General features: G+C 67.8%; 109 protein-coding genes and 3 tRNA genes (1 of these 112 running past the window's edge). 80 read left to right on the top strand and 32 right to left on the bottom strand.

Translation table 11 applies throughout. The annotated features are described in order from the left end of the window. Both qcrC and ctaE read right to left on the bottom strand, forming a co-directional pair. A protein-coding gene (qcrC, locus tag DW307_RS14205; protein ID WP_136025029.1) for a cytochrome bc1 complex diheme cytochrome c subunit crosses the window boundary here: on the bottom strand, positions 1-13 show its 5' end (the start). Its footprint begins 791 nt before the window's first position; 13 of the gene's 804 nt are visible here — the first part of the coding sequence; its start codon is at positions 11-13; the stop codon falls past the left edge of the window. 20 nt (positions 14-33) lie between these two features. Continuing rightward, the gene (gene ctaE, locus DW307_RS14200) at positions 34-687 is read right to left on the bottom strand and encodes an aa3-type cytochrome oxidase subunit III (RefSeq protein ID WP_029258330.1); all 654 of its coding nucleotides are present in this window, start codon (positions 685-687) and stop codon (positions 34-36) included. Between the two features lie 192 nt (positions 688-879). On the opposite strand from ctaE, the gene trpD reads away from it, so the two are divergent. Beyond that, a complete protein-coding gene (gene trpD / locus DW307_RS14195; protein WP_029258329.1) occupies positions 880-1,950 on the top strand; it encodes an anthranilate phosphoribosyltransferase in 1,071 nt (356 codons plus the stop codon). Positions 1,951-1,952: 2 nt separating this feature from the next. Next, positions 1,953-2,939 (top strand): PHP domain-containing protein, encoded by a 987-nt coding sequence (locus DW307_RS14190; protein ID WP_029258328.1) that lies wholly within the window; start codon positions 1,953-1,955, stop codon positions 2,937-2,939. A gap of 23 nt (positions 2,940-2,962) precedes the next feature. Here the strand turns inward: DW307_RS14190 and DW307_RS14185 are convergent, their stop codons facing one another. Next, positions 2,963-3,901: a 5'-3' exonuclease gene (locus DW307_RS14185; RefSeq protein ID WP_136025028.1), complete on the bottom strand. Its 939-nt coding sequence runs from the start codon at positions 3,899-3,901 to the stop codon at positions 2,963-2,965. Positions 3,902-3,989: 88 nt separating this feature from the next. Here DW307_RS14185 and DW307_RS14180 point away from each other — a divergent pair, with 88 nt between their 5' ends. Continuing rightward, positions 3,990-4,715: a hypothetical protein gene (locus DW307_RS14180; RefSeq protein WP_136025027.1), complete on the top strand. Its 726-nt coding sequence runs from the start codon at positions 3,990-3,992 to the stop codon at positions 4,713-4,715. A 17-nt stretch (positions 4,716-4,732) separates the two neighbouring features. On the opposite strand, the gene DW307_RS14175 is transcribed toward DW307_RS14180, so the two are convergent. Together DW307_RS14175 and DW307_RS14170 are read right to left on the bottom strand one after the other, a co-directional pair. Then, the gene (locus DW307_RS14175; protein ID WP_240750663.1) at positions 4,733-5,338 is read right to left on the bottom strand and encodes a hypothetical protein; all 606 of its coding nucleotides are present in this window, start codon (positions 5,336-5,338) and stop codon (positions 4,733-4,735) included. Positions 5,339-5,550: 212 nt separating this feature from the next. Beyond that, the gene (locus DW307_RS14170; protein ID WP_136025026.1) at positions 5,551-6,108 is read right to left on the bottom strand and encodes a hypothetical protein; all 558 of its coding nucleotides are present in this window, start codon (positions 6,106-6,108) and stop codon (positions 5,551-5,553) included. 239 nt (positions 6,109-6,347) lie between these two features. Here DW307_RS14170 and rpsA point away from each other — a divergent pair, with 239 nt between their 5' ends. From rpsA to DW307_RS14115, 11 genes are all read left to right on the top strand, one after another. After that, entirely contained in the window at positions 6,348-7,802 is a 1,455-nt protein-coding gene (gene rpsA, locus DW307_RS14165) for a 30S ribosomal protein S1 (RefSeq protein WP_021201539.1), read from the top strand. Positions 7,803-7,944: 142 nt separating this feature from the next. Further along, entirely contained in the window at positions 7,945-8,793 is an 849-nt protein-coding gene (locus DW307_RS14160) for an ABC transporter ATP-binding protein (RefSeq protein WP_136025025.1), read from the top strand. Next, on the top strand, positions 8,790-9,830 hold the full coding sequence (locus DW307_RS14155; RefSeq protein ID WP_136025024.1) for an aliphatic sulfonate ABC transporter substrate-binding protein: 1,041 nt from the start codon (positions 8,790-8,792) through the stop codon (positions 9,828-9,830). The genes DW307_RS14160 and DW307_RS14155 overlap by 4 nt, the downstream gene beginning before the upstream one ends. Beyond that, a complete protein-coding gene (locus tag DW307_RS14150) occupies positions 9,827-10,687 on the top strand; it encodes an ABC transporter permease (RefSeq protein ID WP_136025023.1) in 861 nt (286 codons plus the stop codon). Before DW307_RS14155 ends, DW307_RS14150 begins: the two co-directional genes overlap by 4 nt. Positions 10,688-10,689: 2 nt before the next feature. After that, the gene (acs, locus tag DW307_RS14145) at positions 10,690-12,696 is read left to right on the top strand and encodes an acetate--CoA ligase (protein WP_136025022.1); all 2,007 of its coding nucleotides are present in this window, start codon (positions 10,690-10,692) and stop codon (positions 12,694-12,696) included. A 21-nt stretch (positions 12,697-12,717) separates the two neighbouring features. Beyond that, positions 12,718-14,022 carry an O-acetylhomoserine aminocarboxypropyltransferase/cysteine synthase family protein gene (locus DW307_RS14140; protein ID WP_136025021.1) on the top strand — a complete coding sequence of 435 codons (1,305 nt, stop codon included), beginning with the start codon at positions 12,718-12,720 and terminating at the stop codon, positions 14,020-14,022. Next, positions 14,019-14,597: a CoA-binding protein gene (locus DW307_RS14135; RefSeq protein WP_136025020.1), complete on the top strand. Its 579-nt coding sequence runs from the start codon at positions 14,019-14,021 to the stop codon at positions 14,595-14,597. The genes DW307_RS14140 and DW307_RS14135 overlap by 4 nt, the downstream gene beginning before the upstream one ends. Before the next feature lie 32 nt (positions 14,598-14,629). Further along, a complete protein-coding gene (gene coaE / locus DW307_RS14130; protein WP_021201532.1) occupies positions 14,630-15,229 on the top strand; it encodes a dephospho-CoA kinase in 600 nt (199 codons plus the stop codon). Beyond that, on the top strand, positions 15,226-16,443 hold the full coding sequence (locus tag DW307_RS14125; RefSeq protein WP_136025019.1) for an MFS transporter: 1,218 nt from the start codon (positions 15,226-15,228) through the stop codon (positions 16,441-16,443). Before coaE ends, DW307_RS14125 begins: the two co-directional genes overlap by 4 nt. Positions 16,444-16,550: 107 nt before the next feature. Further along, positions 16,551-18,623 (top strand): excinuclease ABC subunit UvrB, encoded by a 2,073-nt coding sequence (gene uvrB / locus DW307_RS14120; protein WP_029258316.1) that lies wholly within the window; start codon positions 16,551-16,553, stop codon positions 18,621-18,623. An 11-nt stretch (positions 18,624-18,634) separates the two neighbouring features. Beyond that, complete coding sequence (locus tag DW307_RS14115; protein WP_021201529.1) at positions 18,635-18,985, top strand: TfoX/Sxy family protein; 351 nt, start codon at positions 18,635-18,637, stop codon at positions 18,983-18,985. Between the two features lie 35 nt (positions 18,986-19,020). Here DW307_RS14115 and DW307_RS14110 read toward each other — a convergent pair whose 3' ends face one another. Continuing rightward, positions 19,021-19,263: a hypothetical protein gene (locus DW307_RS14110; protein WP_172889137.1), complete on the bottom strand. Its 243-nt coding sequence runs from the start codon at positions 19,261-19,263 to the stop codon at positions 19,021-19,023. A gap of 45 nt (positions 19,264-19,308) precedes the next feature. Here DW307_RS14110 and DW307_RS14105 point away from each other — a divergent pair, with 45 nt between their 5' ends. The 16 genes from DW307_RS14105 (at position 19,309) to DW307_RS14030 (ending at position 35,299) form a co-directional block, all read left to right on the top strand. Continuing rightward, on the top strand, positions 19,309-19,752 hold the full coding sequence (locus DW307_RS14105) for a MarR family winged helix-turn-helix transcriptional regulator (RefSeq protein WP_021201527.1): 444 nt from the start codon (positions 19,309-19,311) through the stop codon (positions 19,750-19,752). A gap of 71 nt (positions 19,753-19,823) precedes the next feature. Then, a complete protein-coding gene (locus DW307_RS14100; RefSeq protein ID WP_136025018.1) occupies positions 19,824-20,579 on the top strand; it encodes a DUF4129 domain-containing protein in 756 nt (251 codons plus the stop codon). Further along, positions 20,576-21,049: a hypothetical protein gene (locus DW307_RS14095; protein ID WP_231494416.1), complete on the top strand. Its 474-nt coding sequence runs from the start codon at positions 20,576-20,578 to the stop codon at positions 21,047-21,049. Before DW307_RS14100 ends, DW307_RS14095 begins: the two co-directional genes overlap by 4 nt. Continuing rightward, positions 21,046-22,017, top strand: coding sequence for an AAA family ATPase (locus DW307_RS14090; RefSeq protein ID WP_136025017.1), 972 nt, complete (start codon positions 21,046-21,048; stop codon positions 22,015-22,017). The genes DW307_RS14095 and DW307_RS14090 overlap by 4 nt, the downstream gene beginning before the upstream one ends. Continuing rightward, positions 22,014-23,327, top strand: a complete 1,314-nt coding sequence (locus DW307_RS14085; RefSeq protein ID WP_240750661.1) for a DUF58 domain-containing protein — start codon at positions 22,014-22,016, stop codon at positions 23,325-23,327. Before DW307_RS14090 ends, DW307_RS14085 begins: the two co-directional genes overlap by 4 nt. Beyond that, positions 23,324-23,917: a hypothetical protein gene (locus DW307_RS14080; RefSeq protein ID WP_136025016.1), complete on the top strand. Its 594-nt coding sequence runs from the start codon at positions 23,324-23,326 to the stop codon at positions 23,915-23,917. The genes DW307_RS14085 and DW307_RS14080 overlap by 4 nt, the downstream gene beginning before the upstream one ends. Positions 23,918-23,926: 9 nt before the next feature. Continuing rightward, entirely contained in the window at positions 23,927-26,815 is a 2,889-nt protein-coding gene (uvrA, locus tag DW307_RS14075) for an excinuclease ABC subunit UvrA (protein WP_021201521.1), read from the top strand. Continuing rightward, positions 26,815-28,719: an excinuclease ABC subunit UvrC gene (uvrC, locus tag DW307_RS14070; protein ID WP_136025015.1), complete on the top strand. Its 1,905-nt coding sequence runs from the start codon at positions 26,815-26,817 to the stop codon at positions 28,717-28,719. Before uvrA ends, uvrC begins: the two co-directional genes overlap by 1 nt. A 34-nt stretch (positions 28,720-28,753) precedes the next feature. Then, positions 28,754-29,626, top strand: a complete 873-nt coding sequence (gene rapZ, locus DW307_RS14065) for an RNase adapter RapZ (RefSeq protein WP_029258308.1) — start codon at positions 28,754-28,756, stop codon at positions 29,624-29,626. A 67-nt stretch (positions 29,627-29,693) separates the two neighbouring features. After that, on the top strand, positions 29,694-30,671 hold the full coding sequence (gene whiA / locus DW307_RS14060; RefSeq protein ID WP_017830285.1) for a DNA-binding protein WhiA: 978 nt from the start codon (positions 29,694-29,696) through the stop codon (positions 30,669-30,671). Positions 30,672-30,856: 185 nt separating this feature from the next. Next, positions 30,857-31,483 carry a superoxide dismutase gene (locus DW307_RS14055; RefSeq protein ID WP_136025014.1) on the top strand — a complete coding sequence of 209 codons (627 nt, stop codon included), beginning with the start codon at positions 30,857-30,859 and terminating at the stop codon, positions 31,481-31,483. A gap of 115 nt (positions 31,484-31,598) precedes the next feature. After that, positions 31,599-32,609, top strand: coding sequence for a type I glyceraldehyde-3-phosphate dehydrogenase (gene gap, locus DW307_RS14050; RefSeq protein WP_021201517.1), 1,011 nt, complete (start codon positions 31,599-31,601; stop codon positions 32,607-32,609). A gap of 10 nt (positions 32,610-32,619) precedes the next feature. Further along, positions 32,620-33,834, top strand: a complete 1,215-nt coding sequence (locus tag DW307_RS14045) for a phosphoglycerate kinase (RefSeq protein ID WP_021201516.1) — start codon at positions 32,620-32,622, stop codon at positions 33,832-33,834. After that, positions 33,825-34,616 carry a triose-phosphate isomerase gene (gene tpiA, locus DW307_RS14040; RefSeq protein ID WP_021201515.1) on the top strand — a complete coding sequence of 264 codons (792 nt, stop codon included), beginning with the start codon at positions 33,825-33,827 and terminating at the stop codon, positions 34,614-34,616. Before DW307_RS14045 ends, tpiA begins: the two co-directional genes overlap by 10 nt. Before the next feature lie 81 nt (positions 34,617-34,697). Next, positions 34,698-34,946 (top strand): preprotein translocase subunit SecG, encoded by a 249-nt coding sequence (secG, locus tag DW307_RS14035; protein WP_017202783.1) that lies wholly within the window; start codon positions 34,698-34,700, stop codon positions 34,944-34,946. Further along, positions 34,946-35,299: an RNA polymerase-binding protein RbpA gene (locus tag DW307_RS14030; protein WP_017830291.1), complete on the top strand. Its 354-nt coding sequence runs from the start codon at positions 34,946-34,948 to the stop codon at positions 35,297-35,299. The genes secG and DW307_RS14030 overlap by 1 nt, the downstream gene beginning before the upstream one ends. 70 nt (positions 35,300-35,369) lie before the next feature. Here the strand turns inward: DW307_RS14030 and DW307_RS14025 are convergent, their stop codons facing one another. Together DW307_RS14025 and DW307_RS14020 are read right to left on the bottom strand one after the other, a co-directional pair. Beyond that, positions 35,370-36,602, bottom strand: a complete 1,233-nt coding sequence (locus DW307_RS14025; RefSeq protein WP_136025013.1) for a hypothetical protein — start codon at positions 36,600-36,602, stop codon at positions 35,370-35,372. A 142-nt stretch (positions 36,603-36,744) separates the two neighbouring features. Then, positions 36,745-36,815 (bottom strand) — tRNA-Gly (locus DW307_RS14020). A 109-nt stretch (positions 36,816-36,924) separates the two neighbouring features. Between DW307_RS14020 and DW307_RS14015 the strand changes: the two genes are divergently transcribed. The 11 genes from DW307_RS14015 (at position 36,925) to DW307_RS13965 (ending at position 46,859) form a co-directional block, all read left to right on the top strand. Further along, positions 36,925-36,998, top strand: a tRNA-Pro gene (locus tag DW307_RS14015). 63 nt (positions 36,999-37,061) lie between these two features. Beyond that, on the top strand, positions 37,062-38,567 hold the full coding sequence (tig, locus tag DW307_RS14010) for a trigger factor (protein WP_136025012.1): 1,506 nt from the start codon (positions 37,062-37,064) through the stop codon (positions 38,565-38,567). 70 nt (positions 38,568-38,637) lie between these two features. Then, the gene (locus DW307_RS14005; RefSeq protein WP_021201512.1) at positions 38,638-39,132 is read left to right on the top strand and encodes a tetratricopeptide repeat protein; all 495 of its coding nucleotides are present in this window, start codon (positions 38,638-38,640) and stop codon (positions 39,130-39,132) included. Between the two features lie 81 nt (positions 39,133-39,213). Continuing rightward, positions 39,214-39,810, top strand: coding sequence for an ATP-dependent Clp protease proteolytic subunit (locus tag DW307_RS14000; protein WP_017830295.1), 597 nt, complete (start codon positions 39,214-39,216; stop codon positions 39,808-39,810). A 20-nt stretch (positions 39,811-39,830) separates the two neighbouring features. Next, positions 39,831-40,472, top strand: coding sequence for an ATP-dependent Clp protease proteolytic subunit (locus tag DW307_RS13995; protein WP_021201511.1), 642 nt, complete (start codon positions 39,831-39,833; stop codon positions 40,470-40,472). A gap of 152 nt (positions 40,473-40,624) precedes the next feature. Then, entirely contained in the window at positions 40,625-41,560 is a 936-nt protein-coding gene (locus DW307_RS13990) for a sugar-binding transcriptional regulator (RefSeq protein WP_021201510.1), read from the top strand. Next, positions 41,557-42,558, top strand: coding sequence for a deoxyribose-phosphate aldolase (deoC, locus tag DW307_RS13985; protein WP_029258199.1), 1,002 nt, complete (start codon positions 41,557-41,559; stop codon positions 42,556-42,558). Before DW307_RS13990 ends, deoC begins: the two co-directional genes overlap by 4 nt. A 13-nt stretch (positions 42,559-42,571) precedes the next feature. After that, complete coding sequence (locus DW307_RS13980; protein WP_021201508.1) at positions 42,572-44,014, top strand: aldehyde dehydrogenase family protein; 1,443 nt, start codon at positions 42,572-42,574, stop codon at positions 44,012-44,014. After that, positions 44,011-44,862, top strand: a complete 852-nt coding sequence (locus tag DW307_RS13975) for an aldehyde dehydrogenase family protein (protein WP_136025011.1) — start codon at positions 44,011-44,013, stop codon at positions 44,860-44,862. Before DW307_RS13980 ends, DW307_RS13975 begins: the two co-directional genes overlap by 4 nt. Before the next feature lie 177 nt (positions 44,863-45,039). Beyond that, the gene (gene clpX / locus DW307_RS13970; RefSeq protein WP_021201506.1) at positions 45,040-46,308 is read left to right on the top strand and encodes an ATP-dependent Clp protease ATP-binding subunit ClpX; all 1,269 of its coding nucleotides are present in this window, start codon (positions 45,040-45,042) and stop codon (positions 46,306-46,308) included. After that, entirely contained in the window at positions 46,305-46,859 is a 555-nt protein-coding gene (locus DW307_RS13965; RefSeq protein WP_136025010.1) for an NUDIX hydrolase, read from the top strand. The genes clpX and DW307_RS13965 overlap by 4 nt, the downstream gene beginning before the upstream one ends. Before the next feature lie 13 nt (positions 46,860-46,872). On the opposite strand, the gene DW307_RS13960 is transcribed toward DW307_RS13965, so the two are convergent. Genes DW307_RS13960 through DW307_RS13950 form a run of 3 tightly spaced genes read right to left on the bottom strand, consistent with a single transcriptional unit; the run spans position 46,873 to position 50,391 of the window. Continuing rightward, positions 46,873-47,370: a GyrI-like domain-containing protein gene (locus DW307_RS13960; protein WP_136025009.1), complete on the bottom strand. Its 498-nt coding sequence runs from the start codon at positions 47,368-47,370 to the stop codon at positions 46,873-46,875. A 4-nt stretch (positions 47,371-47,374) separates the two neighbouring features. Then, the gene (locus DW307_RS13955) at positions 47,375-49,441 is read right to left on the bottom strand and encodes a M3 family metallopeptidase (RefSeq protein WP_136025008.1); all 2,067 of its coding nucleotides are present in this window, start codon (positions 49,439-49,441) and stop codon (positions 47,375-47,377) included. Between the two features lie 32 nt (positions 49,442-49,473). Beyond that, positions 49,474-50,391 (bottom strand): LysR family transcriptional regulator, encoded by a 918-nt coding sequence (locus DW307_RS13950; RefSeq protein WP_029258194.1) that lies wholly within the window; start codon positions 50,389-50,391, stop codon positions 49,474-49,476. 82 nt (positions 50,392-50,473) lie between these two features. Between DW307_RS13950 and tdh the strand changes: the two genes are divergently transcribed. From tdh to DW307_RS13930, 4 genes are all read left to right on the top strand, one after another. Next, positions 50,474-51,517 (top strand): L-threonine 3-dehydrogenase, encoded by a 1,044-nt coding sequence (tdh, locus tag DW307_RS13945; RefSeq protein WP_136025065.1) that lies wholly within the window; start codon positions 50,474-50,476, stop codon positions 51,515-51,517. After that, positions 51,517-52,695: a glycine C-acetyltransferase gene (locus DW307_RS13940; protein ID WP_021201500.1), complete on the top strand. Its 1,179-nt coding sequence runs from the start codon at positions 51,517-51,519 to the stop codon at positions 52,693-52,695. The genes tdh and DW307_RS13940 overlap by 1 nt, the downstream gene beginning before the upstream one ends. A gap of 109 nt (positions 52,696-52,804) precedes the next feature. Continuing rightward, positions 52,805-53,428, top strand: a complete 624-nt coding sequence (locus DW307_RS13935; protein ID WP_029258191.1) for an ArsR/SmtB family transcription factor — start codon at positions 52,805-52,807, stop codon at positions 53,426-53,428. Further along, positions 53,425-53,643 (top strand): hypothetical protein, encoded by a 219-nt coding sequence (locus DW307_RS13930; RefSeq protein ID WP_136025007.1) that lies wholly within the window; start codon positions 53,425-53,427, stop codon positions 53,641-53,643. Before DW307_RS13935 ends, DW307_RS13930 begins: the two co-directional genes overlap by 4 nt. A gap of 25 nt (positions 53,644-53,668) precedes the next feature. Here the strand turns inward: DW307_RS13930 and DW307_RS13925 are convergent, their stop codons facing one another. Together DW307_RS13925 and valS are read right to left on the bottom strand one after the other, a co-directional pair. Then, positions 53,669-53,884 (bottom strand): hypothetical protein, encoded by a 216-nt coding sequence (locus tag DW307_RS13925; RefSeq protein WP_136025006.1) that lies wholly within the window; start codon positions 53,882-53,884, stop codon positions 53,669-53,671. Continuing rightward, positions 53,884-56,499 (bottom strand): valine--tRNA ligase, encoded by a 2,616-nt coding sequence (valS, locus tag DW307_RS13920; RefSeq protein ID WP_136025005.1) that lies wholly within the window; start codon positions 56,497-56,499, stop codon positions 53,884-53,886. Before valS ends, DW307_RS13925 begins: the two co-directional genes overlap by 1 nt. Before the next feature lie 169 nt (positions 56,500-56,668). Here valS and DW307_RS13915 point away from each other — a divergent pair, with 169 nt between their 5' ends. From DW307_RS13915 to DW307_RS13900, 4 genes are read left to right on the top strand one after another with little or no spacing between them, the layout of a single operon-like run. After that, complete coding sequence (locus tag DW307_RS13915; RefSeq protein ID WP_136025004.1) at positions 56,669-58,279, top strand: ABC transporter substrate-binding protein; 1,611 nt, start codon at positions 56,669-56,671, stop codon at positions 58,277-58,279. Between the two features lie 25 nt (positions 58,280-58,304). Continuing rightward, a complete protein-coding gene (locus tag DW307_RS13910; RefSeq protein ID WP_136025003.1) occupies positions 58,305-59,252 on the top strand; it encodes an ABC transporter permease in 948 nt (315 codons plus the stop codon). Next, positions 59,249-60,061: an ABC transporter permease gene (locus DW307_RS13905; RefSeq protein ID WP_136025002.1), complete on the top strand. Its 813-nt coding sequence runs from the start codon at positions 59,249-59,251 to the stop codon at positions 60,059-60,061. The genes DW307_RS13910 and DW307_RS13905 overlap by 4 nt, the downstream gene beginning before the upstream one ends. Further along, entirely contained in the window at positions 60,058-61,566 is a 1,509-nt protein-coding gene (locus tag DW307_RS13900; protein WP_136025001.1) for an ATP-binding cassette domain-containing protein, read from the top strand. Before DW307_RS13905 ends, DW307_RS13900 begins: the two co-directional genes overlap by 4 nt. Positions 61,567-61,573: 7 nt before the next feature. Here DW307_RS13900 and DW307_RS13895 read toward each other — a convergent pair whose 3' ends face one another. After that, complete coding sequence (locus DW307_RS13895) at positions 61,574-62,224, bottom strand: pentapeptide repeat-containing protein (protein WP_136025000.1); 651 nt, start codon at positions 62,222-62,224, stop codon at positions 61,574-61,576. Positions 62,225-62,536: 312 nt separating this feature from the next. On the opposite strand from DW307_RS13895, the gene ileS reads away from it, so the two are divergent. The 4 genes from ileS to ndk are packed head-to-tail and all read left to right on the top strand — an operon-like array spanning position 62,537 to position 68,130. Beyond that, a complete protein-coding gene (gene ileS, locus DW307_RS13890; protein ID WP_136024999.1) occupies positions 62,537-65,926 on the top strand; it encodes an isoleucine--tRNA ligase in 3,390 nt (1,129 codons plus the stop codon). Beyond that, complete coding sequence (locus tag DW307_RS13885) at positions 65,923-67,275, top strand: bifunctional folylpolyglutamate synthase/dihydrofolate synthase (RefSeq protein ID WP_029260167.1); 1,353 nt, start codon at positions 65,923-65,925, stop codon at positions 67,273-67,275. Before ileS ends, DW307_RS13885 begins: the two co-directional genes overlap by 4 nt. Beyond that, positions 67,272-67,712 carry a DUF4233 domain-containing protein gene (locus DW307_RS13880; RefSeq protein ID WP_208323550.1) on the top strand — a complete coding sequence of 147 codons (441 nt, stop codon included), beginning with the start codon at positions 67,272-67,274 and terminating at the stop codon, positions 67,710-67,712. Before DW307_RS13885 ends, DW307_RS13880 begins: the two co-directional genes overlap by 4 nt. A gap of 1 nt (position 67,713) precedes the next feature. After that, the gene (gene ndk / locus DW307_RS13875) at positions 67,714-68,130 is read left to right on the top strand and encodes a nucleoside-diphosphate kinase (protein WP_017830321.1); all 417 of its coding nucleotides are present in this window, start codon (positions 67,714-67,716) and stop codon (positions 68,128-68,130) included. 82 nt (positions 68,131-68,212) lie between these two features. Here ndk and DW307_RS13870 read toward each other — a convergent pair whose 3' ends face one another. Then, complete coding sequence (locus tag DW307_RS13870) at positions 68,213-68,830, bottom strand: vitamin K epoxide reductase family protein (protein WP_021198516.1); 618 nt, start codon at positions 68,828-68,830, stop codon at positions 68,213-68,215. A gap of 283 nt (positions 68,831-69,113) precedes the next feature. Between DW307_RS13870 and DW307_RS13865 the strand changes: the two genes are divergently transcribed. Continuing rightward, positions 69,114-71,663, top strand: a complete 2,550-nt coding sequence (locus DW307_RS13865; RefSeq protein WP_205810509.1) for an Rne/Rng family ribonuclease — start codon at positions 69,114-69,116, stop codon at positions 71,661-71,663. Here DW307_RS13865 and DW307_RS13860 read toward each other — a convergent pair. Beyond that, a complete protein-coding gene (locus DW307_RS13860; RefSeq protein WP_021198518.1) occupies positions 71,628-71,894 on the bottom strand; it encodes a DUF4031 domain-containing protein in 267 nt (88 codons plus the stop codon). The genes DW307_RS13865 and DW307_RS13860 overlap by 36 nt on opposite strands. Before the next feature lie 246 nt (positions 71,895-72,140). On the opposite strand from DW307_RS13860, the gene rplU reads away from it, so the two are divergent. The 11 genes from rplU to DW307_RS13805 all read left to right on the top strand — a co-directional run bounded on the left by rplU (position 72,141) and on the right by DW307_RS13805 (position 79,962). Then, positions 72,141-72,449 (top strand): 50S ribosomal protein L21, encoded by a 309-nt coding sequence (gene rplU, locus DW307_RS13855; RefSeq protein WP_028501602.1) that lies wholly within the window; start codon positions 72,141-72,143, stop codon positions 72,447-72,449. Positions 72,450-72,467: 18 nt separating this feature from the next. Then, positions 72,468-72,725, top strand: a complete 258-nt coding sequence (rpmA, locus tag DW307_RS13850; protein ID WP_028501603.1) for a 50S ribosomal protein L27 — start codon at positions 72,468-72,470, stop codon at positions 72,723-72,725. A gap of 100 nt (positions 72,726-72,825) precedes the next feature. Further along, the gene (obgE, locus tag DW307_RS13845) at positions 72,826-74,325 is read left to right on the top strand and encodes a GTPase ObgE (RefSeq protein WP_029260171.1); all 1,500 of its coding nucleotides are present in this window, start codon (positions 72,826-72,828) and stop codon (positions 74,323-74,325) included. Beyond that, complete coding sequence (gene proB / locus DW307_RS13840) at positions 74,322-75,107, top strand: glutamate 5-kinase (protein WP_136024998.1); 786 nt, start codon at positions 74,322-74,324, stop codon at positions 75,105-75,107. Before obgE ends, proB begins: the two co-directional genes overlap by 4 nt. 9 nt (positions 75,108-75,116) lie before the next feature. Further along, entirely contained in the window at positions 75,117-76,370 is a 1,254-nt protein-coding gene (locus tag DW307_RS13835; RefSeq protein ID WP_136024997.1) for a glutamate-5-semialdehyde dehydrogenase, read from the top strand. A gap of 65 nt (positions 76,371-76,435) precedes the next feature. Next, positions 76,436-76,660, top strand: a complete 225-nt coding sequence (locus tag DW307_RS13830) for a hypothetical protein (protein WP_021198522.1) — start codon at positions 76,436-76,438, stop codon at positions 76,658-76,660. A gap of 6 nt (positions 76,661-76,666) precedes the next feature. Further along, positions 76,667-77,272 (top strand): nicotinate-nucleotide adenylyltransferase, encoded by a 606-nt coding sequence (gene nadD / locus DW307_RS13825; protein WP_021198523.1) that lies wholly within the window; start codon positions 76,667-76,669, stop codon positions 77,270-77,272. Continuing rightward, positions 77,269-78,465, top strand: coding sequence for a hypothetical protein (locus tag DW307_RS13820; RefSeq protein ID WP_136024996.1), 1,197 nt, complete (start codon positions 77,269-77,271; stop codon positions 78,463-78,465). Before nadD ends, DW307_RS13820 begins: the two co-directional genes overlap by 4 nt. After that, positions 78,465-78,848 (top strand): ribosome silencing factor, encoded by a 384-nt coding sequence (gene rsfS, locus DW307_RS13815; protein ID WP_029260174.1) that lies wholly within the window; start codon positions 78,465-78,467, stop codon positions 78,846-78,848. The genes DW307_RS13820 and rsfS overlap by 1 nt, the downstream gene beginning before the upstream one ends. A gap of 1 nt (position 78,849) precedes the next feature. Beyond that, positions 78,850-79,539 (top strand): SDR family oxidoreductase, encoded by a 690-nt coding sequence (locus tag DW307_RS13810; protein WP_136024995.1) that lies wholly within the window; start codon positions 78,850-78,852, stop codon positions 79,537-79,539. Positions 79,540-79,677: 138 nt separating this feature from the next. Continuing rightward, entirely contained in the window at positions 79,678-79,962 is a 285-nt protein-coding gene (locus DW307_RS13805) for a hypothetical protein (protein WP_021198535.1), read from the top strand. 106 nt (positions 79,963-80,068) lie between these two features. Here DW307_RS13805 and DW307_RS13800 read toward each other — a convergent pair whose 3' ends face one another. The 6 genes from DW307_RS13800 to DW307_RS13775 form a co-directional block, all read right to left on the bottom strand. After that, positions 80,069-80,719 (bottom strand): CueP family metal-binding protein, encoded by a 651-nt coding sequence (locus DW307_RS13800; RefSeq protein WP_205810507.1) that lies wholly within the window; start codon positions 80,717-80,719, stop codon positions 80,069-80,071. A gap of 70 nt (positions 80,720-80,789) precedes the next feature. Beyond that, the gene (locus DW307_RS13795; protein WP_136024994.1) at positions 80,790-81,395 is read right to left on the bottom strand and encodes a DUF305 domain-containing protein; all 606 of its coding nucleotides are present in this window, start codon (positions 81,393-81,395) and stop codon (positions 80,790-80,792) included. A 106-nt stretch (positions 81,396-81,501) separates the two neighbouring features. After that, on the bottom strand, positions 81,502-81,975 hold the full coding sequence (locus DW307_RS13790) for a DUF6153 family protein (protein WP_136024993.1): 474 nt from the start codon (positions 81,973-81,975) through the stop codon (positions 81,502-81,504). Positions 81,976-82,040: 65 nt separating this feature from the next. After that, positions 82,041-82,238 (bottom strand): hypothetical protein, encoded by a 198-nt coding sequence (locus tag DW307_RS18155; RefSeq protein ID WP_029264977.1) that lies wholly within the window; start codon positions 82,236-82,238, stop codon positions 82,041-82,043. 107 nt (positions 82,239-82,345) lie between these two features. Then, a complete protein-coding gene (locus DW307_RS13780) occupies positions 82,346-82,966 on the bottom strand; it encodes a hypothetical protein (RefSeq protein ID WP_136024991.1) in 621 nt (206 codons plus the stop codon). Positions 82,967-83,030: 64 nt separating this feature from the next. Next, positions 83,031-83,103 (bottom strand) — tRNA-Ala (locus tag DW307_RS13775). 146 nt (positions 83,104-83,249) lie between these two features. On the opposite strand from DW307_RS13775, the gene DW307_RS13770 reads away from it, so the two are divergent. Further along, complete coding sequence (locus DW307_RS13770) at positions 83,250-84,320, top strand: NAD(P)-binding domain-containing protein (protein WP_136024990.1); 1,071 nt, start codon at positions 83,250-83,252, stop codon at positions 84,318-84,320. On the opposite strand, the gene DW307_RS13765 is transcribed toward DW307_RS13770, so the two are convergent. The 3 genes from DW307_RS13765 to DW307_RS13755 all read right to left on the bottom strand — a co-directional run bounded on the left by DW307_RS13765 (position 84,307) and on the right by DW307_RS13755 (position 88,466). Continuing rightward, complete coding sequence (locus DW307_RS13765; RefSeq protein WP_136024989.1) at positions 84,307-85,329, bottom strand: DUF2804 domain-containing protein; 1,023 nt, start codon at positions 85,327-85,329, stop codon at positions 84,307-84,309. The two genes, DW307_RS13770 and DW307_RS13765, sit on opposite strands and share 14 nt — an antisense overlap. A gap of 375 nt (positions 85,330-85,704) precedes the next feature. Beyond that, complete coding sequence (locus DW307_RS13760; protein WP_136024988.1) at positions 85,705-87,237, bottom strand: MFS transporter; 1,533 nt, start codon at positions 87,235-87,237, stop codon at positions 85,705-85,707. Beyond that, entirely contained in the window at positions 87,234-88,466 is a 1,233-nt protein-coding gene (locus tag DW307_RS13755) for an amidohydrolase (RefSeq protein ID WP_136024987.1), read from the bottom strand. Before DW307_RS13755 ends, DW307_RS13760 begins: the two co-directional genes overlap by 4 nt. Before the next feature lie 104 nt (positions 88,467-88,570). Between DW307_RS13755 and DW307_RS13750 the strand changes: the two genes are divergently transcribed. Further along, positions 88,571-89,602: an Lrp/AsnC family transcriptional regulator gene (locus DW307_RS13750; protein WP_029260191.1), complete on the top strand. Its 1,032-nt coding sequence runs from the start codon at positions 88,571-88,573 to the stop codon at positions 89,600-89,602. Between the two features lie 163 nt (positions 89,603-89,765). On the opposite strand, the gene DW307_RS13745 is transcribed toward DW307_RS13750, so the two are convergent. Next, positions 89,766-90,272 (bottom strand): aromatic ring-opening dioxygenase LigA, encoded by a 507-nt coding sequence (locus DW307_RS13745; RefSeq protein ID WP_231479818.1) that lies wholly within the window; start codon positions 90,270-90,272, stop codon positions 89,766-89,768. A 951-nt stretch (positions 90,273-91,223) separates the two neighbouring features. Between DW307_RS13745 and DW307_RS13740 the strand changes: the two genes are divergently transcribed. After that, the gene (locus DW307_RS13740) at positions 91,224-91,721 is read left to right on the top strand and encodes a Rieske (2Fe-2S) protein (protein WP_051667811.1); all 498 of its coding nucleotides are present in this window, start codon (positions 91,224-91,226) and stop codon (positions 91,719-91,721) included. Positions 91,722-92,158: 437 nt separating this feature from the next. Here the strand turns inward: DW307_RS13740 and DW307_RS18150 are convergent, their stop codons facing one another. Continuing rightward, entirely contained in the window at positions 92,159-92,515 is a 357-nt protein-coding gene (locus DW307_RS18150; protein ID WP_168436350.1) for a hypothetical protein, read from the bottom strand. A 52-nt stretch (positions 92,516-92,567) separates the two neighbouring features. Between DW307_RS18150 and DW307_RS18145 the strand changes: the two genes are divergently transcribed. From DW307_RS18145 to DW307_RS13715, 5 genes are all read left to right on the top strand, one after another. Then, on the top strand, positions 92,568-95,426 hold the full coding sequence (locus tag DW307_RS18145) for an Ig-like domain-containing protein (RefSeq protein ID WP_205810504.1): 2,859 nt from the start codon (positions 92,568-92,570) through the stop codon (positions 95,424-95,426). A gap of 62 nt (positions 95,427-95,488) precedes the next feature. Continuing rightward, positions 95,489-96,280, top strand: a complete 792-nt coding sequence (locus tag DW307_RS13730) for a hypothetical protein (RefSeq protein ID WP_029260196.1) — start codon at positions 95,489-95,491, stop codon at positions 96,278-96,280. Then, positions 96,277-96,804 carry a hypothetical protein gene (locus tag DW307_RS13725; RefSeq protein ID WP_021198544.1) on the top strand — a complete coding sequence of 176 codons (528 nt, stop codon included), beginning with the start codon at positions 96,277-96,279 and terminating at the stop codon, positions 96,802-96,804. Before DW307_RS13730 ends, DW307_RS13725 begins: the two co-directional genes overlap by 4 nt. 28 nt (positions 96,805-96,832) lie before the next feature. After that, complete coding sequence (locus DW307_RS13720; RefSeq protein ID WP_021198545.1) at positions 96,833-97,489, top strand: NAD(P)H-binding protein; 657 nt, start codon at positions 96,833-96,835, stop codon at positions 97,487-97,489. A gap of 20 nt (positions 97,490-97,509) precedes the next feature. Beyond that, complete coding sequence (locus tag DW307_RS13715; RefSeq protein ID WP_240750659.1) at positions 97,510-98,718, top strand: glycoside hydrolase family 3 N-terminal domain-containing protein; 1,209 nt, start codon at positions 97,510-97,512, stop codon at positions 98,716-98,718. A gap of 3 nt (positions 98,719-98,721) precedes the next feature. Here DW307_RS13715 and DW307_RS13710 read toward each other — a convergent pair whose 3' ends face one another. From DW307_RS13710 to DW307_RS13700, 3 genes are read right to left on the bottom strand one after another with little or no spacing between them, the layout of a single operon-like run. Further along, the gene (locus tag DW307_RS13710; protein WP_036271798.1) at positions 98,722-99,585 is read right to left on the bottom strand and encodes a hypothetical protein; all 864 of its coding nucleotides are present in this window, start codon (positions 99,583-99,585) and stop codon (positions 98,722-98,724) included. A 1-nt stretch (position 99,586) separates the two neighbouring features. Then, the gene (locus DW307_RS13705; protein WP_136024984.1) at positions 99,587-100,612 is read right to left on the bottom strand and encodes an App1 family protein; all 1,026 of its coding nucleotides are present in this window, start codon (positions 100,610-100,612) and stop codon (positions 99,587-99,589) included. Positions 100,613-100,616: 4 nt separating this feature from the next. Further along, entirely contained in the window at positions 100,617-101,288 is a 672-nt protein-coding gene (locus DW307_RS13700; protein ID WP_136024983.1) for a DedA family protein, read from the bottom strand. 41 nt (positions 101,289-101,329) lie between these two features. Between DW307_RS13700 and DW307_RS13695 the strand changes: the two genes are divergently transcribed. The 5 genes from DW307_RS13695 (at position 101,330) to holA (ending at position 109,416) form a co-directional block, all read left to right on the top strand. Next, a complete protein-coding gene (locus DW307_RS13695; RefSeq protein ID WP_136024982.1) occupies positions 101,330-102,655 on the top strand; it encodes an anthranilate synthase component I family protein in 1,326 nt (441 codons plus the stop codon). Between the two features lie 34 nt (positions 102,656-102,689). Continuing rightward, positions 102,690-105,266, top strand: coding sequence for a leucine--tRNA ligase (gene leuS / locus DW307_RS13690; protein WP_136025061.1), 2,577 nt, complete (start codon positions 102,690-102,692; stop codon positions 105,264-105,266). A gap of 112 nt (positions 105,267-105,378) precedes the next feature. Next, on the top strand, positions 105,379-105,993 hold the full coding sequence (locus DW307_RS13685) for a helix-hairpin-helix domain-containing protein (RefSeq protein ID WP_136024981.1): 615 nt from the start codon (positions 105,379-105,381) through the stop codon (positions 105,991-105,993). Then, positions 105,990-108,317, top strand: a complete 2,328-nt coding sequence (locus tag DW307_RS13680; RefSeq protein ID WP_136024980.1) for a ComEC/Rec2 family competence protein — start codon at positions 105,990-105,992, stop codon at positions 108,315-108,317. The genes DW307_RS13685 and DW307_RS13680 overlap by 4 nt, the downstream gene beginning before the upstream one ends. 61 nt (positions 108,318-108,378) lie before the next feature. Continuing rightward, complete coding sequence (gene holA, locus DW307_RS13675; protein ID WP_021198554.1) at positions 108,379-109,416, top strand: DNA polymerase III subunit delta; 1,038 nt, start codon at positions 108,379-108,381, stop codon at positions 109,414-109,416. A gap of 102 nt (positions 109,417-109,518) precedes the next feature. On the opposite strand, the gene rpsT is transcribed toward holA, so the two are convergent. Then, positions 109,519-109,779 (bottom strand): 30S ribosomal protein S20, encoded by a 261-nt coding sequence (gene rpsT, locus DW307_RS13670; RefSeq protein WP_017830351.1) that lies wholly within the window; start codon positions 109,777-109,779, stop codon positions 109,519-109,521. A 222-nt stretch (positions 109,780-110,001) separates the two neighbouring features. On the opposite strand from rpsT, the gene DW307_RS13665 reads away from it, so the two are divergent. Beyond that, positions 110,002-111,381, top strand: coding sequence for a glycoside hydrolase family 1 protein (locus tag DW307_RS13665; RefSeq protein WP_136024979.1), 1,380 nt, complete (start codon positions 110,002-110,004; stop codon positions 111,379-111,381). After that, the gene (locus DW307_RS13660; RefSeq protein ID WP_021198556.1) at positions 111,378-112,616 is read left to right on the top strand and encodes an MFS transporter; all 1,239 of its coding nucleotides are present in this window, start codon (positions 111,378-111,380) and stop codon (positions 112,614-112,616) included. Before DW307_RS13665 ends, DW307_RS13660 begins: the two co-directional genes overlap by 4 nt. On the opposite strand, the gene DW307_RS13655 is transcribed toward DW307_RS13660, so the two are convergent. After that, positions 112,611-113,366 carry an alpha/beta fold hydrolase gene (locus DW307_RS13655; RefSeq protein ID WP_136024978.1) on the bottom strand — a complete coding sequence of 252 codons (756 nt, stop codon included), beginning with the start codon at positions 113,364-113,366 and terminating at the stop codon, positions 112,611-112,613. The two genes, DW307_RS13660 and DW307_RS13655, sit on opposite strands and share 6 nt — an antisense overlap. Positions 113,367-113,441 lie beyond the last annotated feature (75 nt).

Below are 113,441 nucleotides of genomic sequence, written 5' to 3'. Positions count from 1 at the left end.
TCTCTCGTGCCATCTCGGGGATCAGCTCCGCTCTTATTTCAGGAAGTAGATAACGAGGAACAGCACGATCCAGACGACGTCGACGAAGTGCCAGTAGTAGGACACCACGATCGAGGAGGTCGCCTCCTTGTGCCGGAAGTTCTTGACGGCGTATGCGCGTCCGATGACGAGCAGGAACGCGACCAGTCCGCCGGTGACGTGCAGGGCGTGGAAGCCCGTCGTCAGGTAGAACGCGGAAGCGTACGAGTCAGCGCTGATGGGCATGCCCTCAGCAACGAGCTGGGCATACTCCCAGACCTGGCCGGAGACGAAGATCGCGCCGAGGGCGAAGGTGAGGAAGAACCACTCGACCATTCCCCATCCGAACAGGCGACGGCGTCCGGCGCCGTTCTTCTGTCCCTTGCCGATCTTGTAGGGCTGCAGGTCCTCTGCCGCGAACACGCCCATCTGGCACGTGAACGAGGAGAGTACGAGGATCGCAGTGTTCACTGCGGCGAACGGGACGTTCAGCAGCTCGGTCCGGGCCGCCCACAGCTCCGGAGAGGTGCTGCGGAGGGTGAAGTAGATCGCGAAGAGTCCCGCGAAGAACATCACCTCACTGCCGAGCCACACAATGGTGCCGACAGCTACCGGGTTGGGCCGCTTAATCGTTCTCGCCGCCGGGGCATACGTCGCTGAGGTCGTCACCCCTCCATTATGGCCGATCCGCGGGCGTGATTCTTGCACCAGCGACCTTCGAGTTGCCGGTCGACGACTTAGGAGACCCTAAGAAAACACTGCGAATACCCGGTGAATCCGCGGGAAACAAGGGGTGGGGGTGGGGTGCACGTGTGTTCGGAAGCATCTGCATGTTTTCTCTGCGCCGATAGGATCGCACACATGGCTGATTCCCTGACCTGGTCCGACGTGCTCACCTCTCTTCTGGAGCGTCGCGATCTCAGCGTGTGGGAGTCGACGTGGGCCATGCGGCAGATCATGCAGGGCAGCGTCACGGAGGCCCAGCTGGCAGGATTCCTCGTCGCTCTTCGTGCCAAGGGGGAGACGATCGACGAGATCGTCGGCTTCCGCGACGCGATCCTCGAGGCCGCGGTCCCTCTTCCCGTCTCTCCTGATGTGCTCGACATCGTCGGGACGGGCGGCGACCGCGTCGGCACGGTGAACGTCTCGACCACGGCGGCGATCATCATCGGCGCCACCGGCGTGCCCGTCGTCAAGCACGGCAACCGTGCGGCGAGTTCGGCTTCCGGCTCCTCAGACGTGCTCGGTGCTCTCGGCCTCGAGCTGTCACTCGACCCCGCCGCCGTCGCTTCCATCCTCGACCGCACCGGGATCACCTTCGCGTGGGCGGGCGCGTTCCACCCCGGCTTCAAGCACGCAGGATCCGTCCGCGCGGAGCTCGGGGTTCCCACCGTCTTCAACATGCTCGGGCCGCTGTGCAACCCCGCGCGCGCCGAAGCCAACGCCGTGGGTGTCGCGCAGATCGAGCGCGTACCGCTGATCACCGGCGTCTTCCGGACCCGCGGCGCGACCGCGCTGGTGTTCCGAGGCGACGACGGACTCGACGAGCTCACCACGACCGGCCACAGCCGCATCTGGGAGGTCACCCGCGGGGACATCCACGAGCACGACCTCGACCCCCGTGACCTCGACATCCCGATCGCCGACCTGGCCGACCTGATCGGCGGATCTCCGCAGCACAACGCGGAGGTGCTTCGACGGACGCTGGCGGGGGAGACCGGGGCGGTGCGCGACATCGTGCTGCTCAATGCGGCGGCGGGCATCGTCGCGTTCGAACTCTCCCAGGACGCCATGCAGGTGCAGCGCCCGATCCTCGAACGACTGCGCGAGGGGTACGACAAGGCATCGGCGGCGGTCGACGACGGCCGTGCCCTGGCCAAGCTCGACCAGTGGATCTCCGTCAGTCGCGAGCTGGCGGCCCCGAAGGAGTGACCGTGGATCCCGTCGACGCCCTGCTGGAGATCGCCTCTCTTCTGGAGCGCGAGCGGGCCTCACGGTACCGAGCGAAGGCTTTTCGTCAGGCTGCCGCGACCCTGCAGGATCTCCCGGACGACGTCCGGGCCGATCCCACCCGCCTGAGAGCGGCGAAGGGCATCGGAGAATCCACCTTCGCGGTGATCCGTCAGGCGCAGGCCGGGCAGGTGCCGGACTACCTCGTCGAGCTGCGTGGCGACGTCGAACCTGAGCGTGTCTCGCTGCTGCGCACGAAGCTGCGCGGCGACCTGCACGCTCACACCGACTGGTCCGACGGCACTACTCCCATCTCTGTCATGGCAGCGGCAGCTCGCGCGTTGGGCCATGAGTATCAGGCGATAACGGATCACTCGCCGCGTCTTCGGGTGGCCAGAGGGCTCTCGGCCGAGCGGCTTCGGGAGCAGATGCCCCTGGTGCGTGCGGAGTCCGGTGACGGTTTCACCCTGCTCGCCGGCATCGAGGTCGACATCCTCGAGGACGGCGCTCTCGACCAGGAGGACTCCCTGCTCCGCGAACTGGACATCGTCGTGGCATCGGTGCATTCGAAGTTGCGGATGGACTCGCGTCCGATGACCGCACGCATGATCGCCGCGGTGTCGCACCCCAGGGTGAACGTGCTCGGGCACTGCACCGGGCGCCTGGTGCAGGGGGAACGAGGGACCCGCCCGGAGTCGGCGTTCGACGCGGCTGCGGTCTTCGCCGCATGCGCGGACAACGGAGTGGCGGTCGAGATCAACTCGCGCCCCGAGCGTCAGGATCCGCCGGATGAACTGATCGCTATCGCGCTCGAAGCCGGATGCCTGTTCTCCATCGACTCGGATGCGCATGCTCCCGGTCAGCTCTCGTTGCTGGATCACGGCGCGGAGCGAGCCGAGCGCGCGGGGATTCCCGCCTCCCGGATCGTGACGACCTGGGGACTCTCCCGGCTTCTCGCCTGGGCGGAATAGGTGCAGCTGCGGTTGACCGGGGGTCAGCCGGACGCGAGGGCGGCCTTCGACACCGCTGCCACCGCGCGCGTCATCGAGCCGCCGAGGTTCCACTTCTCGGCGAGAGCCGTCGCCGCATCGACCTCCGCGGGATCGAGCACTCGCAACGGGATATCGGGCGTCGTGATGGGAAGCGACGTGGCGACCGCGACCACGGTGGGGGCCACATCGAGGTAGGCGGATGCGGCCAGCACCTTCGCCCGCACCCCGGCGCTCATGCCCTCTCCGGCCTCGGCGGCCGCGCGGATGCCCTCGAGATCGGCGTGGGTCTGCAGCAGCGTCGCGGCGGTCTTCTCACCGACCCCGGCCACACCGGGAAGACCGTCTGAGGCGTCGCCGCGCATGGTGGCGAAGTCGGCATACTGCGCGGGGAGCACCCCGTACTTCGCGACCACGGTCGCATCGGTCACGACCTCGAGATTGCTCATGCCGCGCGCGGTGTAGATGACCCGCACATCGCGGGAGTCGTCGACGAGCTGGAACAGATCGCGGTCTCCGGTGACGATGTCGACCGGCATCGTCGCTCCGGTCGCGAGCGTGCCGATGACGTCGTCGGCCTCGTGCTCCGCCACCCCGATGATTGGGATCCCGATCGCGGCGAGCGTCTCCCGGATGAGGGGGATCTGCGCTTCGAGGGGGTCGGGGACCTCTTCGATGTCAGGTCCGACCTCGACGACCTCGACGACACGGTGCGTCTTGTAGCTGGGGATCAGATCGACGCGCCATTGCGGGCGCCAGTCGTCATCCCAGCAGGCGATGACATGGGTGGGCTCGTAGAGCGTGACGAGCTTCGCGATGATGTCGAGCAGACCGCGAGCCGCGTTGATCGGAGAGCCGTCGGGCGCCGTCACCTTGTCGGGGACGCCGTAGAAGGCGCGGAAGTAGAGGCTGGCGGTGTCGAGCAGCATGAGGCGATCGGTCACCAGCACAGTCTGGCACGGGCGTGCGACACCGGGCGGTGGTCGCGGGCCGGAGCGTGAGACGATCCGCGCGGTTGCGACACTCACGGGTATGACAGCTTCTCTTCGCACGTTCTCGTCCCTCGTCCTGGGTGGGTTCGCGCTCGCTGCGGCACTGAGCGGATGCGCGATGTCGGCGGGGACTTCCCCTGTCCCGGAATCGACGTCCGCTCCGGACACCTCCGACACGACGTACGCACCGCAGGCGGCATGGCTGGATGCGACGTCGTTCGTCGTGAAGACGTGGGGCGATGCGTGCGCTCCGCAGATCGGGGACATCGTCGCGGGGGACCAATCGCTCGAGCTCGTTCTCGTCGACGGCACGGATGAGGTGTGCGCGGCAGTGCAGACCGCTCACGGGATGTACGTCGGGCTGCCGGCGGCATTCGATTCCTCGCGACCTGTCGAGCTGACAGTGACGGATCCCGGGGGAGAGAGCACGGAACTGACGCTTCCCGGACTCGTGTCAGGAGAGATCATCCCGGCCGATCGGATGCCCGAGCAGACACCCGCGGCGGCATGGATCGACGCGCATGAACTCGCGGTCCTCACCTGGGGATCGTCGACCTGCATGCCTGCCTCCGGGGCCGTCGAGGCCGTCAGCGAGAACGAGGCGATCGTTCGGCTGGAGGAGAGCGCGAACGAGGTCTGCACGATGGATCTGGTTCCGCAGATCACGTTCGTGACGGCGGTGGGCATCGACCAGGACGCGAAACTGACGCTCGACGGATACGTCGATGCGGACGGCGCCCCGGTCGTCGTGACCATCGCGCGCTAGCTCTTCTTCGATGTCGCTCAGCAGCCTGGGGCCCATGGGCGCTGTTCGCAGGTGAAGGCCACGAGTGCGGTGTGGGCCTCGAAGATGCGTATTTCCCGTGCGGGGCCCGGGATCGTGAGTCGACCGGCGACCGGGAACCAGCCGCCGCCGAGGTCGACCTCCGCGGCGTAGCGGACGGTGACATGCGCCTGGTAGGTGCCGCGCTCGCGATAGACGTGGCTCGTCGCGGTCGGGGTGAACGGGGCCTGACCGAGCGCCGACCAGGTCTGTCCGCCGGTGCTCGATGTCGCAGAGGTGCCGTCGCCGTGCACGAACTCATAGTCGACAGGTGTGAACCGCACCGAGAGAGGGGTGCCGAGAAGGGTGCCCGAGCGCGTGTGCGCGGACGCCGCCGCGACGAAGTTCGTCGGCATCCCGGCCACACCGACGTTGTCGGGCTCGCCGACGTTCGCGACCGGATCGGGAGCGAATTGTGCGAGGTCGTCGATCGTGATCGCCGGGGCGGCGGGCTCATCCGTCGCCGGTGGCGGGGGTGACGTCGGTTCCTCGTCGACTGCGGCGCGAAAGCAGCTGCGGGAGCTGTTCCAGTCGTCGAGACACGAATCGAAGTCGAACTCGTGCACCGGGAAAGCCGGAGAGGTCGGGGTGGACGGGGACCCTCCGCCCGGGGGGTTGTTGTGTGGGCTGCCGGAAGAGGGCTGGGTCTGGGTGCCGGAGATCGTCAGGGAATTGCCATTGGTACTGCATCCGGCAACCCATGCGATGCCTGCATTGCACGAACTACTTGCTGACGCCGACGTGAACGGAGCTTGGAGCACGAGCAAGAGGACGACGGCTACCGCGCGCACGTGAAATCGTCCGCGGGATCCTGGGCTGCAATCGTGACGCTTCCCGCGCCACGCGTTCCCTCAAAGCTGATCAGCATTGGCTGTCGGTCGGGCCGATCGGACAAGACGATGGAATTTCCGGACTCGTCGACCACATCGACAGCGCTTACGTCAACGCAGACGGTTGCGGAGATGCTTCCAGTTGAGAGGTCTGCAGAGATTCCAGCAAATGAGTCGTACTCCGTGAGTCCGACCGTCCGGACTTTCGCAGCGTGAAACTCGCTGAAGATCTTCCTCGTTGATGCTGCGCTTGCATTCGACAGGAGCACGTAGACCGCATCGAACGTCGACGGATCGCTGAAGTCGACTGAGTTCAATGCGTCCGTGTAGGCCCGGTACGTCGCCTCCGCGGCGGCGAAGGCTTCTTCTTCCGAGGCGAAGGCTGCGGTCGGCGTGGGCGTCGGAGCCGGAGTCGGCTCGCAGCCCGCGAGTGTCACGGCAACGGCGACCATCGTGAGAGCGCCGAGGCGACGGGAAGTGGCGAGAGGAGGAGTCGGCGAGATCACCCCGTCACGGTAGCCCGGAGCGCGTCGGGCCCGGGGGAGTTATCCACAGGTCGGCGCCCGTCGGAATTCGACTCCTGCAGTATCCGAACTTCTGATAGCCTTAACCGTCACTCGTGGCGTGCATGCGCGTGCCCTCGTGACGAGAAAACCAAAATCCAACTGCTGTGAAGCATGCAGTCGGCCGTGCGCGGTCGTTGCCTCCCAGCCCGAGTCTCCATTCAACAAGGACAACCCACTACATGACTACCGCAACGACCGCCCCGGCCACCAAGCAGGTCGCCATCAACGACATCGGATCTGCTGAGGACTTCCTGGCCGCGGTCGAGAAGACCCTGAAGTTCTTCAACGACGGCGACATCATCGAAGGCACGATCGTCAAGATCGACCGCGATGAGGTCCTCCTCGATGTCGGCTACAAGACCGAGGGTGTCATCCCCTCGCGCGAGCTCTCGATCAAGCACGACGTCGACCCCAACGAGGTCGTCGCTGTCGGCGATCTGGTCGAGGCCCTCGTTCTCCAGAAGGAGGACAAGGAAGGCCGTCTGATCCTCTCCAAGAAGCGCGCACAGTACGAGCGTGCCTGGGGAGACGTCGAGAAGATCAAGGAGAACGACGGCGTCGTCACCGGTACGGTCATCGAGGTCGTCAAGGGTGGACTCATCGTCGACATCGGCCTCCGTGGCTTCCTGCCGGCTTCGCTCATCGAGCTGCGCCGCGTCCGCGACCTCACGCCGTACCTCGGCCAGGAGATCGAGGCCAAGATCCTCGAACTCGACAAGAACCGCAACAACGTCGTCCTGAGCCGCCGTGCGCTGCTCGAGCAGACGCAGTCGGAGTCGCGCACCACGTTCCTGAACAACCTGCACAAGGGTCAGGTCCGCAAGGGTGTCGTCTCGTCGATCGTCAACTTCGGTGCGTTCGTCGACCTGGGCGGCGTGGACGGCCTCGTGCACGTCTCCGAGCTGTCCTGGAAGCACATCGAGCACGCCTCCGAGGTCGTCGAGGTGGGCCAGGAGGTCACCGTCGAGATCCTCGAGGTCGACCTCGACCGCGAGCGCGTCTCCCTGTCGCTGAAGGCGACGCAGGAGGACCCGTGGCAGGTCTTCGCCCGTACCCACGCGATCGGACAGGTCACGCCGGGTAAGGTCACCAAGCTCGTCCCGTTCGGTGCGTTCGTTCGCGTCGCAGACGGCATCGAGGGCCTCGTCCACATCTCCGAGCTCTCCAGCAAGCACGTCGAGCTGGCTGAGCAGGTCGTGTCGGTCGGCGAAGAGGTCTTCGTCAAGGTCATCGACATCGACCTCGAGCGTCGTCGCATCTCGCTGTCGCTGAAGCAGGCCAACGAGTCGGTCGACCCCAACGGCACCGAGTTCGACCCGGCCCTGTACGGCATGCTCGCCGAGTACGACGAGAACGGCGAGTACAAGTACCCGGAGGGCTTCGACGCCGAGACCGGTGCGTGGAAGGAAGGCTTCGACGCCCAGCGCGAGGCATGGGAGCAGGAGTACGCTGCAGCCCAGGCTCGCTGGGAGGCGCACAAGGCTCAGGTCGTCAAGGCGGCCGAGGCCGAGGCTGCGGCCGGAGACGACTTCGGTGGTCAGACCTTCACCAGCGAGGCTGCCGGCGCCGGCACCCTCGCGGACGACGAGGCTCTCGCCGCTCTGCGCGAGAAGCTCTCGGGCGGCAACGCTTAAGCAGCATTCGGGAACGGGTCGTCACCTCGCCTTCGGGCGGGTGTGGCGGCCCGTTTCGCATATCCACACCACGGAATCCCGCTCGTGACGCAACATTACGACGGCATTCGTGACAACCGATCCGCTCGGCCAGCATGGGCGTATGACCACCCTGCTGCCCGCACCGCGCACCACCGTCGCTCCGACGACGGTGGGTACGGCACAGGCCGTTCGGCTCGACGGCATCGAACGATCGTTTCCTCTGCCGCACGGCCACCGCGAGGTGCTGCGGGGCGTCGACGTCGACATAGCCGCCGGTGAGATCGTGGCCGTCGTCGGGCCCTCCGGCTGCGGCAAGTCGACCCTGCTGCGCCTCGTCGGAGGTCTGGACGCGCCGACACGAGGCGGCATCCGACTCGACGATACGCCCGTCGCCGACGTGGACGAGCGCACGGCCGTGGCGTTCCAGGAGCCGAGGCTGCTCCCGTGGCGCACGATCGCACAGAACGTCGAACTCGGCCTCCCGCGGGGCACCGCACGCCGCCTCGGCCGCGAACGCGTCCGTGAGCTGCTGCAGCTGGTCGGCCTCGATCATGCGGCGGATCAGCGTCCTCGCGAGGTGTCCGGCGGCATGGCCCAGCGCGCATCCCTCGCCAGGGCTCTCGCCCGGAACCCCGGCGTGCTCCTCCTCGACGAGCCTTTCGGAGCGCTCGACGCGCTCACGCGCCTGCGCATGCACGATCTGCTGCTGAAGATCCACTCCGCGGAGCCCACCACGATCCTCCTCGTCACGCACGATGTGGAAGAAGCCCTCTATCTCGCCGACCGTGTCCTCCTGCTGCGCACGCTGGGCGCGGCCGCCGGCGACGAGTCCTCCATCGCCCGCACGATCACCGTTCCGGGCACCCGCCCCAGAGACCGCGCCGATCGCGGTCTCGCCGACCTGCGCGCCGACCTTCTCGAGGGCCTCGGCGTCGACACCCACCACCGCACCGCCGAGGAGACCCGATGAGCATCACCACCCGCCGAATCGTCCCCGCGATCGCGATCGCCGGGACGATGATGCTCGTCGCGACCGGTTGCGTCGCGGGAGAGAACGCCGCGGCCACCGACACGAAGCCCACCTCCGGGACCACCGAGTGGTCGTCCGACACGCTGTCGATCGACTTCGCGACGTACAACCCGCTGAGCCTCGTGATCCGTGACCAGGGCATCCTCGAAGACATCCTCGGCGATGAGGTCGCCGTTGAGTGGGTGCAGTCCGCCGGCTCCAACAAGGCCAACGAACTGCTGCGCTCCGGCTCGGTCGACGTCGGATCGACCGCGGGATCCGCGGCGCTCCTTGCCCGTGCCAACGGCTCGCCCATCCAGGTCATCGACATCTTCTCGCAGCCGGAGTGGGCGGCCATCGTCGTCGGACCGGACAGCGACATCACGTCGATCGAAGATCTGAAGGGCGCCTCCGTAGCTGCCACCAAGGGCACCGATCCCTACTTCTTCCTGCTGCAGGCGCTCGAAGAGGGCGGCCTGTCGCTCTCGGACGTCGAGGTGCAGAACCTGCAGCACGCCGACGGCCGGGCGGCTCTCGACGGCGGTTCGGTCGACGCGTGGTCGGGCCTCGATCCGATCATGGCCGCGGCCGAGGCAGAGTCGGGTGACAAGCTCGTCTACCGCAACGTCGACTTCAACACGTACGGCTTCCTCAACGCCACCGAGGACTTCATCACGAACCACCCCGACCTCGCCCAGGCGGTCGTCGACGCCTACGAGCAGGCACGCGAGTGGGCACTGGAGAACCCCGACAAGACTGCGGCGCTCCTGGCCGAGGTCGCCGGCATCGACCTCGGCGTCGCCACCACCGTGATCGAGGAGCGCTCGAACCTCGACGTGAGCGGCGTCCCCGGCGACGACCAGATCGCCGTGCTCGAGAAGATCGCCCCCGTGCTCGTGGAGTCCGGCGACGTGCAGGGCGGCAAGGACTCCGTCGACAAGGCGCTCTCCTCGATCGTGAACGCGACCTTCGCCGAGAAGGCGGTCGACGGCGAGTGAGCGAACTCGACCAGCGCGTGATCGTGCCCGCCGACTCGCGGGACGCGCTCGACTTCGCGAAAGGCGACCTCAGGCGGCCCGATGCCGCTGCCCGGCGCACCTGGGACCGTCCGGTCGTTCGCATCGTCGCCGGCCTCCTCCTCCCGGCGATCATCCTGATCGTCTGGCAGGTCGTCACGACGAACGGGCTCATCCCGCCCTACCGCCTGCCCACGCCCGCCTCGGTCTTCCAGGCCGGTGTCGAGCTCGCGGAGAGCGGCCAGCTCTGGACCCACATCGCCATCTCCGTGCAGCGCGTGCTGCTCGGATTCGCGATCGGCTCCCTGATCGGTCTCGCCGCGGCGGGAGTGGTGGGGCTGTCCCGGCTCGGCGACGTGCTGCTGAGCCCGACGCTCGCCGCCATCCGCGCGGTGCCGTCGCTGGCCTGGGTGCCGCTGCTGATCCTCTGGATGCAGATCGGGGAGGAGTCCAAGGTCACGCTCATCGCGATCGGGGCGTTCTTCCCCGTCTACACCACGGTCGCCTCCGCACTCCGGCATGTCGACCCGCAGCTCGTCGAGGCCGGACGCTCGTTCAGCCTGCGCGGATGGTCGTTGTTCCGCATCGTGCAGCTGCCCGCGGTCGTGCCGTCCGTCGTCTCCGGCCTCCGTCTCGCGCTGGCCCAGGCGTGGTTGTTCCTGGTCGCCGCTGAGCTCATCGCTTCGTCCATGGGGCTCGGCTTCCTGCTCACGGATTCTCAGAACAGCGGTCGAGTGGACCGCATCCTTCTCTCGATCGTGCTGTTGGCTCTGCTCGGCACCATCACCAACGGCGTTCTCGTGCTGGTGGAGAAGTACCTGCTCCGTCGGTGGGTGTGAGCATGACCGAGGTGCGATTGCAGGAGGCTCGTGTCTACGAGCCGTCGGACCATTTCCCGCACGCGAACGTGACGGCGGAGGCGTACGCGCGCGCCGCGGCGGACCCCATCGCCTTCTGGGAGGATGCGGCTCGACGGCTCGACTGGGCGGAGCCCTGGCACACACCCCATGAGTGGGAGCCGCCGAGCGGAGATGCGGTGCCTGCGGCGCGCTGGTTCACCGGAGGCACGCTCAACGTGGCCGTCAATTGCGTCGACCGGCACGTGGAGTCCGGCCGAGGCGACAAGATCGCCCTGCACTTCGAGGCGGAGCCGGGCGACCGTGTCGCGGTGACGTACTCCGACCTGCGGCAGCGCGTGTGCCGCGCCGCCAACGCTCTCGTGGCGCTCGGCGTCGAGGCGGGCGACCGTGTCGTGATCTACCTTCCCGTGCTCGTCGAGACGATCGTGATCACGCTGGCCTGCGCGCGGATCGGCGCCGTGCACTCGCTGGTCTTCGGGGGCTTCTCCGCCGAAGCCGTGCGCTTCCGCCTCGAAGACACCGGTGCGAAGCTGCTGGTCACGAGCGACGGGCAGTACCGACGCGGCGCTGCCACCGAGATCAAGTCCACGGCCGATGTCGCCGCCTCCGGTCTTCCCGCCCTCGAGCACGTGCTGGTGCTCCGGCGCACGGGCCAGGACGTGCCGTGGACGGACGGGCGCGATGTCTGGTGGCACGACGTCGTCGATACTGCGTCGCCCGTGCACGACGCGCAGCCGTTCGATGCCGAGCATCCGCTCTTCATCATCTACACCTCCGGCACCACCGGGAAGCCGAAGGGCCTCGTGCACACGTCGGGCGGCTATCTCACGCAGGCGAGCTGGGCGCACTGGGCGCACTTCGATGCGAAGCCCGACGACGTGCACTGGTGCACCGCAGACCTCGCCTGGGTCACCGCGCACACCTACGAGATCTACGGACCGCTCTCGAACGGTCTCACCCAGGTCATCTACGAGGGGACCCCGGATTCTCCGCACCGGGAGCGCCATCTCGAGATCATCGAGCGATACGGGGTGACCGTCTACTACACGGCACCCACACTGATCCGCACCTTCATGACCTGGTTCGGCCCCGACCTCCCCGTCGGCCACGACCTCTCGACCCTTCGCCTGCTCGGCACGGTCGGCGAGGCGATCAACCCCGAAGCCTGGGTGTGGTTCCGCCGCAACTTCGGCCGTGACGAGCTTCCGGTGATCGATACGTGGTGGCAGTCCGAGACGGGCGCCGCGATGATCGCGCCGCTGCCCGGGGTCACACGACTCAAGCCGGGCTCGGCGTCGGTGCCCCTGCCGGGGATCGACGTCGCGGTGGTCGACGAGGACGGACGCGAGGTCGAACCCGGCCGCTCCGGAACGCTCGTGGTCCGCCGCCCGTGGCCCGGGATGGCTCGCACGGTGTGGGGTGACCCGAAGCGCTACCGCGACGCCTACTGGTCGGCGTATGCCGGTCACGGCGAGTTCGGTGGCTTCTACGTCGCCGGAGACGGTGCGACCCGAGACGTCGACGGGTACATCTGGATCCTCGGCCGACTCGACGACGTCGTCAACGTCTCCGGACACCGGCTCTCCACCATCGAGATCGAATCGGCTCTCGTCGCGCATGCCACCGTCGGTGAAGCCGGCTCCGCCGGTGTCTCCGACCCGATCACCGGGCAGGCCGTCGTGGCGTTCGTGACGCCGTCGGGCCGCGCAGAAGTGACGCCGGCCGACCTGCGTGCGCAGGTCGCGCAGTCGATCGGCCCTGTCGCCAAGCCGAAGCACATCGTGGTGGTACCGGATCTCCCCAAGACACGCTCGGGCAAGATCATGCGGCGACTCCTGGCGCAGCTGTGGGAGGCCGAGCAGGACCGCCGAGCAGGTCGCGATGCCCAGCCGCTCGGAGACACGACCTCGCTGCAGAACCCCTGGGCCGTCGACGACATCGCCGACGTGCTCGGTAGCGCTGAACTCTCGACACCGCTGAACTCTTGACACCGCTGAACTGAGGACATCATGACGGAAGAACATCGCTTCGGGTTCCGCACTCGGGCCCTGCACGCCGGCGGAACCCCTGACGCCTCGACCGGCGCGCGGGCCGTGCCGATCTATCAGACGACATCGTTCGTGTTCGACGACGCGGCGGATGCCGGCAACCTCTTCGCGCTGCAGAAGTACGGCAACATCTACTCCCGGATAGGCAACCCCACGGTCGCGGCCCTCGAGGAGCGTCTGGCGTCACTCGAAGGCGGGATCGGCGCCGTCGCCACCGCATCCGGGATGAGCGCGGAGTTCATCACGTTCGCAGCCCTCGTCGGCGTGGGTGACCACGTCGTCGCCGCTGCGCAGTTGTACGGCGGCACCGTGACTCAGCTGGACGTGACGCTGCGCCGCTTCGGTGTGGAGACCACATTCGTCGCCTCGACCGATCCTGCCGACTTCGCCGCCGCTATCCGTCCGGAGACGAAGGTCGTCTACGTCGAGATGATCGGCAACCCCTCGGGAGAGATCGCCGACGTCGAAGGACTGGCGGCCGTCGCCCATGCGGCCGGTGTGCCGCTCGTGGTCGATGCGACGCTGGCGACCCCGTACCTCGCTCGTCCCCTCGAGCACGGCGCCGACATCGTCATCCACTCCGTGACGAAGTTCCTCGGCGGACACGGCACCACGCTCGGCGGCGTCGTCATCGAGAAGGGCACGTTCGACTGGGGCAACGGCAAGTTCCCGCAGATGACCGAACCCGTCGACTCGTACGGCGGCATCAAGTGGTGGGACAACTTCGGGGAGTACGGCTTCCTCACCAAGCTCCGATCCGAACAGCTGCGCGACATCGGCCCCGCGCTCAGTCCGCAGTCGGCGTTCAATCTGCTCCAGGGCATCGAGACCCTTCCGCAGCGCATCGACGCGCATCTCGCGAACGCCCGGGTCGTCGCGGACTGGCTCGCCTCCGACCCGCGGGTCGCCTACGTGACCTGGGCAGGGCTCGAAGGACACCCGCATCATGAGCGTGCGGCCAAGTACCTGCCCCTCGGGCCCGGTTCGGTGTTCGCCTTCGGGGTCGCGGCCGAAGACGGGAGGGCGGCGGGGGAGACGCTGATCGAGAACCTGCAGCTGGCCTCCCACCTCGCGAACATCGGAGATGCCCGCACCCTGGTCATCCACCCGGCGTCGACGACACATCGCCAACTCACCGAGGAGCAGCTCGTCGCCGCAGGCGTGCGTGCAGATCTGATCCGCATATCGGTCGGGCTGGAAGACGCCGACGACATCATCTGGGACCTCGACCAGGCACTCACCACGGCGACAGGAGTGAACCGATGAGCGCGACCACCCCGGGCGATGCATGCGCGCTGCCCGCCGTGACGGATGTGGCGGCCTGCGCCCTGCCCGGGGCGGCGGAGACCGTTCCCGGACGGACCTGGATCGGGCCGAGCCCGCAGGAGCGCTTCGGTCTGTTGCGACGTGCGAGGTCGATCGCGATCGTCGGCGCCTCGAACAACCCCGCGCGCGCGTCATACTTCGTGGCGACGTACCTGCTCTCCAGCACGGCCTACGACGTGTACCTGGTGAACCCTCGCGAGACCGAGATCCTCGGACAGCCCGTCTACGCCACGCTGAGCGACCTCCCCGTGGTGCCCGACATCGTGGACGTGTTCCGTCGGCATGATGACCTTCCCGGCATCGCTCAGGAGGCGATCGAGGTGGGTGCCCAGACGCTGTGGCTGCAGCTGGGGTCCTGGAACGAGGACGCGGCGGCCATCGCGGAAGGTGCAGGTCTCTCCGTGGTCATGGACCGGTGCATCAAGATCGAGCACGCGCGGTTCCACGGCGGCCTGCATCTGGCGGGCTTCGACACGGGCGTGATCAGCTCGCGCCGTCAGCTGCTCGCGAGGTGAGGAGCGGCCGCAGCGAACCTTAGACTGGCGGCATGCCCCTCATCGCGCTCACCGGCGGCATCGCCTCCGGGAAGTCGACCATCGCCCGGCGTCTGGCGGAGCACGGCGCCATCGTCGTCGATGCCGATCAGATCGTGCGTGACGTGCAGTCGCCCGGGTCGCCTGTGCTCGTGCGGATCGCCGAGACCTTCGGTGCCGATGTCATCGCGCCCGACGGTTCTCTCGACAGGGCGGCGCTGGGTGCGAAGGTCTTCGGCGACGCCGACCTCCTCGCGCAGCTGAACGCGATCGTGCATCCGGCGGTGCGCGAAGAGTCGCAGCGCCGCTTCGACGCGGCCTTCGCCGACGATGCCGACGCGGTCGTCGTCTACGACGTGCCCCTTCTGGTCGAAGCACGGGTGGACGACCCCTGGGACCTCATCGTGGTCGCGCATGCCCCGGCTGCTGTGCGTCGGCAGCGACTCGTCGAGCTGCGCGGGATGGACGAGCGCGCGGCGCAGGATCGGATCGACGCCCAGGTCTCCGACGAAAGACGTCTCGCGATCGCCGATGTGGTGATCGACACGTCCGACTCTCTCGAGCGCACACGCGCGCAGACGGATTCCCTCTGGGAGCGGATCAGCGCACGGTGACCTTCTCCGGTCACGCCCCGGGCTCCCGCGAGTATCGGCGTCTCATCGTCGGTCTGTTCTTCGCGGGGATCGCGACGTTCGCACAGCTCTACTCGGCCCAGGCCGTGCTGCCGCAGATCTCCTCCGATCTCGCGGTCGCCCCGGCGACGGCAGCCCTGAGCGTGTCTGCCGCGACGCTCGGCCTCGCGCTCGCGGTCATCCCCTGGTCGGTGGTCGCTGATCGCATCGGTCGTGTGCCCGCCATGGCCACGGGCGTGCTCACAGCCACTGTGTTCGGTCTCACCGCCCCGTTGAGCGGCGAGATCGGGATGCTTCTCGTCCTGCGTTTCGCGGAAGGGGTGGCGCTGGGAGCTGTGCCGGCTGTGGCGCTCGCCTATCTCAGCGAGGAGGTGGAGGCCCGCCACGCCGCCGCTGCGGCGGGAAGCTACATCGCCGGGACCACGGTCGGTGGTCTGCTCGGCCGCATCGCGTCGGGGATCGTCGGGGAGGCCGGCGGATGGCGCGCCGGCATCCTGTCGGTCGCCGTGATGTGCGCGGTCGCCGCCGCGCTGTTCCTCTGGCTCACTCCGCGCGCCAGGGGGTTCGTCCCCGGTCGTCTGCGCGTCGATCGCGGGCCCGGCATCCTGGAGAAGCTGCGTGCGCCGTTGCGCTCGCCCTTGCAGTGGGCGCTGTACGCGCAGGGATTCCTGCTGATGGGCGCTTTCGTGGCGGTCTACAACTACCTCGGCTTCCATCTGTCGGCCGAACCGTTCGTGCTGCCCGCCTGGGTGGTCACGCTGCTCTTCCTCGCCTACCTGGCCGGCACGGTCTCGTCTCCCTGGGCCGGGGCGCTCGCCTCGCGGGTCGGGCGCTTCCCCGTGCTGCTCGCCTCGATCGCTGTGATGGCCGCGGGCGCCGGCCTGCTGCTCGTGCCGGTGGCGACGATCGTGCTGGGCGGTCTCGTGCTCTTCACGGCCGGGTTCTTCGGAGCCCATGCCGTCGCCTCCGGATGGACGCCGGTCGCGGCAGGCCCCGCGAGTCGGGCCCAGGCGTCGTCGTTGTACTACTTCGCCTACTACGCCGGGTCGAGCCTGTTCGGGTGGATGCTCGGCCTCGTGTTCGGCGCCGCGAGCTGGGGCTGGTTCGTCGCCGTCATCGTCGCGATGTGCGGCGTGGCTGCTCTCGCGGCCGTCTCGGCTCTGCGCGGCGCACCCACCGGGCAGTCGTCTTCCTGAAAGGAACTCCTCATGCTGTCGCGGCGGGCGACGCCGTGCGCATGGATGCGACCGGGTGGATCCCTCTCGACGGCCTCGATGTCGGAGGGGCGGCATACGCTGGAGGTATGCAACCCACGCGCAGTGTCCGACCTTTCGAGGTCATCAGCGAGTATGAGCCCGCGGGCGACCAGCCGAAGGCCATCGCCGACCTGGCGGCGCGCATCAACGCGGGAGAGACCGACGTCGTGCTGCTCGGTGCGACCGGTACCGGAAAGTCCGCGACGACGGCGTGGTTGGTCGAGCAGGTGCAGCGCCCGACGCTCGTTCTCGCACACAACAAGACGCTCGCCGCACAGCTCGCGAACGAGTTCCGCGAGCTCATGCCGAACAACGCCGTCGAGTACTTCGTGTCGTACTACGACTACTACCAGCCCGAGGCCTACGTGCCCCAGACCGACACCTTCATCGAGAAGGACTCCTCGATCAACTCCGAGGTCGAGCGACTGCGCCACTCCACGACGAACTCGCTGCTGAGTCGCCGCGACGTCGTCGTCGTCTCGACCGTGTCCTGCATCTACGGACTCGGGGCTCCCGAAGAGTACCTGCGCGCCATGGTCGCCCTTCAGGTAGGGGAGCGCTACGACCGTGACGCCCTCATCCGCCAGTTCATCGCGATGCAGTACAACCGCAATGACGTCGACTTCTCGCGAGGCAACTTCCGGGTGCGCGGCGACACCATCGAGATCATCCCCGTCTACGAAGAGCATGCGATCCGCATCGAGCTGTTCGGCGACGAGATCGAGGCTCTGTATTCGCTCCACCCGCTCACGGGAGAGGTCATCGAGAAGCTCGACGCCGTGCCGATCTTCCCCGCCTCGCACTACGTTGCCGGCACCGATGTCATCCAGCGTTCTATCGGCACCATCGAGACCGAGCTGGAAGAGCGCCTGGCCGAGTTCGAGCGGCAGGGCAAGCTCCTCGAGGCGCAGCGTCTGCGCATGCGCACCACTTTCGACCTCGAGATGCTGCAGCAGTTGGGCTTCTGCTCCGGCATCGAGAACTACTCGCGCCATATGGATGGACGCGCGCCCGGCGAGCCGCCGCACACCCTGCTCGACTTCTTCCCCGACGACTTCCTGCTGGTGATCGACGAGTCGCACGTGACCGTCCCGCAGATCGGAGCGATGTACGAGGGTGATGCATCGCGCAAGCGCACACTCGTCGACCACGGGTTCCGGCTGCCGAGCGCCATGGACAACCGCCCGCTGCGCTGGGACGAGTTCAAGAACCGCATCGGTCAGACCGTCTACCTGTCCGCCACTCCCGGCAAGTACGAGATGGGCATCGCCGATGGCATCGTCGAGCAGATCATCCGCCCGACCGGTCTCGTCGACCCGGAGATCGTGGTGAAGCCGTCGAAGGGGCAGATCGACGACCTGCTCGAGGAGATCAGGGTACGGGTCGAGCGCGACGAGCGCGTCCTCGTCACGACTCTCACCAAGAAGATGGCGGAGGAGCTCACCGACTTCCTCGGTGAGCACGGGGTGCGGGTGCGCTATCTGCACTCCGACGTCGACACCCTGCGTCGCGTGGAGCTGCTCAGCGAGCTGCGCGCCGGCGTGTACGACGTCCTCGTGGGCATCAACCTCCTGCGTGAGGGACTCGACCTTCCCGAGGTCTCCCTCGTCGCGATCCTCGACGCCGACAAGGAGGGGTTCCTGCGTTCGGGGACCTCGCTGATCCAGACCATCGGTCGTGCGGCCCGAAACGTGTCCGGCGAGGTGCACATGTACGCCGACAAGATGACCGACTCGATGACGAAGGCGATCGAGGAGACCGACCGGCGTCGCGAGAAGCAGGTCGCGTACAACAAAGAGCACGGCATCGACCCGCAGCCGCTCCGCAAGCGCATCGCCGACATCACTGAGGTGCTGGCGCGTGAGGGTGCCGACACGGCAGAGATGTTGTCCGGTCGCGGTCGCGCCACCGGCAAGGGCAAGTCGCCCACGCCGAACCTGCGCCGCACGGGCATCGCGGCCGAGGGGGCGCAGCAGCTCGAAGCCACGATCCAGGATCTGTCCGATCAGATGCTCGCGGCAGCGGCCGAGTTGAAGTTCGAGCTCGCCGGGCGCCTGCGTGACGAAGTGCAGGACCTCAAGAAAGAGCTCCGTGCCATGGAGCGCGCCGGGCACGCGTAGGAGGCGGGCTGATGGACGCTGCGGGGAACGAACTCGCCGATCGGGTGCGTGCGTTGCTGGGCGTGGACACCGAGATCGAAGAGCGTCGGATGTTCGGTACCAGGGCGTTCCTCGACGACGGCCGCATCCTCGTCGGCGCGCGTCCGGGTGGCGTCCTTCTGGTGCGCGTCGATGACGAGAACGGTGCCGCGCTGCTCACGGAGCCCGGAGCAGCGCGGGCCGTCATGGGTGCGCGCACGATGAGCTCCGGCTGGCTCGACGTGGCGGCCGGGGCCATCGAGGACGACACCGCGCTCATGTTCTGGCTTGACGTCGCTCGGGAGTCGACGGGTTCGGCGAACGAGGCTCCAGAGGAGAACTGACGCGACGGGCGGGACCGTCGCCAAGATCGAGGCCGCTACGGGCAGTGCACCAGGGTCTTCGGCCCGGTGCGGTCGATCTCGTGCTCCGTCATCGGTGCGCCGCAGAGAGGGCAGGCGCGCTCGGCGCGCTCTGCGGCGCTCGGGGGCGGAGTCTTCTCGTAGGGGCCAACGGATGCGGGTCCCGCGAACCGGATGAGGTTCGTGTTCACCCAGGAATACAGCCCTCCGGCGTCGCGGATGCGAGTACGGAGGGGCGGGCGATCGGAATCCTGTGCCATGTTCATTAGTGTACTAACTATTAGTGCAGATGTATAGTCTCCCTTGTGACAGCATCCGATGACCTGCTCCGGCTCGAGAACCAGCTCTGCTTCGCCCTGGTGACCGCGGCGCGCAATGTCGTCGCCCTGTACCGTCCCATCCTCGAGCCGCTGGGGCTGACTCATCCCCAATACCTCGTCATGCTGGCACTGTGGGAGCGGTCGCCGCGGACTCTCAACGACCTGGCGATCGATCTCGCCATGGAGCCGGCGACGGCTTCGCCGCTCGTGAAGAGGCTGGAGACGGAGGGGCTGGTCGTGCGTCAGCGCAGCAGCGAGGACGAGCGGCGCCTGGAGATCACGCTCACGCCGGCGGGAACGGCGTTGCGTGACCGGGCGGTCGACGTTCCGCACCAGGTCATGGCGGCGGTCGGCATGGGCGTCGACGAGATCGCGGCGCTTCGGGACGGTCTCGGACCTTTCGCGGGGCGTCGTCCTGACCTCGGCTGACGCGTCGGGCGCTCACGGCTCGCGGGAATCGACGACCACGAGGTGGGGGAGCAGCCCCCTAGGGTGGAGGCATGTCGCGCCCCGAGCCCTCGATCCCGGGGCGGGAGCGTGCCGGGACAGACCGGCCGCGGGGGCTTCTGCTCCCGCTGATCGCGATAGCCGGCTTCTTCGCGACGATCATGTTCGCAGCCTCGGCACAGGGCCTTCCGCAGTTCGGAGGATGGTTCACCGCTACCGAGGAACGGGCAGGTGACGACGTCCTGCCGACGGCGCCGACGGAGACCGCGCCACCGCCGTTGGATCCCCCTGAGGATTCGCCGTTGCTCGCGATCATCGGCTACGTCCTCGCGGCGGTCGTCGTCGCCGTCGTGCTCGCGATGGTGTACCTCGGTCTTCGACTCCTGATCCGCTACCTCGTGGGTCTCTGGCGTGACCGTCCGCTCGCGCGTCGCAAGGCGGCGCGGGTCGATGCCCGGGTCGTCATCGCACCCGCGGCCCACGTCGAACCGGACGAGGCGACGATCCAGCGTGGAATCGCGGAGGCGCTGAGGACGATCGACGGTCGGCCTCTGCCCGGCGACAGCATCGTGGCGGCGTGGGTGGGCCTGGAGGAATCGGCGGCGGATGCCGGCGCCGGCCGCGGTGTCAACGAGACCCCGTCGGAGTTCACCGTTCGCATCATCGGCCGACGTGCGGGGATCGCCGACGATGTCGTCGCCCTGCTGGGCCTCTACGAACAGGTGCGCTTCGGCGGGCACGACGCCGACGAGCGCGATCGGGTCCGAGCCGCCGAGTGCCTCCGCGGCATCCAGAAGGGCTGGCGATGAAGAGACGAATCCTGGTCCTGGGCGTCGGTGCCGCCGTCGCTGTGATCGTCCTGCTCCTGCTCGGTCAGGTGGGCTTTCCGGTTCCGTTCGTCTTCGCCTGGATGATCCTCGCCATCGCGGTGGTGTGCGCCTGCCGACAGGAGTTCATCGAGGTCGGGCCTGTCTGGCCCCCCGAGAAGCCGAGCCGCAAGACGCGCGGCTCGGAGGTATCCCGCATGGCCTGGGCGATCAACACGCGCACGGGAGTCGCCGGGCACGTCGTCGTGCGCCGGGTGCAGAGCGTGTTGAGAAGACGACTCGCCCTGCGTGGACTCGACCTCGACGATCCCACGCATCACGCGCGCATCGACGCGCTGCTCGGCGGGGGAGTGCGCGACGCCCTGCACGGTCGTGAAGTGCGGAGCACTGACATCGAGATCGTGCTCGACGCGATCGAACGAATCCCGAATGACACGGAGGAGACCGGATGAGCAGCCAGGAGACCACGCAGATCGCCGCCACGGGGCGTCGAGTGCTCGACAGCGTACGCGGCGCCGTCGTCGGGATGGACGAGCCCCTCACGATCGCCCTCGCTGCGATCCTCGCGGGTGGCCACGTGCTCTTCGAAGACGTTCCGGGGTTGGGGAAGACTCTCGCGGCGAGGAGCCTGGCGTCCGCGCTCGGCCTCGGTTTCCGTCGCCTGCAGTGCACGCCGGACATGCTCCCGGGCGACGTCACCGGCTCCTACGTGTATGCACCGGCCTCCGGTGAGTTCGTGTTCCGACCCGGCCCCATCTTCACCGGCCTGCTCCTGGCCGATGAGGTGAACCGCACCACTCCCAAGACCCAGTCGGCGATGTTGGAGGCGATGGCCGAGCATCAGGTCACGGTCGAGGGCAACAGCTTCGCCCTACCGCGTCCGTTCCACGTGATCGCGACCTCGAATCCGATCGAGTACGAGGGCACGTACGCGCTTCCCGAGGCGCAGCTCGACCGGTTCATGGTGCGGCTCGCCGTCGGATACCCCGGGCCGGACGATGAGACGCGCATCATCCTCGACCGCGTACGCCGACAGAGCCCCGATGCGTTCGTCGATCCGGTCATCGACGAACGGGGGCTCCTCGCGATCCAGGCAGCCGTCGAGAGGATCCACGTCGATGCCGATGTCGCCCGGTACTGCGTGGAGCTCACGAGGTCGACGCGGGATGCGACGCATGTCGCGGTCGGCGCCTCGCCGCGCGGATCGCAGGCTCTCGTCCTGCTCGGCCGCGCACTCGCGGCCCTGGACGGTCGCGATTACGTGCGGCCGGACGACATCAAGCGCATCGCGGAACCCGTGCTCGCGCACCGGCTGACCCTGACGCCGCATGCCTGGGCGCAAGGAGTGGATCCCCGGTCCGTCGTGGCGACGGTGGTCGAGGCCACGCCGGTGCCGCCGACCGTGGCCGCGGTGCGATGACCGAGCAGGTCCGTGTCACGGCACGTGCCCCCGTGCACTGGAGTCGGACGCCCGTGATCGCGATCGGACTCGCCGGCTCGACGATCCTCGCTGCCGTAGGGCTCGTCTTCTCGCGACCCGACGTGATCGGCATCGGGCTTCCGCTCGCGCTCGCGACGGCATGGATGCTGCTGCGTCGGCCCGGTGACGATGTGCTGTCGATCGAGCTGCGTGCACGTCCGGAGCGCTCGGACGGCTCATCGGAGGTCATCGCCGCGGCAGATGCGGTCCTCGACGGCGACTGGCTCCAGATCGCGGTCGATCAGGAGGAGCAGCGGTCGGGGGTCGCCGACGTGAAGGTCGGGAGCTCCGTCCTCACGTCGCGCAACCGCCTGCAGCACTCCGGTCCTCTGGAGCTGCTCGGAGTGACCGTGCGCGGGGTCGCTCTCGACGGCGCGTGGGTCACCGAGGCTGCTCCTCGCGTCGCACTGGGGTGGAACACACCGCCGCGGCATGTCCGGATCGGGCGTCTCCCGGTCGCGCCGCGATTGAGGGGTCTGCACGGTGCCCATGAGGGATCGCGGCCCGGCCAGGGCGGAGACTTCCGTGACATCCATCCGTTCGCCCCCGGCGACGAACTGCGCCGCGTCGACTGGCGGGCGACCGCGCGCGCCGCTCGCCGACCGGGTGAACTGCTCGTGCGACGCACTGCCACCCTCAGCGATTCCTCGGTGGTGATCGCGGTCGACACCGCGGAGGATCTCGGGACCGTCGTCGCCGCCTGGGGAGCGGACGATGCCGACCGGACAGGCGTCACCTCGCTGGACCTCGCGCGGGAGGCCGCGCTGTCCATCGCCACTTCGGCGGTCGGCGTCGGTGATCGGGTGGCGTACCACGCGCTGTCGCCCGGGGGTCTCAGCCTTCCCTCCGGTGGAGGTGCACGTCATCTCGCGCGGGTGCGGGACGTGATCGCGGCGACGGGTCAGAGTGACGAGGACTCCCGGTACCGCCGGTCGCCGGTCGTGCCTGCGGGATCCATCGTCTTCGTGCTCTCCACGTTCTTCGACGGTGTCGCCGCCCAGCTCGCCATCCGTTGGCGGGCGGCGGGGCACGCCGTGGTCGCCGTCGACGTGCTCCCGGCTCCGGACGAGAGCCGGCTCAGCCGTGAGCAGCGCATCGCGCTCCGGACCCTGCTCGCGGAACGCGCGGACATCCTCGTCGAGCTCCGGCATGCCGGCGTAGAGGTCGTCGCGTGGACGGATCAGGACGTCGACGTCGCGATGCGGCTCGCGGCGCTCCGTCAGCAGCGGATGCGGACGGTGCGGCGGTGAGACGCGGTCTCCGTTCGTTCCGGGTGCGGGCGGCTGCGCCCGGCGTCACGGTGCGGCTCCTGCTCGTCGCGATGGTGTGGGCAGGGGCGGTCGTGCTCGTTCCATTCCCGTTGTGGCAGGGCGTGGCGGTGATCGCCGCGGTCCTCGCTGTCGTGCTCCCGCGGTCCCTGGCGGCGTGGTTCGCGGCGGCGTGCCTGGTGTTCGGAGTCCTCCTGACCCCACCCGATCCGGGACGCACAGCCCTCGCCGTCCTGCTCGTCCACGCGATCCACGTGCTCGCATCGTTGAGCCTCGTGATCCCGATCTCCTCGCGTGTCGCCCTCGCCGTCCTGGGGCCGAGCCTGTCGCGCTTCTGCATCATCCAGCTGCTGGCGCAGCCCGTCGTCCTCGCGGCATGGTTGCTGGCGCCGTCGAACGTCGAGCAGGGGATCACGGTGCTCGCCCCGCTCGCCGCAGTGATGCTCGTGCTCGGTGTCGGGCTGGCGTTGAGAGCCGTCCGGAGCTCGGATGTGCCGCGGCCGGCACGATCGGCGGGAGAGGAATCGGTCGCTGAGCGTCCTCGCGGAGCCAATGTCCGTGGCCCCTCGTAGACTTGTTCGGTGCCCATCGTCCCCGTTGCCTCCTCCGGAAAACTCAGTGTCCGCGGTGCCCGCGTCCACAACCTCAAGAACGTCGACATCGACATTCCCCGCGACTCCCTCGTCGTGTTCACCGGCCTGTCCGGATCGGGGAAGTCCAGCCTCGCGTTCGACACGATCTTCGCCGAGGGGCAGCGTCGCTACGTCGAATCGCTGAGCGCGTACGCGCGCCAGTTCCTCGGCCAGGTCGACCGACCGGACGTCGATTTCATCGAGGGCCTCAGCCCTGCCGTCTCGATCGACCAGAAGTCGACCAACCGCAACCCGCGATCGACCGTCGGCACGATCACCGAGATCTACGACTACATGCGCCTGCTCTGGGCGCGTATCGGTATTCCGCATTGTCCTGAATGCGGCGAACGCATCCAGCGTCAGACGGTGCAGCAGATCGCCGATCAGTTGATGGAGCTCCCCGAGCGCACGCGCTATCAGGTCGTCGCGCCGATCGTCTCGCAGAAGAAGGGCGAGTTCGTCGACCTGTTCCGCGAGCTCGGTGCCAAGGGATACTCGAGGGCCATCGTCGACGGCGACCTCATCCAGCTCGCCGAGCCGCCCACGCTGAAGAAGAGCTACAAGCACGACATCGCGGTGGTGGTCGACCGTCTGGTCGCGTCCGACGACATCCTCGGGCGCGTCACCGACTCAGTCGAGACCGCGCTCGGGCTCGCGGGCGGCGTGGTGCAGATCAACTACGTCGACGGCGAGGGCGACGACGCGTGGCAGACCTTCTCCGAGAAGCTGGCCTGCCCGAACGGGCACGCCCTCACTCTCACCGAGATCGAACCGCGCACGTTCTCGTTCAATGCGCCGTTCGGCGCCTGCCCTGCATGCTCGGGGCTCGGCACGCGCATGTCCGTCGACGTCGATCTGATGCTCGGCGACGAAGACCTCTCGATCCGCGAGGGCGTCATCATCCCGTGGACGACTCAGGGAAAGGGCCTGTTCCAGTACTACGAGCGTCTGCTCGAAGGTCTTTCCAATGATCTCGACTTCTCCTTGGACACCCCCTGGCGCGAACTCCACTCCGACGTGCAGAACGCCGTGCTGCGCGGCGAGAACTACAAGGTCTCCGTCAAGTGGAAGAACCGCTACGGCCGCGAGATGCGATACACCTCCGGTTTCGAGGGTGTGGTTCCGTACATCGAGCGGCAGTACCTGCAAGCCGAGTCCGACAACCAGCGCAACCGCTGGGGTGAGTACCTCCGCGAGGTGCCCTGCCCCGTGTGCGATGGCAACCGACTCAAGCCCGAGGTCCTGGCCGTGCAGGTGCACGGTCATTCCATCGCCGAGGTCTCGCATCTGAGCCTCGCCGACGCGCGCGCTTTCATGGAGACCCTCACCCTCACCGACCGTGAAGCGAAGATCGCGGCCCAGGTGCTGCGCGAGATCCGCCTCCGCCTCGACTTCCTTCTGCAGGTCGGTCTCTCGTACCTGAACCTCAGCCGTTCGGCGGGCTCCCTCTCCGGTGGAGAGGCGCAGCGCATCCGGCTGGCGACGCAGATCGGCTCGGGGCTGACCGGCGTGCTCTACGTGCTCGATGAACCGTCGATCGGACTGCACCAGCGCGACAACCGCCGCCTGATCGAGACGCTGCTCACCCTGCGCGACCTCGGCAACACCCTGATCGTGGTGGAGCACGATGAAGAGACCATCGAGGCCGCGGACTGGGTCGTCGACATCGGTCCCGGTGCCGGAGTCAACGGTGGCGAGGTCGTGCATTCGGGTCCGTATTCGGCGCTGCTCAATGACAGCGCATCGATGACGGGGGAGTACCTCTCCGGTCGCCGCGAGATCCCGATGCCGACGAAGCGGCGGAAGATCGACAAGAAGCGGATGCTCAGCGTGGTCGGGGCCCGTGCGAACAACCTCCGCAACGTCACCGCCGACTTCCCGCTCGGCGTCCTGACCGCGGTCACGGGGGTCAGCGGCTCCGGCAAGTCGTCGCTCGTCAACGACATCCTCTACCAGGTGCTGGCGTCGCGCTTGAACGGTGCACGCACCGTTCCCGGCAAGCACACGCGGGTGACCGGGCTCGACAACCTCGACAAGGTCGTGCACGTCGATCAGGCACCGATCGGCCGCACCCCGCGATCGAACCCGGCCACCTACACGGGGGTGTTCGACCGCATCCGCACGCTTTTCAGCGAGACACCGGAGGCGAAGGTCCGTGGATACCAGCCCGGCCGATTCAGCTTCAATGTCAAGGGCGGCCGATGCGAGGCATGCTCCGGTGATGGCACGATCAAGATCGAGATGAACTTCCTGCCCGACGTGTACGTCGACTGCGAGGTCTGCCACGGCAAGCGCTACAACCGCGACACGCTCGCCGTGCACTACAAGGGCAAGAACATCGCCGAAGTACTCGAGATGCCGATCGAGGAGGCAGCCGATTTCTTCGAGCCCATCCAGGCGATCCACCGCTACATGAAGACGCTCGTCGACGTCGGGCTCGGGTACGTGCGGCTGGGCCAGTCGGCGACGACGCTCTCCGGCGGCGAGGCGCAGCGCGTCAAGCTGGCGACCGAGCTCCAGCGTCGCAGCAACGGGCGCAGCATCTACGTGCTCGATGAGCCGACCACGGGCCTGCACTTCGAAGACGTCCGCAAGCTCCTCGAGGTGCTCAACGGCCTGGTCGACAAGGGCAACACGGTGATCGTCATCGAGCACAACCTCGACGTGATCAAGTCGGCGGACTGGGTGATCGACCTCGGGCCCGAAGGCGGTTCCGGCGGTGGCCAGATCGTCGCCACGGGCACTCCAGAGCAGATCGCCCGCGTCGAGGCGAGCCACACCGGGCTGTTCCTCGGCGAGATCCTGGGTGAGGGGCGCTCCGCGCGGAAGGCCAGCTGATGGCCGATGTGCTGTCGTACAAGCCGAGGCCGGGGGAGATTCCCACCGACCCCGGCGTGTACCGCTTCCGCGACTCTGCCGGCCGGGTGCTCTACGTGGGCAAGGCGAAGAACCTGCGTCAGCGTCTGTCGAACTACTTCGCACCGCTGCGCACGCTGCATGAGCGCACCCGTCGTATGGTCACCACCGCGTCGTCCGTCGAGTGGACGGTCGTCCCCACCGATGTCGATTCGCTGCAGCTCGAATACATGTGGATCAAGGAGTTCGATCCGCCCTTCAACGTGCGCTACAAGGACGACAAGTCCTACCCGTTCATGGCCGTGACCCTCGCGGACGAAGCACCCCGAGTGATCGTCACCCGCAACCGCAAGATCCCCGGCGCACGGTACTTCGGTCCGTTCCCGAAGGTCTGGGCGGTGCACGAGACCATCGACCTGATGATCAAGGCCTTCCCGATCCGCACGTGCAGCGACTCCAGCTACCGGCGTGCCATGCAGACAGGCCGTCCGTGCTTCCCCGGGCAGATCGGCAAGTGCGGGGGCCCCTGCTCGATGACCGTGAGCATCGAGGAGCACCGTGCCATGGTCGACGACTTCGTCGCCTTCATGGCAGGTGGCGACGAGCGTTTCACCCGCGAGCTGACGAAACGGATGCTGGCGGCATCCGCGGCGATGGACTATGAAGCAGCGGCCAAGTACCGTGACAAGCTCTCGGCGATCGAAGCCGTGCTGGGCAAGAGCGCACTGGTCCTCCCCAGCGACGAGGACGCCGATCTGTTCGGGATCGCGGAAGACGAACTCGCCGCCGCAGTCCAGCACTTCGTGATCCGTGGCGGCAGGGCGCGTGGTGTGCGCGCCCTGACCATCGAGAAGGAGATCGACATCTCCAGCGGCGAGCTCGTCGAGCAGGTGCTGCAGCAGGCCTACGGAGAGGCGCAGGACGTTCCGCGTCGGATCCTGGTTCCGACACTGCCCGATGACGCTGCGGAACTCGAGGTGTGGCTGCGTGAGCGCCGCGGCAAGAAGGTCGAGATCGCGGTCGCGCAGCGCGGCCAGCGTGCCGACCTCATGCGCACTGCCACGCTCAACGCGCAGCAGGCACTGATCCGGCACAAGACGCGACGCACGACCGACTATGTCGCTCGAACCCAGGCGCTGACCGACCTGCAGGAGGCGCTCGGCATGGACGAAGCGCCGCTGCGCATCGAGTGCTTCGACATCTCCCACCTCGGTGGCACGAATGTCGTCGCGTCGATGGTGGTGTTCGAAGACGGGCTTCCCCGTAAAGACCAGTACCGGTCGTTCAACATCGCCGAGACGACCGATGACACCGATTCCATGTACCAGGTGCTCCGTCGCCGTCTGGCCTACCTCGATCGTCCCGAAGAGCCCGAGGCCATCGACCCGACGACCGACGAGGTCGTGGCGGAAGACGTCGGGGAGGCGACGGTGCGACGCAAGCCCCGATTCGCCTATCCGCCGCAGCTGCTCCTCGTCGATGGGGGACAGCCGCAGGTGGAGGCCGCGGCCCGAGCGCTCCGCGACGCCGGGCACACCGAGATCGCGGTCTGCGGCATCGCCAAGCGTCTCGAGGAGGTCTGGCTCCCCGGAGAGGACTTCCCCGTGATCCTGCCCCGTACGAGCGAAGCCCTGTACCTTCTGCAGCGCCTGCGCGACGAGGCGCACCGGTTCGCGATCACGCATCAGCGCAAGAGGCGGCGCAACGACATCGGCTCGGTGCTCGCCGAGGTACCGGGACTCGGGGCCTCCCGCATCAAGGTGCTGCTCAAGCACTTCGGTTCGGTGACCGCTCTCCGCGCCGCCGAGCCGGAACAGATCGAGGAAGTCCAGGGAATCGGTCCCGTGCTCGCTCAGAACATCCACACGCACCTGTCCACTCGCTAGGCTGGAGGCCGAGGGGGAGAGGGAGCACTGAGCAATGAATGACGGGGAGAAGGGCGAGTTCCTCATCGTCACGGGAATGTCCGGCGCAGGTCGGACGACGGTGGCGAACGCACTCGAGGATCTCGGCTGGTACGTCGTCGACAACCTGCCCCCGCAGATCCTGCGTCCGCTGCTCGATCTGACCGATATGGGCGGCACTGCTCTGCCAAAGGTCGCGGCGGTCGTCGATGTGCGCGGACGCAACCTCTTCGACGACTTCCCCGGGGTGGCGCGCGCACTGCGCTCCCGCGGTTCCGTTCGCGTGCTCTTCCTCGACGCGTCCGACGACGTCCTGGTGCGTCGGTTCGAGTCCGTGCGGAGACCGCACCCTCTGCAGGGCGAAGGCACACTGCTCGACGGCATCCGCATCGAGCGCGCCCGGCTCGCGCCGATCCGCGAAGCGGCCGACCTGGTGATCGACACGTCGACGCTCAACATCCACCAGCTCGCCACCCAGGTCTCCGACATCTTCTCCGAGGAGGGGGAGGCGCGACACCGGGTCACGCTGCTCAGCTTCGGGTTCAAGTACGGCCTGCCGACGGATGTCGACATCGTCGCGGACATGCGATTCCTGCCGAACCCGTTCTGGAACGAGGAGCTGCGGGGTCTGACGGGGAAGGACGAGACTGTTCGCGAGTACGTGCTCTCCCGGGATGGCGCGATGGAATTCCTGGACGCCTACTCCGCGGCGCTGGTGCCGGTGCTCGAGGGATATCAGCGCGAGAACAAGAGTCACTCGACGATCGCGATCGGCTGCACGGGGGGAAAGCACCGCTCCGTCGCCATGTCGGAGGAGCTGTCGCGCCGCCTCGCCGCGATCCCGGGCGTCGCCGTGAACGTCCGTCACCGGGACCTGGGCCGAGAGTAGCGGGCCGTCCGGCCGAGTAAGCTGGACGTTTGCGTCGCGATCCGGCGCGTGAACGTGAAGGAGTGTCGTGGCACTAACCACCGACGTCAAGGCCGAGCTGGTCAGCATCCGCAATGCACCCCCGACGGTGCGAGTCGCGGAAGTGACCGCCATCCTCCGGTTCGCCGGTGGTCTGCATTCGATCGCCGGTCGCGTGGCCGTGGAGGCCGAGGTCGACGCGGAGACCCTTGCGCGCCGCGTCGCTCGTGACCTCGCCGAGATCTACGGTGTGCGACCCGAGATCGCCCAGGTCCAGTCGAGCACCGCGAACGACGGCGCACGCTGGGCGGTGCGCGTGATCGCGCAGGGGGAGACCCTCGCCCGTCAGACCGGGCTGCTCGACCAGCGTCGGCGCCCCGTGCGCGGATTGCCCAACCGGCTCACCACCGGCTCGCGGGCCGAGGTCGCCGGACTGTGGCGCGGTGCCTTCCTCGCCGCAGGATCCCTGAGCGAGCCCGGACGCTCGGCCATGCTCGAGGTCGTCTGCCCGTCGTCGGAGGCCGCGATGGCCCTCGTCGGTGCGGCGCACCGCCTTGGAGTCGCCGCCAAGGCGCGCGAGGTGCGCGGGATGCCCCGCGTGGTCGTGCGCGAGGGCGAGGCGATCCGCACCATCCTCAACGAGATGGGTGCACAGAAGACCGCCATCGCGTGGGAGGAGCTCCGCCAGCGCCGCGAGGTGCGGGCCGGCGTCAACCGTCTCGTGAACTTCGACGACGCGAACCTTCGCCGTTCCGCACAGGCCGCCGTCGCGGCGTGCGCACGTGTCGAGCGCGCACTGGAGATCCTGGCCGACGAAGTCCCCGATCATCTCAAGGTGGCCGGCGAACTCCGTCTGGCGCACCGCGACGCCAGCCTCGATGAGCTCGGCCACCACGCCGACCCGCCCCTGACAAAGGACGCCGTCGCCGGCCGCATCCGCCGTCTGCTCGCGATGGCCGACAAGCGCGCGCAGCAGGAGGGCATCCCCGGAACGGAAGCCGCGGTCCCCGTCGGACTCGACGTCTGATCCACCTCTCGACCAAGACCCGCCGACCGGCACCCGGACGGCGGGTCTTTCGTCATACGACGGAAGGATCGGGGGCGCCGCCGCGTTGTCGTCAGTAGGATGAATCACGTCCGCTCTACGCCGCACATCGGCGGCGCGGAGGATCGGCAAGCGCCGCGGCGCGGCGCGGATTGGATGAAAGCGATATGGCGACCTACACGCTCCCCGACCTTCCCTACGACTTCGCAGCCCTGGAGCCGCACATCAGCGGCAAGATCATGGAGCTGCACCACGACAAGCACCACCAGGCATACGTGACGGGTGCGAACGCCGCGCTCGACCAGCTCGCCGAGGCGCGCGAGAGCGGAAACCTCGCGAACGTCAACAAGCTCGAGAAGGACCTCGCGTTCAACCTCGGCGGTCACGTCAACCACTCGATCTTCTGGACGAACCTGTCGCCGAACGGCGGCGGTCAGCCCGAGGGCGAGCTGAAGGCGGCGATCGACGAGTACTTCGGCTCGTTCGAGAAGTTCCAGGCGCACTTCACGGCAGCGGCGACCGGCATCCAGGGATCCGGGTGGGCGGTCCTCAGCTGGGATTCGATCGGCTCGCGTCTGATCATCCAGCAGCTGTTCGACCAGCAGTCGAACACCGCGCAGGGCACGATCCCGCTGTTCCAGCTCGACATGTGGGAGCACGCCTTCTACCTCGACTACCTCAACGTGAAGGCTGACTACGTCAAGGCCGCGTGGAACATCGCGAACTGGGAGAACGTCGCCCAGCGCCTCGAAGTCGCCCGCAAGCAGACGAACGGCCTGCTGGTACTGTCGTAATCGGGTCGCGTCCCGACGGGCCACGGCTCGTCGGGACGCCCTCTCAGCCAAAAAACCCCGCGCTTCACGCGTGCTGGAAAGCAGCGTGCAGTGCACGAGAAACAGGGAGACCTGAGTGTCTGTCAAGATCGGTATCAACGGCTTCGGCCGCATCGGACGCAACTACTTCCGCGCGGCTCTCGCGCAGGGAGCGGACCTTGAGATCGTCGCCGTCAACGACCTCACCGACAACAAGACCCTGGCGCACCTGCTGAAGTACGACTCGGTGGGCGGCGTCCTCGACGCCGAGATCAGCTACGACGATGAGAGCATCACCGTCAACGGCAAGACGATCAAGGCGTTCGCCGAGCGCGACCCCGCCAACCTCCCCTGGGGTGAGCTGGGCGTCGACATCGTCATCGAGTCCACCGGCTTCTTCACCAAGGCTGAACTCGCCAAGAAGCACATCGAGGCCGGCGCGAAGAAGGTCCTCATCTCGGCCCCGGGCACCGGTGTCGACGGCACGTTCGTCATGGGCGTGAACGAGGACACGTACAACCCGGAGACCGATCACATCATCTCCAACGCCTCCTGCACGACGAACTGCCTCGCGCCGCTCGCCCAGGTCTTCAACGACGCTTTCGGCATCGACCGCGGCTTCATGATGACGGCTCACGCGTACACCGCGGACCAGAACCTGCAGGACGGCCCGCACAGCGACCTGCGTCGTGCACGTGCTGCCGCGATCAACATCACGCCGGCGTCGACCGGTGCTGCCAAGGCCATCGGCGAGGTGCTCCCGGAGCTGCAGGGCAAGCTCAGCGGCTCGTCGTACCGCGTTCCGGTTCCGACCGGCTCGATCGTCGACCTCACCCTCATCACTGACCGTGAGAACCTGACGGTCGACGAGGTCAACGAGGCGTACAAGAAGGCCGCTGCCGAGGGTCGCCTCGCCGGCTACCTGCAGTACAACGAGGACCCGATCGTCTCGAGCGACATCGTGCACAACCCGCACTCGTCGATCTTCGACTCGACGCTCACCAACGTGAGCGGCAACCTGATCAAGGTCTCCAGCTGGTACGACAACGAGTGGGGCTACTCCAACCGTCTCGTCGACCTGACCGAGTACGTGGCCGAGCGCCTCTAAGCTCAGACACATGACTCTGCGCACCCTGGACACTCTGGGGTCGCTCGAGGGCAAGCGCGTCATCGTCCGTTGTGATCTCAACGTCCCCTTGCGGGATGGGATCATCACGGACGATGGCCGTGTCCGCGCCTCGTTGCCGACCCTCAACGCACTCATCAATGCGGGCGCCCGCGTCGTCGTGTGCTCTCACCTCGGGCGGCCGGACGGCGCGCCCGACCCGAAGTACAGCCTGGAGCCGGTGGCCCAGCGCCTGTCCGAGCTGCTCGGTGCCCCGGTCGCGTTCGCACGCGACACGGTCGGCGAGTCGGCGAAGGACGCCGTGGAGTCCCTCGAGGACGGCGGAGTCGTCGTCATCGAGAACCTGCGGTTCAACCCGGGGGAGACCTCGAAGGACGACGCCACCCGTGCGGCTTTCGCGGCCGAACTCGCGGAGCTCGGCGATGTGCTGGTCTCCGATGGGTTCGGGGTCGTGCACCGCAAGCAGGCGAGCGTCTACGAGCTCGCCGAGCTGCTCCCGTCCGCGGCCGGTCTGCTGATCGCGACCGAACTCGACGTGCTCGACCGTCTGACCGAGAATCCCGAGCGTCCGTACGCGGTCGTGCTCGGCGGCTCCAAGGTCAGCGACAAGCTCGGCGTCATCTCGCACCTGCTGCCGCGCGTCGACAAGATCCTCGTCGGCGGCGGCATGCTGTTCACCTTCCTCAAGGCACAGGGTCACGCCGTGGCGTCGAGTCTCCTGGAAGAGGACCAGCTCGAGACCGTTCGCGGCTACATCGCGGAGGCGGCGGAGCGTGGCGTGGAGCTCGTGCTCCCCACCGACGTCGTCGTCGCCGCATCCTTCGGCGCCGATGCCGCGCATGAAGTCGCTGCAGCCGATGCCATCGAGTCCACGCCGTTCGGTGCCTCCGGCATCGGCCTCGACATCGGCCCGGAGACGGCGGCACGTTTCGCCGAGGTCATCCGCGAGTCGAAGACCGTGTTCTGGAACGGCCCGATGGGCGTGTTCGAGTTCCCGGCGTTCGCGGCGGGTACCAAGACCGTGGCGCAGGCGCTCACCGAGGTCGACGGCCTCAGCGTCGTCGGCGGTGGCGACTCCGCGGCAGCCGTGCGGCAGCTGGGCTTCTCCGACGACCAGTTCGGTCACATCTCGACCGGCGGCGGCGCGAGCCTCGAATTCCTCGAGGGCAAGAAACTACCTGGGCTGGAGGTCCTCGGATGGGCGTGAACTCCCGTACCCCGCTGATCGCGGGAAACTGGAAGATGAATCTCGACCACCTGCAGGCGGTCGCGTTCGTGCAGAAGCTGCACTGGACGTTGAAGGACGCAAAGCACGAAGACGGATCGGTCGAGGTGGCGGTCTTCCCGCCGTTCACGGACATCCGCAGCGTGCAGACGCTCATCGACGCGGACAAGATCCCGTTCGCGCTCGGAGCGCAGGACGTCTCGGCACACGACTCCGGTGCGTACACCGGTGAGGTGTCGGGGGCATTCCTGGCGAAGCTCGACGCGAAGTACGTCATCATCGGTCACTCCGAACGCCGTGAGTACCACTCCGAGGGCGACGACATCGTGGCTGCCAAGGTGAAGGCCTCGCTCAAGCACGGACTGGTCCCGGTGATCTGCGTCGGCGAGACAGCGGGCGACCTCGAGAAGTTCGGCGCCAGTGCAGTCCCGGTGTCCCAGCTCGAGGCCGCGCTCGAGGGCGTCTCGCCGAAGGCGGACATCGTCGTGGCGTACGAGCCCGTGTGGGCGATCGGCTCCGGCCAGGCAGCGACCCCGCAGCAGGCACAGGATGTCTGCGCCGCACTGCGAGCCGTCATCGCGAAGGTCCTGGGCGACGAAGCGGCTGCGCGCACGCGCATCCTCTACGGCGGCTCGGTGAAGTCGGGCAACATCGCCAGCTTCATGCGCGAACCCGATGTGGACGGCGCTCTGGTCGGCGGGGCGAGCCTCGTCGTGGACGAGTTCGCCGCGATCATCCGCTTCGAGAAGCACGTCGGCGTGTGAGTGCAGCGGGGCTTCGGCCCCGCTGCACCGTATACTTGACCGTTACGGGGGCGCTCCGGCCCCAGCGAAAGGCTCTTTCTCGTGGCAATTCTCGAGTTCGTCCTGCAGGTCGTGCTGGGCATCACCAGCGTTCTGCTGACCCTCCTCATCCTCTTGCACAAAGGCCGCGGCGGTGGCCTGTCCGACATGTTCGGTGGAGGCATGACCTCAGCGGTCGGCTCTTCCGGGCTCGCGGAGCGGAACCTGAACCGCTTCACCGTCGTCCTGGCTCTGACGTGGTTCGTCTCCATCGTCGCGCTGGGCCTCATCACGAAATTCGAGGTCATCTGATGGCTACCGGTGGAAACGCGATCCGCGGCACCCGTGTCGGCTCTGGCCCCATGGGCGAGCAGGACCACGGTTATCACGCCGACCGCATCGCAGTCTCGTACTGGGACGGTCTCGGCAACGAGACCGTGCGCTACTTCGCCGCCGGTCTCCCCGAAGAGGAGATCCCGGAAACGATCGATCACCCGCAGTCGGGTCTTCCTGCCGGCCGCGACAAGGAGAATCCTCCTGCGCTCGCGAAGGCGGAGCCGTACAAGACGCACCTCGCCTACGTGAAGGAGCGTCGTACCGACGAGGAAGCCGTCCAGCTTCTGGACGACGCACTCACGCAGCTGCGCGAGCGCAGGGGCCAGTGACCTCGGTCTGACATCGAAGAAGCCGCCCGCGAGTCATCGCGGCGGCTTCTTCCGTACCCTGACACCGTCTTCAGCGGCAGCCCGCTGCGGCGTCGATGTAGTTCTGCGGGGGATAGCCGTACGCCCACACCCCGTTGGCGTCGTCGGTGTAGCCCATGCTGATGGCCCACGCGGTCGCCCACTTCTCGATGCTGTCCTGAGTGGACGAGTCGTACATGCTCTGGCACTTCACGCTGATCGCGTGCCCCACCTCATGGGCGACGAGCGCCTTGCTTCGGACGCCCGGCCACTGCTCGGCGACCGAGTTCGAGAGCTCGATCGTTGCGCGCCCGGACTCGCCCCACCACCAGGTCGTGTACCCGCCCATGCTGCCGTTGTAGCCGGCGCCGCTCACGACCGGCGACCAGTCGAAGTCGAGGAGCACGCCGGGCGCGAGGGATCGGGCGAACGCCTCGATCTCGAGCCGGGCGTTCAGCAGCGGCCCCGCTTTCTCCGCCAGCTCTTCGCTCTCGGTGGCGACGACGCGCGCGGCCGCGTCCTGCAGCGAGAGGTAGGCGGTTGCCTCGCTGTCATCCATGGTCGTCGCGGCGGTCGCATCGGCGGCTGCTGCGCGCAGGGCGATCACGGCCTCGTTGCGGGCGGAGAGGTGCGCGGCCTCGAACGCCGGAGCGGCCGCGCCGGCGGCGTTGATCACGGCCACCCCACTCTCCGCCACAGCCTCATGCGCGTCTGCCGTCTCGGTGGAGGCGACGGCGAGCTCATCGGACAGCATGTCGAGGTCGTGCCGTCGCTGTTCCAGCTCCGACGTGGCGCCGAACAGTTCCCAGAACCAGCCCGGCTTCGTGCCCACCCCGGCGATCTCCGTCGCGACCACGGCGTCGGCCTCCGAGGCGGCGGTGGTGCCGTCGGCGAGCGCTGAGGCGAGCCCTGCCTGGACCTCCTCGGGCACCGCGATCGGCTGGTTTCCTCCGGCGAGGATCTGTTCCGCCGCGCCGGTGACCGCGCGGAGGTCCGCGATCGCCTCACGGACCTGCGTCTTCGTGGTCGACGTCGGCTCGGCGGTGCTCTCGTATCGCGACAGCGCGTTGTCGTACCCGAGGTTCGCCGTCACCTGAGTGAGTGCCAGCCCTGCGATCACGGCCGCTCCGCCGATCAGACCGACGGCGATGCCCGTGCGTCTCATCCGACGTGGCGTCGCCGCTGCAGCAACGGCGGGATCAGCGGAGAACACGACGGGCAATACGTGCCCACCGGGGAGCGGCGCCGTGCGCGTGTCGGTGTCCGGCCGGGACTGGTCGGTCACGTCGTGCCCATTCGATGATGCCTTCCGGTCGGAGACTGCGTGCAGCGATGCTGACAGCGTATTCGACGGGCGGACGCGAGCCGGAGAAGATCACGGGGAATGAGAGAAGGCCCCTACCGATGGTGGGGGCCTTCTCGAGCGGAGGGGCTGACGGGAATCGAACCCGCATCATTAGTTTGGAAGACTAAGGCTTTACCACTAAGCTACAGCCCCGGATCCGGACCTTCGGAAAGGTTCGGTACCGACTCATCGACTATACCGGACTCTGGCTCATGCTCCGGTCCGTTAGACTCGGTGGGGCTGAATCCGCGTGCGGATTCCCCGGGGCGTAGCTCAGTTTGGTAGAGCGCCCGCTTTGGGAGCGGGAGGTCGCAGGTTCAACTCCTGTCGCCCCGACACGGCCCCCACGGACCTTACAGCCGCGAATCGAAGCGGAAATCACAAGGAGAACACACCAGCATGGCGAACAGCACCGTCGAGAAGCTGACCCCGACCCGGGTCAAGCTCACCATCACGGTCACCCCGGACGACCTCAAGCCCAGCATCGCTCACGCGTACGAGCACATCGCTCAGGACGTGCAGATCCCCGGCTTCCGCAAGGGCAAGGTCCCGGCTCCGATCATCGACCAGCGCATCGGTCGTGGCGCCGTCATCGAGCACGCCGTCAACGAGGGCCTGGACAAGTTCTTCCGCGAGGCGACGGTCGAGCACAAGCTGCGCGTCGTCGGCCGTCCGGCTGCCGACATCACGCAGTGGCCGAACGAGAAGGACTTCTCGGGTGACCTGCTCGTCGACATCGAGGTGGATGTCCGCCCCGAGATCGAGCTGCCCTCCTACGACGGCATCACCGTGACGGTCGACGCCGTCGAGGCCGATGACGCCGCGCTCGACGCCGAGCTCGACAACATGCGCGCGCGCTTCGGCACGCTGGTCCCGGTCGACCGTCCGGCCGCCAAGGGCGACTTCGTCGAGCTCGACCTCGTCGCGACGATCGACGGTGCCGAGATCGACCGCGCCGAGGGCGTCTCCTACGAGATCGGCTCCGGCGAGCTGCTCGAGGGCATCGACGACGCGATCGAGTCGCTCACCGCCGGTGAGGACACCACCTTCCGCTCCGCTCTCGTCGGTGGCGACCACGCCGGCTCCGAGGCCGAGGTCTCCGTGACCGTCAAGGCCGTCAAGGAGCGCGAGCTCCCCGAGGCCGACGACGACTTCGCGCAGATCGCGAGCGAGTTCGACACGATCGCCGAGCTCCGCGAGAGCCTGGCCGAGCGCGTCGCTCAGCAGGGCGTCTTCACGCAGGGCTCCGCCGCGCGCGACAAGCTCGTCGAGGTGCTGCTCGAGCAGATCGAGATCCCCGTTCCGCCGCAGCTCATCGAGGACGAGGTGCACAACCACCTCGAGGGCGAAGGCCGTCTCGAGGACGAGGTGCACCGCGCCGAGGTCACCGAGGCGAGCGAGAAGCAGTTCCGCACGCAGGTGCTGCTCGACACGATCGCCGAGCAGGCCGATGTGCAGGTCTCGCAGGAAGAGCTCAGCCAGTACCTCATCCAGTCGGCTGCGCAGTACGGCATGGCTCCGCAGGAGTTCGTCGAGGCGCTGCAATCCTCGAACCAGCTCCCGGCGCTCGTCGGAGAGGTCGCGCGCAACAAGGCCCTCGCGATCGCGCTCGGCAAGGTGAAGGTCGTCGACAGCAACGGCAAGGCCGTCGATCTGTCCGACTTCATCGTCACCGACGACGAGGCGGAGTCCACCGACGCCGAGTCCGCCGAGGCCGAGGAGAAGCCGGCCAAGAAGGCTCCGGCCAAGAAGCCCGCCGCCAAGAAGGCTCCGGCCAAGAAGGCCGATGACGCTGACGAGGCCGAGAAGCCGGCTGCCAAGAAGCCCGCCGCCAAGAAGGCCCCGGCGGAGAAGGCTCCGGCCAAGAAGGCTCCGGCGAAGAAGGCGGCCGACAAGGCCGAGTGATCGGACACGATCCAGTGAAGAGGGCGGGTGCTGCGGCATCCGCCCTCTTTTCCATCCAGGGAGGGCAATCATGAAGACGTGGGATGAGCGCATCGACGAGGTGTGGGACGACGCGACGGGTGAGGAGGTCGGTGACGACACCATCGCCCGCATCGACGCCCTCGCCGCCGAGCGCGGAGCAGGTGACGCCCGCGCCGAGTTCGAACGCGCGGGCGCGCGGGATTCCGCGGGAAGGCCCGCGGAAGCCATCGTTCTGTATCGGCGCGCGCTGGCATTGGGGTTGGATGCTGAGCATCGCCCGCAATGCGTGATCCAGATGGCGAGCTCGCTGCGGAATCTGGGCGAATACGACGAGGCCCTCGCCGTGATCCGCGCCGAGGAGCAGCTGTCGGCCGACGGTCCCTACCGTGACGCCATCGCGTGCGTGCATGCCCTCATCCTCGCGAGCGCGGGGCGACCAGCGCAGGGTCTCTCGGTGGCGCTGCTCGCCCTGGTCCCGCATCTGCCGCGCTACCACCGGTCGATGACGGCGTATGCCCGCGAGATCGCGGACGCCGACACCTGATATGCCGACGGCGAACACGGCCTGGGTGCCGCGTTGTCGCCGGTAGATTCGAATCACTGAAACACGGAATCAGGAGCTGACATGGCTGCAGAACCCCTCCTCGCAACGAGCGTCTTCGACAGGTTGCTGAAGGACCGCATCATCTGGCTGGGGTCGGAGGTGCGCGACGAGAACGCGAACGAGATCTGCGCGAAGATCCTTCTTCTCGCCGCAGAAGACTCCGAGCGAGACATCTACCTCTACGTGAACTCGCCCGGCGGTTCGATCACCGCGGGCATGGCGATCTACGACACGATGCAGTTCGTGCCGAACGACATCGTCACGGTCGGCATCGGAATGGCCGCATCGATGGGTCAGCTGCTGCTGACCGCCGGCACCAAGGGCAAGCGCTACATCACGCCCAACGCCCGGGTGCTGCTGCACCAGCCGCACGGCGGCTTCGGCGGCACGTCGAGCGACATCCAGACCCAGGCGCAGCTCATCATGTCGATGAAGAACCGCCTCGCGGAGATCACGGCGGCGCAGACCGGCAAGTCGGTCGAGCAGATCAACGCCGATGGTGACCGCGACCGCTGGTTCACCGCCGAGGAAGCCCTCGAGTACGGCTTCGTCGACCACATCCGCGAATCGGCCTCCGACGTCATCGGCGGCGGCGGAACCGACCAGGACACCGAGTAACGGAAAGCGAAAGGACGCTCATGTACACACCCACCTTCCGCTCAGCCGGTGACCTGCCTTCCAGCCGCTACGTGCTCCCGCAGTTCGAGGAGCGCACCGCCTACGGATTCAAGCGCCAGGACCCGTACAACAAGCTGTTCGAAGACCGCGTGATCTTCCTGGGCGTGCAGGTCGACGACGCGTCGGCCGACGATGTCATGGCGCAGCTCCTCGTCCTGGAGAGCCAGGATGCCGAGCGCGACATCACCATGTACATCAACTCGCCCGGTGGCTCGTTCACCGCTATGACGGCGATCTACGACACGATGCAGTACGTCGCGCCGCAGATCCAGACCGTCGTGCTCGGCCAGGCGGCCTCCGCTGCGGCCGTGCTGCTCGCGGCCGGCGCGCCGGGCAAGCGCCTCGCGCTCCCGAACGCCCGCGTGCTGATCCACCAGCCCGCGATGGGTGAGGCGGGCCACGGCCAGGCCTCCGACATCGAGATCCAGGCCGCGGAGATCCTCCGCATGCGGACCTGGCTCGAGGAGACCCTCGCCGGCCACACGAAGCGCACGCCGGAGCAGGTGAACCGCGACATCGATCGCGACAACATCCTCTCCGCCGCACAGGCGCTGGAGTACGGCATCGTCGACCAGGTCCTCACGACGCGCAAGCGCGTCTGATCCGATCGATCCCGAAGGGCGTCCGTCATCACGACGGGCGCCCTTCGTCGTACCCGGCGGATGTGCAGAGCCCCCACGCTCGATTGCGCATATGAGCATCATGATGCGCGAACGCTGATGAGGGCCTACTCTGGGAGAGGAAGGAGGATGCCGTGGAAGAAGATCTGCTCATGGTTCGCGTCGCCGAGCTGTACTACGACGAGGACAAGACCCAGGACGAGATCGGCGGACTCCTCAAGATCTCCCGCTGGAAGGTCGGCCGCCTGCTGACGCAGGCTCGTGAACGCGGCATCGTGCGCATCGAGATCGTGCATCCCCGCGCCCGCAGGCTCGGCCTCGAGCGACTTCTGGTCGACCGATTCGGACTGACGGACGCCGTCGTCGTGCCGGCCCCGGAGGGCGATGACGGCACGCTCGAGCGGGTGGCGCAGGCCGCCGCCGACTTCCTGACCGCACTGCGGCCGGTGCCCCGCACGCTCGGGGTGAGCTGGGGGCGTACGCTCCGCGCCGTCGCCGAGGCGCTCCCGGATGGATGGGCGAACGGCGTGACGGTCGTGCAGCTCAACGGGGGAGTGAGCCTGAATCGGCGCTCCGGCGGGGCGGCAGGCCTCGCTGTCACGATCGCTCAGCGCGCGTCTGGCCAGGTCTCGCTGCTGCCGAGCCCGGCCATCCTCGAGCGTGTGGAGACGAAGCAGGCGATCGAGTCCGACCGCACCGTCGCTGCCGTGCTCGAAGAAGCAGCGGAGGCGCAGGCATTCCTGTTCACCGCAGGGCCGTGCGACGCTTCATCCGCGCACGTCGAGAACGGCTACCTCAGCGCTGAAGACGTGGAAGAGCTCGCGCGTCGTGGCGCCGTCGGAGACGTTCTCGGCCGCTACGTCGACGCCGAGGGGAACATCGTCGACTCGCAGCTCGATGCGCGAACGGTCGGCGTCTCGCTCGATCGTCTGCGCGGAGCCGCCCGCGCGATCTTCGTCACGGCGGGCCCCGCCAAGCACGACATCGCACGAACCGTGGTCACCAGCGGCCTGTGCGGTGTTCTGGTGACCGATGAGACCACAGCACGAGCATTGTTGGAGGAACAGTGACGACCAAAGAACTCAGCCGCAGGACGGCGGTGGACGTTCTGGGCGGAGAGCCCGACGACGCCACCCTCCGACGTTTCCTGCACGGACTCCCCGGTGTGGATGCCGTCGGTCTCGAGCAGCGCGCTGCCGGGCTCGGCACCCGCTCCATCAAGACCACCTCGAAGGCGTGGGCCCTCGACACGATCATCAAGCTGATCGACCTCACGACGCTCGAGGGTGCGGACACCCCCGGCAAGGTGCGCTCGCTCGTCGCCAAGGCGAAGACCCCCGACGCCGCAGACCCCTCGACTCCACGGGTCGCCGCGGTCTGCGTCTATGGCGACATGGTCGGCGACGCCGTCGCCGCGCTCGGCGGCCTGCACGGCGACCCCGACGACGGAATGATCTCCGTCGCTGCGGTGGCCACGGCGTTCCCGAGCGGGCGCTCGTCTCTCGCGATCAAGCTCGCCGACACCGCTGAGGCGGTCGCCGCCGGAGCCGACGAGATCGACATGGTCATCGACCGTGGGGCGTTCCTCTCCGGCCGCTACGGCCTCGTGTTCGACCAGATCGCCCAGGTCAAGGAAGCATGCCGCCGCGAGGACGGTTCGTACGCCTCGCTCAAGGTGATCCTGGAGACCGGCGAGCTGAACACGTACGACAACATCAAGCGCGCCTCGTGGCTGGGCATCCTGGCGGGAGGGGACTTCATCAAGACCTCGACCGGAAAGGTGCAGCCCGCCGCGACGCTTCCGACGACTCTTCTCATGCTGGAGACCGTGCGTGACTGGCACCGCGGCACCGGCGAGAAGATCGGCGTGAAGCCGGCCGGTGGCATCCGCTCCTCGAAGGACGCGGTGAAGTACCTCGTGACCGTCGCCGAGACAGTGGGCGAGGAGTGGCTGCAGCCGCACCTCTTCCGGTTCGGCGCATCCAGCCTCCTCAACGATGTGCTCCTGCAGCGTCAGAAGCTCAGCTCCGGCCACTACTCGGGCCCCGACTACGTCACGATCGACTGACGGGAAGACGAACATGTCATTTCTGGAATACGCTCCCGCACCGGAGTCCACCGCGATCCTGAACCTCAAGGACAGCTACGGCCTGTTCATCGACGGCGAGTTCGTCGACGGATCCGGCACCCCGTTCCACACGATCTCGCCGGCGACGGAGAAGCACATCGCAGAGATCGCCTCGGCCAGCGACGAGGATGTCGACCGCGCGGTCGCCGCCGCCCGTCGTGCCTACGAGAAGACCTGGTCGAAGATGAGCGGTCGCGACCGCGGGAAGTACCTCTTCCGCATCGCCCGCCTCGTGCAGGAGCGCGCTCGCGAGCTCGCCGTCGCCGAGAGCCTCGACAACGGCAAGCCGATCAAGGAGAGCCGTGACGTCGACGTGCCGCTCGTCGCCTCCTGGTTCTTCTACTACGCGGGCTGGGCGGACAAGCTCGACCATGCGGGTCTCGGCGCCGACCCCCGCGCGCTGGGCGTCGCCGGTCAGATCATCCCCTGGAACTTCCCTCTGCTGATGCTGGCCTGGAAGATCGCCCCCGCACTCGCCGCAGGCAACACTGTCGTGCTCAAGCCTGCAGAGACCACGCCCCTCACGGCGCTGATCTTCGCGGAGATCCTGCAGCAGGCCGACCTGCCGGCGGGTGTCGTCAACATCGTGACGGGTGCCGGAGCCACCGGTTCCACCCTCGTGCGCCACCCCGACGTCGACAAGGTCGCCTTCACCGGTTCGACCGGTGTCGGCCGTGACATCGCACGGGCCGTGGCAGGCACCCACAAGAAGCTGACGCTGGAGCTCGGCGGGAAAGCGGCGAACATCGTGTTCGACGACGCCCCCATCGACCAGGCGGTCGAAGGTATCGTGAACGGGATCTTCTTCAACCAGGGCCACGTGTGCTGCGCCGGCAGCCGTCTGCTCGTGCAGGAGTCGATCCACGACGAGGTCGTCGACAGGCTCAAGACGCGTCTGTCGACCCTGCGTCTGGGCGACCCCCTCGACAAGAACACCGACATCGGTGCGATCAACTCCGCCGCGCAGCTGGCCCGTATCCGCGAGCTCAGCGACATCGGCGAGGCCGAGGGCGCCGAGCGCTGGACCGCCGACTGCGCCATTCCGGAGCAGGGCTTCTGGTTCGCACCCACCATCTTCACCGGTGTCGAGGCATCGCATCGCATTGCCCGCGACGAGGTCTTCGGCCCGGTGCTCTCGGTGCTCACCTTCCGCACGCCCGCCGAGGCGATCGCGAAGGCGAACAACACGCCCTACGGTCTCTCCGCCGGGATCTGGTCCGACAAGGGATCGCGCATCCTCGCTGTGGCCGACCGCCTGCGTGCCGGCGTGATCTGGGCCAACACCTTCAACCGCTTCGACCCGTCGAGCCCGTTCGGCGGGTACAAGGAGTCCGGATTCGGCCGCGAGGGCGGTCGCCAGGGTCTCACCGCCTACCTCAAGGGAGCCGCAGCATGAGCAAGCGACTGACTGTTCCGAAGACGTACAAGCTGGCGATCGGCGGGGCCTTCCCGCGGAGCGAGTCCGGCCGCACGTACGAGGTGCGCACGCCGAAGGGGGCCTTCCTCGCGAACGCCGCGAAGGGCTCCCGCAAGGACGCCCGCGACGCCGTGGTCGCCGCCCGATCCGCCGTCAAGGGCTGGTCCGGTGCGACCGCCTACAACCGCGGCCAGGTCTTGTACCGCGTCGCGGAGGTGCTGGAGGGGCGTCGTGCGCAGTTCATCGACGAGATCGCGGCTCAGGAGGGCGTGTCGTCCGCGGCCGCGGCCTCGCAGGTCGACGAAGCTATCGACCTCTGGGTCTGGTACGCCGGATGGTGCGACAAGTACGCACAGGTGGCGGGCAACGCGAACCCCGTGTCGGGGCCGTACTTCAACATCTCCGTGCCGGAGCCGACCGGTGTCGTGGCGATCGTCGCCCCGCAGGACTCGGCGCTGCTCGGTCTGGTGTCGGTCGTGGCTCCGGCTCTGGTCGCCGGGAACACGGTTGTGGTCGTCGCGAGCGAGCAGCACCCGCTCTCGGCCATCAGCCTCGCCGAGGTCCTCGCCACCAGCGACGTCCCGGGCGGAGTCGTGAACGTGCTGACGGGTTCGCCTGCGGAGATCGCTCCGTGGCTGGCTTCGCACCAGGACGTGAACGCTCTCGACCTGGCCGGAGCCGGCGCTCTCGACTGGGTCGACATGCAGATCGCCGCGGCGGAGACGCTCAAGCGGGTGCTCCCCCCCGGAGACGTCGTCGCCTCGCCGGAGCGGATCGGCGCCTTCACAGAGGTGAAGACCGTCTGGCACACCAAGAGCATGGTCTGACCGTCCTGACGACCTCATGAAGGGGGTCGGGAGCCTTCGCCCACGACCGGGCAGCTGAAGGCTCCCGGCCCCTTCATCGTTTCGCGATCCGATGTCGAATGCCCTCAATGCGGCCCGGTGTCGTATGCAGAGGTTAGGCTCGAAGAACGATCTCTGATCCCCCCTAGGAGGACGCGCATGGCCCGCATCGGTGAAAGCGCTGACCTGTTCAAATGCTCTTTCTGCGGAAAGAGTCAGAAGCAGGTCCAGCAGCTCATCGCCGGCCCCGGCGTGTACATCTGCGACGAGTGCGTCGAGCTGTGCAACGAGATCATCGAAGAGCGGATGGCCGAGTCGTCCGCAGACGGGGTCGCCGAGTTCGAGCTCCCGAAGCCGCGTGAGATCTTCGCCTTCCTCGAGGAGTACGTGGTCGGGCAGGAGCCCGCCAAGCGCGCTCTCGCCGTCGCCGTCTACAACCACTACAAGCGGGTGCGGGCACACGGCACCCTGCAGACGGCCGAGCAGAAGGCCGAAGAGGTCGAGATCGCCAAGAGCAACATCCTGCTCATCGGGCCGACCGGCTGCGGCAAGACCTACCTCGCGCAGACGCTCGCGAAGCGTCTCAACGTCCCCTTCGCGGTCGCCGACGCCACGGCGCTGACCGAGGCCGGCTACGTCGGAGAAGACGTCGAGAACATCCTCCTCAAGCTCATCCAGGCCGCGGACTACGACGTCAAGCGCGCCGAGCAGGGCATCATCTACATCGACGAGGTCGACAAGATCGCCCGCAAGGCCGAGAACCCGTCGATCACCCGCGACGTCTCGGGCGAGGGCGTGCAGCAGGCCCTCCTGAAGATCATCGAGGGCACGGTCGCCTCGGTCCCTCCGCAGGGCGGTCGCAAGCACCCGCATCAGGAGTTCCTGCAGATCGATACGTCCAACGTGCTGTTCATCGTCGCCGGGGCCTTCGCCGGTCTCGAAGACATCGTGTCGGCGCGCGTCGGCAAGCACGGCATCGGCTTCGGTGCCCCGCTGCACGACAAGGGCAAGGACCTCGACCTGTTCAGCGAGGTGCTCCCGGAAGACCTGCACAAGTTCGGGCTGATCCCCGAGTTCATCGGGCGTCTGCCGGTCGTCACCAATGTGTCGCCGCTCGACCAGGATGCACTGATCGACATCCTCACCGGGCCGCGCAATGCGCTGGTGAAGCAGTACCAGCGCATGTTCGAGATCGACGGCGTGCAGCTCGAGTTCGAAGAAGATGCGCTGCGATCCATCGCCGACCTGGCCGTCGAACGCAAGACCGGTGCCCGTGGACTCCGGGCGATCCTGGAGGACGTGCTCGGACCCATCATGTTCGAGATCCCGTCGGCGGAAGACGTCGCCAAGGTCATCGTCACCCGTGCAGCCGTCGATGAAGGCGCACCGCCCACTATCGTGATGGAGCGCAAGCGCAAGAGCGCATGAGCGCGGAGCCGGTTCCCTGGAAGACGGTGGCGAGGAAGACTCTCGTCGCCGACCGATGGATCCGACTGCATGAGGACAGCTGCGAAGACGTGAGCGGGCGCTCGATAGCCCCGTACTACGTGCTGGAGTACGGCGACTGGATCTCGGTCCTCGCCCTCGACCGGAACGACGATGCCATCCTGGTGGAGGAATATCGGCACGGTGCCCGCGTCGTGGCGCTCGGCACGATCGGCGGGGGAGTAGAGCCTGGCGAGGCTCCGGAGGATGCGGCCGCCCGCGAACTCCTGGAGGAGACCGGCTTCGTGGCAGATGAGCTCGTCGACCTCGGTGCGACGTGGGCGAACTTCGGCAACCACACCAACCGCGTGCATCACTTCCTCGCTCGCGGATGCACGCGCATCGCGGAGCAGTCGCTCGACGACAGCGAGTCGATCGCCGTGCACGTGCTGTCACTGGACGGACTCGGCGACCGCCTCTCGCAGAGCTACCACCAGCTCACCTGGTACAAAGCGATGGAGCAGCTCGGACGATGCGTCCCGCCGATCCCGTAGACGTCTGATGACCTCAGGCGGTCGGCATGACGAGATCGGTGCGCAGCTCTGACGGGGTGGTGCTCGGGTCGGACACGTAGATCTCGATCCAGACGCCGCCGGGACGGAGCCCCTGGGCGCCTGCACGCTCGACGAGACCACCCCAGGCGCCGCCGAGCTCCTCGTAGGAGCCGAACAGGGTCGTCGCGACCGCAGGGCCCGCGGGCAGCCTTGAGGCGACGATGACGCGCCCGCTGGCCGTGGGGATCGGGTTCTCCGGGGGAGTCTGCACGGGGAAGCCGAGTTCGAGGTCGAAGACGTCCATCGGATCTCCGTGATAGATCGCGAGCGCGGGGCCGGTCGGGACCAGCACGTCTCCGGCGAAGGTGAGCGCGATCGCCGAGTAGCCGGCGTCGAATGCCTCCTGGATGTCGGCCAGACGGATGCCGTTGTGGCGGATCACCGCGAGGGGGACGGTGTCGAGGTCGAGGCGGTCCGCGGGACCGAATGGGGACTCAGGGAATGCGTTCATGCGCTCAGAGTCTCACGACTCCGTCGCCCAGTCCACGGCGCTTCAGGAGCGGTTCGATCTCGGCATCGCGGCCACGGAAGTCGCGGTAGGCGTCGAGCGGATCCTTCGAGCCGCCCACCCCGAGCAGACGCCGACGGAACCGGTCGCCGTTGCCCCGGGTGAGGCCGCCGTTCGTGCGGAACCACTCGACCGTGTCGGCGTCGAGCACCTCGCTCCAGATGTACGAGTAGTAGCCCGCGCTGTACCCGCCGGAGAAGACGTGGGCGAAGTACGTCGACGAGTACCGTGTCGGGACGGCAGGGTCGTCCAGGCCGATGTCCGCCAATGCGGCAGCCTCGAACGCGGCGACGTCGGTGACCTGCACGTCGGTGCCGAGGCGATGCCAGGCCTGATCCAACCAGGCCGCCGCCAGATACTCGCTGGTGGCATGCCCCTGGTCGAACGTCTCGGTCGCTCGCAGGCGCTCCACGATCGCGGGGTCGAGCGGCGCACCGGTCTCGTGGTGGCGTGCGTAGTTGTCGAGCACCTCAGGCCACAGGATCCACATCTCGTTGACCTGGCTCGGGAACTCCACGAAGTCGCGGAACACATTCGTCCCGGCGAAGTGTGGGTAGGTCACGGTCGCGAAGAGTCCGTGCAGCGCATGCCCGAACTCGTGGAACAGCGTGGTCACCTCATCGAGAGTCAGCAACGTCGGCTCGCCATCTCCCGGAAGCGGCACGTTCAGGTTGTTGACGACGACGGGAGCCGTGCCGCGCAGGCGCGATTGGCTCACGATCGCGTTCATCCACGCGCCGCCACGCTTCGAGTCCCGGGTGTACAGATCGAGCACGTGCAGGCCGACCGCGGTGCCGTCCTCATCGCGCACCTCGAACACGCGTGCGCCGGGATGGTACGCGGCGAGGTCGTCTCGCTCGGAGAAGGTGACGCCGTAGAGTCGGGTCGCCGCGAAGAAGACACCTTCCTGCAGGACGCGCTCTGCCTCGAACCAGGGGCGCAGCGCACTGGAGTCGATGTCGTACCTGGCTGTACGCACTCGTTCGGTGTAGAAAGCCCAGTCATGCGCCTCGACCGGGAAGGGTGCTGCCTCGATCTCGTCGACGATCGCCTGGAGGGCCGCGTGCTCGGCACGGGCGTTGCGCGCGGACGGGGCTGCGAGGCGACGGAGCATCTCTTCGACGGCATCCGGAGTTCCAGCGGTCTCGTCGGCGGTGATGTAGGCGGCGTGCGAGTCGTAGCCGAGCAGTGTGGCGCGTTCCGCCCGCAACCGCACGATCTCGAGGAGCACCCCTCGGTTGTCGTTGGCATTGTCCCGGGATCCGCGCGCGAGCGAGGCGGCCATGATGCGCCGCCTCGACTCCCGTACGCGCAGCTGTGCCAGTGCAGGATGCCCGGTGAAGAGCGGCAGGGTGATCAGGTACCTGCCGTCGAGGCCCCTGTCCGCTGCCGCGCGCGCGGCGGCGGACAGCTCTCCCGCGCTCAGCCCGTCGAGCTCGTCGGCGGTGTCGAAGACCACGGCGAGGTCGTTGGTGTCGTTCAGGAGGTTGCGTTCGAACGTGTTCGTCAGCGTCGAGAGCTTCTGGTTCAGTGCGGTCAGCTGCGCCTTGGCCTCGTCGTCGAGACCCGCACCCGCGTGGGTCATCTCGCGGTGGTGGCGCTCCACCAGGTAGCGCTGCTCAGGGTCGAGATCCAGGGAGTCACGCTGGTCGTACACGTGCTGCACCCGCCAGTAGAGCTGGCCGTCGAGCGTGATCGCGTCCTGATGCGCGGCCATGAGCGGTGCCAGCTGCTCATCGATCGCCTGGATCTCGGGCGTCGCATCGGCCGAACTCACGGTATAGAAGGTGTGCGCCACGCGGTCGAGGAGCTCGCCGGATCGTTCCAGCGCCTCAAGCGTGTTCTCGAACGTCGGCATCGAGCGCACCATGGTGATGCGCGCGATCTCGCGACGCTGCTCCTCGAAACCCGCCTGGAACGCGGGGAGGTAGTGCTCGGGCCGGATCGCGCCGTAGTCCGGGAGGCCGTAGGGGAGCGTCGACGGCTGCAGCAGCGGATTCGTGGCGTCGGTCATCTTCCGAGCCTATCCACCCCGGCTGTCCAGGCTCAGGAACCGTCCTCGCTCAGGCGCGTCATCACTCCGCGCAGCGCTTCCACCACCACGCGGACCGATCGACGACGCAGGGTCTCCGGGCGGGCGAGCAGATCGATCATCCGGTGCGTGCTCACCCCCTCGAGCGGGATCCGCACGATCTCGCGATCATCGACGCTCCGTGAGGTGAAGCGCGGCAGCATCCCGATCACCCCACCTGCCGCCACGACCGCCGACACCGCGCCGTAGTCGTTGATGCGGTGCTGGATGTCGACAGGGTGGTGGGCTACGGCCGACACCGCACGAAGGACATCGTCGGGGGAGTAGCCGATGCGACTGGTGACCCATCTCTGTCCTGCGACGTCGGCCGGAGTGAGGCTGGCGCGGCCGGCGAGAGGGTGGGAGATCGAGACGGCGACATCGAGGGGCTCACGTATGAGGGTGAGACTGCGCACGCCTTGCGTGGGCCAGGGGTCGGAGTGCTCCATGCGGTGCGCGAGCACGAGGTCGTAGCGGGCGGTGAGCGCGGGGAACTCGCTCTGCGCGACATCCTCGTCGGTGAGCTGGACCGTCGGCGCATCCTCTGCGGACGCCAGTACCCGCACCAGTGCGCCGAACAGGGCCTGCCCGACGCTGTGGAATCCGCTGATGCTCACGACTCCCGTCGCGGCTCCCTCGAACTCGTCGAGGGCATGCCGTGCTGCGGCCATCGCGTCGATCGCCTCGGCGCCGGCCGTCGCCAGCACTTCACCGGCGGGCGTGAGGGCGAGGGTCCGGCCGATCCGGCGTGTCAGCGGTGTCGGAACACCCCTCTGCAGGGCTGCGAGTTGCTGGGACACCGCAGACGGAGTGACTCTGAGCGCGTCGGCCACGGCGGTCACGCTGCCGAGGGCGCCGAGCTCCCTCAGGATCTGCAGTTGATGGAGTTCCACGACCACAGTGTAGCTCTCGCTACATCGACGGTGCAGACGATGCCGATTGTTCTACAACGTCAGGTGCGGTGTGATCGAGATCATGAAGGCACTGTTCAAAGCCGCAGCCGGTGCGGGACTCGAGCTCGTCGAGCGCCCCGACCCGACCGCCGGAACTGACGACGTCGTCATCCGCGTGCTGCGCACGGGGATCTGCGGCACCGATCTGCACATCCTCCGCTGGGACGAATGGGCGGCGTCCGCGATCGCCGCACCGCTGATCCCCGGTCACGAGTTCTACGGGGAGGTCGTGGAGGTCGGCCCTGGCGTGCGCGACATCGCCGTCGGCGATCGGGTCTCCGGCGAAGGACACATCGTCTGCGGCACCTGTCGCAACTGTCGAGCGGGTCGCCGCCAGATGTGCATCCGCACGATCGGTCTCGGTCTGCAGCGCGACGGCGCCTTCGCGGAGTACCTCGTGCTGCCCGCGGCGAACGTCTGGGTCCATCACTCGGAAGTGACCCCCGAGCTGGGGGCCATCTTCGATCCCCTGGGCAATGCCGTGCACACAGCGCTCACCTACCCACTCGTCGGAGAGGACGTGCTCGTCACCGGCTGCGGACCCATCGGGCTGATGGCGATCGCCGTCGCCCGGCATGCGGGAGCACGGTTCATCACGGCGACGGACGTCAGCGCGCCGCGTCTGGAGATGGCCCGCCGGATGGGCGCCGACGAGGTCGTCGACGTCTCGGTCCGCGACATTCGCGAAGCGCAACAGGCGCTCGGCATGCGGGAGGGCTTCGACATCGGATTCGAGATGAGCGGTGCGCCGTCGGCCCTCCCCGCCATGATCGACAACATGAACCACGGCGGCCGCATCGCGATGCTGGGTCTGCCGAGCGCGGGATTCGGCATCGACTGGGGCAAGCTCGTTACCCACATGCTCACGATCAAGGGCATCTACGGGCGCGAGATGTTCGAGACGTGGAACGCGATGGGGGCGATGCTGCAGACCAGCGCGACCCTGCGGGACGCCATCGGCCGCGTGATCGCGGAGGTCGTCCCCGTTCGCGACTGGGAACGCGGATTCGCCGCGGCCGAGTCTGCGGGAACAGGCAAGATCATCCTCGATTGGACGGAGCTGTGATGTACGGGACTTTTCAGAAGCATGTGTCGGATGAGCTGGCGGGCATCGAGGAGGCCGGGCTCACCAAGCATGAGCGCGGCATCCGCGGCCCCCAGAACGCGGAGATCACCGCCGATGGCGCAGAGGTGCTGAACTTCTGCGCCAACAACTACCTCGGGCTCGCCGATGACCCGCGCATCCTCGATGCGGCGACGACGGCACTGCAGGAATGGGGCTATGGACTTGCGAGCGTGCGCTTCATCTGCGGCACCCAGGAGCAGCACCTCGAGCTGGAGCGTCGGCTCGCCGACTTCCTCGGCACGGACGAAGCCATCCTGTACTCGTCATGCTTCGACGCGAATGGCGGCGTGTTCGAGACGCTCTTCTCCGCCGAGGACGCCATCATCTCGGACGAGCTGAACCATGCGTCGATCATCGACGGGATCCGGCTCTCGAAGGCGCAGAGGCTTCGCTATCGAAACCGCGACATGAGCGATCTCGAAGAGCAGCTGAAGGCGGCGGAGAAGGCCCGATTCCGGGTGATCGTGACGGACGGCGTGTTCTCGATGGACGGGTACATCGCGCCGCTCGCCGAGATCTGCGACTTGGCCGAGCGCTACGACGCACTGGTCTTCGTCGACGACTCGCATGCCGTCGGCTTCGTGGGGGAGAACGGTCGGGGGACGCCGGAGCTGTGCGGGGTCGCCGATCGCGTCGACATCTACACCGGGACGTTCGGCAAGGCGCTGGGCGGTGCATCGGGCGGGTACGTCGCCTCGCACGCCGAGATCGTGGCCCTGCTGCGTCAGCGCTCTCGTCCCTATCTGTTCTCGAACACACTCGCTCCCGCGATCGTGGCCGGAACCCTGACCGCCCTCGACCTTGTCGAGGGGTCCGCCGACCTTCGTGCGCGCCTGCGCCGCAATGCCTCCCTGTTCCGCGAGCGCATGACCGCCGAGGGATTCGACCTGCTCCCCGGGGAGCACCCCATCGTGCCCGTCATGTTCGGCGATGCGGCGAAGACGGCGAGGATCGCCAGGGAGATGCAGGAGCGCGGCGTGTACGTGACCGCATTCAGCTTCCCCGTCGTGCCGCGCGGGCTGGCGCGGATCCGCGTGCAGCTGTCGGCGGCTCACACACCCGAGCAGGTCGAGCGCTGCGTGGAGGCCTTCGTCGCCGCACGCGCTGTCGTCGACTGACCCTGTAACTGACCCTGCGACGGGCCCTGCACCTGACCCTGCGACAGAACCGGGGCTAGTTGCAAAGATACCCTTGCAAAGAAATCTTTGCAAGGGTATCTTTGCATGCATGACGAACGAGACGCAGGTCAGGACTCTCGATGCCAGCGCCCTGAAGGCGCTGGCGCACCCGCTCCGGGTGAAGATCTTCGACATCCTCGCCGCGCGCGGTCCGCAGACCGCCAGTTCGCTCGCTGCACTCGTAGGGGAGACATCGGGGTCGACCAGCTATCACCTCCGCGCGTTGGCTGCTCACGATCTCATCCGCGAAGTCGAGGGGCGGGGCACGGCGCGTGAGCGGTGGTGGGAACGGCCCAAGGGGCGCATCGACGTGCCCGGTCCTGACGAGATGACTTCGCCGTCGAATCGGGCGGCTGCCCAGATCGTGACGTCGGAGTTCTTCCGTCTGCGGCACGAGACCTTGATGTCGTACCTCAACCGACCCCAGTCCGAGGTCCCGGAGGCGTGGCGCGATGTGGGGATCACCATCACCACGCACCTCGATATGACGCCGGAGCAGGCCATGTCGCTCCGCGAGGAGCTCGAGACCATCGTCGAGAGGGCCATCGAGCGCTACCGGGGCCAGACCGGACCCGATGTGCGACGCGTCTCGCTCCGCACCGAACTCTTCGACCTGCCGACGCCGCAGCACGCGACGCACGGATCCGGCGACGACATCCTGGAGGAATCATGACCAGCGCGACGCTTCACCTGGTGGCTCCGACGCAGACCGAACGCGGGCTGCTGCGACTCGCCGACCATCTCACCGCGTACGTCGAGCACCGCATCTCCCGACGTGCCGAGCGACGTGAGATCGCCCTCGACCTGCTGCGCGAGCAGCAGACCCGCAGGCAGGATCCGCGCGCCGTCGATCACGCACTCGCACAGCTCGGCCTGACGCGGCGCTGAGGCGTAGCGCGGTCCCGGCCGGGACTCAGTCCTGGAAGGGACGGGCGACGATCTCGCCGGTCGCGGGCTGGAAGACCTCCCAGCCCGCGTCGAGCTCCGCGATCGCGCGACCCTCCAGCCACGTGAGCGTCCAGTGGCCCGTGAGGCCCCGGGACTCGACCTCGGCGATCGCCGGCCGGAGGGATGCCGGGACGGAGGCCGGAGCCTCGGACCCGGCCGCCCAGCGCGTGCCCAGCTGCATCAGGAGGCCTCGACCGGGGCGAGCTCGATCGCGGTGACCGCGAACGCCTCGGCCTCGGTGAACTCGAGCTCGGCGATGCGGCCGACGGCGCGGAGGTCATCGGCTGCGGCACGGAGGGCATCGAGCTTCGCTGCGGGGGCGGCGATCGCCGCACGTGAGACCGGAGTCTTCTGCGAGGCCTTCGCCTCGGTCTTCGCGCGACGGATGCCGATCAGCGCCTCGCTGGCCGCGGCGAGCACGGCCGGGTCACCGTCGATACCGAGAGGCGTCGGCCACGCGGCGGTGTGCACGGACCCCTCCTCGAACCAGGACCACGACTCCTCTGCCGCGAAGGACAGCACGGGAGCCAGCAGGCGCAGCAGCGTCGACAGGGCCAGACGCAGCGAGAGCGCCGCGGATGCCTGCCCGACATCGGCCTGGTTGTAGGCGCGTTCCTTCACGAGCTCGAGGTAGTCGTCGCAGAACGTCCAGAAGAAGGCCTCGGTGAGCTCCAGAGCACGAGCGGCGTCATACCGCTCGAATGCCTTGGTCGCCTCGACCACGACGCCGTCGAGGGCTGTCAGCATCGACGCATCGAGGGCGTGCGTGACCTGTGCGCCGTCGGGCACGGGGAACGACAGCACGAACTTGGCGGCGTTGAGCACCTTGATGGCCAGACGACGGCCGATCTTCACCTGCGTGGGGTTCTGCGGGTCGAATGCCGCGTCCATGCCGAGGCGGCTCGATGCGGCCCAGTAACGCACCGCGTCCGAGCCGTGGGCGTCGAGCACGTCGGCCGGGGTGACCACGTTGCCCTTCGACTTCGACATCTTCTTGCGGTCGGGGTCGACGATGAAGCCCGAGATCGCGGCGTTGCGCCACGGCGTCCTGTCGTCTTCGAGCGTCGAACGCAGCATGGTGGAGAACAGCCAGGTGCGGATGATGTCCTGGCCCTGCGGGCGCAGGTCGAACGGAGCGGTGAGCTGCCACAGCTCCTCATCACGTTGCCAGCCGCCCGCGAGCTGCGGTGTGAGGGACGAGGTCGCCCAGGTGTCGAGGATGTCGGCCTCCGCGTCGAAGCCACCCGGTACGCCGCGCTGGTCCACGGTGTACCCGGCGGGCACGTCGGTGGTCGGATCGATCGGGAGCGACGCCGCATCCGGGGTGAGCACGCGGTCATAATCGCGCTCGCCGTTCTCGTCGAGGGCGTACCAGAGGGGGATCGGCACACCGAAGAAGCGCTGACGCGACACGAGCCAGTCGCCCGTGAGACCGCCCACCCAGTTCTCGTAGCGCACGCGCATGAATTCGGGGTGCCAGGAGAGTTCCTCGCCGTGGGCGATGAGCTTGTCGCGCAGTTCGCCGTCGCGGGCACCGTTGCGGATGTACCACTGGCGCGTGGAGACGATCTCGAGCGGACGGTCTCCCTTCTCGAAGAACTTCACGGCGTGGTTGAAGGGCTTGCCGACCGCGGTCATGTCGCCGGTCGCCTGCAGCTTCTCGACGATGGCCTTGCGCGCGCTGAAGACGGTCTTGCCCGCGATCTCCTCGGCGTACCAGGTCGCGGCCTCGGGATTCTCGACGGACGCCGGAGCCTCGGGCAGGAATCGCCCGTCCAGACCGATCGTGGTCATGTTCGGCAGGGACTCGTTTTCGGTGGTGCGCAGCTCGCGCCACCAGATGATGTCGGTCACATCGCCGAAGGTGCAGACCATCGCCGCTCCCGTGCCCTTGTCGGGCTGGGCGAGGTGGTGGCCGTGGATCTCGATCTCGGCGCCGAAGAAGGGGGTCTTCACCTTGGTGCCGATGAGGTGCTTGTGCGGCCCCTCCGGATGCGTCACGATCGCGATGCACGCGGGGAGCAGTTCCGGGCGGGTGGTGTCGATCGCGATCGATCCCGAGCCGTCCGCGAACGGGAACTCGATCGTGTGATACGCCGCCTGCTGGTCGCGGTCCTCGAGCTCGGCCTGCGCGATGGCGGAGCGGAAGTCGATGTCCCACAGGGTCGGAGCCAGCGCCTGGTAGGCCTCGCCGCGCTCGATGTTGCGCAGGAAAGCGAGCTGGCTCTGTCGGATGGTGTCGTCGGAGATGGTGCGGTAGGTCTGCGTCCAGTCCACGCTCAGTCCGAGCTGGCGGAACAGCGCCTCGAACTGCTTCTCGTCCTCGATGGTGAGGCGCTCGCAGAGCTCGATGAAGTTGCGGCGGCTGATGGGCTGCTGGTCGGCCGCGCGGCTCGACTTGTTGTCGCCGCCCTCGAAGGGAGGAGTGAAATCGGGGGTGTACGGGAGCGAGGGGTCGCACCGCACGCCGTAGTAGTTCTGCACCCGTCGCTCGGTCGGCAGGCCGTTGTCGTCCCAACCCATCGGGTAGAACACGGTCTTTCCGCGCATGCGCTCGAACCGGGCCTTCACATCGGTGTGCGTGTAGGAGAACACGTGCCCGATGTGCAGGCTGCCCGATGCCGTCGGAGGCGGGGTGTCGATCGAGTACACGCCCTCGCGGCCGGACTGCGCCGCGCGAAGACGGTCGAACAGGTACGTGCCCTGCTCGGCCCAGGCGGCGTCCCACTTCGCTTCGAGGCCTTCGAGTGCGGGCTTGTCGGGAATCTGGTTCTGCGACGGTTCGGAAGCAGGCATGAAGGTCTCCTCGAGCGATGTATGCGGCACTGTGTGAGCGTGCCTGAGTGTGGGTTGTGCCGAACAGTCTACCGAGCATCGGGGCATCGGCAGGCCGTCGCAGATCGACCCCGTCCAACAATCGGCCGTAGGATGGGATGTCCCGACCCGTTCGTCCAGAGGAACCGTCATGCCCGCAAGACCTGTGCGTCGTCTCCTGCCCTTCGCGGCGCTCGCCGCTGCCACTGCGCTGGTGCTCAGCGCATGCGCGGCTCCCGGCTCGGACGGCGAGGGCGGAGAGCTCGTGTGGTCCATCGAGGGCGCGAACCTCTCGGCCGGGCACATGGACCCGCAGGTGAGCCAGCTCGACGTCTCCGGCATGGTGCAGCGGGCGGTGCTCGACTCGCTGGTGTTCCAGGAGGCGGATGGAACGTTCAGCCCGTGGCTCGCGAAGAGCTGGGAGGTCTCGCCGGACAGCACGGAGTACACTTTCGTGCTCCGTGACGACGTGACCTTCACCGACGGCGAGAAGTTCGACGCCGCCGCGGTCAAGGCGAACTTCGACCGCATCGTCGATCCGGAGACGGCATCCGCGCAGGCGGCCAGCATGCTCGGCGCCGACTTCTACGAGGGCACCGAAGTCGTCGACGACTACACGGTCACGGTGACCTTCACGCAGCCGTACGCACCGTTCCTGCAGGCGGCGAGCACGCCGCAGCTCGGCTTCTACTCGCCGGCCGTCCTCGCGAAGTCCGCGGACAAGCTCAAGGCGGGGGGACCCGACGTCACCGTCGGTACCGGTCCGTTCGAGCTCACCGAGTACACGCCGGACCAGGAGATCGTGTACACCCGCAACGACGACTACGCGTGGGGTCCGCATGATGCGAAGGCCCCGAAGTTCGAGACGCTGCGTGTGGAGATCCAGCCGGAGGCCTCGGTCCGCACGGGCGTGGTGACGAGCGGGGAGGCCGACCTGGCCAGCAACATCCCGCCGAACCTCGCGAAGGATCTCGGCGACGGCATCACGGTCGATTCGATCGAGTATCCGGGTCTGCCGTACTCGCTGTACCTGAACGAGAAGTACGGGGTGTTCGCGGACGAGAAGGTGCGTCAGGCCTTCGCGCGCGGCATCGACATCGACGCGGCGGTGGAGGAGATCTACTTCGGCCAGTTCCCGCGCGCATGGAGCATCCTCGGCTCGACGACCCCGGGCTACGACGCGTCGCTCGAGGGCAGCTGGCCGTTCGACCAGGACGCCGCGAACGCGCTCCTCGACGAGGCGGGATGGACCGCACGCGACGCCGACGGCATCCGTACGAAGGACGGCAAGCGGCTCTCGGTGCGATGGATCGCCTGGACTCCCGTCCCGGATGACCGCGCCGCTCTCGCGAACGCGATCCAGTCCGACCTCAAGGAGATCGGGTTCGAGGTCCAGCGCGAGGTGCTCGAACCCGGGGCCTACAACGAGCAGTACGAGCCGAAGACCTTCGATCTGACGGACTGGGGCTTCTCCGGCGTCGACCCCGACCTGCTGCGCAGCCACCTGCACACCGACGGGTTCCAGAACGCGTCGCAGGTGAGCGATCCCGAGATCGACGCATTGCTGGAGAAGGCCGTCGCGACCAGCGACCAGGACGAGCGCAACGAGCTCTACACCCAGCTGCAGCAGTGGAACGCGACGTATACGGCGATCGTGCCGCTCTACAGCCCGTCGGCGATCACCGCCGTCGGCGATCGCGTCGAGGGGCTGCAGTACGACCTGTACGGTCGACCGCTGTTCTACGATGTGACCGTCGGCTGAGCCGCCGGCTGAGCGGAGGGCACGGGTGGTGAGGGCTGCTCTCGTCCGTATCGCCGGCCTCGCCGCGTCCGTCGTGATAGTCCTCTGGGGCGCGGCGACCGTCGCCTTCCTCGCCTTCCGGGTGATCCCGGGGGATCCGGTATCGGTGATGCTGGGGCCCCAGGCGCAGGTGAGCGAGGCGGTCAAAGAAGGCATCAGAGCCGATCTCGGGCTCGATCGCCCGCCGTTCGAGCAGTACCTCCGTTTCATCGGTCAGCTCGCTCGGGGAGACCTGGGAGAGTCGTACCAGCTGCGGATGCCCGTGACCGAGGTGATCGGGCGTCAACTCGGTGCGACCGTCCAGCTTTCGGTGCTCGCGCTCGTGATCGCCCTGGTGCTCGCGCTGTCCGTGGCGGTGCTCGTCCGCGGCAAGGCGGGTCGGACGGTCGCGGCGGCGGTCGAACTGGTGGTGCTCTCCTCCCCGGTCTTCTGGATCGGGCTCGTCCTGCTGAGCGTCTTCGCGTTCGGTCTGGGCTGGTTCCCGGTGTCGGGTGCTCGCAACCCCGCCACGATCGTGCTGCCGGCGATCACGCTCGCGCTTCCGGTGGCGGCGCTGCTCAGCCAAGTGCTGCGCGACGGGCTGATGCAGGCGGAGCGGATGCCCTTCGCCGAGACGGTGCGGGCTCGTGGGGCCAGTCCCTCGTGGTTCACGCTGCGGCATGGGCTTCGACACGGCGCCGCCTCTGCTGTCACGCTCGCCGCCTACCTGACCGGATCCGTCCTCGGTGGGGCGGTGCTCGTGGAGACGGTGTTCGCCCGTCCTGGCCTCGGCCGGGTCACACTCGCCGCGATCAGCGACCGCGACCTTCCGGTGATCACGGGGATCATCCTCCTGAGCGCCCTGGTCTTCGTGGCGGTGAACCTCGTCGTCGAACTCGTCCATCCGCTGATCGACCCGCGCATCAGGGCTTCGCGATCGGGAGGTGTCCGATGAGGCGCGCGCAGCGGATGCTGCTGTGGGTCGCGATCCTGGTCCTCGCGGTGATCGCGTTCGCGGCGCTCTGGCCCGGTGTCCTCGCCACACACGATCCGCTGCAGACGGATGTACGCGCCGCCCTGCTTCCGCCGAGTGCCGAGCATCTGTTCGGCACCGACCAGAGCGGACGCGACGTGTACTCGCGGGTCGTCTACGGTGCGGCGCGCTCGCTGGGCATCGGGCTCCTCGCCACCGGGGTGGCGCTCGTCGGCGGACTCGTCATCGGCGCGCTCGCCGGGGTCGCGCCGAGGGGCGTCGACATCACGGTGATGCGGGTGAACGACGTGCTGATGGCTTTCCCCGAGTTTCTCGTCGCACTCGTCGTCGTCGCCGTGCTGGGCCCGGGACCGGTGAACATCGCGATCGCGGTGACGCTGGCCGCCGTGCCCGTCTACGTCCGGCTGGCCCGAGTGCAGACGCAGACTCTCCGCGTCGCCGAGCACGTCGAGGCGGCGCGCATCCTCGGGGTGCCACGGATGCGCGCATTCACCCGGCACGTGGTTCCGGGAGTCCTCGGCGCGCTGAGCGTGCTCGCCACCATCGGCATCGGCTCCAGCATCCTGGCAGCGGCCGGGCTCAGCTTCCTGGGGCTCGGCCCGTCGGAGCCGACTCCCGAGTGGGGACTGATGCTCGCCGGTGGGCGCAACGTCCTCGGGCAGGCCTGGTGGATCTCGCTGTTCCCCGGCATCGCGATCACGCTCACCGTGGTGGCGGCGACCGTCGTGGGGCGTATCCTGCGCGCTCGCGGAGACGGGAGGATCGCATGAGCGTCGCCCTGGAAGTGCGCGGGCTGCGGATCGCATTCGACGGGAACCCGGTCGTCGATGACGTGTCCTTCGCCGTCGACCGCGGAGAGTGCATCGCGATCGTGGGGGAGTCCGGCGCCGGCAAGTCGCTCTCGGCTCGTGCGCTGCTGGGACTGACTCCCACGGACGCCGACGTCTCGCTGGACGGGCTGGTCGTGGACGGGACGGATGCGGCCGGGCTGTCCGAGCGCGCGTGGCGCGAGCTGCGCGGGGCCGGGATCGCGCTCGTCTCCCAGGACGCCCTGGTCTCGCTCGATCCCCTGCGACGGATCGCGGCGGAGGTCGCCGAGCCGCTGCTCTTGCACCAGATCGTCCGAGGACGGGCGGCGCGGGCGGAGCGGGTGCGGGAGCTCCTGGCACGGGTATGGATGCCCGACCCCGAACGCCGCTCCCGACAGCACCCGCACGAGCTCTCCGGCGGACTCCGACAGCGAGCACTCATCGCCTCCGCGCTCGCCGCGGATCCCGCCGTGCTGGTGGCGGACGAGCCGACGACCGCTCTCGACGCGACCGTGCAGGCACGGATCCTCGGTCTGCTGCGCGAGATCGTCGATGCAGGCACCGCGCTGGTATTCATCAGCCACGACTTCGCGGCCGTCCGACGGATCGCCGACCGCGTCCTGGTGATGAAGGACGGGATCGTGGTGGAGTCCGGCCCCGTGGCCGCGGTCCTGGAGAGCCCTCAGCACGACTACACGAAGCGGCTCATCGCGGCGACGATCCACGAACCACGGGCCTCAGCTCCTGCCGATTCCTCGGCGCTGCTGATCGCCGACGAGGTCTCCAGGAGCTTCGATGCCGTGCCCGCGGTCGTCGATGCCTCCTTCGCCCTGAAAGACGGACGGACGCTCGGCATCGTCGGGGAGTCGGGGTCCGGCAAGACGACGCTGGCGCGCATGATCGTCGGAGTCGACGCTCCGGACGCCGGTAACCTGCGGTGGACATCGCAGCGCCGGGTGCAGCTCGTGCACCAGAATCCGCTCGGAGCGTTCGACCCGCGATGGACGATCGGCCGTTCGTTGCGAGAGGCGCTGGAAGCGGGCGGGGTGCCTCGCGCTCAGCGGGCTGCGGGCATCGCCCGACTCCTCGCCGAGGTCGACCTCGCCCCGGAGCTCGCCGACCGGCGTCCGAGCGCGCTCTCCGGCGGACAGCGGCAGCGGGCGGCCATCGCCCGCGCGCTCGCCGCCGACCCGGAGGTGCTGGTCCTCGACGAACCCGTCTCGGCCCTCGACCCCTCGGTGCGGGAGCGGGTGCTGCGGCTGCTCGCGCGGGTGCAGCAGGAGCGGCAGTTGACGATGATCCTCGTCTCCCACGACCTGGATGTGGTCGGAGCGGTCGCCGACGAGGTGCTCGTGATGCAGGACGGACGGATCGTCGAGCAGGGCAACACTGCAGAGGTGTTCGGGGCGCCGCAGCATGCGTTCACGCGTGAGCTGCTCGCCGCGAGCGGCCCTGCCGAGCTCTGATCAGATGTCAGTCCTTGATCTGGATGCCGATGCCCGCCGCGATGACCGGCGCGAGCTGCTGCACCTGGAATGACGTGAGAGTCGCCCCCCGGAGGCTGTTGGCGTCGAGGAAGGCGACGGCGTCGAGGCCGCGCAGGTCGAGGTCCTTCGCCCGCATGCCCCGCGAATCGACCTCCTCGGTCGACGTGGCGGTGAATCTCGCACGCGTCAGCTCGGCCTGCGGCATGTCGATCGTGCGGATGGCGCAGCCGGAGATCTCGAGATCGGTGACCTTCGCCGCACCGAGGTTCAGGTAGTCGATGCGCACGTCGCGCAGCTCGAGCTCCGAGATGCGCGACTCGCTCAGGTCGAGCGTGCCGATACGGCCACCGCTGATCCGCACCCGCCGCACGCCGGCATCGCGCATGCGGAGCGAGGCGATGCGTACACCCGGCATGTCGACGTCGACGACCGTCGCTCCGGTGAGATCGACCGTGTCGGTGTCAGCGCTCACGACGCACTGCTCGAGCGTCGAGTAGGCGAGATCGACGGTGCCGCTCAGGTCGAGCCGGGCGGCGATCAGGTCGGCGCTGCGTCGCGGAACAGCGGGCTCGAGCACGGGCGGGAGGTCGGGGTCGGTGATGCGGGGAGGAGCGGGGGACTCGGGGGTGCGGGCCATGGTCCGAGCGTAGGGCGCGCCGACGACATCGCGCACCGAGAGCGGGGCACCGGGCGCCGGAGAGGAGAGGGGCGTCCTGGGGGGATGCGCACGCGTACACTGGAGGGAAGAGCATCGATCCGGCCATCACCGGGGAGCTCTCGGAAGAACGGCGCGGCCCTCGGGCGGTGCTCAGTAGAACCGAGCGGGGCAGGCCCGTCACAGCCGCAGTGAGAGTGGTCGCGTCGCAAGGCGCGGCACGCGAGGTGGTACCGCGGTCCGTGAGGGTCGTCCTCGCAGGAGCATCCGCCACGACGACCACTGCGAGACACGATGACCTACCCCCGTTCCTCCTTCGGCCCCGCCGCCGACTCCGTCGCGCCCAGCCCCCGCTTCCCGCAGATCGAGGAGGAGGTGCTCGCGTTCTGGAAGACGGACGACACCTTCCGCGCCTCGATCGCGCAGCGTGAGGGCGCGCCCGAGTGGGTGTTCTACGACGGCCCTCCCTTCGCGAACGGCCTGCCGCACTACGGCCACCTGCTCACCGGATACGCGAAAGACGTGTTCCCGCGCTTCCAGACCATGACGGGTCATAAGGTCGACCGTGTCTTCGGCTGGGACACGCACGGCCTGCCCGCAGAGCTCGAGGCGATGAAGCAGCTCGGCATCACCGAGAAGGCCGAGATCGAGGAGATGGGCATCGACGTCTTCAACGCGAAGGCGAAGAGCTCGGTGCTCGCCTACACGCACGAGTGGCAGGACTACGTCACCCGTCAGGCGCGCTGGGTCGACTTCGACCGCGGCTACAAGACGCTCGACCTCGGCTACATGGAGAGCGTCCTCTGGGCGTTCAAGACCCTGTACGACAAGGGCCTCGCCTACGAGGGATACCGCGTCCTCCCGTACTGCTGGCGCGACGAGACCCCGCTCTCGGCGCACGAGCTGCGCATGGACGACGACGTGTACCAGATGCGCCAGGACCCCTCCGTGACCGTGACCTTCCCGCTCACAGGCGCCAAGGCGGAAGCCCTCGGCCTCACCGGCGTGCGCGCCCTCGCCTGGACGACCACGCCCTGGACTCTCCCGACGAACCTCGCGCTCGCCGTGGGCCCGGAAATCGAGTACGTCGTGCTGCCCGCCGGCCCGAACGGCGCCGCGGACGTGCACCAGGCGGCGGGAACCACGGATGCGGCGATCGAAGCCTCCGCGCACCGTTACCTGCTGGCGCGTGAGCTCCTCGGGGGATACGCCAAGGACCTCGGCTATGAGAGCGTCGACGACGCGCTCGCCGCAGTGGACGCGACCGTCCGTGGTGCTGAGCTGCAGGACGTGACCTACGACCGGCTGTTCGATTACTACGCCGACACCGAGACGTACGGCACCGAGAACGCCTGGCGCATCCTGGTCGACGACTACGTCACGGTCAGCGACGGCACCGGCATCGTCCACCAGGCTCCGGCCTACGGTGAGGACGACCAGCGGGTCGCCGGTGCCGCCGGAATCCCGACGATCCTGTCGCTCGACGACGGCGGCAAGTTCCTCCCGAACGTCACCGACGTCGCGGGCCAGCTCTGGATGGACGCGAACACGCCGCTCGTGCGCCTGATCCGTGAGAACGGCCGGCTGATCCGTCTGCAGAGCTACGAGCACTCGTATCCGCACTGCTGGCGCTGCCGCAACCCCCTGATCTACAAGGCCGTGTCGAGCTGGTTCATCCGCGTCACGGACATCAAGGACGACATGCTCGCGAACAACGAGCAGATCACGTGGGTGCCGGAGAACGTCAAGCACGGACAGTTCGGCAAGTGGCTCGAGGGCGCGCGCGACTGGTCGATCAGCCGCAACCGCTACTGGGGCTCGCCCATCCCGATCTGGAAGAGCGACGACCCCGAGTACCCGCGCGTGGACGCGTACGGGTCCTTGGAGGATCTGGAGCGCGACTTCGGCACGCTGCCGCGCAACCCCGAGGGTGAGATCGACCTGCACCGACCGTACATCGACGACCTCACGCGTCCGAACCCGGACGACCCCACGGGCAAGAGCACGATGCGCCGCATCGAGGACGTCTTCGACGTGTGGTTCGACTCGGGCTCGATGCCCTACGCGCAGGTGCACTACCCGTTCGAGAACCAGGAGTGGTTCGACTCGCACGCGCCGGCGGACTTCATCGTCGAGTACATCGGCCAGACCCGCGGCTGGTTCTACGTCATGCACGTGCTGTCGACCGCGTTGTTCGATCGTCCGGCCTTCACCGGCGTCAGCTGCCACGGCATCGTGCTGGGCAGCGACGGCTACAAGATGTCGAAGTCGCTGCGCAACTACCCGGACGTGTCCGAGGTGCTCGACCGCGACGGCTCCGACGCGATGCGCTGGTTCCTGATGTCGAGCTCGGTGCTGCGCGGTGGGAACCTCGCGGTCACGGAAGAGGGCATCCGCTCGGGGGTCCGCGAGTTCCTGCTGCCGCTGTGGAACTCGTGGTACTTCTTCGCCACGTACGCCAATGCCTCGGGTGCCGAGGGCTACGAGGCCGAGTGGCGCACCGACTCCACGGATGTGCTCGACCGCTACATCCTGGCCCGTCTCGGCGACCTCGTCCGCGAGGTGCGCGTCGATCTGGAAGGACTGGACTCCACCACCGCGTCCGCGCGGCTGCGCGACTTCGCCGAGGTGCTGACGAACTGGTACATCCGTCGCTCGCGCGACCGCTTCTGGACGGGCGTGACGGAAGACCCGAAGAGCCGCGAGGCCTTCGATACCCTCTACACCGTGCTCGAGACGCTCACCCGTGTGGCGGCGCCTCTCGTGCCGCTCGTCAGCGAGCGCGTGTGGCAGGGCCTGACCGGCGGTCGCAGCGTGCACCTGACCGACTGGCCGGACGACACGCAGTTCCCGGCAGCGGACGAGATCCGTGACGCGATGGACGCGGTGCGCGAGCTGTCGAGCGTCGGCAACGCGCTGCGCAAGAAGGAGAAGCTGCGCGTGCGCCTGCCCCTCGCCCGCTTCACGGTGGTCTCACCGCTCGCGGCGTCGCTCGGACAGTTCGAGGACATCCTCCGTGAGGAGCTCAACGTGAAGTCGGTGGAGCTCGTCACACTCGCCGATGACACGGCGGCGGAGTACGGCATCGCGCACCGCCTGAGCGTCAACGCCCGTGCGGCGGGTCCGCGCCTCGGCAAGGAGGTGCAGAAGGCGATCCAGGCGGCGCGCTCCGGTGACTGGAGTGAGGTCTCCGGTGTCGTGACGGCAGGTGGCATCGTCCTCGAGCCGTCGGAGTACGAGCTCGTGCTCGAGACGACCGGCCGCCCGGAGGGGGAGGCCCTGGCCATCGTCCCGACCGGTGGCTTCGTGCTGCTCGACACCAGGACGACACCGGAGCTCGAGGCCGAGGGACTCGCACGCGATGTCATCCGCGCCGTGCAGGAGACGCGCAAGAACGCCGACTTCGACGTCAGCGACCGCATCCAGCTGGTCCTCCGGTTCAAGGACGACGTGGACACCCAGGCTGTCGTCTCGGCCTTCGACCTGGCCGGCATCGCGGCAGAGACCCTCGCCGAGGAGTACTACGTGATCGACGCGCAGGGAGACTCGATCTTCGGACACGGAGCGGTCCTGGCCGCGGCTGCGGGAGTGACGCCCGAGTTCTCCGCGGTCATCCCCGCCGGGACATATGCCAATGCCGGCGACTTCACGATCGCCGTCACCAGGATGGGAGCGGGAGCATGAGTGACAAGGACAGGGCGGATGCCGTCTACGAGGCCCTGCTGAGCCGCGCCGGAGAGCGCTGGGTGCAGCCGCGCAAGGAGCGCACCGCCCGCATCCTCGCGTTCCTCGATGACCCGCAGCGCACGTACCGCGTCGTACACATCACGGGTACGAACGGCAAGACGTCGACCGCGCGGATGATCGAGAGCCTCCTGCGGGCGCACGATCTGCGCACGGGACTGTTCACGAGCCCACATCTGGAGCGCTTCACCGAGCGGATCATGATCGACGGCGAGCCCATCGCCGATGAGGCCGTCGCGGATGCGTGGGACGAGATCGAGCCGTTCGTCGACATCGTCGATGCCGAGCTCGACGCCGCGGGTGATGCTCCGCTGACGTTCTTCGAACTGCTGACCGTGCTGGCGTTCGTCGCCGTGGCCGATGCGCCGATCGACGTGCTCGTGCTCGAGGTGGGCATGGGTGGGGAGTGGGACTCCACGAACACCGCCGACGGCGACGTCGCGGTGTTCGCGCCGATCGACATCGACCACGCCGACCGTCTCGGCAGCACGATCGCCGAGATCGCCGAGGTCAAGGCCGGCATCATCAAGGAGGGCGCGGCCGTGGTGTCCGCCCAGCAGCCCGCGGAGGCGGCCGAGGTGCTGCGTCGCGTGGCGGCGGAGCGCAACGCGACCATCGCGTTCGAGGGCGAGGAGTTCGGTCTCACCGAGCAGAAGCTCGCCGTCGGCGGCCAGTTGCTCACGATCCGTGGCCTGGCGGGGGAGTACACCGAGGAGTACCTGCCGCTGTACGGCGCTCACCAGGGGCATAACGCCGCTCTCGCAGTGGCCGCCGTCGAGTCGCTGATCGGCGGTGCCACCCAGCGCATCGCCGCGGACATCGTGACGGCGGGTCTGCAGGAGAGCACGTCACCGGGCCGGCTGCAGTTGCTCGGCATCGCCCCGACCGTGATCGTCGACGCGGCTCACAACCCGCACGGCGCCAAGGCACTCGCGCAGGCTCTGGACGACAGCTTCGACTTCGACGAATGGGGCCTGGTGCTCGGTGTGCTCGCCGACAAGGACGCCGCCGGCATCGTCGCCGAACTGGCACCGGGAGCGGCGCACGTGTTCGCCACCGCTCCGGATTCGGATCGCGCGAGCGATGCGGATGCGATCGCCGACCTCGTCGAGCAGGCCGGACAGCGGGCGACCGTGCACCACTCGCTGGCCGACGCCGCCGACGCCGCGCGCGAGTGGGCCGCATCCTCCGATCGACGCGCGGTCATCATCGCGGGCTCCGTGGTGCTCGCCGGAGAGGCGATCGCCCTGGCGCAGGACGAGGACTGGAAGGCGGGGTGGCGCGCATGAGCGCCGACGCGACACCGGCTCGCCGTACCCGCCGGCCGCGCCCGCCGCGCACGCTCGTGCAGAAGCTCGCACCTGTCGTGCTGGGTTTCGAGGCCATCGTGGTCTTCCTCGTGGGCCTGACGATCTTCGGGCTGCGGCAGCTTCCCGACGGTATCGAGCAGTGGTGGGCGATCGTCGCCGGGGCGGTGGTCGCGCTCGCCTGCATCGCGATCGCCGGGATGATCACGAAGCCCTGGGCGATCACCGCCGGGTGGGTCGTGCAGGCACTCGTCGCCCTATCGGCGTTCTTCGTTCCCTCCATCCTGCTCGTCGTCCTGATTTTCGGCGGCATGTGGGCGTATGCGACCATCGGAGGGGCCCGATTGGACGCACGACGCCCGGCCGGACCCACGACCGAGACTCAGACCACGCAGATCTCAGACACAGAGAGTGAATGACATGGCCACCGAAGAAACCCTCGTCCTCGTCAAGCCCGATGGCGTCGCTCGCGGCCTCACCGGCGCGATCCTCGCCCGCATCGAGGCGAAGGGCTACGCCCTCGTCGATATCCGTCTGGTGGAGCCCGACCGCGACCTGCTGGCCGAGCACTACGCCGAGCACGAGGGCAAGCCGTTCTACGAGCCGCTGCTCGAGTTCATGCTCTCCGGCCCCTCGGTCGCCATCCGTCTCGCGGGCAACCGCGTGATCGAGGGCTTCCGCTCGCTCGCCGGCACCACCGACCCGACGACCGCTGCGCCCGGCACGATCCGTGGCGACTTCGGTCGCGACTGGGGCCTCAAGGTGCAGCAGAACCTCGTGCACGGCTCGGACAGCCCCGAGTCCGCCGCGCGCGAGCTCGGCATCTGGTTCGACTGAGAACCCGTCCGCACGTGAAAAGCCCGCCCGCCGAGTCTCGGCGGGCGGGCTTTCCTCGTCTCCGCCGTCGGCGGAGCGGGGATCAGAAGATCATGCCGATGACCTCGCCGAGGAGATCGAGGCCACGCAGCTGAGCGAGCAGGACGACGACGGCGTACGCGAGGATCGTCGCGAGCGGGACCCAGGCCATCAGCCTCTCCGCGCGGGCCTTCGTCTTCTCGTTGCTGGTGAAGGTGCCGTTGCGGGTGAGGTGCAGCATGGTGGCGAAGAATGTCGGGATGGTGACGGACCAGGTGAGCATGCACCACGGGCAGAGCACGCCGAGGTTGGGGGCGTAGATGCTCTGCCAGATCAGCCAGCAGACGAGGCCGAAGGCGAAGGTCACGCCGGCGCCGAAGGTCAGCCAGAACCACCGGGGGAACCGTGAACCGGCGAGCAGGGCGACGCCGACGAACAGCGGCGCCATCCAGCCGGCGATACCGAGAATCGGGTTGGGGAAGCCGAAGACCTCGCCCTGCCAGGATTCGAGGTTCTTCCCGCACTGGATCATCACGCTCACGTTGCAGCTGAGGACGGCGTCAGGGTTGGCCGCCAGGACGAACTTCTCGACAGTGAGCTGGAAGGCGGCGAACCAGCCCACCACACTCGCGATGATCAGCCAGACGGCGTAGATGACGGGGCGGGTGCGCTGCTCGCTCATACTGGGGATTATCCCAGCGACTGCTATGGATGCGGCGAGAACAGGCCGGAGAAATGTCCGGCCCGGATGACGGGATGCCGCGAACGGAGCCACTTGGTGCGATAATGGCCTGTGATGCGATGAACGGCGTTGCCGCGACACGCGTCGAGCAGACTTCGGGGTCCAATGCCCCACGCGATCAGAGCCATGAGCCGGTCGCAGACCGAGTGAGTTCGCGGCACCTGCGGGTACCGCATGAGATTTCACGGAACACCGAGTGTCCCGTGCAGGGAGTAAGCCAGAGATGGCCGATGAGAACAATGACAACAACGCCCCTACCCTCGACTTCCCGGCTGGCGCCGCGGGAGAGCTGACGGAGCCCACGGCTCCCGGCGCGGACGACCGCGCGGGGTCTTCGGGCGAGGGCGAAGAGCCGTCCACTGCTGCAGAGGCCGCCGAGGCTGCTGAAGTGGCCGAGGCTGCAGAGGTGGCCGAGGACGCGGCCGCCGATGACGTCGCGGCCGGTTACGCGGCGGCGGATGACGCTGCTGCGGCTGCCGACGACGCCGCTGCTGCGGCCGAGTCGATCGCAGAGGCCGTCGCCGAGGCGAAATCGGAGGCGGAGAACGAGGCCGCTGACGAAGAGCCGGCTACGGACGAAGCTCCCGTCGCGGACGAAGCTCCCGCTGCGGACGATGCCCCCGCGGTCGAAGAGGCTCCTTCTGCTCCCGAGGCTCCGGCACCGGTGACCGCCGTGTCGCTCGGTCTGCTCCCTGAGGTGTTCGTCTCCCAGGTCTCCACGCAACTGCACTTCTATGCGCCGGAGATCGTGCCGCTGCCCGCACGTCCGGGTCGCGAGCGCATCTTCGACCGCATCGCCGAGCGCGACCAGCCGCAGGACGATGCAGCCGGCCGAGGCCGCGGTCGTCGTCGCCGGGGCGGTTCCGAGGGTGACGACCAGCGCGAAGAGCCGCGTCAGCGTCAGCGCGTCGTCGAGTACATCACCGAGCCGAAGGCGATCAAGGGATCGACCCGTCTCGAGGCGAAGAAGCAGCGTCGCCGCGACGGTCGTGATGCCGGCCGTCGTCGCCCTGTCGTCACCGAGGCCGAGTTCCTCGCTCGCCGTGAGTCCGTCGACCGCAAGATGGTCGTCCGGTCCAAGAACGGCCGCACCCAGATCGGCGTCCTCGAGGACGGAGTGCTCGTCGAGCACTACGTCGCCCGCAACCAGGACGCGTCGCTCATCGGAAACGTCTACCTGGGGCGCGTGCAGAACGTCCTCCCCAGCATGGAGGCCGCGTTCGTCGACATCGGGCGCGGGCGCAACGCCGTGCTCTACTCCGGTGAGGTCGACTGGGACGGCGTCGAGACCGGCAACCAGCCGCGTCGCATCGAGCTGGCCCTCAAGCCCGGCGACCGTGTTCTCGTGCAGGTCACGAAGGACCCCGTCGGACACAAGGGTGCCCGACTCACGAGCCAGATCTCGCTTCCCGGCCGCTACCTGGTCTACGTGCCTGGCGGGTCGATGAACGGCATCAGCCGCAAGCTCCCCGACAACGAGCGGGCGCGCCTCAAGCGCATCCTCAAAGAGGTGCTGCCGGAGTCCTCCGGCGTGATCGTCCGCACCGCGGCAGAGGGTGCGACCGAGGACCAGCTCACGCGCGACGTGCAGCGCCTGACGTCGCAGTGGGAGCACATCCAGAAGCAGGTCGAGAACCAGCAGGCGCCCGCGCTCCTGCACGCCGAACCCGACCTGCTCGTCAAGATCGTCCGCGATGTCTTCAACGAGGACTTCACGAAGATGCTCATCCAGGGCGAGGACGCGCAGCAGACCATCCGGGCCTACCTGGAGAGCGTCGCCCCCGACCTCCTCGAGCGCGTCGAGGCCTACGAGGACGAGACCGATCCGTTCGATGCCTTCCGTATCACGGAGCAGATCGAGAAGGCTCTCGACCGCAAGGTATGGCTGCCCTCCGGCGGCTCGCTCGTGATCGACCGCACCGAGGCCATGACGGTCGTCGACGTCAACACCGGCAAGTTCGTCGGCTCCGGCGGAAACCTCGAGGAGACCGTCACCAAGAACAACCTCGAGGCGGCGGAGGAGATCGTCCGCCAGCTGCGTCTGCGCGACATCGGCGGCATCATCGTCGTCGACTTCATCGACATGGTGCTCGAGTCGAACCGCGACCTCGTGCTGCGTCGACTGATCGAGTGCCTGAGCCGCGACCGCACGAAGCACCAGGTGGCAGAGGTCACCTCGCTCGGCCTGGTGCAGATGACGCGCAAGAAGCTCGGTCTCGGCCTGCTCGAGACCTTCAGCGAGGCGTGTGAGGTCTGCGCCGGTCGCGGTGTCATCGTGCACCACGACCCCGTGGTGAAGCACCGTTCCAGCAACAACGGCGGCGGCAGCAACGGCGGCAACGGGCAGAGCGGTCGTCGTCAGCGCGGCAACGGCGGCAACGGGAACGGACAGAGCCAGAGTGCTCCCTCCGCCCCTCCGGTCACCCACAGCATCACCGAGGGCGCGAAATCGGCCCTCGCGCAGATCGCCGCCTCCACCATCGCCCCGGCGGCGGATGGCGCGCCCGCAGTCGAGTCGGCCGATGTCGCGGCTGAGGCGCCCGCGGCCTCCGAACGTCCGAAGAAGGCCCGCAAGAAGCGCGGCGACCGCAAGGGGCCGAAGTCTCCCGCCGAGCAGCTCCTCGACTCGGTCCTCGACGCTCTTCCGGAGCCGAAAGCTCCCGGTCAGGGGCGAGGGCGCCGTCGGGTGAGCACTGCTGCGCTCACCGGCACTCCCGTCTCGGTGAACAACGAGCCGTCAGCGCCGGTCGCGGCTGCGGATTCGGAGTCCTGAGGCGATCAGCCGGCGCACCAGTTCCTTGCCCTGCACGTGGTGGGCGCCGGCGGCGACGAGCCGGGGGATGATCTCCTCCGGCACGTCGTAGTGGTCGAGGTCGAACGCGCGTGCGGGGACGTCGTTCGCGCGCGCGAACACGTGCAGCTCGTCGAGGCTCTCATCGCTGACCAGGTGCGCCCAGAGGCGTCCGTGGGCGGGCCAGAGGGGTTCGTCGACGAGTACGGTCACCCGGTCAGCCTACGACCGCATCGACAGGGCAGGGCCGGGAGCGGGATGTGAGACGCCTCGGAGCCGCGCCGCTTTGCGACACCGACCCGCATCCGGTAAAGTAGTCCCTTGGTGCGTATGCCGCGTCGTCCTCGTCGGTCGAAGCGGAGAGTCTTGCGTTCGCGCCCGCCGTTCTGCGGCGCATGCAAGCAACAGTCTTCCCGTGAGATCTCGGAGCCGCGAGCTCCCCAACGAAACAGGTATGAAGTGGTTTACGCAGTAGTGCGCGCCGGTGGGCGGCAGGAGAAGGTCGAGGTCGGCACGATCGTTCAGCTCGACCGTGTCAAGGCTGCCCAGGGCGAGAAGATCGAGCTGGCCGCCGTGCTGCTCGTCGACGGCGCCACGGTGACCACCGACGCTGACTCGCTGGCGAAGGTCAAGGTCACGGCAGAGGTCATCGGCAACCTCCGCGGCCCGAAGATCATCATCCAGAAGTACAAGAACAAGACCGGCTACAAGAAGCGTCAGGGCCACCGCCAGGAGCTCACGCGCGTCAAGATCACCGGCATCAAGTAAGCCCGAGGGGACTAGGACATGGCACACAAAAAGGGCGCAAGCTCAACCCGTAACGGTCGTGACTCCAACGCTCAGCGCCTCGGCGTGAAGCGCTTCGGCGGTCAGCAGGTCCTCGCCGGCGAGATCATCGTTCGCCAGCGCGGCACGCACTTCCACCCCGGCGTCAACGTCGGTCGTGGTGGCGACGACACGCTGTTCGCTCTGGCCGCCGGTGCGGTCCAGTTCGGCGCGAAGGGCGGCCGCAAGGTCGTCAACATCGTCGCCGCAGCTGAGTGATCACAGCGCGACACTAGATATCCGGTTCGGGGCGGGCTTCGGCTCGCCCCGTCCGTGTATCTACCCTCCGAAAATGCACAGCAACCCTGAGGACTAGCAAATGGTCACGTTCGTCGACACCGTCACACTGCACCTGCGTGCGGGTAAGGGCGGCAACGGCTGCGTCTCCGTGCACCGCGAGAAGTTCAAGCCGCTCGGTGGTCCCGACGGCGGCAACGGTGGCGACGGCGGCGATGTCGTGCTCGTCGCCGACCCGCAGACCGGCACGCTGCTCTCGTACCACCACTCGCCGCATCGTTCCTCCGGCAACGGTGGGCCGGGCATGGGCGATCACCGCTCCGGATTCCTCGGCGAGACGCTCGAGCTGCCCGTTCCGGTCGGCACGGTGGTGAAGAACACCGCGGGCGACGTCCTCATCGACATGATCATCCCCGGCGAGCGGTTCGTCGTCGCCAAGGGCGGTATGGGCGGGCTCGGCAACGCCGCTCTCGCCACCCCCAAGCGCAAGGCGCCCGGTTTCGCTCTGCTCGGCACGCCCGGCCACGAGGGCGACATCGTCCTCGAGCTGAAGACCGTCGCCGACATCGCCCTCGTGGGTTACCCGTCGGCCGGCAAGTCGAGCCTGATCGGCGCGATCTCCGCCGCCCGCCCCAAGATCGCCGACTATCCGTTCACGACGCTGCACCCGAACCTGGGCGTGGTGCAGGTCGGTGACTTCCGCTACACGGTCGCCGACGTGCCCGGTCTCATCGAGGGCGCGAGCGAGGGGCGAGGGCTCGGCCTCGAGTTCCTCCGCCACGTCGAGCGCTGTTCCGCGCTGCTGCATGTGCTCGACTGCGCGACGTTGGAGCCCGGACGCGACCCGATCTCCGACCTCGACGTCATCCTCGCGGAACTCGGCGCCTACGAGGTGCCCGAGGGACAGACGCCGCTCCTCGAGCGCCCGCAGTTCATCGCTCTGAACAAGATCGACGTCCCCGAGGCACGCGACCTCGCTGAGCTCGTGCGTCCCGATCTCGAGGCTCGCGGCTTCCGGGTGTTCGAGATCTCCACGGTCTCGCACGAGGGTCTGCGTCCCCTCACCTTCGCGCTGGGCGAGCTCGTCGAGAAGGCTCGCGCCGAAGCCGCGCTCGAGACGCCGCCGGAGCGCGTCGTCATCCGCCCGCGAGGCTCCAAGAAGGACTTCACCATCCGGGTCGAGGGTGGCACGTACGGCAACGTCTATCGCATCATGGGCGAGAAGCCGGTGCGCTGGGTGCAGCAGACCGACTTCCAGAACGAAGAAGCCGTCGGGTATCTCGCCGATCGTCTCGAAAAGCTCGGCGTCGAGGACGAGCTCTTCCGCCTCGGTGCGGTGCAGGGGTCGACCGTCGTGATCGGCGAGGGCGACAGCATCGTCTTCGACTGGGAGCCCACCATGACCTCGGCGGCAGAGTTGATGAGCGCGCCTCGGGGTACGGACCCCCGTCTGGCGCCGAATTCGCGCCGCACGACGTCGGAGCGACGCGAGCAGTATTACGAGCGCATGGATGCCAAGGCCGAGGCTCGCGCCGAGGTGGAGACGCAGCGTCTCGCCGCGTACCGCGAGGACGGCGAGTGACAGCACGCACACGCGCGGATCTGGCCACCGCGTCCCGCATCGTCGTCAAAGTCGGATCCTCCTCGATCAGCGGAGACTCGTTGTGGCGGATCCCCGTCATCGTCGAAGCTCTGGCCGCGGCGCATGCACGCGGAGCCGAGGTGGTCCTGGTGTCGTCTGGTGCGATCGCGTCCGGAATCCCGTTCCTGCGGCTCGACGCCCGCCCGACCGACCTCGCGACCCAGCAGGCCGCGGCGGCCGTTGGGCAGAACATCCTGATGTATCGCTACCAGGAGTCGCTTCGTCCCTTCGATATCGTCGCGGGGCAGGTGCTCCTCACCACCGGCGACCTCGAGAACCCGACATCGCGCTCCAACGCCCGTCGCGCGATGGAGCGGCTGCTCGGGCTTCGCACCCTGCCGATCGTGAACGAGAACGACACCGTCGCGACGCAGGAGATCCGCTTCGGCGACAACGACCGGCTCGGCGCGCTCGTCGCCCAGCTGATCGAAGCCGACGCGCTCATCCTTCTCAGCGATATCGAATCGCTGTACACGCGACCTCCGACGGACCCCGGCGCCGAACCGATCGATGTCGTGGCTCCCGATGCCGACCTGACCGGCCTCGAGTTCGGGGCGACCGTCGTCAACAGCGTCGGCACGGGAGGAGCGGCCACGAAGGTCTCGGCCGCGCGTCTCGCGGCGGCATCCGGCATCGGCGTCCTGGTCACCAGCGCCGACCTCGTCGAACAGGCCCTCGCCGGTGCGGAAATAGGAACCTGGTTCGAGCCGGCCACCTCATAAACTGGGCGGATGACCGACCAGACCCCACAGGTGCGCCTGGAGCGCGCCAAAGAGGCCTCCCGCGCCGCTGCCGCGCTCACGAGCGACGACAAGGCGCGGGTGCTCGAAGCGATCGCCGTCGCCCTTCTCGACGCCGCGCCGCGCATCATCGAGGCGAACGCCCGCGACATCGTCCGTGGGCGTGACGAGGGCATCGGGGAGTCGCTCATCGACCGGCTGCGTCTCGACGAGAAGCGCGTGGCGGCCCTTGCCGCCGCTGTGCGCGAAGTCGCGGCCCTCGCCGACCCGGTCGGCCGCGTCGTCGGCGGGCACAGGATGCCCAACGGTGTCGCCCTCGAGCAGGTGCGCGTGCCGTTCGGAGTGGTCGGCGCCATCTACGAAGCCCGGCCGAACGTGACGGTCGACATCGCCGCGCTCGCGCTGCGTGCGGGCAATGCCGTCGTGCTGCGCGGGGGGAGTGCCGCGCGCGAGTCGAACACCGTGCTCGTCGACGTCATGCGGCGGGCGGTGGAGAGCGCGGGACTCACGAGCGAGGCGATCCAGACCGTCGATGACTTCGGTCGCGAGGGCGCGAAGGCGCTCATGCACGGTCGCGGCTTCATCGACGTGCTGGTGCCACGGGGGAGTGCCGGTCTCATCGAAGCCGTCGTCACGGAGTCGACCGTGCCCGTCATCGAGACCGGAGCGGGCAACGTCCACATCTTCCTCGACGAGACGGCCCCGGACGATTGGGCGAGCGACATCGTCGTGAACGCCAAGGTGCAGCGCCCCAGCGTGTGCAACGCGGTGGAGACGGTGCTGGTGCATCGTCAGGCGGCTCCACGTCTGATCCCGCTCGTGGCCAGCGCTCTGCAGAGTGAGGGCGTCGCGATCCACGGTGACGACATGGTCGCCGGCATGGTGTCGAACGTGATCCCGGCGGTCGAGGAGGACTGGGAGACCGAGTATCTGAGTCTCGACATCGCGATGAAGGTCGTCGACTCCCTCGACGAGGCCCTCGACCATATCCGCCGTTACAGCACCGGGCACACGGAGTCGATCATCACGACCGACTCGCGCAACGCGGAACGCTTCCTCGCCGATGTGGATTCCGCCGTCGTGATGGTGAACACGTCGACGCGCTTCACCGACGGCGGCGAATTCGGATTCGGCGCGGAGGTCGGCATCTCGACCCAGAAGCTGCACGCTCGCGGGCCCATGGGGCTGTCCGAGTTGACCAGCACGAAATGGCTCGCGCGTGGGGCGGGGCAGACCCGCGGCTGAGGGCTAGACTGGGGGACGCTGTACCTCACAGGATCCCGAACAGCACGCCACGAAACGGAGTCAGGATGAACCTCGTCGCACAGATCGCGATGGCCGCTGCCGAAACCGAGCACCACGGCAACGTCGCGCTCGAAACGGTGATCTTCGGAGCCATCGCTGCGGTCGTGTTCGCCTTCCTCGGGCTGGTGACCTTCTCGTACAAGAACGTCGCCAACCGTCACTCGGCGAAGGCCGAGGCATGGGCAGCGCAGCACGGCAAGGACGGCCACGAGGCGGGACACGGCCACTAGGCCCCCATGAATGACGCTGCGACCACGCGCCCCCCGCGCATCGGCGTGATGGGCGGTACGTTCGACCCCATCCATCACGGCCACCTCGTCGCAGCCAGCGAGGTCGCGAACTCCTTCGGGCTCGACGAGGTCGTCTTCGTGCCGACCGGCCACCCGTGGCAGAAGTCGGGAGTCTCGCCGAGCGAGCACCGCTACCTCATGACGGTCATCGCCACCGCCTCGAACCCGCAGTTCACGGTGAGCCGGGTCGACATCGACCGCGAGGGCCCCACCTACACGATCGACACACTGCGCGACCTGAAGCGTGATCGACCGGATGCCGACCTCTTCTTCATCACCGGAGCCGACGCCGTAGCGCAAATTCTCAGTTGGAGGGACCATGATGAGTTGTGGGAGTTGGCCCACTTCGTCGCGGTCTCACGCCCTGGACATGTCCTGAGCACAGACGGCCTCCCGAGCGACAACGTCAGCCAACTGGAAGTGCCGGCGCTGTCGATCTCGTCGACGGACTGCCGTGAACGCGTTCGCGACGATCAGCCGGTCTGGTATCTGGTCCCTGATGGGGTCGTTCAGTACATCGCGAAGCATCATCTGTATCGGAGCAAGGCATGAGTACATCGGATCAGCAGGAGCAGGGTCCGCTGACGCGAAAGCAGCTGCGGGAGATTCGATTGACGGGGTCGACCCCGGTCATCTCCAGCGAGGAGGCTGCCGCGGCGGCTGAGGCGGCACCGCCCGCACCGCCGCTGCCCCGTGCCGCCGAGCCCGTGGAGATCCCGCCCGCGCCGACTTCCGTGCCTGACGACGTCAGCGGCGATGCGCCGTTGACGCGCCGCCAGGCGCGCGAGCTCGAGAAGGTGCGCACGGCCTCGGTGCCCGTGATCGCCGGAGAGCAGTCCGAAGAGGGGGAGGTCGAGCAGCCAGCCCCCGACGCGCCGGTGGAACCGACCGACGAGGAGTCCGCCGCGACGCACGACCCCGCGGAGATCGTGTCGGGGGTCCCGAACTTCACACGGAACGAAGAGCCGGGCGACGCCGACGATGATGACGTCGACGATGATGACGTCGACGACGAGGTCGCCGTCGCTCCCGTGCGTGCATCCGTCGTCGCGGATTCCGTGGGAGATGTTCCGCTGGAGTCCGTCGATGGTGCCGGTGACGAGTCCGACGAGGACGATGTTGACGTGGCTTCGGCTCTGGGCCTTCCGGCCGAGAGCACCGGTGACTCCGAGGCCGGCGGTGACGACGTGCTGGCAGATGTCGGTGACGCCGATGATGACGATGACGACGCCGCAGCCCGCCCCACCGTCAACCCCGCGTTCGGTGAGGGGATCCTCGCCGATGCTCCCGACCCGCACACCCCCTTCCGCCCGTCGTTCGACGAGCTGCTCTCCGTCGGTGACTCGACCGGGTCGCAGCACTCCGCACCGAACGCCCTGATCTTCACGCCGTCCCCGGGAGAGGGCTCGCTCTCCGGCCCTGTCGCCTCCACCGGTGAGATCCTCGTCACCGGGTCTTATGAACTGCCTCAGGGCATGGGCTCGCAGGGCCACGCCCTGGGAACCACCGACGGCAAGGACGTCGACGCCGTTCTCATCGACGGCGAGCTTCCCCCCGCGTCGTCGCCTACGCCGATCGCCGCCAGCTCGGCGGTCAGCACCATCAAGCCCGCCGGCGAGGTGATCCGTCCGCCGGCGCCCGAGAAGGGCAACCGGCTGATGATCACCCTGGCGATCGTCGCCGGAGGCCTCGCCCTCGCTGTCGGTGTCGTCGTCATCATCGCCATCACCACGAATGTGTTCTGATGCAATCACCTGAAACTGCCGAAGAGATGCTGCGTCTCGCAGCACAAGCCGCCATCGACAAGGGCGGTGAAGATCTCGTCGCACTGAACGTGTCCGAGCCTCTTCCGCTCGTCGACATCTTCCTGCTCGTCACCGGAAACAGCGAGCGCAACGTCGCCGCCATCGCCGATGAGATCGAGGACCGGCTGATCGAGTCGGGCCACAAGCGCGTACGGCGCGAGGGGCGCGCGGAGGCCCGATGGGTGCTCCTCGACTTCGGCGACCTGATCGTGCACGTCTTCCATCAGGAGGAGCGCGTCTACTACGGCCTCGAGCGACTGTGGAAGGACTGCCCCGTCGTTCCGATCGACGTGGCAGAGCCCGCCACCACAGACCCGAGCTGACATGCCCACGCACCTGATCACCGGTGCGGGTTCCGGCATCGGTGCAGTCCTCGCGCGCCGTCTGCTGGACCGTGGCGATGACGTGGTGGTGCTTGCCCGCGACGCCGGACGCGCCAGGCAGATCGCAGAGAGCCTTCCGGGAACATCCGTCCTGGTCGCTGATCTGGCTCAGCCGGGTCGTCTGTCGTGGGCGCTGTCGAAGCAGCACCTGCCCGACCGGATCGACTCGCTCGTGCACGTCGCCGGGGTCGTCGACCTCGGTGACGTGGCCGACCTCGCTCCCGCGTTGTGGGAACAGCAGCTGGCCGTGAACCTCGTGGCTCCTGCCGAGCTCACGCGCCTTCTGCTGCCCGTTCTGCGCGTGTCGCAAGGGCAGGTCGTATTCGTGAACTCGGGGGCGGGACTGCGTGCCAACGCCGGGTGGTCGGCCTACGCAGCATCGAAGCACGGTCTCCGAGCTCTCGCCGATGCTCTTCGAGCCGAGGAGGCCGCACACGGTGTGCGCGTGACCTCGATCTATCCCGGTCGCACGGCCACTCCCATGCAGGAGCGTGTGCACCAGCAGGAGGGGCAGGACTACGACGCCGGTCGCTTCATCACGCCCGATGCCGTCGTCACGACCATCCTCACCGCCCTCGATCTTCCGCGCGACGCGGAGATCACCGACCTCACGGTGCGGCCGGGTCGCTGATCCGGCGCGTCGGAGTCAGTCCGCTCCGTCTTCCGGTCGAAACCCGTGACGGCACCCTCCGCGCGTGGTGTCAAGGGGCTTCCCAGGGCACGATCTGTGTCGCACTCTCTAGGGAGAGAGAGTCCTGGAGGGCCCCACATGTCTGAACTTCCGGATCCGCGTTTCATGCTGAATCGCATCACGGCGTCGGAATGGGTGATCAACGACCTTCGATACTCGCCCAACGACCCGCGCCATGTCGTCGCGTGCGTGTACGAACTCGCCGAGACCGAGGTCGAGGTGACCTGGCTGCGTGACCTGCCGCTCGCCACGCGTTATGGAACCGCATTCGAGGTGCTCGAGGATGTCGAGAGGATGCGTGGTTCGAGCAGGGCCACACGTCCGATCTCCATCCCCCATCGGCCGCCGCTGCTGGCGACCTAGTCGTCCCGCGGCACGGACAGCGAACGAAGAAGCGCACCTCCTCGATCTCCGAGGGGGTGCGCTTCCTCCATGCCGCGTTGCGGAGCTCAGGCGGCCACGTGCGGGATCACAGCAGCTGCAGATCGGTTACGCACGTGCGATCGTCCGGCGACGTGGTCGACAGCGGCACGGTGCCCGTCAGGCCGGCGCTCTCGACGGTCAGCGTCGCCTCGATTCCCCGAGGCACCCAGACGCCGGTGAACCCGTTGTCGTGGGTGCGGCGCATCTCGTCGATGAGCACCGTCCCGTCGGCGGCGGTGAGGACGATGCGCATCTCGGTGTCGGAGAGCTCGCCGACGCACGTCGTGAGGCTGTGGAAGTGGCACTCATGGGTCTGTTCGCGGAATGGTGCGACCGAGATGTACACCGCGTCGTCGGGCATCGGCAGCCGACTCTCCCGGCCGCTGGTGTCACGCAGCAGGAGCGCGTCGGGTTCGACGGATGCGAGGAGATCGTCCGGGCGGTCCGCCACGGGCATCGCGTCGAGTCGTTCGATCACCTCGCCGACGTCGAGCCCGGCGAGGTCGTGCGCGGCGAGCAGGTCCCGCGCCGACGCCACCGAGTCGACGTCGGCGGGGGAGACGGCGGGCGCGCACCCGGCCAGCGCGATTCCGGCGACGGCCAACGCGGCGAGCCCTGCGGACAGCCTCCGTCGTCGGGGTGATGCGGCGACAGCGGGAGAGGCGGGAGACGTGGTGGAGGGGAGGGGATGGTTCATGGGGACGGTCCTTCGTGCGAGGTGGGGCCGGTGTGGGCGGGAATACGCCGACACCGACCCCGGAATGGGATCAGAGAGTGGAGAGGAGGTCCTTCATCTCCTGGATCTCCTCGGTCTGCGCGTCGATGATCGTCTGGGCGAGTTCGATCGCTTCCGGATCGCTCCCGCCGTCGACCTCCGCCCGCGCCATCTCGATGGCTCCCTCGTGGTGCACGATCATCTGGTCGAGGAACAGGCGCGACGCTTCGGGACCGTCGGCGGAGCGGAGCGCGGCGAGGTCGTCGTCGCTCATCATCCCGTCGCCGTGGTCCATCCCGTTCGCGTCGCGGTCGTCGGAGCCGATGCCCCAATCGTCCAACCAGCCCTCGAGCTGTTCGATCTCCGGGCCCTGCGCGGCCTTGATCCGCTGGGCGAGTTCGGCCACCTCGGGGTCGATCCCCTCCACTCCGAGCACGATGTCGCTCATCTCGATCGCCTGCTCGTGGTGCACGATCATCATCGAGGCGAACATGACGTCGGCATCGTTGACGTCGGCATCGCTCATGCCGGCCGATGGTGACGACGAGCTGTGGTCCATGCCGGGCATGGAAGCGTCGTCGGTGCCGGTCGCGCAGCCGGACAGCAGCAGAACGGCGGACAGGGTGAGTGCGGCGGTTGCCGCAGCACGAATCTTCATGGGTGTGTTCTCCAAATACGCATAGTCGTTGCGCACACGCCGGACGGCGGCGCGCGAGGGTGAGAGGCCTGGAGCCGTGGCGCGAGAGCGCGGGCTCGACGGCTGCTCAGGTGCGGCTGATGCAGAGAACGTGCAGAGAAGGGGCGCGGGGGAGGACCCGCGCGGCCAGGACCTCGAGAAGGGGCGAGCGGAGGAGCATCGCCGTCCATCCGCGAAGCACTCCGGGCGCGATGAGGAGCACGAGGGCGAGGAGGAGCGCGAGGACGCACATCATCGCCATGCCGGCGTGATCATCGGTGCCACAGCCTGCGCAGGACATCGCGGTCGTGCCGGACGGGTCTTCGGACGGGTGCGCCTGCACCTGTGCTGTGCCGTGATGCGCGGATACCGGCTCGGACACGGTCATGGCCGCGGAAATCGCCGCCGCCGGAGTGTCGGCCGCCGCAGTGCCGTGCAGATTCAGGGTGTGCATCCCCAGCAGCCCCAGGATGACTGCGGCGACGAGGAGCACGCCCGACAGCACACCCCGGAAGACGCTCGATGAGCCTCTTCCGGACCACGTCGCCGCCACCGGTGCCATGAGAGCAAGTCTACGGGGCGCGGGTGACGGCGACCGGTGCGCTGCGGGCCGGCGAGGGTGTGCGGTCAGACGTCGGGGCCGTCGTCGTGCTCGTCCGCGCCGGCAGCGACGCGGTCGGCCTCGGCGCTGTCGACGAGCGCGTCATCGACATCCGGATCGAGAACACGCTCGCCGTCGACCTCCCTCGTCGGCACACCCGTCGGGTCGGTCGGGTCGTCGTCATGGGGGAGCGGGGGAACCGGGGGAATGATCGGGTTCGACATGATCGCATCCTTTCGTCGAGATGGGTTCACGGTAGAACGCGGGGCGTGCGGTCGGAATCGGGTTGACGCTCGTGCAGACGCGCGCTAGCGAGGCCGACGCGACGCGGTCATCCGGCGGATCGAGGGTGATAGACCGATTGGGCCTCTACGGCTGCGGTGCCGAAATCACCGTCTGCATTGATGACGTGGCCGCGAGCCAGCGCGAGTCCGGTGGCCCGGCCTCGTCCTTTGAGCACGGCGCCGCGCAGGTCAGGATCGGGGTCGCGGTGGCTCCCGCCGCTCGTGAGCGCGACGTTCACCGCCGTGACATCGCCGAGGATCTGCGATCCATCGCCCAGAGTGGAAGCGCCGGCGAGGTCGATCCTCCCGATCAGACGCACCCGGTTGCCGATCGTGATCACGGAATCGGAACGGTTCGCGAGCAGAGCCACCGCATGCGGGCCGAACTCGTTGTCGGTGCCGATGCTCACGCGTCCGCCGCCGGTCGCCTCGATTCGGGTGCCCTCGAAGAAGCGGTTGTCGTCACCGATGAGGAGAGTGCCGGGGTCGGCGTCGATGCGGACGTTCGGACAGAACACATTGCCGGTCCCGATCTCGGCGTGCGCGGAGAGGAGTGCGGAGAAAGGGTCGAGGAAGACGTTGAGGTCGTCCGCGATGAGCTGGCTCACCGTCCGATATCCCCGCGACGCACGCACACGATCCGCGTAGCCCAGAGGCGTGTGCGTCATGGTGCCTCCTGGTCACTACCGCGTGAGACGAAGAAAGCCCCCGGAGAACCGGGGGCTTTTTCTGTGGACCTGAGGGGACTCGAACCCCTGACCCCCTGCATGCCATGCAGGTGCGCTACCAGCTGCGCCACAGGCCCAGACGCTGTTCCGGACCAGCCGGAGCAACTTGAAAAGAGTACTACACGAATCGACGCGAACACCAATCGGGGCGGGCATCCCGGGCGCGTCACCGTGGAGTGCGGTGGGGAGGAACAAGCGCGCGGCGCCGGGCGTTGAAACCGGCGTGAGCATCCTCGACAGTCTGGTGATCGGCGCAGGGCAGGCCGGCCTCTCGGCATCCTTCCACCTCTCGAGGCTGGGTATCTCGCATGTGGTTCTCGACGCCGACGGACAGCCCGGCGGCGCCTGGCAGCACCGGTGGGACGCGCTGACGATGCGCGATGTGCACGGCGTCGCCGAACTGCCCGGCGACACGCCGCCGCCCCGCGACGGTGCACGCGCCAACGAGGCCGTGCCCGCATACTTCGCGCGATACGAGAAGACGCACGAGCTCCCGGTGCTCCGCCCCGTGCGCGTGGAGCGCGTCGAGGACGTCGACGGCCGTCTCGTCGTGCGGGCGCGTGAGGGGGAGTGGACGACCCGCACCCTCGTGAATGCGACCGGCACCTGGACGCATCCGTTCCTCCCGCACTTCCCCGGCATGGAGACGTTCGTCGGTGAACAGCTGCACACCGTGGACTACCCGGGGCCCGAGCACTTCATCGGCAAGCGGGTGCTCGTCGTGGGCGGGGGAGCGTCGGCCGTGCAGTTCCTCGGGGCACTGGCGCCGATCACCGACACCCTGTGGGTGACCCGGCGCGAACCGGTGTGGCGCCATGACGACTTCACGCCGGAAGCGGGAGCCGCAGCCGTCGCCCTCGTCGAGCGGCGCGTCGCCGCCGGTCTCCCTCCCGAGAGCGTGGTCAGCGTCACCGGACTCATGCTCCGCCCACAGGAGCGGGAGGCCGAGCGTCTGGGTGCCTACGCCGACCGGCGCCCCCTGTTCGAACGGATCGAACCCGACGGCGTGCGCTGGGCAGACGGCAGCTTCGAGCAGGTCGACGTCATCCTGTGGGCCACCGGCTTCCGCCCCGCGATCAGTCACCTCGCACCTCTGCACCTGCGCAGTGCGGCCGGGGGCATCCAGCTCGACCGGAACGGTCGAGGTACGACGGCGGTCGCAGACCCCCGCGTGCAGTTGGTCGGCTACGGGCCGTCGGCGAGCACGATCGGCGCCAATCGTGCTGGTCGCTCGGCGGCGAAGGGAGTGCAGCGCGCGCTGCAGTCTGCAGGCGTGCGCATCACCAGCGGTTGAGCACCTCCTCCGCGAATCCCTCGATGCCGTCGACGCGCACCCGCGTTCCGTTCTCGTCGCGCACCCAGCCGGTCCAGACACCGAACAGTTGATCGGTCCGGCTCGAGATCACCAGCGCGTTCGTGTGCGAGTGCTTGTCGTAGAACGGGGTGAACACGAGGTCGGCGCTCGTCCCGTGCACGTGCCACGGACGCATGAAATGCTCGGAGTCGTAATCCCACACGAGCTCTTCACTGATCTTCGACAGCCGCCCGTCGATGAGCAGCGCGTTCTCCGTGGCACCCGAGCCGTCGGTCCACTTCGCACCGAGCTGCAACCCGATGACGCGGCCGTCGACGACACCGCTGGCCGCAGCCCAGTTCCAGCGCACGCGATACGGCCAGCGCCCGCGACCGTGGTCCAGTACGGCCCAGCTTCCGGTCGGCACGTCGTGCGCCACTCCGTCCACGGTCACTGTTCCGGTGGCCGGGCGTGCCACATCTTTGACCGTGTACTGGAAACGGAGGATCTCGTCGCCGAGGCGCCACGGCACGACGACACCGAGCGACTCGTGTGTCTCCAGACGACCGGCCAGCAGGTCGATCGAGACGCGGGGGGTGGAGGCGCGCAGGCGTGTTCCGTCGAAGGTCTCGTCGATGTCGACGGTGATCCGACGCGTGCGCGCTCGGGCAGGCCCCGCGCCGAGAGACGACGGGAGCGTCGCGCTGCGCCCTCCCGGCGAGATCACCGTCGTGCCGATGTCGTCACCGGTCGCGCGATCGAGCACCCACAACTCGTGCAGAGCCATGTAGTCGACGCACGAGACCGTGACGGCGACGATGTGCGACGGCGTCATCACGTTCCAGTACTCCCACCGCTTGTTGCGCCCCCAGTGGCCGCGGCCGGGGATACCCGAGGTGTCGTGAACCGGTGTGCGCGACCAGCCGAGAGCCTCCCGGTTCAGCATCCCGGTGGGCGTGGTGAGAGACACGTGCGCGGTGATCTCGCGCTCGATCAGCGGTGTGGGCATCATCGTCCTGCTGTCGGGAGGAACACCGTCTCGGGTCGGTGTCGTTGCCCTGAGTGTAGAGGACCGGGTGCGGAGGACCGAGCGCAGAGCACCGAGTGTCGAACAGGGGAGACCGCCGCGGATCGGTATGTCGTGGTGCTCGTCTTGGCGTTCGTCCGTGCTGAGACACCCGGTTGGGTAGTCGATCACGCCGGACGACAACCAGAGCACGACCAGCGTGAGCGTGCCGTCGAGGTGGCCGGACCCGAGTGCCTTCCCCATACGGGGCCCAGCGAGATGAAGCGGGCCGTCCGGCGCACCGCCGGCTCGAAGCTGAGACGGCGAGAGGAGGTGAGGCGCCGGGGCGGCGCCTCACCTCCTCACGATGCGCCGGCTTCAGCGCTTCTGCGCGGATACGGTGCTTTCCCCGGAGAAATCGTCCTCGTCGTTGTACTTGCGCCCCCTGGGGACGGTCGTGACGATCGAAACGATCGCGATCACCAGGAAGATCAGGTTCACCCCGCAGGCCACCATTGCGGCCTCACGCACGGCGACGTTCCCCTGCTCGCCGTGGAAGCTGATCAGACCCCGCAGCCAGGGGACGCCACCCGCCTCTGTGATCGATGTGAAGATCGTCAGTGAGATCGCGGCGCCGATGGCGGCGCCGAGCGACGATGCCATCTTGTAGATGCCCGCACCAGAGCCGGCCTGGCTCGCAGGCAGATTCGAAAGCGCCGCATCGGTCGACGGCGTGGCATAGAAGGCCAGGCCCACGCCGAACAATGTGTACGCGATCACGGCGAGAATCTCATATTGGCCGAGCATAAGGTTGGTCGGCATCAAGAGAACTGCGGTGAGAGCGACGACGAGGGTGCCCCAGACCATCGGCTTGCGTGGGCCGAAGCGACGCAGCATCTTTTCGCCCACGCGGATCAGAGCGATGATCGAGACCGCGTAGCCGAGAGTGAGCAAGCTGGCTTGGAGCGAGCCCAGCCCATTCGGTTCGGCAGCACGAAACAGCTGCTGCGAGACGAGGAGCAGGCCGATGGTCATATTCAGGATGAAGTTGGACAGCGTCGCACCTGTGAACGTAATGTTCTTGAACAGCGCCAAGTCGATGAACGGATTGTCGGTGTTACGTCGCTCGATGAGGATGAATGCCACAGCGGAAACTGCCACCACCGCCATGAGCGCCAGCGTTACCGGCGCGGTCCAGCCGATCTGACGGCCGAACGTGATGATGATCATCAGGGCCAGCGTCATCACCATGAAGGCCACGAGTCCGGGGACGTCGAACTTCCGGTGTCCTGTGGTCGGCGCCTTGCTCTCTGGCGTTCCCCAGATGAGAACGGTCGAAGCCAGCGAGACGACGATCGATGCGATGAAGATCCAGCGCCAGTTCTGCTCGGCCAGAAGCCCTCCGACGATCGCGGAGAGTCCTGAACCGCCCCACGAGCCGATCGACCACATCGAAACGGCGCGCTGCCGTCCTGGACCTTCCCAGTACGTTCGAACGAGGGCCATCGTGGCCGGCATGACAAGGGCGGCTGAGAAGCCCTGCAGTGCACGTCCGCCGAGCATCAGCGGAAGCGCGACGGGACCAGCTGCGGATACGACCAAGACCGAACCGACAATCCCGATGATGTTTCCGATGATCGCGATCCTCACCCGCCCTACCCGATCTGCCACTCCGCCCATGAGGACGATGAACAGCCCCGAGAACAGGGCAGTGATCGATACGGCAAGGTTCATCTGATCGGCGGTGATGTAGGTCTGATCGACGTTGATGTCTGCCAAGACCTCCTGCGCGACCGTTCCAAGGGACCCGGCGAACAGCCAGAAGGTGAAGACGCCGAGGACGATACCGATGAGCAGTTTCGGTGTGCCGCGGTAGTCGGGCGCCGCGGTGGCGCTGGTGCTGGCGCTCATCGTGTCGCCTCCGTGTTCTCACCGAGGTATGCCAGGGCCGCAGTCACCAACGCCTCAGTGCCCGTTCTCAGCGTCGGCTGCATCTGGGGAGCGAAGAGAGGGGAGTGGTTCGGCGGTGCGACGACCCCCGATGGGAACCCGCCGAGTCCCCAGTACGTGTAGGGAATGCCGAAGGCCTCCGGAATCCGAGAGAAATCCTCGCTCGCGGCCAATGGTGTGAGGGCACCCACCCGCGTGTCGCCGAGGCGAAGGCGCATCGCATTGGCCACTCGTTGCGTCGTGGCAGGGTCGTTGTCAGTGAGCGGGAATTGATCGTAGTACTCGAACTCCGGCTCTCGAGGGCAGGCGGACGCTGCGCATTCCGCACGTACGATCCGTTCGATCGCTGCGACGATCTGATCGCGGATATCGGACGAATACGCGCGGGTGTTCACCAGGAGCTCCGCGTGATCGGAGATGACGTTGCTCTTCGAGCCTGCGTGCACAGCGCCGACGGTGACGACGGCTCGCTCGCCGGGTGGCAACTCACGGGACACGATGCTCTGCAGCCGTTGGATCACGGCCGCGGCGACGATCACGGGGTCGACGCCGAGATTCGGCATCGCACCGTGGGAACCCTGACCGTGGATCATGATGCGGATGCTGTCCGCGCAGGCCAGGCTCGGCCCAGCGACCACTGCGATGGTGCCCGTCTCGATTCCGAGCACATGCTGGGCGAGAGCGACATCCGGTCGAGGGATCGCGTCGAGCAGCCCGGCGTCGATCATCGCCTGTGCTCCAGCGGCAGTCTCCTCCGCCGGCTGGAACACGACGATGAGTGAGCCATTCCACGCATTCTGCCGTTCGGCCATCAGCCGCGCCGCACCGAGCAGAGCAGCGACATGTATGTCGTGCCCGCACGCGTGCATGACGCCGACGGCATTCCCGTCCCCATCCTGAGCCGTCACCGTGGACGCGTAGGGCAACCCGGTCTGCTCCGTCACCGGGAGCGCGTCCATATCGGCACGCAGCAGCACTCGCGGCCCGTCCCCATTTGCAAGAACTCCGACGACCCCACCACCGATGTGATGCACGTCGTAACCGAAGCCGTCGAGGTGGTGTGCGGTCACCCCGACTGTGCGCTCTTCGTGGGAGCTCAGTTCAGGGTGGCGGTGAAGATCGAGGTAGATCAGTTCCTGCCAGTCTCGTATCGCATCGAGTTCGACGAGAACTCTGTCCGCGGATGTCATCGTTCGTGACCTTTCATCGTGGGATTCTGGACAGTCATCACGGTAGATATTCACGGGCTTGCGGCCGTCCCGGATGTCGAGTTCGACGTCAGACTGGGGTCACGATGAAGAATGATGCCCTCGACGCCCTGGACTTACGGTTGATCAGCGCACTCCAGGCACGCCCCCGGGCGTCGTGGTCGTCACTCGCGCAGGCACTGGGATCAAGCGATGCAACGCTCGCGCGCCGGTGGGAGACGCTGAAGGACGAAGGCGTCGCATGGATGACCGTCGCACCGAACCTCTCGCTCGGGCATGGCTCGCTGGCGATGGGGATGGCACTCGTCGAGGTGCGTGTCAAGAGCGGATGCCTGACGAGCACCGCAGCCTCACTTGCCGCGCACCCCGAGATCGCGACGATCGAGGTCACCGCTGGGGCGCGGAGTCTGATGCTCACCGTGATAGCCGGAAGCCCTCAGGCGTTATCCGACTTCCTCCTCGATTCGCTCGACGCGCATCCCTTCGTCGATGGCATCCGCTCGTACCCTGCGAGCTGGACATACCGAGATGCGAGCAGATGGCGCGTCTTCGCCGGCGCCGCCGGCGACCAGCACGACAGGCGTGCGAGGCCAGGTGCCCGCACCCGTCCCCGACTCCCGCACCGCGATCTTGCCGAGTCCATCGCGGCGGTGCTTGCGCAGGATGGTCGCGCCACGGCGGATCATGTCGCCAAGGCGTTGGATATTGGCATCCGCACCGCGCGGACTGGTCTCGCACAGCTCACCGCATCCGGGGAGATCCGCTTCCGCACAGAGGTGTCGCGGGCTTTGGCCGGCTGGCCTGTATGCGCGTGGTTCCTTGTCTCGTCGTCAGCGGCCCACAGGGAGAGAGACGTTCGCACGCTGGCCGCTATGCCGGAGTGCCGGGCGGTGATGCACACCATCGGCCCGTTCGACCTCGCCGCGGTGACCTGGATGCGCGAGCTCGCAGACGTGGACGTCATCGAGGCAGCAATCGAGGACAACGTGCCGCCGGCGCGGATTCACGATCGAGTTCTCGTGCTCCGCACCGTGAAGTTGATGGGGCGTGTACTGGACACCGTAGGCCGCAGCGAGAAGCACATTCCGCTCCCCGTGTACTTGAATCTACGCGGCTGAGCACCAAAAATGCTCGCCGGAGCAACCGTGAGCAGGAACACGAGCGTAGCCAGCCACCTGCCTGTGGTGGCTGGCTACTCGGCCAATGCGACCTCGCACGGGTGCGATGACGTGGAGGACGGGCCGCTCGCCTGGAAACTCCCATCCGGGCGCTAGCAAAGCGTCAGGTCGTTGCAGTGCTCCTCGCAACGGAGAGGGCCCGCAGTGCCCACCCGAACAGTGCCGACAGCGCGCCGATGCCTATGGCGAAGGCCGCGACGCCGAAAGAGACGACGGAGGTGAACAGCGACGCACGCAAGAACGAGGCGTTCATCACGGTCGCTCGGACCGGATCATCGGTGGCCAGCTCTGAGTAGGTGCTACCGTCCGACGCTGCAAGCGCGTGGTGCTGGATGATGTCGGCTTGAACGAATGCGGTGAAAGGGCCAGCGACAGTCTGCCCCTGGAACGCGATCGCGTCGTCTGGAATCGTGATGTTCTCGGCACGCAGTTGCACGGAGACCATGACCCACACCACTACGCCGACGATGATGAGCGCGATGCCCCCGATGATGCCTAGCGTTCCGATGAGCTTCACGCCCTTCATCGCGCGACCTGATGGTGCGACAGAGCCTTCGGACTGTTGTGCGTGTTGCGACACGACGAACTCCTTCTCATTCGGAACGTACATCCTCACGCTAGATCCGTCCGCGATCGAGTGCCGGGTCGGTAGGCCAGAAATAAGCGGGTTCTGAGAGTCGACGTCAGCTCGGACCCACCTCACCAGCATCACCGAGCATCGATGCGTCCGCTTCATACGCATCAGCCGTCGACTTGCCTCGCGGTCTCGCGACTGGTCATACCTAATCCACCGCGTCTCTCCCCCCAAGTCGAGACGAAACGACACATCCCTGTCGGGTGACTTCCTTAGCGTGGACGGCGAAGCCGACCGTCGGCCCCCGCTCAATGTTCAGGACCGCATCATCAGACCCGCCGTCAACACCCCATGCGAAGTGCCCTCTACCGTCCGCATCTCGGACATCGTCGTGAGCGGATGCGGGCGGGTCTACGCATTCCCTCCGGATCTGCCCCAAGCGGCCCGCGTGGCGGGCCTCGGCCACCCACGCTACAGAGTCGGCTATGTGGATCGCGTCGGCGCCGGCTGGCTCCCGCGGGACTTGGGTAACCGTATCGCCGGACACCGGACACCGGACACGGTCGCGCTTGCACGCTGTCTGCTCGGTCGTAGCGAAGGCTGGCGTATCGATCAGTACCCGATCCGATCTCCGGAAAGCTGCTGTCTTCAGAGTGGGCGTCGCTGACGCGAATGAGAGCTCCTTCGTGATCCATTTGGATCCCCTCGGAACCGTCAAGCTCGGCCACCGGACCCCGGATGATCGCATCCGATTCGACAGGGAGCTGGGAGCCGTGTGGGCCACAGGGACTCAGTATGCGGCGCTCGGCTTGGGCCAGTACAGCGACACCCGAACGCTGCACCGAACGATCGGTGCAGCGGTCCATGCACTCCGACGACTCGACACCGCTACAGGTGCTCTTACCCACGCCGAGCCGTGACGTCCCGTTTCCGCAGCCCGCGAGCAAACGGTCCGGACCGGCGAGAAGGACAAGGATTCACACCATCATGGACGTCTTCTCCCGCCGCACGCGGCCCTCGAACGCACACTGCGTGACTGAGGTCACCCTGGCGCCTCGCGAGGTCGATGAGAAGGAACTCGACTTCCTGTTCGGACGGCCAGCACAGTTGCCAAAGCGCCGCTCGACCCGCCGCACCGCGAAGCAGGCGCCGGAGGTCCACGCCGTGACGCAGAGCACGTCGGTGAGCCTGGGCAAGGTGGTGCCTTTTCGTGTTTCTGGCGCCGCTGCCGTCGTGAGCATCGCTCGAACGGCCGATGCGCTCTATGCATTCGCGGAACAGTGTCCTCATGACCGGGCGCCGCTCTCGGACGGCCTGCTCACCAGGCGTTTCATCATGTGTCCTGCCGAGGGATCGCTGTTCGACTTGGCGTCTGGGGCCGTCGTTGCGGGGCCAGCATCGACCTCACTCGTCGTATTCGAGGTGTGGGAACGAGATGGCACGATCTTCATCCGCGACAACCAGCGGGTGCTCGCGAACGCCTGACGGTGAGAAGATCGCGTCCGCTTCGCGTCTGCTGTTCAACTGATGGGTTCCGCAATCGAAGAGGGGCTGTCACACTGAGGACCGCGACGCAGTCGGTCGTGCCGAGTTCGATCGAGAACTGCATGTGCTGGAGGAACGATGAACGTCTCCGCAATCCAAGAGCAAGAGCCGGCCCGATTCCGCCGCGGGATCGTCAGCGTCGTCGTGTTATCACTGGCCGCTGCAGCAAGCCTGTTCGGTGCTGCTCCGGCTTCGGCAGCACCTGGTGTCCTGACAAGCGTCGCGCTCTCCGTGACATCCGATGGAACAGCCCCTTTCTCGGCATCGGACGGTCCGGGTCTGGATTCGTCAGCCTCGAACGGTGTGGTGCGAACGAACGACTCGGTCACCTACCGGTGGGAGTACGCGATCGCCACGGCAGGTGATGTGACATTCATTCAAGCGCTTCCTGCCGGCATGCGTTGGGAGCCGAGTTCCACGGCCTCATGCCTCGAAGGGGCAGGTGCGATCGACACGTCCGGGTCAACGCTCACATGCACGCTCCCCGAGCTGGCGTCCGGTACCGGCGCGTACCCCGTGACGGCGACCGTCCTGACCGTCCCGGATTCATCCCTCCTGGAATCCGTTGTCACCTCTGGAGCCTTCCAGTCGGCCCCCGCCATCGTCACAGCGTCCGCGGCGCCGCGACTGGCACCCGATCTGCAGACCTCCGGTGCCACGGCGGCGGCCAACGGTCCGGGGGATTCCAGCGACATCGCGGGATACAACATCGCGATGACGGCGGATTTGTTCATGCCGATCGACTCTGCGACGGGAACCCGCGGTCTCGAACCCGGTGCGACGCCCTTGACGTTCCAGATCGTGCTTCCGGGTAACTTCGCCGGCGGGCTGCTTGCGGCGGGGACGAATTGCACCACGAACACAGGTGAAGCGCCGCTGGGTGGTGGAGGTGGTAGTTCCGCTGTCGTGGACTCCGGGGCAGTCGTATGCGCCCAGGCCGGGGGCGCCGGCTCGCCGATCACCGTCACGTTCGAGAGCCCGGACCAGACTCTCTCCAGCTACCCCACGAACATCGGATCCCATAATCCCGGCGCGTACTTCGCCGCGTCCCGGATCGTGGTGTGGTTCCCGGCCTCATCGTTCCCCGTGGGCGTCGTGACGACCGGGACGTTCCAACTGACGGGCTTTGCGCCGCTCGGCGCCACAGGAGCTGCGAACTACGGTGGCTTCGCGCCCGGACAGGAACCTGGGGCTGCTTGTGAGACGGTGCCCGCTCGGAACTGCGTCTCCGTGAATGTCCTGCGGGCGGGAACTCCGCAGCTCTCAGGCGGGACTGCTTTGACGACGAGTTCCACCGCCTTCTCGGCTCCGCTCCCCGACGCTTCCAGCGCTACCTCGAATGATGGTCCCATCTATTTCGGCCAGGACTACTACGGGGTCGCGGCGATGAACACCACAGCGGCGAGCCCGGACGCGTTCAATGCGCGAAGCTGCATCACCTGGGATCCCGCGCTTCACACAATCGACGCGGAACGTGCTCCGAACGCGACGCGCAACGGCGGCTCGACGACCAACGTGGTTCTCGAGTACGGCAACACGGCCTACCCGGATGATGCGGCGCGTCGGGGACCGAACTGCGGCTCAGCCGGTGATGCCGCGGCGGGCTGGTTCGCGAACATCGCCGAGGCGGGAGGACCCGGCGCTGTCACGGCAGTGCGAGTGCGTTTCCTGGACCCTGCCCCGGGAAGCACGGGAATGAACCTGTTCGTGCCTTTCACCCGGACAGAGATCGACACTGCCCCCGGGACGCCGATACCGATCTTCAGCAACTTCACCGCAGATGATGCCCCTATCGCCAACTCGTCGTACAACCCCGCGACGAATACGGGAGCGAACGGAGCCCGCGGCCTTGCCGCTGACGCCAAGGTCCGTGCAAACACGACCTGGGACACCGAATCGGCCCAACCGGGCGAAGCGCACGAGATCACCATCACGCCCACTGTCACCAATGACTACGTGGTGCGCACCGCCGTCGACGTCGTGATCACCACCACTCTCAGTACTCCGTGCGCATCATTCCAGACGGGATCCGCATCCCGCCCTCCCTCGTCGATCACACCTGCGACGGTGAACTGCGCCGGCGGCGGGGTCGGCCAAACCATCACCTGGAACCTCGGACCTGTCCCCACAGGGACAGCGCTGGCGCCCATCACTTTCACGGCAGTCCTCGATCCGGCCACCCCGTTCCCGGCAAGCGGTGATGCCACCACCGTGATCGCAAGCCCCTCCGACCCGGCCAGAGAAGCTGTACGCACGAGCAACGATGAGCTCATCGTCAACGCCGTCGCAGAGTTCACCGTAACGAAGACGGCATCCGTCGCCGCCGTCGCACCAGGAGTGCCGTTCACCTACACGATCGGCTGGGCGAACAGGCTCGCGACTTCTGTAGGGACTGCATCCTTCGTGGACGTCCTCCCCTTTGCCGGCGATATCCGAGGCACCGCAGGGCTGGGAGACCTCTCTGTCGAGTCGGTCGAACCACGTGACGGCACCACTGGCGTGGCCGTCACATACACCGAAGACCCCTCAGCGAATGTCGAAGCCGCTATCGCCGTCGATCCATCCGGGGCAACCGGCATCAACTGGGTATCAGCTCAACCTCCCACCGTCACAGCCATCCGCTTCATAACCCCGGAGCTGACGCCCGGTACGGTCCAGGCGATGGACATAACGCTCACCGCTGTGGCGCTCGCACGCAGCGGTGTCATGGTCAACGACGTGTGGGGCGAAGTCACCGAGATCCCGATCCCCATCACCGCCGCCGCCGCAATCGAACTGGAGTCCGCAGCATCAGAGGTATCCGGATTCGTGTTCCACGACATCGATCGCTCAGGAGACCTCTCCGCAGGCGACACGCCCGTCGTGAGCCCTGTCGTCCAGATCATTGACGGATACTCCTACGGCGCCAACGGAATCGACGACGGCGGAGGCGGGGATGACATCGCCCTCGCGTCGGTGTTGACCGCCGACTCCAGCGCTGACGGCACCTACCTGTTTCCAAGCGTGTCGGCCGGAAGCTACGCGGTCACCGTCGTGCCGCCCACCGGTACGAGCCTCGCAATACTCCCACCGCTGCCGGTGCGGGTCGCCCCGAACACCAGCATCACGGATGTCGATTTCGGCGTCCGCGCGAACGCGGATGCGGGGTCGTCGAGGATTGTCGCGGATCCTGTCGTGATCATCGCGGATGGGGTGTCGACCTCGACTATCACGGTGAGCTTGCTCGACGAGAACGGGAACCCGGTGACCGACGCGGGGGATGTCGTGACGATGTCTACGGACGCTGGCACGCTCGGTCCCGTGACCGACAACGGAGACGGCACCTACACGGCCATGCTGACCTCCTCGACGACCGTCGAGACCGCGACGATCGGCTTTGCCGTGGATGAGGTCGCTGGTGACGCGACGGCGACCGTCGACTTCATCGCCGGACCGCCGGCACCTCCGAACCCACCAGCACCCCCGGGACCGCCCCTCCCTGCGACCGGTATCGAGATCGGGGGAGGTTTCGTCACCGCGCTTGCTCTCGTACTGCTCGGACTCGTCTTCTTGCTCCGTCGCCGAAACCTCCGCGTGGGAACCGGGGATCTGGTGTTCGTGCCCTCCCTGACCGAACTGATTCCAGGTGATGGTGATCAGCGCTAGGTGCGAAGAGCACACCGGAAACCATGCACGGGAGCAGATCGGCTCCTGGCTACGCTGAGGGCATGCTCCGCATCCTGTTCTTCGTCGTCTGGCTGCTGCTGTCCGCCTGGCTCGTGGTCTGGGTCGGGGAGGGGCTGTTCGGCATCGATCAGAGACAGTCGATCCTTCCGTTCTCGGGAGAGGACACACTGGGCGCTCCGATCATCATCGGTGTGGCGTGGGGTCTGCTGCTGACCTTCGGCGGGATCCTGTCGGGGCTCGGGCGCCGTAAGCGGGTGCGCGGAGAGACGCAGATCGGAGTGGGCACGATCGTCGAGGTCGCCCGCACCGGTCTCACCGTCAACGACGTGCCGCAGTACGACCTGTTCATCCGGGTGACACCGAGCACCGCAGAGGAGTTCATCGCGCAGCTGCGCACGCTGGTCGACGCCTCTGATCTCGCCGGCCTGCAGGTCGGGCTCCCGGTACCCGTGCGGTACAGCCTCACGGACCAGGACACGGTGGAGCTCGCCGACCTGAACGACCCCACGGTGCGGGACGCGATGCTGCAATGGCGGATCGAACGGGGGCTGATCGATCCGCGGCAGGTGCGGGCGCGCACGAGCGGCACCCCGGTGACGGCATCCGTGCTCGAGGTGCGACCGACGGGGCGGCGTCGTGAGGGGCAGAGCGAGCTCGCCCTGCGCGTGCTGATGGCGCCGGAGGGGGCGGCGACCTGGGAAGCGGACACCACGGTCTTCGTGTACCCGCAGGCCATTCCGCACCTGCAGGTCGGAGCCCCGGTCTGGGCGTTCTATCGGCGTGAGGACCCGCAGACCGTCGCCGTGACGATCGAGAAGGAGGAGGGGCGATGAACCCGATGGACACGCTCATCTGGCTCGTGAACTTCCCGGCGTCGCACGGATACGCGATGGTGTTCATCGCCGGTTTCTCGATCCTCGGCCTGTTCGCGCTGTCGGCGCGGGGAGCGATGCCCGGCGGGGAGCTGCGGGCCATCCGCGAGCGGGAGGGGCTGCTGCGTGCGGATCAGCGTCCGCGAGGCCGCGTCGGGGGAGGAATCGTGCGCATCGGCGCGCGCATCCTCGCTTTCCTCATGCTCGCCTCCCTGGTGATCGGCATCCTCAGCCTCGCCGGCGTGCCCCTCACCCGTGCGTACATCTACGACAACGGCCGACCGACGGCGGCGACTCTGGATGGTGACTGGGTGACGTTCACGACGGCCGAAGGCGTCGAATACACGCTGGAGAGCAACTTCTTCACCCCCGCTGTGTATCCCGACCGCGACGCGTACATACCCGGCGGTCAGCTGATCGTCGTGCGCTACCTTTCGAGCCATCCACAGGCGTTCGTGATCGACAGCGACCAGACCCCGCGCTGAGTGCGGAGGGGGCGCGTAGGGTGAAGGCATGTCGCGAATCATCGTCTTCGGCGGCCACGGCCGCATCGCCCTCCTGCTCGCGCCGCTCCTCGTCGCACGGGGAGACGAGGTGACCGGGGTGATCCGCAACCCTGACCATTCCTCCGATGTCGAAGCCGGCGGTGCGAAAGCGCTCGTCGCCGACATCGAGAACATGGATGTCGAGGCGCTCGCCGAGATCATCCGCGGTCATGACGCCGTCGTCTGGTCGGCCGGCGCCGGTGGCGGATCGGCCGAACGCACCTACGCGGTCGACCGCGACGCCGCGCAGCGTTCCATGGACGCGGCAGAACGCGCGGGCGTCCGACGGTACGTGATGGTGTCATGGCTCGGGTCCACCGCTGATCACGGTGTGCCGGAAGGCGACTCCTTCTTCCCCTATGCAGACGCGAAGTGGGCCGCCGACGAGCACCTGCGTGGCACCGGTCTGGAGGGCACGATCCTCGCGCCGGGCACGCTCACCTTCGACGATCCCACCGGTCGGATCCAGCTCGATCCGGACGGTCGTGGAGCCGTCGCGCGTGCCGACGTCGCTGCCGTGATCGCTGCGTCCCTGCACGAACCGTGCACGGTCGGCCGGACCATCCGCTTCGGGAACGGCGACGCCGACTCGGCGGTGCCGATCGCCGAGGCGCTGTCCTGCTGAGACACGCCACTTCGCGCGACATGGAGAATCGGCGCCGGGGACGGACGGCGAGCGCACTCGCGCTCGCCGCGGTGATGGGGCTCTTCGTCTCGTCGGCCGCCTCAGCGTCGGCGGTGGGCGCACCCTCGACGTCGGGCATCCCCGAGTCCACGGTGTCGACCAGCGGATCTGACCTGCTCACCGCACGTGCGAAGGCGCGGGTGAAGGAGATGTCCGTGGCGGAACAGGCAGCGACGGTGGTCATGGGGCACGTGGCAGGAACGGACCCGTCCGCCCTTCGGTCGTACATGGAGTCCGGACTGGGAGGATTCATCCTCATGGGGGCCAATATCCCCGCGACCGAAGCGGAGTTGCAGGCGCTCACGACGGCGCTGACGGTCGATCCCGGTCTGCCACCGCTCATCGCCGTGGACCAGGAGGGCGGCTTCGTCTCCCGACTGCACGGTGACGGCTTCCCTGCCTCCCCCTCCCTGAAGGGGCTTCCGGTCGCCGAGACGTCCGCGGCGTTCACCGCGCGGGGCTCTCTGGTGGCGCGAGCGGGCATCACCGTGAATTTCGGAACGGTCGCCGACTACACGGACGATCCCGGCTCGTTCATCCACGGTCGCGCGCTCGGCACAGACCCTGCCGCGGCGGCGGAGCGCGTGGCGGCGGCAACCGTCGCGCAGGAGCAGTTCGTCGCCTCGACCCTCAAACACTTCCCCGGCCACGGCGCGGCTCCGGGTGACTCTCATCACGCGATCCCGAGCACCACGATGGGAATCGAGGAATGGCGCGGCACCGCGGCCGTGCCGTTCGCCGCCGGTATCGACGCCGGGGCCTCGCTGCTGATGTACGGGCATCTCGCCTACGCGGCGGTCGATCCGCTGCCGGCATCCCTCTCGCCGCGGTGGCATGAGATCGCGAGAGACGAGCTCGGCTTCACCGGGGTGGCGGTGACCGACGACCTCGGCATGCTGCTGTCTTCGGGAGATCCGGCCTATGCCGACCCGGTCACGAACGCGGTGGCGGCGATCGCTGCGGGGAACGACCTCGTGTTGATGATCGCGGGGTCCGACGCGCAGACAGCCGGATCGATGGTCGCCGGCATCGCAGCGGCGGTCGAAGCGGGGACGCTTCCGCCCGAGCGGCTCGAGGAGGCGGCGACACGCGTGATCGCGCTCCGGATGCAGAGCGCCGCGGCCACCGCCCGCTGGTCGATCTGCGAGGACTGCGAACCGGTGGGCTGACGCTCAGGCCGCCTCGCGAGCTCCGTCGCCGAGCCAGGCGTTCAGCAGCGCTGCGCGCAGAGCGGCACCCCGGTCCGCGAACCCTCGCTGCCGACGGACGTACTCGGCCTTGCCCTCGGTCGTCTCGATGCGGACCGGGGCCACGTCCCATGCCGAGAGATCGTACGGCGCGGCCTGCATGTCGAGCAGTCGGATGTCGCGGGCGAGCTCGAACGAATCCAGGAGGAGTTCGCCGGGGATGAGGGGCCCGAGTTTCGTCGCCCACTTGTACAGGTCCATCCCCGCGTGCAGGCAACCGGGCTGCTCGAACAGGGGCTGGTCGTCGCGGCTCAACGGTGTGCGGTTGCGGGGGACCGCTTCGGGGGTGAAGAAGCGGAATGCGTCGAAATGGGTGCAACGCAGCTCATGATTCTCGACGACGGCATCCGTGCCCGCCTGCCCGAGTCGCAACGGCACCGCGTGGCGATGCTCGTCCGCGCGGTACACCATCGCCCATTCGTGCAGGCCGAAGCAGCCGAACTGTCCGGGGCGGGATGCGGTGCGGCGGAGCATGCGCTCGATGAGCGCGGCCAACTCCGTCTTCTCTGCGCCGAAAGTCGCCGCATCCGGCACGACGCTGCCGGGCGATCGCCCGGGGGAGTACCACCGCCAGTCGCGGCGTTCCGGCGCATCGGCGAGTTCGACACCGGCCCCCGGATGCCATCGACGCAGGTGCGCGGGCTTGTACGAGTAGTAGGTGAAGAGGAAGTCCCACACCGGATGCTTCTCCGCCCGCGTCGCCCGTTCGCGGTGCGCCGCGGTGAGGGCGTCGGCTCGTTCACGATGCGCCTCCTCGCGGAGGGTCCAGTCCGGGCGGGCGATGGTCATGTCAGTGCAGGATGCCGGCTTCGCCGAGCAGATCGCGAAGACCGGCGCCGTCCTCGGCGCTCACCCACGGGGCGGCATCTTCGGAGTGCGGTTCGTGACCGGCGCGTCCACCGGCGAGCACGGCCTCGGCGGGAAGCAGACGACGGATCGCGACGCCGGCGACGGAATCGGGGTACTCGTCCATGAACTGGCTGTAGATCGACTCGTCGTGCTGGCCGTCGTCTCCGATCAACAGCCATTTCACGTCGGGGAACTCGGTCGCGAGGCGACGCAGGTTCGTGAGCTTGTGTTCACGCCCGCTGCGGAACCACCGTTCGTGAGTGGGACCCCAGTCGGTCAGGAGCATGGAGCCGGCGGGGAAGAGGTGGCGACCGAGGAAGCGCCACAGAGTGGGGGCGACATTCCACGCACCGGTGGAGAGGTACACCATGGGTGCACCCGGGTGCTGGCGGAGCAGCTGGTCGAGGAGGACGGCCATCCCCGGGACGGGAAGGCGTGCGTGCTCGTCGAGCACGAAGGAGTTCCAGAAGGCGATGAAGGGACGAGGCAGCGCCGTAACCATCACGGTGTCGTCGACATCCGACACCACGCCGAACGAGGTGCCCTCGGCCACGATGAATGCGCGAGCCTCCACCGGCGCCTGACCCTCGACGGAGAACGTGAACGTCTGCCAGCCGGGTTCCAGATCGACACGGATCATGGCATCGACCACGCCGCCGCGGTCGGCAGCCACCTGGTGAGTGGTCTCGCCGAAGTGCACGCTGACAGCGGCGAATCCCACCGGGATGCCGACGAAGCTGCGCCATCCGCGGACGCTGGCGGGTTCACCGTCTCGGGTGCGACGCTGCGGCGGGACGATCAGCACCCGGCCGACGACGCGGACCCATTCCGGACCACCGTAGCCGGGGAAGGGAAGGATCGTCGCGACACGGCCACGACGGCGCGCACGACCTTCACGCCAGACATGGAAGCGGTGTTCGAGTCGGGCGAACCAGTGGATCCGGGGGGCTGGGGGAGCCGATGCCATTGCCTCAGTCTTTCACGTCGGCGTCGGCCTCTGCCTCCGGGGACTCCAGGTGACGGGCTTCGATGCGCTGCAGCAGCTTCTTGCCCAGGAAAGCCAGAAGCAGGAACAGGGCGATCACGCCGACGAAGATGTACCCGGCGAAGTGCACGCGATCGACCAGTTCGCGGAAGCTGCCGGCGGCGAGCGACGTGACACTCACATAGGCGGTGGCCCAGAGGACACAGGCGGGAGCCGTCCATGCCAGGAACTTGCGGTACGGGTACTCGCTCATCCCGACGGTGAGGGGAACCAGAGAATGCAGCACGGGGAGGAAGCGGGAGAGGAAGATCGCGATCCCCCCGCGGCGCTCGAGATAGTTCTCGGCACGCACCCAGTTGTGCTCGCCGATCCGCCGCCCCAACCAGGAGACGCGGATGTGCGGGCCCAGCCAGCGTCCCAGCCAGAACCCGATGCTCTCACCGATCAGCGCGCCGATCACGACCGCGACACCCATCGCGATGCCCTCCAGGGGAGTGGCGACACCCATGGACGCGATGATCACGATCGTGTCGCCGGGAACGATGAGGCCGATCAGGATGCTCGTCTCCAGCATCACGGCGAGCCCGGCGATGAGCGTGCGGGCGAACGGATCGATCGACTGCACGGTGTCGAGGAGCCAGATCAGGAGGTCGTCCACCCCATGAGGATACGGGAGCCACCCGGTCCTAGGCTGGAAAGGTGCCCGAACAGCTGAGTGCTCGTCCGCTTCCCGACTGGGTGGAGCCGTCGTCGGTGTTCGGGATGCTGGAAGCCGGGACCGCCGATGTGTTCTGGCTCGACGCTGGGGCTGACGCGCTCACCGGATGGAGCTTCGTCGGGACGGGGGAGCGCTCGACGCTTCCGCGCCAGGTGCGCGTCGACGTCGTCGCTGCCCACCCTGAGCTGCCGCCGTTCACAGGGGGCTGGGTGGGGTGGCTCGACTATGAGAGCGGCGCCGCCGCCGTCGGTGCACCGGTCGCGGGCCTGGAAGACGGCTCGGGCGGTTCCTGGCTGCGTGCCACCCGTGTCGTCGCCTTCGACCACGACAAGCAGCGCGTCTGGGTGCTCGGGATGGAGAGCGACGTCGAGGACTGGGCGGTAGACGTCCGGGCACTGGTGGGGGTCCCGGAAGCCGTGCCCTCCTCGATGAGCGACCCCGACCACCCGCCGCGTATCGCCGTCGCCCGACACGACCCCGGCGAGTACGCCGCACTCATCGAACGCTGCCGCGATCTCATCCGTGCGGGCATCGCCTACCAGCTGTGCCTCACCACGCGCTTCACCGTGGCCGGCGCCCACGACCCGGTCGAGGTCTATCGTCGGCTCCGCGCCGCCACGCCCGCCCATCATGGCGGATTCCTGCGCATCGGCGATCGCACCCTGTTGAGTGCCAGTCCCGAGCAGTTCCTCCATGCCGCGGGCGGAGTCATCCGTACCCGTCCCATCAAAGGCACCAGGCCCCGAAGCATCGATCCGGTCGAAGACGCCGCGCTCGCCGCCGAACTGGCGACGGACCGCAAGGAGCGCGCCGAGAACGTCATGATCGTCGACCTGATGCGCAACGACCTCTCGCGGGTGTGCGAGCCCGGGAGCATACGTGTGGAGGGTCTCTGGGTGGTCGAGAGCTATCCCGCCGTGCACCAGCTGGTGAGTACCGTGAGTGGGCGGGCGGCCGAGGGGACAACGGTCGAGGCCCTGCTCGAGGCGGCCTTTCCAGCCGGCAGCATGACCGGGGCTCCGAAGCTGTCGGCGATGACCCGGCTGCACGAGCTGGAGGGCGGGCCTCGCGGCGTGTACGCCGGATGCTTCGGGTACATCGGTGACGACGGAACCCTGGATCTGGCGATGGTGATCCGCAGCATCGTGATCGAAAGGGAGCAGGCTGTGGTCGGCGCCGGCGGAGGGATCACCTGGGGGTCGATCGCGACCTCAGAGGTCGCCGAGGTCGCGACCAAGGCGAGGGCACCGCTCATGGCGCTCGGTGCCGGAATGCCCGGGCCCTGGCGTTCCGATATCCTGAACTGATCCCGCTTTTTCCATCAGATTGGTCGTGCGTTCGTTGTCTGAGAACCTGTCCACCGCTCCTGCCGACGACGAGACCCCGTCGGCGCACGCCATCCAGAACAAGTGGCAGAAGTACTGGGCGGAGAACGGCACGTTCCTCACGGGTGGCGACGACGACACCCGCCCGCGTCGGTATGTGCTCGCGATGTTCCCGTACCCGTCCGGCGACCTGCACATGGGGCACGCCGAGAACTACCTCTACTCCGACATCGTGGCCCGTTTCTGGCGCCACCGCGGACACAACGTCCTGAACCCGATCGGCTGGGACTCCTTCGGGCTGCCCGCCGAGAACGCCGCGATCCGGCAGGGTGCCGACCCTCGGGACTGGACGTATCAGAACATCGCGCAGCAGAAGGTCGGCTTCGAACAGTACGGCGTCTCGTTCGACTGGAGCCGGGTCCTGCACACGTCCGACCCCGAGTACTACCACTGGAATCAGTGGCTGTTCCTGAAGCTGTACGAGCGGGGCCTGGCGTATCGCAAGAAGAGCCCGGTGAACTGGTGCCCGAACGACCAGACGGTGCTGGCGAACGAGCAGGTCGTCGACGGACGCTGCGATCGCTGTGGAGCCGAGGTCATCAAGAAGAAGCTCACGCAGTGGTACTTCCGGATCACCGACTACGCGGACCGTCTGCTCGACGATCTGAACCAGCTCGAGGGATTCTGGCCGCACAAGGTGCTGCAGATGCAGCGCAACTGGATCGGACGCTCCGTGGGCGCCGACGTCGACTTCCTGATCGAGGGGCGTGAGGAGCCGGTCACGGTGTTCTCGACGCGCCCTGACACGCTGCACGGCGCGACGTTCTTCGTGGTCGCACCCGATTCCGACCTGGCGTCCGAACTCGCTGCCGGTGCTTCTGATGACGTGCGTCAGCGCTTCCAGACGTACCTGGAGCAGGTGCAGAAGGAGACCGACATCGATCGGCAGTCCACGGACCGCCCGAAGACCGGTGTGTTCCTCGAGCGCTATGCGATCAACCCCGTGAACGGCGAGAAGCTGCCGGTGTGGGCGGCGGATTATGTGCTGGCCGACTACGGTCACGGTGCGGTCATGGCGGTTCCTGCGCACGACCAGCGCGACCTGGACTTCGCCCGTGCGTTCGACCTGCCCGTCAAGGTGGTCGTCGACACGACGGCTCCCGTCACGGGCGCGATGCCGGTGATCGAGGTCGACGACGAGGGCGTGCCGATCGACACGGGCGCCGCGCTCGAGGAGCAGAGCCCCGCCACCACGGGCGTTGCACTCACCGGCGAAGGCCGCATGATCAACTCCGGTGCACTCAACGGGCTCTCCAAGCGCAACGCCATCGCGCGTGCGATCGAGCAGTTGGAAGCGACCGGCACGGGTCGTGCCGCCAAGAACTACCGTCTGCGTGACTGGCTGATCTCGCGTCAGCGCTTCTGGGGCACGCCGATCCCGATGCTGCACGCCGAAGACGGCAGCATCATCCCGGTTCCCGAGGACAAGCTCCCCGTGAAGCTGCCGAGCGTCGAAGGACTCGACCTCAAGCCCAAGGGCACTTCGCCGCTGGGCGGTGCCGAGAGCTGGGTGCGCACGACCGACCCGCAGACGGGCGACCCCGTGCTGCGCGACCCCGACACGATGGACACGTTCGTCGACAGCTCGTGGTATTTCCTGCGTTTCCTCTCGCCGAACAGCGACACGGTGGCTTTCGATCCGGCGCAGGCGGCGCGCTGGGCACCGGTGGACTCGTACATCGGTGGTGTCGAGCACGCGATCCTGCACCTGCTGTACGCGCGCTTCATCACGAAGGTCCTGTTCGACATGGGGCTGATCGACTTCACCGAGCCGTTCTCGAACCTCATCAACCAGGGCATGGTGCTGCTCGACGGGCAGAAGATGTCCAAGAGCAAGGGCAACCTGGTGCTCTTCCAGGAGGAGCTCGACGCCCACGGCGCCGACGCCCTGCGTGTGGGGCTGGCGTTCGCCGGTCCCGTGGAGGACGACAAGGACTGGGCCGACGTCTCGACGACCGGCGCCCAGAAGTTCCTGGCGCGCGCGATGCGCATCGCCGGTGAGGTGTCGAGCCCGGTCGACGTGGTGTTCGACGGCGGTGACTCCGCGCTGCGACGCGCGACGCACAAGCTGCTCGCCGAAGCGCCCGCGCTGGTCGAGCAGACGAAGTTCAACGTGCTGGTCGCGCGCCTGATGGAGCTCGTGAACGTCACCCGCAAGACGATCGACGGTGCCGCCGGCGCGGCTGACCCCGCCGTCCGCGAAGCCGCGGAGACGATCGCCGTGATGCTCGACCTCATCGCTCCGCACACGGCGGAGGAGATGTGGGAGATCCTCGGACACGAGCCTTCCGTCGGCCTGGTGACGTGGCGTTCCGCCGACCCGGCACTGCTGATCGAGGACACGATCACCGCCGTCGTGCAGGTGGGCGGCAAGGTGCGCGCCCAGCTCGAGGTCTCGGCGCGTATCGGCGAGTCGGAGCTCGAGGCTCTGGCCCGCGCCGACGAGCGCGTGATCCGGTCGATCGGCGACCGCGAGATCGTGAAGGTCGTCGTGCGTGCTCCGAAGATCGTGAGCTTCGTCGTCAAGGGCTGATCGACGTACGGGCTGATCGCCTGTCCTCCACGGAAGTCTCCTCGCACGGGGTTGTCCCCGGCAGGGGCGAATGCCGCCCGGCCGGAGGATCGACCGCGCCTAGCGTGGCCGGATGGAATCTCCGCAGGCACCCCTCCCACCTCGGCGCCGACTGCGTCTGAGCATCGGAGCGGCGGTGGTGCTGGCTCTCGTCGTGCTGTCGGCTGCCGTGGGGCTCGGGATCATGCGGGGGCAGGCCGCGCCTGTCGAATCGGTGCCGCTCGAAGACACGAGTACGGGAACAGGCGCAGGCCGCGAAGCGACCGATGACCTTTACGTGCACGTTCTCGGGGCTGTCGAGAAGCCCGGACTCTATGTGCTCGATCGTGACGCACGGCTCGTCGATGCGCTGGCGGCTGCAGGGGGAACGACCGTCGAGGCCGATCTGGCCGCGGTCAACCTCGCTCGAATGCTCGAAGACGGAGAGCAGGTCGTCGTGCCGGCAGCCGGAGCCATGGCGGGTGGGCCCGGCGAAGTCGCACCGCCACCGGACGATGACCGGATCGACCTCAACACCGCGGATCAGGCGGCGTTGGAGACGCTCCCGCGTATCGGTCCGGCACTCGCGGAGCGGATCATCTCCTGGCGGGAGGAGAACGGCCGGTTCGCCTCGGTGGATGACCTCCTGGCGGTTCCCGGCATCGGGGAGAAGCTGGTCGCAGGCCTGCGCGACGGGGTCAGGGTGTGAGGGGACGAGACCTCCGGCTCGTGCCGCTCGCGGTGGCGGTGTGGTGCGTCGCGCTGCTGTGTGTGATGTTCCCTGCGGTCGCGTGGGGGTGCGCCGCCGTGTGCGGGCTCGGGGCGGTAGGCGTGCTGGCATCGGTCGTGCACCGTCGAAACCGCCATGGAGAGTCCTGGGCACTCGGGGGCCTCGCCGTCGTCGTGCTGGCCGCGATGGCGGCTGCGGCGGTATCGGTCGGGTTCGCCGTCCCCGAGCGGGAAGCGGCGAAGGGGTGGGACGCTCGCGTGGTCGAGATCACGGCCGAGGTGACGTCCTCCGCATCGATCGGACGCGATGGGCGGCTGTGGTTCGAGGCGGTGACATCGACGCTCGGGCCGCCGGGCCGTGCGGTGGCGTCCGCCGCCCCGGTGCGCCTGGGGGTCGTCCCGGCCGAGGGCTTCGACCTCGGCGCGACGGTTCGGGTCGTGGGCGAGTCATCGGCGACGGATGCCGTGGAGCGCTCAGCGTTGGTCGTCTTCGCGAGCGACGCCGAGGTCATCTCGCCCGCGCCTGGTGTCTTCGGTGCGGCGGCGACGATCAAGAGCGTGTTCGTCGAACGGTCTCTACGCCTGCCGGAACCGGGCAACGGGCTGCTTCCCGGACTCGCGGTCGGCGACACGCGCGCCGTCACCGCCGAGCTGAACGACGACATGCGCACCAGCGGGCTCAGTCACCTCACTGCGGTCAGCGGAGCGAACTGCGCGATCGTGGTCGGCGCGATCTTCTGGCTGACGGCACTGTGCGGAGGCGGCCGCCGGTTGCGTGTCGTCCTGTCACTCGTGGGCCTGACCGGGTTCGTGGTTCTGGTGACTCCCGAGCCGAGTGTGATCCGGGCAGGGGTGATGGCGGCGGTGGGGATGCTCTCCGTGCCGTCGGGGAAGCCGAGCGCCGGGGCCGGGATGCTGTCGCTGTGCGCCACCACGATTCTGGTTGCGGACCCCTGGCTGGCGGCGACGCCGGGGTTCGCGCTGTCGGTCGTCGCCTCGGGTGCGTTGATCCTGCTCGCCCCACCTCTGGCGCGCGGCTTGGCTCGGGGGATGCCGCGCCCCGTCGCGCTCGCTGTCGCGGTCCCGCTCTCCGCGCAGCTCGCGTGCGGCCCGATCATCGCCCTGTTCGCGGAACAGCAGTCGTTGGTCGGTATCGCCGCGAACCTGATCGCGGGGCCCGCAGCCCCGGTCGCGACGGTGATCGGGCTCCTCGCCTGCCTCGCCGCTCCGTTGCCGGTGCTCGCTGACCTGCTGACGGCCTCGGCGTGGCTTCCCGCGGCGTGGATCGCGATGACCGCGACCACCACGGCCCAGCTGCCGGGCGCGCAGGTCCTGGTACCGCCCGGCCTCGGCAGTGCCCTGGTGGTGGCGGTGGTGAGTGCGGCGATCGCCATCGTGCTGATGCGTGCCCCCGCGTATCAGCCGGGCTCACGTGTGGAGCGGGCGGCTGCCTGGGGACGTCGCGGTGCGGCGATGATCGTCGTCGTGGTGCTGTCGTTCGCCGGTTCTCGTGCGCTTCTCGACGGCCCCCTCGCCACGGCGACGACCCCCGACGCCTGGGCCGTCGCGGCGTGCGATGTCGGGCAGGGTGACGCGGTGCTCGTGCGCTCGGCGACCCAGGTCGCTTTGATCGACACGGGGCCGGAGCCCCAGCCACTGGCCTCATGTCTGCGGTCGCTCGGCGTCGAGCGCATCGACCTTCTCGTCCTCACCCACTTCGACCTCGATCACGTCGGCGGGGCTGAGGCGGTGCGCGGTCGTGTCGACGTGGTCATGCACGGTCCGATCGCCGAGGACGCCGATCGACGTCTCCTCGATGACCTCGTCGAGGGAGGCGCGCGCGTCGACGAAGCATCGGCGGGCCAGCACGGCATGCTCGGCGAGGCCGCATGGCGTGTGCTCTGGCCGCTGCGCGACTCCGCGGCCTTTCCCGAGGGCAACGATGCGAGCGTGGTGATGGAGTTCGACGGGGGAGAGGTGCCCCGATCGATCTACCTCGGCGACCTCTCCGCCGCGCCTCAGCGCATGTTGCAGCGCACAGCGAGACTCGCACCGTACGCCGTGGTCAAGGTGGCGCACCACGGCAGCGCCGACCAGGATCCCGGTCTGTACGAGGCGATGCGGCCCCGGGTGGCGCTGTTCAGCGTCGGAGCGGACAACGACTACGGGCACCCTCGTTCCGAGACCCTCGATCTCCTGGCGGCGACCGGTGCACATGTGCTGCGCACCGACGACCGGGGGCGCATTCTGCTCGGTCTTCGCGACGGCGAACTGCAGGTCTGGACGGAGAAGCCTGCCGGATGAGCCGCTCGGATCAGCCTCGAAGGAGCGGAACCATGTCGGCGACCGCCGGTAGGCTGGATCCATGGCAGCTTCGCGAACCCCTTCCCGCGGCGGCGCGAAGCCCACCAAGATCCCGCAGGTCTCCTGGCGTGAGCCGCACCCCGCTCCGATCGTGCTCGTGTCGGGCCCGGAAGAGGTCTGCGCCGAGCGCGCGATCGCCGGCGTTCGCGACTACCTCCGTGCCGAGGACCCCGCGCTCGAAGTGAGTGACGTACGGGCCGATGATTACGCACCCGGAACGCTGCTCTCCCTCACATCGCCGTCCTTGTTCGGGGAACCACGTCTCGTCCGCGTCTCCGGCGTGGAGAAGTGCTCCGATGCCTTCATCCAGGAAGCGGTGTCGTATCTCGACAACCCGCAGGAGGGCGCGACCGTCATCCTTCGCCACACGGGCGCCAGCGTGCGAGGCAAGAAGCTGCTCGACGCTGTCCGTGCCGGGAACGGCGGCGGTATCGAGATCGCCTGCCCTGCCATCAAGCGCGACAGCGACCGAGTCGACTTCGCCGCCGGCGAGTTCCGCGCGGCGAAGAAGCGCATCGCGCCTCCGGCTCTTCGAGCCCTGGTCTCGGCCTTCGCCGACGACCTCACCGAGCTCGCCGCGGCCTGCCAGCAGCTCATCGGAGACGTCGAGGGCGACATCTCCGAAGACATCGTCACCAAGTACTACGGAGGTCGGGTCGAGGTGTCGGCGTTCGTCGTCGCCGACACGGCCATCGCCGGACGCTACGGCGAGGCCCTCATCGCCCTCCGTCATGCTCTCTCGTCGGGCGCCGACCCGGTTCCGATGGTCGCGGCCTTCGCCATGAAGCTCCGCACCATGGCACGAGTCGCAGGCAACCGCGAGCCGAGCCGCCAGCTCGCTCAGCGTCTGGGAATGAAGGATTGGCAGGTTGACCGCGCACGCCGCGATCTCGCCGGCTGGAACGAGCGGTCACTCGGAATGGCGATCCAGGCCACTGCCAGGGCCGATGGCGAGGTCAAGGGTGCGGCACGCGACCCGATCTTCGCGCTGGAGCGCATGGTCACCGTCATCGCCACTCGTCAGCCGTTCGGCGAGTAGTCGAGCGAGAGTGGCCAGTCGGATTCGACTGCCGGGACGCTCCGATGCAATGAAGAAGGCCCGCCCCGAGGAACGGGACGGGCCTTTCTCAGAAGCTTCGGCTCAGAGGGAAGCGACCTGCTTGGCGAGAGCCGACTTGCGGTTCGACGCCTGGTTCTTGTGCAGGACACCCTTGCTGACGGCCTTGTCGAGCTTGACGGCAGCCTTCTTCAGGGCGGCCTCTGCGGCGGCCTTGTCACCGGCGGAGACGGCCGTGCGAGTGGTGCGGATGACCGTCTTGAGCTCGCTCTTCACGGCCTTGTTACGCTCGCGCGCCTTCTCGTTGGTCTTGTTGCGCTTGATCTGCGACTTGATGTTTGCCACGTGTGGACGCTTTCTGTACAGGAGTTTTCGGAATGCCGGCAGCAGAAGAGGGCTGCTGCACAGCGGTCGTGAGGGAAGAACCCACACGCAAGCCAAGAGTCGAGTCTACCAGCAGAGGGGCTGTTGACGCGAAACGACGAGGAGAATGCGAGACGCAGTCGCGCATTCGATGGTACCGGGTGCAGACTCATCACTATCTCGACACTGATGTCAAGGAGCCCCATGACCCCCGCGTTCCCTCGCCTGTCTGCGCCTGCCGGGCTCCGCTGGTCCGCCGCGACCTCAGCGTTCCAGATCGAGGGGTCGCGCCCCACCGGGATATCCGGTCGTTCCATCTGGGATGACTTCCTCGAGAGACCGGGAGCGATCGTCGACGGATCGACGGCGGATCCCGCGTGCGACAGCTACCGGCGCTCCGAGGATGATGTCGCCCTTGCGGCGGGCCTGGGTCTCGACCGCTACAGGTTCTCGATCCCGTGGGCTCGCGTGCAGCCCGACGGCCTCGGCCGCGGTGACGCGTCGGCCCTCGATCACTACTCGCGCCTGGTCGATCTCCTCCTCGATGCCGGGGTCGTCCCGTTCCCCACCCTGTTCCACTGGGAGATGCCGAGTCTCATCGAAGCAGGCGGCGGCTGGCTCGAGCGCGATACCGCGGAGCGCTTCGCCGACTATGCGGCCATCGTGGCTGATCGTCTCGGCGACCGGGTGCAGCACTGGTACACCCTGAACGAGCCCGCCATGATGACGCTTCAGGGATACGCGGTCGGCGCGCTGGCGCCCGGGAAGCAGCTCCTCTTCGGCGCGCTGCCGACCGCTCACCATCAACTGCTCGCCCATGCTCGCGCGGCAGCCGCTCTGCGGGAGCGTGGTGCCGCATCGGTCGGACTGGTCAACAACCACACTCGGGTCCTGCCGCTGGGCGACACCGCTGAAGACCACCAGGCCGCAGCGGTCTACGATCTGATCCACAACCGGATCTTCAGCGAACCCCTCCTCGCCGGAACATACCCCGACCTGGAATCACTCGGCCTGCCCCCGATGCCTGTGCAGGACGGCGACCTCGAGGCCATAGGACGCTCGATCGACTTCTACGGCATCAACTTCTACAACCCGACCACGGTGACCGCCGCCGAGCAGGAGAGCCCGATCCCGTTCGACATCGTGCCCACTCCGGGAGTCCCGGTCACCGGGTTCGGTCCGGAATGGCCGATCATGCCGAGCGCGCTGCGCGATCTCCTGATCGACCTGCACACCCGGCATCCGCAGATGCCGCCTGTGATCATCGGCGAGAACGGTGCCTCGTTCCCGGAACCCGAGTGCGCCCTCCGCGTTGATGACGCCGATCGGATCGCCTATCTGGCGGGACACATCGCCGCGGTAGGGGAGGCGATCGACGCGGGGGTGCCGGTGGAGGAGTACACGGTGTGGTCGCTGCTCGACAACTGGGAGTGGGCTGACGGCTACACTCAGCGCTTCGGACTCGTCCACGTCGACTTCGAGACGGGGGAACGGACCCGCAAGGCGTCGTACGACTGGTACCGCGGGATCATCGAGAGCGCGCGGACGGATGCGACCGCTGCCACGACGGAGGCGGCGAGATGACCGAAGCGACCGGAACGCGCCCGGTCCGCGCGGGCGCGCGCTGGATGTCGCTGTTCACGCTCGCGTGGCTGGCGATCTGGACCGTGCAGCTCACGCCGGTGCAGCTGCTCCTGCCGCTGCAGCTCGACACCCCGCAGGACGACTGGATCCGGGGCGTCGTCTCCTCGGGACTGGTTCTCGGAATCGGCGGGCTCGCCGGGATCATCGCGGGACCGGCGGCCGGCGCGCTCTCGGACCGCGCGGCTGCGGGCCGCCACCGTCGGCGTCCGTGGGCGCTGGGCGGTGTGCTGTTCACCGCGGTCTGCCTCGTCCTCACCGGCTACGCGCAAGGGCCATGGGCCGTGGGCGCCGGTTGGGTCGGGGTGTCGATCGGCGTGGCGGTGTCGTCCGCCGCCTTCACCGCGCTGATCGCCGACCAGCTGCCGACGACACAGCGCGGGGCCGCCTCCGCCGCGGTCGGGTCCAGCCAGGCTGTCGGCATCGTGGTCGGGGTCGGCCTCGTTGTCCTGCTCGGTCTCGAGCTCCGGGAAGGCTATCTCCTGCTCGCCGGGATCATCGCGGTGGTCGGTACGACGGCGGCGCTGCTGCTGCCCGATCCACCGACCACGGAGGCGATGCGGCCGAAACGGATCGGACGCCGCCACCTGGACTCGCTGCGCGATCGCGACTTCGCCTGGATGCTGTCCGGGCGCCTGGTGACGAACGTCGGCAACGCGCTCGGGACCGCGCTGTTCCTGTTCTTCCTGCTGCACGGCCTCGGCCAGCCCAGCGCCATCGCCCAGGACAACCTGCTGCTGCTGATCGTCGTCTACACGGTGTTCGTCGTCATCGCCTCGGTGATCACGGGGATCGTCTCCGACCGGACAGGGAATCGCCGGACGCTCACGGTGGCGGCGACGGTCGTGCAGGCGGCCTCGGGGGTGGCGATCGCGCTGGTACCGACGTTCGAGATGACGATGGTCGCCGCCGCGCTGATGGGCCTCGGCTATGGCGCGTTCTCGACGGTGGGCCTCGCATTCGCCGCCGACCTGCTCCCGGATGAGCAGGACCATGCGAGGGACCTCGGGATCGTGAACGTCACAGCCGCGCTCGGGCAGCTCATCGGCCCTGTGCTGGGGGCGGGACTGGTCGCGCTGGTCGGCGGCTTCTGGCTCGTGTTCGTCGCGGCGGCGGTTCTCTCCCTCGTCGGCGGGCTGCTCACGGCGTTCGCGCGGCAGCCGGCCAGGGCGTCATGAACTCGAGGGGTCACGCGCCACTCCCTGCGCGGCGTCACGCTCCACGGTCGCGATGGCGAGCTGCAGCACGGCGTTGAAGATCTGCGGCCGCATCGCGGTGACGAGGTGCGTCGTGCGTGGCACGATGATGAGCTCGGCATGCGGGGCGAGCCGTCGGAACAGTGACTCGTTGAGCCGCAGCTGGTCGTACTGCCCGTTCACGAACCAGAGCGGAATCGTGATGCGAGGGATCGCCGCGGCGATGTCGAGCGCGGCCAGACTGCGCAGCGCGGCGTCCTGGGTGTCGAGCGCGTAGCCGCCGGCGGCGAAGTCGGACCGGGTCTCCACAGGCACGGTGGCTTCGAGGATCCGGCCGGTCAGCCACATCCCGCGGTCGGGAAGGGCATCGACGGCTCGAGTGAAGAGACGGTAGGCCGCGAGCCCGGCACCGTGAGGGATCGACGTGCAGGACGCCGCGATCAGCCCCGCGACGGGAGGTTGCTCCGAGCCCCCGACATACGCGAGGCAGAGCAACCCGCCCATCGAATGCCCCACCAGCAGGACGGGGCCCTTCTCGGCCGCGGCGCGCACCGCCTCATCGATAGTGTGCAGCGCCTCGTGGAGGGTGAAGTCCTCCTGCATCCGCGTACCGTGCCCCGGGAGGTCGACGGCGGTGAAGGCGTAGCCGCGCTCCTCGAGGTAGGCCGCCTGGGACCGCCACATGGTGGCGGACGTGCGGATACCGTGCACGAAGACGATCTGGACGCTCACGGGTTCAGCATAAGGAAAGCGGGGCCGGTGGATGAACCACCGACCCCGCTTCGACACCATGTGTGTCAGAGAGTG

Source organism: Microbacterium sp. K27 (assembly GCF_004794435.1).
Classification (GTDB): domain Bacteria; phylum Actinomycetota; class Actinomycetes; order Actinomycetales; family Microbacteriaceae; genus Microbacterium; species Microbacterium maritypicum_A.
The sequence above is the reverse complement of the archived record's forward strand: the minus strand, read 5'-3'. Positions and strand labels throughout refer to the sequence as shown.

Bases quoted from the DNA above. Each gene is read 5' to 3' on its own strand.
- trpD (WP_029258329.1), top strand. From the start codon at position 880: ATGGCTGATTCCCTGACCTGGTCCGACGTGCTCACCTCTCTTCTGGAG.
- DW307_RS14180 (WP_136025027.1), top strand. From the start codon at position 3,990: ATGACAGCTTCTCTTCGCACGTTCTCGTCCCTCGTCCTGGGTGGGTTC.
- rpsA (WP_021201539.1), top strand. From the start codon at position 6,348: ATGACTACCGCAACGACCGCCCCGGCCACCAAGCAGGTCGCCATCAAC.
- DW307_RS14160 (WP_136025025.1), top strand. From the start codon at position 7,945: ATGACCACCCTGCTGCCCGCACCGCGCACCACCGTCGCTCCGACGACG.
- DW307_RS14155 (WP_136025024.1), top strand. From the start codon at position 8,790: ATGAGCATCACCACCCGCCGAATCGTCCCCGCGATCGCGATCGCCGGG.
- acs (WP_136025022.1), top strand. From the start codon at position 10,690: ATGACCGAGGTGCGATTGCAGGAGGCTCGTGTCTACGAGCCGTCGGAC.
- DW307_RS14140 (WP_136025021.1), top strand. From the start codon at position 12,718: ATGACGGAAGAACATCGCTTCGGGTTCCGCACTCGGGCCCTGCACGCC.
- DW307_RS14135 (WP_136025020.1), top strand. From the start codon at position 14,019: ATGAGCGCGACCACCCCGGGCGATGCATGCGCGCTGCCCGCCGTGACG.
- coaE (WP_021201532.1), top strand. From the start codon at position 14,630: ATGCCCCTCATCGCGCTCACCGGCGGCATCGCCTCCGGGAAGTCGACC.
- uvrB (WP_029258316.1), top strand. From the start codon at position 16,551: ATGCAACCCACGCGCAGTGTCCGACCTTTCGAGGTCATCAGCGAGTAT.
- DW307_RS14115 (WP_021201529.1), top strand. From the start codon at position 18,635: ATGGACGCTGCGGGGAACGAACTCGCCGATCGGGTGCGTGCGTTGCTG.
- DW307_RS14110 (WP_172889137.1), bottom strand. From the start codon at position 19,263: ATGGCACAGGATTCCGATCGCCCGCCCCTCCGTACTCGCATCCGCGAC.
- DW307_RS14100 (WP_136025018.1), top strand. From the start codon at position 19,824: ATGTCGCGCCCCGAGCCCTCGATCCCGGGGCGGGAGCGTGCCGGGACA.
- DW307_RS14095 (WP_231494416.1), top strand. From the start codon at position 20,576: ATGAAGAGACGAATCCTGGTCCTGGGCGTCGGTGCCGCCGTCGCTGTG.
- DW307_RS14090 (WP_136025017.1), top strand. From the start codon at position 21,046: ATGAGCAGCCAGGAGACCACGCAGATCGCCGCCACGGGGCGTCGAGTG.
- DW307_RS14085 (WP_240750661.1), top strand. From the start codon at position 22,014: ATGACCGAGCAGGTCCGTGTCACGGCACGTGCCCCCGTGCACTGGAGT.
- uvrC (WP_136025015.1), top strand. From the start codon at position 26,815: ATGGCCGATGTGCTGTCGTACAAGCCGAGGCCGGGGGAGATTCCCACC.
- rapZ (WP_029258308.1), top strand. From the start codon at position 28,754: ATGAATGACGGGGAGAAGGGCGAGTTCCTCATCGTCACGGGAATGTCC.
- DW307_RS14055 (WP_136025014.1), top strand. From the start codon at position 30,857: ATGGCGACCTACACGCTCCCCGACCTTCCCTACGACTTCGCAGCCCTG.
- DW307_RS14045 (WP_021201516.1), top strand. From the start codon at position 32,620: ATGACTCTGCGCACCCTGGACACTCTGGGGTCGCTCGAGGGCAAGCGC.
- tpiA (WP_021201515.1), top strand. From the start codon at position 33,825: ATGGGCGTGAACTCCCGTACCCCGCTGATCGCGGGAAACTGGAAGATG.
- DW307_RS14030 (WP_017830291.1), top strand. From the start codon at position 34,946: ATGGCTACCGGTGGAAACGCGATCCGCGGCACCCGTGTCGGCTCTGGC.
- tig (WP_136025012.1), top strand. From the start codon at position 37,062: ATGGCGAACAGCACCGTCGAGAAGCTGACCCCGACCCGGGTCAAGCTC.
- DW307_RS14005 (WP_021201512.1), top strand. From the start codon at position 38,638: ATGAAGACGTGGGATGAGCGCATCGACGAGGTGTGGGACGACGCGACG.
- DW307_RS14000 (WP_017830295.1), top strand. From the start codon at position 39,214: ATGGCTGCAGAACCCCTCCTCGCAACGAGCGTCTTCGACAGGTTGCTG.
- DW307_RS13995 (WP_021201511.1), top strand. From the start codon at position 39,831: ATGTACACACCCACCTTCCGCTCAGCCGGTGACCTGCCTTCCAGCCGC.
- DW307_RS13980 (WP_021201508.1), top strand. From the start codon at position 42,572: ATGTCATTTCTGGAATACGCTCCCGCACCGGAGTCCACCGCGATCCTG.
- DW307_RS13975 (WP_136025011.1), top strand. From the start codon at position 44,011: ATGAGCAAGCGACTGACTGTTCCGAAGACGTACAAGCTGGCGATCGGC.
- clpX (WP_021201506.1), top strand. From the start codon at position 45,040: ATGGCCCGCATCGGTGAAAGCGCTGACCTGTTCAAATGCTCTTTCTGC.
- DW307_RS13965 (WP_136025010.1), top strand. From the start codon at position 46,305: ATGAGCGCGGAGCCGGTTCCCTGGAAGACGGTGGCGAGGAAGACTCTC.
- DW307_RS13960 (WP_136025009.1), bottom strand. From the start codon at position 47,370: ATGAACGCATTCCCTGAGTCCCCATTCGGTCCCGCGGACCGCCTCGAC.
- DW307_RS13955 (WP_136025008.1), bottom strand. From the start codon at position 49,441: ATGACCGACGCCACGAATCCGCTGCTGCAGCCGTCGACGCTCCCCTAC.
- tdh (WP_136025065.1), top strand. From the start codon at position 50,474: ATGAAGGCACTGTTCAAAGCCGCAGCCGGTGCGGGACTCGAGCTCGTC.
- DW307_RS13940 (WP_021201500.1), top strand. From the start codon at position 51,517: ATGTACGGGACTTTTCAGAAGCATGTGTCGGATGAGCTGGCGGGCATC.
- DW307_RS13935 (WP_029258191.1), top strand. From the start codon at position 52,805: ATGACGAACGAGACGCAGGTCAGGACTCTCGATGCCAGCGCCCTGAAG.
- DW307_RS13930 (WP_136025007.1), top strand. From the start codon at position 53,425: ATGACCAGCGCGACGCTTCACCTGGTGGCTCCGACGCAGACCGAACGC.
- DW307_RS13925 (WP_136025006.1), bottom strand. From the start codon at position 53,884: ATGCAGCTGGGCACGCGCTGGGCGGCCGGGTCCGAGGCTCCGGCCTCC.
- valS (WP_136025005.1), bottom strand. From the start codon at position 56,499: ATGCCTGCTTCCGAACCGTCGCAGAACCAGATTCCCGACAAGCCCGCA.
- DW307_RS13915 (WP_136025004.1), top strand. From the start codon at position 56,669: ATGCCCGCAAGACCTGTGCGTCGTCTCCTGCCCTTCGCGGCGCTCGCC.
- DW307_RS13905 (WP_136025002.1), top strand. From the start codon at position 59,249: ATGAGGCGCGCGCAGCGGATGCTGCTGTGGGTCGCGATCCTGGTCCTC.
- DW307_RS13900 (WP_136025001.1), top strand. From the start codon at position 60,058: ATGAGCGTCGCCCTGGAAGTGCGCGGGCTGCGGATCGCATTCGACGGG.
- DW307_RS13895 (WP_136025000.1), bottom strand. From the start codon at position 62,224: ATGGCCCGCACCCCCGAGTCCCCCGCTCCTCCCCGCATCACCGACCCC.
- ileS (WP_136024999.1), top strand. From the start codon at position 62,537: ATGACCTACCCCCGTTCCTCCTTCGGCCCCGCCGCCGACTCCGTCGCG.
- DW307_RS13885 (WP_029260167.1), top strand. From the start codon at position 65,923: ATGAGTGACAAGGACAGGGCGGATGCCGTCTACGAGGCCCTGCTGAGC.
- DW307_RS13880 (WP_208323550.1), top strand. From the start codon at position 67,272: ATGAGCGCCGACGCGACACCGGCTCGCCGTACCCGCCGGCCGCGCCCG.
- ndk (WP_017830321.1), top strand. From the start codon at position 67,714: ATGGCCACCGAAGAAACCCTCGTCCTCGTCAAGCCCGATGGCGTCGCT.
- DW307_RS13870 (WP_021198516.1), bottom strand. From the start codon at position 68,830: ATGAGCGAGCAGCGCACCCGCCCCGTCATCTACGCCGTCTGGCTGATC.
- DW307_RS13865 (WP_205810509.1), top strand. From the start codon at position 69,114: ATGGCCGATGAGAACAATGACAACAACGCCCCTACCCTCGACTTCCCG.
- rpmA (WP_028501603.1), top strand. From the start codon at position 72,468: ATGGCACACAAAAAGGGCGCAAGCTCAACCCGTAACGGTCGTGACTCC.
- obgE (WP_029260171.1), top strand. From the start codon at position 72,826: ATGGTCACGTTCGTCGACACCGTCACACTGCACCTGCGTGCGGGTAAG.
- DW307_RS13835 (WP_136024997.1), top strand. From the start codon at position 75,117: ATGACCGACCAGACCCCACAGGTGCGCCTGGAGCGCGCCAAAGAGGCC.
- DW307_RS13830 (WP_021198522.1), top strand. From the start codon at position 76,436: ATGAACCTCGTCGCACAGATCGCGATGGCCGCTGCCGAAACCGAGCAC.
- nadD (WP_021198523.1), top strand. From the start codon at position 76,667: ATGAATGACGCTGCGACCACGCGCCCCCCGCGCATCGGCGTGATGGGC.
- DW307_RS13820 (WP_136024996.1), top strand. From the start codon at position 77,269: ATGAGTACATCGGATCAGCAGGAGCAGGGTCCGCTGACGCGAAAGCAG.
- rsfS (WP_029260174.1), top strand. From the start codon at position 78,465: ATGCAATCACCTGAAACTGCCGAAGAGATGCTGCGTCTCGCAGCACAA.
- DW307_RS13810 (WP_136024995.1), top strand. From the start codon at position 78,850: ATGCCCACGCACCTGATCACCGGTGCGGGTTCCGGCATCGGTGCAGTC.
- DW307_RS13805 (WP_021198535.1), top strand. From the start codon at position 79,678: ATGTCTGAACTTCCGGATCCGCGTTTCATGCTGAATCGCATCACGGCG.
- DW307_RS13800 (WP_205810507.1), bottom strand. From the start codon at position 80,719: ATGAACCATCCCCTCCCCTCCACCACGTCTCCCGCCTCTCCCGCTGTC.
- DW307_RS13795 (WP_136024994.1), bottom strand. From the start codon at position 81,395: ATGAAGATTCGTGCTGCGGCAACCGCCGCACTCACCCTGTCCGCCGTT.
- DW307_RS13790 (WP_136024993.1), bottom strand. From the start codon at position 81,975: ATGGCACCGGTGGCGGCGACGTGGTCCGGAAGAGGCTCATCGAGCGTC.
- DW307_RS18155 (WP_029264977.1), bottom strand. From the start codon at position 82,238: ATGTCGAACCCGATCATTCCCCCGGTTCCCCCGCTCCCCCATGACGAC.
- DW307_RS13780 (WP_136024991.1), bottom strand. From the start codon at position 82,966: ATGACGCACACGCCTCTGGGCTACGCGGATCGTGTGCGTGCGTCGCGG.
- DW307_RS13765 (WP_136024989.1), bottom strand. From the start codon at position 85,329: ATGCCCACACCGCTGATCGAGCGCGAGATCACCGCGCACGTGTCTCTC.
- DW307_RS13760 (WP_136024988.1), bottom strand. From the start codon at position 87,237: ATGAGCGCCAGCACCAGCGCCACCGCGGCGCCCGACTACCGCGGCACA.
- DW307_RS13755 (WP_136024987.1), bottom strand. From the start codon at position 88,466: ATGACATCCGCGGACAGAGTTCTCGTCGAACTCGATGCGATACGAGAC.
- DW307_RS13750 (WP_029260191.1), top strand. From the start codon at position 88,571: ATGAAGAATGATGCCCTCGACGCCCTGGACTTACGGTTGATCAGCGCA.
- DW307_RS13745 (WP_231479818.1), bottom strand. From the start codon at position 90,272: ATGTACGTTCCGAATGAGAAGGAGTTCGTCGTGTCGCAACACGCACAA.
- DW307_RS13740 (WP_051667811.1), top strand. From the start codon at position 91,224: ATGGACGTCTTCTCCCGCCGCACGCGGCCCTCGAACGCACACTGCGTG.
- DW307_RS18150 (WP_168436350.1), bottom strand. From the start codon at position 92,515: ATGAACAAATCCGCCGTCATCGCGATGTTGTATCCCGCGATGTCGCTG.
- DW307_RS13730 (WP_029260196.1), top strand. From the start codon at position 95,489: ATGCTCCGCATCCTGTTCTTCGTCGTCTGGCTGCTGCTGTCCGCCTGG.
- DW307_RS13725 (WP_021198544.1), top strand. From the start codon at position 96,277: ATGAACCCGATGGACACGCTCATCTGGCTCGTGAACTTCCCGGCGTCG.
- DW307_RS13720 (WP_021198545.1), top strand. From the start codon at position 96,833: ATGTCGCGAATCATCGTCTTCGGCGGCCACGGCCGCATCGCCCTCCTG.
- DW307_RS13715 (WP_240750659.1), top strand. From the start codon at position 97,510: ATGGAGAATCGGCGCCGGGGACGGACGGCGAGCGCACTCGCGCTCGCC.
- DW307_RS13710 (WP_036271798.1), bottom strand. From the start codon at position 99,585: ATGACCATCGCCCGCCCGGACTGGACCCTCCGCGAGGAGGCGCATCGT.
- DW307_RS13705 (WP_136024984.1), bottom strand. From the start codon at position 100,612: ATGGCATCGGCTCCCCCAGCCCCCCGGATCCACTGGTTCGCCCGACTC.
- DW307_RS13685 (WP_136024981.1), top strand. From the start codon at position 105,379: ATGGAATCTCCGCAGGCACCCCTCCCACCTCGGCGCCGACTGCGTCTG.
- holA (WP_021198554.1), top strand. From the start codon at position 108,379: ATGGCAGCTTCGCGAACCCCTTCCCGCGGCGGCGCGAAGCCCACCAAG.
- DW307_RS13665 (WP_136024979.1), top strand. From the start codon at position 110,002: ATGACCCCCGCGTTCCCTCGCCTGTCTGCGCCTGCCGGGCTCCGCTGG.
- DW307_RS13660 (WP_021198556.1), top strand. From the start codon at position 111,378: ATGACCGAAGCGACCGGAACGCGCCCGGTCCGCGCGGGCGCGCGCTGG.